The organism is uncultured Sphingomonas sp., assembly GCF_902806265.1.
In the GTDB taxonomy this organism is placed as follows: domain Bacteria; phylum Pseudomonadota; class Alphaproteobacteria; order Sphingomonadales; family Sphingomonadaceae; genus Sphingomicrobium.
In genome coordinates, this window is the sequence record NZ_CADCVZ010000030.1 from 1 (window position 1) to 101,281 (window position 101,281).

The 101,281-nt window shown below is 67.1% G+C and carries 112 protein-coding genes, 1 tRNA gene, 1 other RNA gene and 1 pseudogene; 54 read left to right on the forward strand and 61 right to left on the reverse strand.

Features of this window, described 5'->3' with window-relative positions:
* Positions 1-79: 79 nt before the first annotated feature.
* Positions 80-559, forward strand: coding sequence for a response regulator (locus tag QZX62_RS06765; protein WP_294173154.1), 480 nt, complete (start codon positions 80-82; stop codon positions 557-559).
* A gap of 72 nt (positions 560-631) precedes the next feature.
* Complete coding sequence (locus QZX62_RS06770; RefSeq protein ID WP_294173155.1) at positions 632-2,014, forward strand: MFS transporter; 1,383 nt, start codon at positions 632-634, stop codon at positions 2,012-2,014.
* On the opposite strand, the gene QZX62_RS06775 is transcribed toward QZX62_RS06770, so the two are convergent.
* The 4 genes from QZX62_RS06775 to QZX62_RS06790 are packed head-to-tail and all read right to left on the reverse strand — an operon-like array spanning position 1,992 to position 5,164.
* Positions 1,992-3,278: a folylpolyglutamate synthase/dihydrofolate synthase family protein gene (locus QZX62_RS06775; protein WP_294173293.1), complete on the reverse strand. Its 1,287-nt coding sequence runs from the start codon at positions 3,276-3,278 to the stop codon at positions 1,992-1,994. The two genes, QZX62_RS06770 and QZX62_RS06775, sit on opposite strands and share 23 nt — an antisense overlap.
* A 16-nt stretch (positions 3,279-3,294) precedes the next feature.
* Positions 3,295-4,149, reverse strand: a complete 855-nt coding sequence (accD, locus tag QZX62_RS06780; RefSeq protein ID WP_294173156.1) for an acetyl-CoA carboxylase, carboxyltransferase subunit beta — start codon at positions 4,147-4,149, stop codon at positions 3,295-3,297.
* Between the two features lie 47 nt (positions 4,150-4,196).
* On the reverse strand, positions 4,197-4,871 hold the full coding sequence (gene pyrF / locus QZX62_RS06785; protein WP_294173157.1) for an orotidine-5'-phosphate decarboxylase: 675 nt from the start codon (positions 4,869-4,871) through the stop codon (positions 4,197-4,199).
* The gene (locus QZX62_RS06790; RefSeq protein WP_294173158.1) at positions 4,868-5,164 is read right to left on the reverse strand and encodes a lipopolysaccharide assembly protein LapA domain-containing protein; all 297 of its coding nucleotides are present in this window, start codon (positions 5,162-5,164) and stop codon (positions 4,868-4,870) included. Before QZX62_RS06790 ends, pyrF begins: the two co-directional genes overlap by 4 nt.
* A gap of 207 nt (positions 5,165-5,371) precedes the next feature.
* Between QZX62_RS06790 and QZX62_RS06795 the strand changes: the two genes are divergently transcribed.
* Complete coding sequence (locus QZX62_RS06795) at positions 5,372-6,643, forward strand: serine hydrolase (protein WP_294173159.1); 1,272 nt, start codon at positions 5,372-5,374, stop codon at positions 6,641-6,643.
* Here the strand turns inward: QZX62_RS06795 and QZX62_RS06800 are convergent.
* Positions 6,562-6,849, reverse strand: coding sequence for a hypothetical protein (locus QZX62_RS06800; RefSeq protein ID WP_294173160.1), 288 nt, complete (start codon positions 6,847-6,849; stop codon positions 6,562-6,564). The genes QZX62_RS06795 and QZX62_RS06800 overlap by 82 nt on opposite strands.
* 93 nt (positions 6,850-6,942) lie before the next feature.
* On the opposite strand from QZX62_RS06800, the gene QZX62_RS06805 reads away from it, so the two are divergent.
* Entirely contained in the window at positions 6,943-7,440 is a 498-nt protein-coding gene (locus QZX62_RS06805; RefSeq protein WP_294173161.1) for a hemerythrin domain-containing protein, read from the forward strand.
* 9 nt (positions 7,441-7,449) lie between these two features.
* On the opposite strand, the gene QZX62_RS06810 is transcribed toward QZX62_RS06805, so the two are convergent.
* The 4 genes from QZX62_RS06810 to QZX62_RS06825 all read right to left on the reverse strand — a co-directional run bounded on the left by QZX62_RS06810 (position 7,450) and on the right by QZX62_RS06825 (position 9,446).
* The gene (locus tag QZX62_RS06810; RefSeq protein WP_294173162.1) at positions 7,450-7,839 is read right to left on the reverse strand and encodes a DUF6356 family protein; all 390 of its coding nucleotides are present in this window, start codon (positions 7,837-7,839) and stop codon (positions 7,450-7,452) included.
* Positions 7,840-7,945: 106 nt separating this feature from the next.
* Positions 7,946-8,494, reverse strand: coding sequence for an inorganic diphosphatase (locus QZX62_RS06815; protein ID WP_294173164.1), 549 nt, complete (start codon positions 8,492-8,494; stop codon positions 7,946-7,948).
* 62 nt (positions 8,495-8,556) lie between these two features.
* On the reverse strand, positions 8,557-9,102 hold the full coding sequence (locus QZX62_RS06820) for a L,D-transpeptidase family protein (RefSeq protein WP_294173166.1): 546 nt from the start codon (positions 9,100-9,102) through the stop codon (positions 8,557-8,559).
* Positions 9,103-9,203: 101 nt separating this feature from the next.
* Positions 9,204-9,446 carry a glutaredoxin domain-containing protein gene (locus QZX62_RS06825; protein ID WP_294173167.1) on the reverse strand — a complete coding sequence of 81 codons (243 nt, stop codon included), beginning with the start codon at positions 9,444-9,446 and terminating at the stop codon, positions 9,204-9,206.
* Positions 9,447-9,548: 102 nt separating this feature from the next.
* Between QZX62_RS06825 and QZX62_RS06830 the strand changes: the two genes are divergently transcribed.
* On the forward strand, positions 9,549-10,568 hold the full coding sequence (locus QZX62_RS06830) for a sulfotransferase (protein WP_294173169.1): 1,020 nt from the start codon (positions 9,549-9,551) through the stop codon (positions 10,566-10,568).
* Here the strand turns inward: QZX62_RS06830 and QZX62_RS06835 are convergent.
* From QZX62_RS06835 to QZX62_RS06865, 7 genes are all read right to left on the reverse strand, one after another.
* The gene (locus tag QZX62_RS06835) at positions 10,565-11,065 is read right to left on the reverse strand and encodes a DUF1697 domain-containing protein (RefSeq protein WP_294173171.1); all 501 of its coding nucleotides are present in this window, start codon (positions 11,063-11,065) and stop codon (positions 10,565-10,567) included. The two genes, QZX62_RS06830 and QZX62_RS06835, sit on opposite strands and share 4 nt — an antisense overlap.
* 19 nt (positions 11,066-11,084) lie before the next feature.
* A complete protein-coding gene (locus tag QZX62_RS06840) occupies positions 11,085-11,576 on the reverse strand; it encodes a hypothetical protein (RefSeq protein ID WP_294173173.1) in 492 nt (163 codons plus the stop codon).
* A 166-nt stretch (positions 11,577-11,742) separates the two neighbouring features.
* A complete protein-coding gene (locus tag QZX62_RS06845) occupies positions 11,743-14,166 on the reverse strand; it encodes an ATP-dependent helicase (protein WP_294173174.1) in 2,424 nt (807 codons plus the stop codon).
* Between the two features lie 787 nt (positions 14,167-14,953).
* Positions 14,954-15,829 carry a hypothetical protein gene (locus QZX62_RS06850; RefSeq protein ID WP_294173176.1) on the reverse strand — a complete coding sequence of 292 codons (876 nt, stop codon included), beginning with the start codon at positions 15,827-15,829 and terminating at the stop codon, positions 14,954-14,956.
* Positions 15,830-15,876: 47 nt separating this feature from the next.
* Positions 15,877-16,278: a TorF family putative porin gene (locus tag QZX62_RS06855; protein ID WP_294173178.1), complete on the reverse strand. Its 402-nt coding sequence runs from the start codon at positions 16,276-16,278 to the stop codon at positions 15,877-15,879.
* Positions 16,244-16,696, reverse strand: coding sequence for a DUF3597 domain-containing protein (locus QZX62_RS06860; protein ID WP_294173179.1), 453 nt, complete (start codon positions 16,694-16,696; stop codon positions 16,244-16,246). The genes QZX62_RS06855 and QZX62_RS06860 overlap by 35 nt, the downstream gene beginning before the upstream one ends.
* Before the next feature lie 3 nt (positions 16,697-16,699).
* Complete coding sequence (locus QZX62_RS06865) at positions 16,700-17,149, reverse strand: PA2169 family four-helix-bundle protein (protein WP_294173181.1); 450 nt, start codon at positions 17,147-17,149, stop codon at positions 16,700-16,702.
* A 175-nt stretch (positions 17,150-17,324) separates the two neighbouring features.
* On the opposite strand from QZX62_RS06865, the gene QZX62_RS06870 reads away from it, so the two are divergent.
* Entirely contained in the window at positions 17,325-18,110 is a 786-nt protein-coding gene (locus QZX62_RS06870; RefSeq protein ID WP_294173182.1) for an energy transducer TonB, read from the forward strand.
* Positions 18,111-18,174: 64 nt separating this feature from the next.
* On the forward strand, positions 18,175-19,485 hold the full coding sequence (locus tag QZX62_RS06875) for a cation:dicarboxylase symporter family transporter (protein WP_294173183.1): 1,311 nt from the start codon (positions 18,175-18,177) through the stop codon (positions 19,483-19,485).
* Positions 19,486-19,661: 176 nt separating this feature from the next.
* Here QZX62_RS06875 and QZX62_RS06880 read toward each other — a convergent pair whose 3' ends face one another.
* Both QZX62_RS06880 and QZX62_RS06885 read right to left on the reverse strand, forming a co-directional pair.
* Positions 19,662-20,414, reverse strand: a complete 753-nt coding sequence (locus QZX62_RS06880) for a LytTR family DNA-binding domain-containing protein (RefSeq protein WP_294173185.1) — start codon at positions 20,412-20,414, stop codon at positions 19,662-19,664.
* Complete coding sequence (locus QZX62_RS06885; RefSeq protein ID WP_294173186.1) at positions 20,407-21,651, reverse strand: histidine kinase; 1,245 nt, start codon at positions 21,649-21,651, stop codon at positions 20,407-20,409. Before QZX62_RS06885 ends, QZX62_RS06880 begins: the two co-directional genes overlap by 8 nt.
* Positions 21,652-21,795: 144 nt before the next feature.
* On the opposite strand from QZX62_RS06885, the gene QZX62_RS06890 reads away from it, so the two are divergent.
* Positions 21,796-22,035 (forward strand): hypothetical protein, encoded by a 240-nt coding sequence (locus QZX62_RS06890; protein WP_294173188.1) that lies wholly within the window; start codon positions 21,796-21,798, stop codon positions 22,033-22,035.
* Between the two features lie 178 nt (positions 22,036-22,213).
* Positions 22,214-22,765, forward strand: coding sequence for a hypothetical protein (locus tag QZX62_RS06895; RefSeq protein ID WP_294173190.1), 552 nt, complete (start codon positions 22,214-22,216; stop codon positions 22,763-22,765).
* A gap of 3 nt (positions 22,766-22,768) precedes the next feature.
* On the opposite strand, the gene QZX62_RS06900 is transcribed toward QZX62_RS06895, so the two are convergent.
* The 3 genes from QZX62_RS06900 to QZX62_RS06910 are packed head-to-tail and all read right to left on the reverse strand — an operon-like array spanning position 22,769 to position 25,031.
* Positions 22,769-23,251 carry a hypothetical protein gene (locus QZX62_RS06900; RefSeq protein ID WP_294173191.1) on the reverse strand — a complete coding sequence of 161 codons (483 nt, stop codon included), beginning with the start codon at positions 23,249-23,251 and terminating at the stop codon, positions 22,769-22,771.
* Complete coding sequence (locus QZX62_RS06905; protein ID WP_294173192.1) at positions 23,252-23,626, reverse strand: hypothetical protein; 375 nt, start codon at positions 23,624-23,626, stop codon at positions 23,252-23,254.
* 4 nt (positions 23,627-23,630) lie between these two features.
* A complete protein-coding gene (locus tag QZX62_RS06910; RefSeq protein WP_294173193.1) occupies positions 23,631-25,031 on the reverse strand; it encodes a Mur ligase family protein in 1,401 nt (466 codons plus the stop codon).
* A 47-nt stretch (positions 25,032-25,078) separates the two neighbouring features.
* On the opposite strand from QZX62_RS06910, the gene QZX62_RS06915 reads away from it, so the two are divergent.
* Entirely contained in the window at positions 25,079-25,873 is a 795-nt protein-coding gene (locus tag QZX62_RS06915) for an LD-carboxypeptidase (RefSeq protein ID WP_294173194.1), read from the forward strand.
* Between the two features lie 87 nt (positions 25,874-25,960).
* Entirely contained in the window at positions 25,961-26,236 is a 276-nt protein-coding gene (locus QZX62_RS06920) for an SWIB/MDM2 domain-containing protein (protein WP_294173196.1), read from the forward strand.
* A gap of 89 nt (positions 26,237-26,325) precedes the next feature.
* On the opposite strand, the gene QZX62_RS06925 is transcribed toward QZX62_RS06920, so the two are convergent.
* The 3 genes from QZX62_RS06925 to QZX62_RS06935 form a co-directional block, all read right to left on the reverse strand.
* Entirely contained in the window at positions 26,326-27,048 is a 723-nt protein-coding gene (locus tag QZX62_RS06925) for an extensin family protein (protein ID WP_294173198.1), read from the reverse strand.
* Between the two features lie 26 nt (positions 27,049-27,074).
* Positions 27,075-27,806 carry an NUDIX domain-containing protein gene (locus QZX62_RS06930; RefSeq protein ID WP_294173199.1) on the reverse strand — a complete coding sequence of 244 codons (732 nt, stop codon included), beginning with the start codon at positions 27,804-27,806 and terminating at the stop codon, positions 27,075-27,077.
* 95 nt (positions 27,807-27,901) lie between these two features.
* Positions 27,902-28,189, reverse strand: coding sequence for a hypothetical protein (locus QZX62_RS06935; protein WP_294173200.1), 288 nt, complete (start codon positions 28,187-28,189; stop codon positions 27,902-27,904).
* A gap of 105 nt (positions 28,190-28,294) precedes the next feature.
* On the opposite strand from QZX62_RS06935, the gene ssrA reads away from it, so the two are divergent.
* The 6 genes from ssrA (at position 28,295) to QZX62_RS06965 (ending at position 33,839) form a co-directional block, all read left to right on the forward strand.
* Positions 28,295-28,665: a transfer-messenger RNA gene (gene ssrA / locus QZX62_RS06940) on the forward strand.
* A gap of 129 nt (positions 28,666-28,794) precedes the next feature.
* Complete coding sequence (locus QZX62_RS06945) at positions 28,795-29,391, forward strand: LemA family protein (protein WP_294173202.1); 597 nt, start codon at positions 28,795-28,797, stop codon at positions 29,389-29,391.
* 97 nt (positions 29,392-29,488) lie between these two features.
* Entirely contained in the window at positions 29,489-30,328 is an 840-nt protein-coding gene (locus QZX62_RS06950) for a TPM domain-containing protein (protein WP_294173203.1), read from the forward strand.
* Positions 30,325-31,002 carry a hypothetical protein gene (locus tag QZX62_RS06955; RefSeq protein ID WP_294173302.1) on the forward strand — a complete coding sequence of 226 codons (678 nt, stop codon included), beginning with the start codon at positions 30,325-30,327 and terminating at the stop codon, positions 31,000-31,002. The genes QZX62_RS06950 and QZX62_RS06955 overlap by 4 nt, the downstream gene beginning before the upstream one ends.
* Positions 30,999-31,544, forward strand: coding sequence for an NUDIX hydrolase (locus QZX62_RS06960; protein WP_294173204.1), 546 nt, complete (start codon positions 30,999-31,001; stop codon positions 31,542-31,544). The genes QZX62_RS06955 and QZX62_RS06960 overlap by 4 nt, the downstream gene beginning before the upstream one ends.
* Positions 31,545-31,751: 207 nt before the next feature.
* Positions 31,752-33,839, forward strand: a complete 2,088-nt coding sequence (locus tag QZX62_RS06965; RefSeq protein ID WP_294173205.1) for a M3 family metallopeptidase — start codon at positions 31,752-31,754, stop codon at positions 33,837-33,839.
* 80 nt (positions 33,840-33,919) lie between these two features.
* On the opposite strand, the gene QZX62_RS06970 is transcribed toward QZX62_RS06965, so the two are convergent.
* On the reverse strand, positions 33,920-34,987 hold the full coding sequence (locus tag QZX62_RS06970; protein ID WP_294173206.1) for a phosphotransferase family protein: 1,068 nt from the start codon (positions 34,985-34,987) through the stop codon (positions 33,920-33,922).
* A gap of 62 nt (positions 34,988-35,049) precedes the next feature.
* Here QZX62_RS06970 and QZX62_RS06975 point away from each other — a divergent pair, with 62 nt between their 5' ends.
* The 6 genes from QZX62_RS06975 (at position 35,050) to QZX62_RS07000 (ending at position 39,979) form a co-directional block, all read left to right on the forward strand.
* Positions 35,050-35,901: a metallophosphoesterase gene (locus QZX62_RS06975; RefSeq protein WP_294173207.1), complete on the forward strand. Its 852-nt coding sequence runs from the start codon at positions 35,050-35,052 to the stop codon at positions 35,899-35,901.
* Between the two features lie 39 nt (positions 35,902-35,940).
* Positions 35,941-36,789, forward strand: coding sequence for a carboxylating nicotinate-nucleotide diphosphorylase (nadC, locus tag QZX62_RS06980; RefSeq protein WP_294173208.1), 849 nt, complete (start codon positions 35,941-35,943; stop codon positions 36,787-36,789).
* A gap of 71 nt (positions 36,790-36,860) precedes the next feature.
* Positions 36,861-37,298, forward strand: a complete 438-nt coding sequence (locus QZX62_RS06985) for a glycine zipper 2TM domain-containing protein (RefSeq protein WP_294173209.1) — start codon at positions 36,861-36,863, stop codon at positions 37,296-37,298.
* Between the two features lie 114 nt (positions 37,299-37,412).
* The gene (locus QZX62_RS06990; protein ID WP_294173210.1) at positions 37,413-38,819 is read left to right on the forward strand and encodes a nitronate monooxygenase; all 1,407 of its coding nucleotides are present in this window, start codon (positions 37,413-37,415) and stop codon (positions 38,817-38,819) included.
* A gap of 16 nt (positions 38,820-38,835) precedes the next feature.
* Positions 38,836-39,294 (forward strand): SH3 domain-containing protein, encoded by a 459-nt coding sequence (locus QZX62_RS06995; RefSeq protein WP_294173211.1) that lies wholly within the window; start codon positions 38,836-38,838, stop codon positions 39,292-39,294.
* 73 nt (positions 39,295-39,367) lie between these two features.
* A complete protein-coding gene (locus QZX62_RS07000; protein ID WP_294173212.1) occupies positions 39,368-39,979 on the forward strand; it encodes a glutathione S-transferase C-terminal domain-containing protein in 612 nt (203 codons plus the stop codon).
* A 19-nt stretch (positions 39,980-39,998) separates the two neighbouring features.
* Here QZX62_RS07000 and QZX62_RS07005 read toward each other — a convergent pair whose 3' ends face one another.
* Positions 39,999-40,373 (reverse strand): hypothetical protein, encoded by a 375-nt coding sequence (locus QZX62_RS07005; RefSeq protein WP_294173213.1) that lies wholly within the window; start codon positions 40,371-40,373, stop codon positions 39,999-40,001.
* A gap of 9 nt (positions 40,374-40,382) precedes the next feature.
* Positions 40,383-41,576 (reverse strand): acetyl-CoA C-acyltransferase, encoded by a 1,194-nt coding sequence (locus tag QZX62_RS07010; RefSeq protein ID WP_294173215.1) that lies wholly within the window; start codon positions 41,574-41,576, stop codon positions 40,383-40,385.
* A gap of 111 nt (positions 41,577-41,687) precedes the next feature.
* Between QZX62_RS07010 and QZX62_RS07015 the strand changes: the two genes are divergently transcribed.
* The 8 genes from QZX62_RS07015 to QZX62_RS07050 all read left to right on the forward strand — a co-directional run bounded on the left by QZX62_RS07015 (position 41,688) and on the right by QZX62_RS07050 (position 50,040).
* Positions 41,688-42,857 carry an acyl-CoA dehydrogenase family protein gene (locus QZX62_RS07015; protein WP_294173216.1) on the forward strand — a complete coding sequence of 390 codons (1,170 nt, stop codon included), beginning with the start codon at positions 41,688-41,690 and terminating at the stop codon, positions 42,855-42,857.
* Entirely contained in the window at positions 42,854-44,455 is a 1,602-nt protein-coding gene (locus QZX62_RS07020) for a carboxyl transferase domain-containing protein (protein ID WP_294173218.1), read from the forward strand. The genes QZX62_RS07015 and QZX62_RS07020 overlap by 4 nt, the downstream gene beginning before the upstream one ends.
* Before the next feature lie 74 nt (positions 44,456-44,529).
* The gene (locus QZX62_RS07025) at positions 44,530-45,183 is read left to right on the forward strand and encodes a hypothetical protein (RefSeq protein WP_294173219.1); all 654 of its coding nucleotides are present in this window, start codon (positions 44,530-44,532) and stop codon (positions 45,181-45,183) included.
* Positions 45,180-47,153 carry an acetyl/propionyl/methylcrotonyl-CoA carboxylase subunit alpha gene (locus QZX62_RS07030; RefSeq protein WP_294173220.1) on the forward strand — a complete coding sequence of 658 codons (1,974 nt, stop codon included), beginning with the start codon at positions 45,180-45,182 and terminating at the stop codon, positions 47,151-47,153. Before QZX62_RS07025 ends, QZX62_RS07030 begins: the two co-directional genes overlap by 4 nt.
* Before the next feature lie 101 nt (positions 47,154-47,254).
* Entirely contained in the window at positions 47,255-48,034 is a 780-nt protein-coding gene (locus QZX62_RS07035) for an SDR family oxidoreductase (protein ID WP_294173221.1), read from the forward strand.
* Between the two features lies 1 nt (position 48,035).
* Positions 48,036-48,860: a 3'(2'),5'-bisphosphate nucleotidase CysQ gene (cysQ, locus tag QZX62_RS07040; protein ID WP_294173222.1), complete on the forward strand. Its 825-nt coding sequence runs from the start codon at positions 48,036-48,038 to the stop codon at positions 48,858-48,860.
* 136 nt (positions 48,861-48,996) lie between these two features.
* Positions 48,997-49,911, forward strand: coding sequence for a winged helix DNA-binding protein (locus tag QZX62_RS07045; protein WP_294173224.1), 915 nt, complete (start codon positions 48,997-48,999; stop codon positions 49,909-49,911).
* A gap of 53 nt (positions 49,912-49,964) precedes the next feature.
* Positions 49,965-50,040: transfer RNA gene (locus tag QZX62_RS07050), tRNA-Val, on the forward strand.
* A 33-nt stretch (positions 50,041-50,073) separates the two neighbouring features.
* Here QZX62_RS07050 and QZX62_RS07055 read toward each other — a convergent pair.
* Both QZX62_RS07055 and QZX62_RS07060 read right to left on the reverse strand, forming a co-directional pair.
* On the reverse strand, positions 50,074-50,223 hold the full coding sequence (locus tag QZX62_RS07055; protein WP_294173225.1) for a hypothetical protein: 150 nt from the start codon (positions 50,221-50,223) through the stop codon (positions 50,074-50,076).
* Between the two features lie 233 nt (positions 50,224-50,456).
* A complete protein-coding gene (locus QZX62_RS07060) occupies positions 50,457-51,020 on the reverse strand; it encodes a helix-turn-helix transcriptional regulator (RefSeq protein ID WP_294173227.1) in 564 nt (187 codons plus the stop codon).
* Between the two features lie 184 nt (positions 51,021-51,204).
* Here QZX62_RS07060 and QZX62_RS07065 point away from each other — a divergent pair, with 184 nt between their 5' ends.
* Positions 51,205-51,600: a DUF6456 domain-containing protein gene (locus QZX62_RS07065; protein ID WP_294173228.1), complete on the forward strand. Its 396-nt coding sequence runs from the start codon at positions 51,205-51,207 to the stop codon at positions 51,598-51,600.
* 35 nt (positions 51,601-51,635) lie between these two features.
* On the forward strand, positions 51,636-52,283 hold the full coding sequence (locus tag QZX62_RS07070) for a glutathione S-transferase family protein (protein WP_294173229.1): 648 nt from the start codon (positions 51,636-51,638) through the stop codon (positions 52,281-52,283).
* A 59-nt stretch (positions 52,284-52,342) separates the two neighbouring features.
* Here the strand turns inward: QZX62_RS07070 and QZX62_RS07075 are convergent, their stop codons facing one another.
* The 4 genes from QZX62_RS07075 to rpsF form a co-directional block, all read right to left on the reverse strand.
* Positions 52,343-52,942, reverse strand: coding sequence for a hypothetical protein (locus QZX62_RS07075; RefSeq protein WP_294173230.1), 600 nt, complete (start codon positions 52,940-52,942; stop codon positions 52,343-52,345).
* A gap of 189 nt (positions 52,943-53,131) precedes the next feature.
* A complete protein-coding gene (gene rplI / locus QZX62_RS07080) occupies positions 53,132-53,734 on the reverse strand; it encodes a 50S ribosomal protein L9 (protein WP_294173231.1) in 603 nt (200 codons plus the stop codon).
* A gap of 11 nt (positions 53,735-53,745) precedes the next feature.
* Complete coding sequence (rpsR, locus tag QZX62_RS07085; protein WP_168070454.1) at positions 53,746-53,970, reverse strand: 30S ribosomal protein S18; 225 nt, start codon at positions 53,968-53,970, stop codon at positions 53,746-53,748.
* 3 nt (positions 53,971-53,973) lie between these two features.
* On the reverse strand, positions 53,974-54,402 hold the full coding sequence (gene rpsF, locus QZX62_RS07090) for a 30S ribosomal protein S6 (protein WP_294173233.1): 429 nt from the start codon (positions 54,400-54,402) through the stop codon (positions 53,974-53,976).
* A 491-nt stretch (positions 54,403-54,893) separates the two neighbouring features.
* Between rpsF and QZX62_RS11860 the strand changes: the two are divergent.
* Positions 54,894-55,505, forward strand: a pseudogene (locus tag QZX62_RS11860) (outer membrane beta-barrel protein); the annotation flags it as partial.
* Positions 55,506-55,512: 7 nt separating this feature from the next.
* On the opposite strand, the gene QZX62_RS07100 reads toward QZX62_RS11860, so the two are convergent.
* Positions 55,513-55,839 carry a hypothetical protein gene (locus QZX62_RS07100; protein WP_294173236.1) on the reverse strand — a complete coding sequence of 109 codons (327 nt, stop codon included), beginning with the start codon at positions 55,837-55,839 and terminating at the stop codon, positions 55,513-55,515.
* On the opposite strand from QZX62_RS07100, the gene alr reads away from it, so the two are divergent.
* Positions 55,834-56,865: an alanine racemase gene (gene alr, locus QZX62_RS07105; RefSeq protein ID WP_294173237.1), complete on the forward strand. Its 1,032-nt coding sequence runs from the start codon at positions 55,834-55,836 to the stop codon at positions 56,863-56,865. The genes QZX62_RS07100 and alr overlap by 6 nt on opposite strands.
* Here alr and nth read toward each other — a convergent pair.
* From nth to QZX62_RS07125, 4 genes are all read right to left on the reverse strand, one after another.
* On the reverse strand, positions 56,833-57,507 hold the full coding sequence (gene nth, locus QZX62_RS07110; protein WP_294173238.1) for an endonuclease III: 675 nt from the start codon (positions 57,505-57,507) through the stop codon (positions 56,833-56,835). The genes alr and nth overlap by 33 nt on opposite strands.
* Positions 57,504-58,214, reverse strand: coding sequence for a 4-hydroxy-tetrahydrodipicolinate reductase (gene dapB / locus QZX62_RS07115; RefSeq protein ID WP_294173240.1), 711 nt, complete (start codon positions 58,212-58,214; stop codon positions 57,504-57,506). Before dapB ends, nth begins: the two co-directional genes overlap by 4 nt.
* 21 nt (positions 58,215-58,235) lie before the next feature.
* Positions 58,236-59,000: a DUF72 domain-containing protein gene (locus QZX62_RS07120; RefSeq protein ID WP_366926189.1), complete on the reverse strand. Its 765-nt coding sequence runs from the start codon at positions 58,998-59,000 to the stop codon at positions 58,236-58,238.
* Positions 59,001-59,065: 65 nt separating this feature from the next.
* Positions 59,066-59,464, reverse strand: a complete 399-nt coding sequence (locus QZX62_RS07125; RefSeq protein ID WP_294173243.1) for a thioesterase family protein — start codon at positions 59,462-59,464, stop codon at positions 59,066-59,068.
* Positions 59,465-59,515: 51 nt separating this feature from the next.
* On the opposite strand from QZX62_RS07125, the gene QZX62_RS07130 reads away from it, so the two are divergent.
* Positions 59,516-60,232 carry an NAD-dependent deacylase gene (locus tag QZX62_RS07130; protein WP_294173244.1) on the forward strand — a complete coding sequence of 239 codons (717 nt, stop codon included), beginning with the start codon at positions 59,516-59,518 and terminating at the stop codon, positions 60,230-60,232.
* Here the strand turns inward: QZX62_RS07130 and era are convergent.
* From era to lepB, 3 genes are read right to left on the reverse strand one after another with little or no spacing between them, the layout of a single operon-like run.
* The gene (gene era / locus QZX62_RS07135; RefSeq protein ID WP_294173245.1) at positions 60,229-61,122 is read right to left on the reverse strand and encodes a GTPase Era; all 894 of its coding nucleotides are present in this window, start codon (positions 61,120-61,122) and stop codon (positions 60,229-60,231) included. The two genes, QZX62_RS07130 and era, sit on opposite strands and share 4 nt — an antisense overlap.
* The gene (gene rnc, locus QZX62_RS07140) at positions 61,115-61,792 is read right to left on the reverse strand and encodes a ribonuclease III (protein ID WP_294173247.1); all 678 of its coding nucleotides are present in this window, start codon (positions 61,790-61,792) and stop codon (positions 61,115-61,117) included. Before rnc ends, era begins: the two co-directional genes overlap by 8 nt.
* Positions 61,789-62,583 (reverse strand): signal peptidase I, encoded by a 795-nt coding sequence (lepB, locus tag QZX62_RS07145; protein WP_294173248.1) that lies wholly within the window; start codon positions 62,581-62,583, stop codon positions 61,789-61,791. The genes rnc and lepB overlap by 4 nt, the downstream gene beginning before the upstream one ends.
* 129 nt (positions 62,584-62,712) lie before the next feature.
* Here lepB and pgi point away from each other — a divergent pair, with 129 nt between their 5' ends.
* The 6 genes from pgi to QZX62_RS07175 all read left to right on the forward strand — a co-directional run bounded on the left by pgi (position 62,713) and on the right by QZX62_RS07175 (position 70,684).
* Positions 62,713-64,215: a glucose-6-phosphate isomerase gene (gene pgi / locus QZX62_RS07150; protein ID WP_294173249.1), complete on the forward strand. Its 1,503-nt coding sequence runs from the start codon at positions 62,713-62,715 to the stop codon at positions 64,213-64,215.
* Positions 64,212-65,564, forward strand: coding sequence for a glutathione-disulfide reductase (gene gorA / locus QZX62_RS07155; RefSeq protein ID WP_294173250.1), 1,353 nt, complete (start codon positions 64,212-64,214; stop codon positions 65,562-65,564). The genes pgi and gorA overlap by 4 nt, the downstream gene beginning before the upstream one ends.
* Positions 65,561-67,147, forward strand: a complete 1,587-nt coding sequence (locus QZX62_RS07160) for an NAD(P)/FAD-dependent oxidoreductase (protein ID WP_294173251.1) — start codon at positions 65,561-65,563, stop codon at positions 67,145-67,147. Before gorA ends, QZX62_RS07160 begins: the two co-directional genes overlap by 4 nt.
* Positions 67,144-68,346: a CoA transferase gene (locus QZX62_RS07165; RefSeq protein WP_294173252.1), complete on the forward strand. Its 1,203-nt coding sequence runs from the start codon at positions 67,144-67,146 to the stop codon at positions 68,344-68,346. The genes QZX62_RS07160 and QZX62_RS07165 overlap by 4 nt, the downstream gene beginning before the upstream one ends.
* Entirely contained in the window at positions 68,343-69,254 is a 912-nt protein-coding gene (locus tag QZX62_RS07170; RefSeq protein WP_294173253.1) for a hypothetical protein, read from the forward strand. Before QZX62_RS07165 ends, QZX62_RS07170 begins: the two co-directional genes overlap by 4 nt.
* Positions 69,255-69,370: 116 nt before the next feature.
* Positions 69,371-70,684 (forward strand): cation:proton antiporter, encoded by a 1,314-nt coding sequence (locus tag QZX62_RS07175; RefSeq protein ID WP_294173256.1) that lies wholly within the window; start codon positions 69,371-69,373, stop codon positions 70,682-70,684.
* 15 nt (positions 70,685-70,699) lie between these two features.
* Here QZX62_RS07175 and QZX62_RS07180 read toward each other — a convergent pair whose 3' ends face one another.
* Positions 70,700-71,431, reverse strand: coding sequence for a hypothetical protein (locus tag QZX62_RS07180; RefSeq protein WP_294173260.1), 732 nt, complete (start codon positions 71,429-71,431; stop codon positions 70,700-70,702).
* On the reverse strand, positions 71,428-72,627 hold the full coding sequence (locus QZX62_RS07185; protein ID WP_294173261.1) for a toxic anion resistance protein: 1,200 nt from the start codon (positions 72,625-72,627) through the stop codon (positions 71,428-71,430). Before QZX62_RS07185 ends, QZX62_RS07180 begins: the two co-directional genes overlap by 4 nt.
* Before the next feature lie 231 nt (positions 72,628-72,858).
* On the opposite strand from QZX62_RS07185, the gene QZX62_RS07190 reads away from it, so the two are divergent.
* Genes QZX62_RS07190 through QZX62_RS07200 form a run of 3 tightly spaced genes read left to right on the forward strand, consistent with a single transcriptional unit; the run spans position 72,859 to position 75,439 of the window.
* Positions 72,859-74,265, forward strand: a complete 1,407-nt coding sequence (locus tag QZX62_RS07190; protein ID WP_294173262.1) for a pilus assembly protein TadG-related protein — start codon at positions 72,859-72,861, stop codon at positions 74,263-74,265.
* The gene (locus QZX62_RS07195; RefSeq protein WP_294173263.1) at positions 74,262-74,753 is read left to right on the forward strand and encodes a TadE/TadG family type IV pilus assembly protein; all 492 of its coding nucleotides are present in this window, start codon (positions 74,262-74,264) and stop codon (positions 74,751-74,753) included. The genes QZX62_RS07190 and QZX62_RS07195 overlap by 4 nt, the downstream gene beginning before the upstream one ends.
* Positions 74,750-75,439: a TadE family protein gene (locus tag QZX62_RS07200; RefSeq protein WP_294173264.1), complete on the forward strand. Its 690-nt coding sequence runs from the start codon at positions 74,750-74,752 to the stop codon at positions 75,437-75,439. Before QZX62_RS07195 ends, QZX62_RS07200 begins: the two co-directional genes overlap by 4 nt.
* Here the strand turns inward: QZX62_RS07200 and QZX62_RS07205 are convergent.
* Positions 75,436-76,194, reverse strand: coding sequence for an enoyl-CoA hydratase-related protein (locus tag QZX62_RS07205; protein ID WP_294173265.1), 759 nt, complete (start codon positions 76,192-76,194; stop codon positions 75,436-75,438). The two genes, QZX62_RS07200 and QZX62_RS07205, sit on opposite strands and share 4 nt — an antisense overlap.
* 64 nt (positions 76,195-76,258) lie before the next feature.
* Here QZX62_RS07205 and fsa point away from each other — a divergent pair, with 64 nt between their 5' ends.
* From fsa to QZX62_RS07220, 3 genes are read left to right on the forward strand one after another with little or no spacing between them, the layout of a single operon-like run.
* Complete coding sequence (gene fsa, locus QZX62_RS07210; protein WP_294173267.1) at positions 76,259-76,912, forward strand: fructose-6-phosphate aldolase; 654 nt, start codon at positions 76,259-76,261, stop codon at positions 76,910-76,912.
* Between the two features lie 42 nt (positions 76,913-76,954).
* Positions 76,955-77,512 carry a DUF484 family protein gene (locus tag QZX62_RS07215; RefSeq protein ID WP_294173268.1) on the forward strand — a complete coding sequence of 186 codons (558 nt, stop codon included), beginning with the start codon at positions 76,955-76,957 and terminating at the stop codon, positions 77,510-77,512.
* Positions 77,494-78,420: a tyrosine recombinase XerC gene (locus tag QZX62_RS07220; protein ID WP_294173269.1), complete on the forward strand. Its 927-nt coding sequence runs from the start codon at positions 77,494-77,496 to the stop codon at positions 78,418-78,420. Before QZX62_RS07215 ends, QZX62_RS07220 begins: the two co-directional genes overlap by 19 nt.
* Positions 78,421-78,423: 3 nt before the next feature.
* On the opposite strand, the gene QZX62_RS07225 is transcribed toward QZX62_RS07220, so the two are convergent.
* Genes QZX62_RS07225 through rsmI form a run of 4 tightly spaced genes read right to left on the reverse strand, consistent with a single transcriptional unit; the run spans position 78,424 to position 81,190 of the window.
* Positions 78,424-79,029, reverse strand: a complete 606-nt coding sequence (locus QZX62_RS07225) for a DedA family protein (protein WP_294173270.1) — start codon at positions 79,027-79,029, stop codon at positions 78,424-78,426.
* On the reverse strand, positions 79,026-79,976 hold the full coding sequence (gshB, locus tag QZX62_RS07230) for a glutathione synthase (protein WP_294173271.1): 951 nt from the start codon (positions 79,974-79,976) through the stop codon (positions 79,026-79,028). The genes QZX62_RS07225 and gshB overlap by 4 nt, the downstream gene beginning before the upstream one ends.
* Positions 79,977-79,985: 9 nt before the next feature.
* Complete coding sequence (locus QZX62_RS07235; RefSeq protein WP_294173272.1) at positions 79,986-80,357, reverse strand: YraN family protein; 372 nt, start codon at positions 80,355-80,357, stop codon at positions 79,986-79,988.
* Positions 80,354-81,190, reverse strand: a complete 837-nt coding sequence (gene rsmI / locus QZX62_RS07240) for a 16S rRNA (cytidine(1402)-2'-O)-methyltransferase (RefSeq protein ID WP_294173273.1) — start codon at positions 81,188-81,190, stop codon at positions 80,354-80,356. Before rsmI ends, QZX62_RS07235 begins: the two co-directional genes overlap by 4 nt.
* 15 nt (positions 81,191-81,205) lie before the next feature.
* Here rsmI and QZX62_RS07245 point away from each other — a divergent pair, with 15 nt between their 5' ends.
* Complete coding sequence (locus QZX62_RS07245; RefSeq protein ID WP_294173274.1) at positions 81,206-82,324, forward strand: penicillin-binding protein activator; 1,119 nt, start codon at positions 81,206-81,208, stop codon at positions 82,322-82,324.
* Here QZX62_RS07245 and hemW read toward each other — a convergent pair.
* From hemW to rph, 3 genes are all read right to left on the reverse strand, one after another.
* Positions 82,321-83,442, reverse strand: coding sequence for a radical SAM family heme chaperone HemW (gene hemW / locus QZX62_RS07250; protein WP_294173303.1), 1,122 nt, complete (start codon positions 83,440-83,442; stop codon positions 82,321-82,323). The two genes, QZX62_RS07245 and hemW, sit on opposite strands and share 4 nt — an antisense overlap.
* Before the next feature lie 83 nt (positions 83,443-83,525).
* Positions 83,526-84,137 (reverse strand): RdgB/HAM1 family non-canonical purine NTP pyrophosphatase, encoded by a 612-nt coding sequence (rdgB, locus tag QZX62_RS07255; protein ID WP_294173275.1) that lies wholly within the window; start codon positions 84,135-84,137, stop codon positions 83,526-83,528.
* On the reverse strand, positions 84,134-84,838 hold the full coding sequence (gene rph / locus QZX62_RS07260) for a ribonuclease PH (protein ID WP_294173276.1): 705 nt from the start codon (positions 84,836-84,838) through the stop codon (positions 84,134-84,136). Before rph ends, rdgB begins: the two co-directional genes overlap by 4 nt.
* A 199-nt stretch (positions 84,839-85,037) precedes the next feature.
* Here rph and hrcA point away from each other — a divergent pair, with 199 nt between their 5' ends.
* The gene (hrcA, locus tag QZX62_RS07265; RefSeq protein ID WP_294173277.1) at positions 85,038-86,069 is read left to right on the forward strand and encodes a heat-inducible transcriptional repressor HrcA; all 1,032 of its coding nucleotides are present in this window, start codon (positions 85,038-85,040) and stop codon (positions 86,067-86,069) included.
* Positions 86,070-86,612, forward strand: a complete 543-nt coding sequence (grpE, locus tag QZX62_RS07270) for a nucleotide exchange factor GrpE (RefSeq protein WP_294173278.1) — start codon at positions 86,070-86,072, stop codon at positions 86,610-86,612.
* Here the strand turns inward: grpE and QZX62_RS07275 are convergent.
* The 3 genes from QZX62_RS07275 to QZX62_RS07285 form a co-directional block, all read right to left on the reverse strand.
* The gene (locus tag QZX62_RS07275) at positions 86,609-87,883 is read right to left on the reverse strand and encodes an FAD-dependent oxidoreductase (RefSeq protein WP_294173279.1); all 1,275 of its coding nucleotides are present in this window, start codon (positions 87,881-87,883) and stop codon (positions 86,609-86,611) included. The two genes, grpE and QZX62_RS07275, sit on opposite strands and share 4 nt — an antisense overlap.
* 11 nt (positions 87,884-87,894) lie before the next feature.
* Positions 87,895-90,513: a TonB-dependent receptor gene (locus QZX62_RS07280; protein WP_294173280.1), complete on the reverse strand. Its 2,619-nt coding sequence runs from the start codon at positions 90,511-90,513 to the stop codon at positions 87,895-87,897.
* Positions 90,514-90,637: 124 nt separating this feature from the next.
* Complete coding sequence (locus QZX62_RS07285) at positions 90,638-91,093, reverse strand: vgr related protein (RefSeq protein ID WP_294173281.1); 456 nt, start codon at positions 91,091-91,093, stop codon at positions 90,638-90,640.
* A gap of 106 nt (positions 91,094-91,199) precedes the next feature.
* On the opposite strand from QZX62_RS07285, the gene QZX62_RS07290 reads away from it, so the two are divergent.
* The 3 genes from QZX62_RS07290 (at position 91,200) to mltG (ending at position 93,807) form a co-directional block, all read left to right on the forward strand.
* The gene (locus QZX62_RS07290; RefSeq protein WP_294169070.1) at positions 91,200-91,436 is read left to right on the forward strand and encodes an acyl carrier protein; all 237 of its coding nucleotides are present in this window, start codon (positions 91,200-91,202) and stop codon (positions 91,434-91,436) included.
* A 100-nt stretch (positions 91,437-91,536) separates the two neighbouring features.
* Positions 91,537-92,799 carry a beta-ketoacyl-ACP synthase II gene (fabF, locus tag QZX62_RS07295; protein ID WP_294173282.1) on the forward strand — a complete coding sequence of 421 codons (1,263 nt, stop codon included), beginning with the start codon at positions 91,537-91,539 and terminating at the stop codon, positions 92,797-92,799.
* Between the two features lie 42 nt (positions 92,800-92,841).
* Entirely contained in the window at positions 92,842-93,807 is a 966-nt protein-coding gene (mltG, locus tag QZX62_RS07300) for an endolytic transglycosylase MltG (protein WP_294173283.1), read from the forward strand.
* Positions 93,808-94,301: 494 nt separating this feature from the next.
* Here mltG and QZX62_RS07305 read toward each other — a convergent pair whose 3' ends face one another.
* The 7 genes from QZX62_RS07305 to QZX62_RS07335 form a co-directional block, all read right to left on the reverse strand.
* Positions 94,302-94,592, reverse strand: coding sequence for an SH3 domain-containing protein (locus QZX62_RS07305; protein WP_294173284.1), 291 nt, complete (start codon positions 94,590-94,592; stop codon positions 94,302-94,304).
* A gap of 22 nt (positions 94,593-94,614) precedes the next feature.
* Positions 94,615-94,971, reverse strand: a complete 357-nt coding sequence (locus tag QZX62_RS07310) for a MarR family winged helix-turn-helix transcriptional regulator (RefSeq protein ID WP_294173304.1) — start codon at positions 94,969-94,971, stop codon at positions 94,615-94,617.
* A gap of 141 nt (positions 94,972-95,112) precedes the next feature.
* Positions 95,113-96,507, reverse strand: coding sequence for a M17 family metallopeptidase (locus QZX62_RS07315; RefSeq protein WP_294173285.1), 1,395 nt, complete (start codon positions 96,505-96,507; stop codon positions 95,113-95,115).
* A 13-nt stretch (positions 96,508-96,520) separates the two neighbouring features.
* The gene (locus tag QZX62_RS07320) at positions 96,521-97,669 is read right to left on the reverse strand and encodes an ionic transporter y4hA (RefSeq protein ID WP_294173286.1); all 1,149 of its coding nucleotides are present in this window, start codon (positions 97,667-97,669) and stop codon (positions 96,521-96,523) included.
* A 67-nt stretch (positions 97,670-97,736) separates the two neighbouring features.
* Positions 97,737-99,098: a 30S ribosomal protein S12 methylthiotransferase RimO gene (gene rimO / locus QZX62_RS07325; protein ID WP_294173288.1), complete on the reverse strand. Its 1,362-nt coding sequence runs from the start codon at positions 99,096-99,098 to the stop codon at positions 97,737-97,739.
* 45 nt (positions 99,099-99,143) lie between these two features.
* Positions 99,144-99,950, reverse strand: coding sequence for an energy transducer TonB (locus QZX62_RS07330; RefSeq protein WP_294173291.1), 807 nt, complete (start codon positions 99,948-99,950; stop codon positions 99,144-99,146).
* 33 nt (positions 99,951-99,983) lie between these two features.
* Positions 99,984-101,072: a potassium channel family protein gene (locus QZX62_RS07335; protein WP_366926190.1), complete on the reverse strand. Its 1,089-nt coding sequence runs from the start codon at positions 101,070-101,072 to the stop codon at positions 99,984-99,986.
* Between the last annotated feature and the right edge of the window lie 209 nt (positions 101,073-101,281).

Sequence of the window (101,281 nt, forward strand, 5' to 3'; positions counted from 1 at the left end):
TCCGCGCCGGTCTTTGCGGCACCGCCAAGCCGTTCGTTCGTTCCGGGGGCAAAACTCTGTTCCTTCGTGGGGGTGCCTGGTGCTGTTCGGCAAGCGCAAGCGGATCGTCAAGCGCATCCTCATCGTGGAGGACGAGCCGCTGGTCGCGTTCGACAACGAGACCATGGTGGCCGACGCCGGCTACACGGTCGTCGCGACGGTGGACACCTTCGCCGATGCCGTGGAAGTTTTCGATAGCGAGCTCCAGGAACTCCCCCCGGGTCGCGACGAGGACGAGGATCCGCGCGGCATCGACCTCATCCTGACCGACATCACGCTGGCTGGCGAGCGGACCGGCTACGACCTTGCGCGGGAAGCCAAGCGGCGCGGCATCCCCGTTCTGTTCATCACCGGCACCCCTCCGCAAGGCGCGGAGGAACTGGCGCTGGGATATCTGCTGAAGCCCTATCAGGAGCGGACGCTACGCGCTGCGCTCAAGGCCGTCGACCGGACGTTGTCGGGGGAGCAGGCGAAAGTGCCCGACGGCCTGGTGCTGTTCGCGCCGCGACCCACTGGATAAGCTACTCACCCCCTGTTCATGCGCGGTGCGGCTGCTAAGCATCGCGAGGGCGGTGCGGACGGGGAGGCAAGCTTGGCAACGCAGGCGGAAGGAAGCGTCGATCTCGGCTGGCGGCGGAGCCTGCCGGAAGCCGTCCGGCCCTACACGGAAGCGGCACCGATCGCGGCCTTCTTCCTCGGCATTTCGTCCGGCTTCCCCTACGCGATGATCGGCGCGACGCTGACCACGCGGCTGGCACAGGACGGCATCGACAAGAAGACGGTAACGGCGTTCACGCTGGTCTTCCTCGCCTACAACCTCAAGTTCTTGTGGGCCTGGATCGTCGACGGCGTGCGGCTGCCGGTGATCGGCCGGCTCGGGCAGCGCGTATCGTGGATGCTGGTGATGGGCGCGCTGGTGATCGCGGCGGTGATCAACCTGGCATTCCAGGACCCGGCCGCCAGCATCGGCAGCGTGGCCACCGCAGCCATCCTGGTCGGCATTGCGGGCGCGAGCTTCGACATCGTCATCGATGCGTTCCGGATCGAGATACTGGAGCCGCGCCAGCTCGGCGTGGGCTCGGGCATGAACCAATACGGCTGGCGCATCGGCTCGGCCGGAGCGGGCGCGCTGGCACTGGTGGTCGCCGCGCGCGTGGGCTGGGAGGCCGCCTATCTCGCCTGCGCCGCCCTGGCGCTGCCAGCCATGCTGGTAGCGCTCTTCTGGGGCGAGCCGCAGCGGCACCGCGACCCGGTCGAGCGGCGCGGGATGGGCGAAGCGGTTCGCGCTGTTTACGTCCCGTTCGTTGAGTTCTTCCAACGGCACGGCGCATTGCTGGTGCTGCTGTTCATCCTGCTGCACAAGATCGGCGACACGCTGGGGCAGCTGACGCTGCGGCTGTTGCTGGACGACCTCGGCTTCACCAACGACGAGATCGCGATCTACGACGTGGGCGTCGGCTTCTGGGCGTACCTGATCGGCATCTTCGTCGGCGGGGTGCTGTATTCCAAGCTGGGCATGAAGCGCTCGGTGCTGGTCAGCCTGATCCTAATGGGCGTTTCGAACTTCACCTTTGCGCTGCTCGCCCAGGCGGGGCACAGCAACCTTGGGTTGGCAGGCGCGATCGGGTTCGAGAACTTCGCCAGCGGCATCGGCGGCGTGGTGGTGGTCGCCTACTTCTCCGCGCTGTGCGACTTGCGCTTCACCGCGTCGCAGTACGCGCTGATCTCGGCGGCTGCGAGCATCGTCGGACGGTTCCTCACCGGGACCAGCGCCGGCGCCCTCGTGGAAGGCATGGGCTACGTGAATTTCTACCTGCTGACGACGGTGCTGGCGCTGCCGGGCATCCTGCTGTTCTGGTGGATGATCCGGGCGGGTCTGGTGGACAGCTCCATGGGGACGGCAGGCATCGTCGGCGAGGGCGATGCCCGGACCGGCGATCCTGAGGCGGAGGTCAGGCCGGCGCCTCGCCGTTGAGCGCCAGCACCTCGCCGGCGAGGTAGAGCGAGCCGGCAATCAGGACCGGCCGGCCGGCCGGGGCGGCGGCTAGCGCGTCTTCGATGCCACCGAACGGGTTGGCCGGCATGCCCAACTCCGTCGCGATGTCCGCGAGTTCGGCGGGCATGAAGCTGTCATGCTCGGCGATGGGCACGGCGTGCACCTGGCTAGCAAGGCCGCGGAAGGGGGCCAGCAGACCACGTGGGTCCTTGATGCGCAGGCTGCTTGCAATCAGGGTGAACGGCGCCATGCCGCGGACGGCTTCGGCGAGCGCCTGGGCGGCGTCGGCGTTGTGACCGCCGTCCAGCCAGACCTCCCGGCTGCCGATGAGCGGCCCCGGCCCGAGCTTCTGCAGGCGGGCCGGCCATTCGACTGCGCCCATGGCGACGACCAGCGCGCTTTCGGGAACGAGAAGCCGGTCCTGGTGGCGGAGCATGGCGACCGCAAGGGCGGCGTTCTGATGTTGGTGGAGGCCAGGCAGGCGCGGTCTGGGCAGAAGCAGCTCGCCCCGGCAATCGCGGTAATGGATGCCAGACCCGTTGGCCGCGGAATTCCAGGCCGATCCGCATGGCAGCCAGTTCGCTCCACGCTCGGCCGCGACCGCCCGGACGCGCGCAGCGGCCGTGGGCTCGTATTTGAGGGTGACCAGGGGAACGCCCGGCTTGGCGATGCCCGCCTTCTCCCCCGCGATCTCGGCCAGCGACGAGCCAAGCCAATGCTGATGATCGATGCCGAGTGCCGCGATGCCGCAGACCAGCGGGCGCTCGATGACGTTGGTGGCATCGAGCCGTCCGCCCATGCCGACTTCCAGGATCACTGCGTCGGCGGGCTCGCGGGAAAAGGCGAGAAAGGCGGCGGCGGTCGCGACTTCGAAGAAGCTCGGTTCGATACCGGTGCTGGCGTCCAGTACCTCGGCCAGCAGCTGCGCGAGCGCCCCGTCCTCGATCAGCTTGCCGGCGAGCCGGAAGCGCTCGTTGAAGCGAACGAGATGCGGCGAGGTGAACAGGTGGACGCGGTGCCCGGCGGCTTCCAGCGCAGCGCGGAGAAAGGCGCAGGTCGAGCCCTTGCCGTTGGTGCCGGCGACGTGGAACACCGGCGGCAAGGCCGCGTGCGGCCGCCCGAGCCGGTCGAGCAGCCGGGTGATCCGGTCGAGACCGAGACGGTCGCCGCCCGGACTGAGCTGCGCCAGCCGGTGGAGCTGCGCCTGGACGCCCGGATGGTCCGAGCGCGCTCGGTCTACCACCGCCATTTGCCAGCCATCAGGCGGCTGCCTTCTCCGGTGCCAGGTAGCCGATCACCTTGCCCAGGATGCTGCGCAGCTCGGACCGGTGCGCCACCATGTCGATCATGCCGTGCTCCAGCAGATATTCGGCGCGCTGGAAGCCTTCGGGCAGCTTCTCGCGGATGGTCTGCTCGATGACGCGCTGGCCGGCGAAACCGATCAGCGCGCCTGGCTCGGCCAGTTGCACGTCGCCGAGCATGGCGTAGGAGGCGGTAACGCCGCCTGTCGTGGGGTCAGTGAGCACGACGATGTAGGGTAGGCCCGCCTCGCGCAGCTGGGCGAGGGCAACGGTGGAACGCGGCATCTGCATCAGGCTGAGGATGCCTTCCTGCATGCGCGCGCCGCCCGCTGCGGTGACGATGACGTAGGGGGTGCGGGCGTCGATCGCTGCCTTCACACCGGCGACAAAGGCCGCACCCACGGCGATGCCCATCGACCCGCCCATGAAGGCGAAATCCTGGACACCGACCGTCGCCGTGTGGCCGTGGATTTCGCCTCGCGCGTTCAGCAATGCGTCGCGCTCGTCGGTGTTGGCACGGGCGGCGCGGAGGCGGTCGACATACTTCTTGGTGTCGCGGAACCTCAGCGGGTCCTCGCGTACCTCGGGCGTGGGCAGAACACCGTAATCGCTATCGTCGAACAGGGTGGCGAAGCGCTGGTGCGGGCGGATGCGGTCATGATGGTCGCAGCGCGGGCAGACCCAGAGGTTCTCTTCCCATTCCTTGGTGAAGATCATCGACTGGCACTTGCCGCACTTGTGCCAGAGATTGTCCGATACCTGCCGCTTAGGCAGGAAGGGGATGCCGTTGCGGACGCGGCCGAGCCAGCTCATGGGTTCGCCTCGGTTGGTGGAGATCGGGCGCCTAGCGCGGCCGGGCACTAGAGGGAAGCCGCGATGTCGCGAGCGGCCCGGGCGGGGTCCGGAGCGGCGGTGATGGGACGGCCGACAACCAGCATGGAGGCACCCGCGGCAAGCGCATCGTGCGGGGTGATCGTGCGCTTTTGATCTCCGACCTCGCTACCGGCGGGGCGGATGCCGGGAACGACGAAATAGCCGTCCGGCCAGCCGGCTCGCGCCGCGGCGACTTCCGCACCCGAGCAGACGATCCCGTCGCAGCCGGACTCCCGAGCCAGCGTCGCCAGGCGGCGGACCTGCTCGCCGGCGGGATCGGCGACGCCGATGTTGCGAAGATCGTCCTCGTCGAGGCTGGTGAGCACCGTCACGGCGACAATCTTGGTGCCCTCGGGCGCAGCGGCCTTGGCGGCGGCGAGCATGGCCGCGCCGCCCGCGGCGTGCACCGTCAACACCGCGGGCCGGAGCGGAGCCAGCGCGGCGATGGCCTTGGCCACGGTGTTCGGGATGTCATGCAGCTTGAGATCGAGGAAGATCGGCAGGCCGCATTGGCCGACCGCCGCCACGCCGCCCGGCCCGTTGGCGGCGAAGAACTCCCACCCGAGCTTCAGTCCGCCCGTATGAGGTGCGACGGTGCGCGCGAGTTCGGCGGCGCGGGCGGGATCGGGTACGTCGAGCGCGACGAACAGCGGATTGCTCATGCCGCGTCCAGCTGACCGTCGACGGGCCGCTCAACCGCAGGAGGGTTGGCAGTGAGCGCCGGCGGCCGGCCCTGCACGGCCAGGCGCCGCTTCAACTGCCATATGCGGCTGCGCAGCGTCAGCCAGGTGGGCAGGAAGCCGAGCAGGAACGCCAGGAGGATGAGCAGCGGGATCTTGATGTCGGCCTGTAGTGTCCCCCACAGGTTGAGCGTGACATCCGACCAGTTGTTGCGGGCCATGATGACCAGGAACACGGCTACGACGATCCAGAAGAGCGTTCGCAGGAATTGCATGCAGCGAGCACTAGGCCAGGCCGCGTCGTATTTCCACCCGCCTGCGTTCGTCGCTACGGTAAGTCGCTTGGCCGCAGTGCGGCATGCTGCTCCGTTGAGCGGCGCACATTCCGGGACCAGACGGGCGATGGGGAGGACGGAACACTGAACAAGCTTACGCTGCTGGGCGCAGGCGCCTGCCTGCTGGTCGCCGGTGCGTTGGCCAGCGTGCGGGTGATTGGCGAGCCGGCGGCCCAGGCCCGGCCGACCAGCCCGGCCGCCGCCAACCTGCATCTCGCTAAGGTCACCCCGGCGGCTAGGCGTGACATTGATTATGCCGCGCTCGACGCGCGCCTGCAGCGAATGGCCGCCAAGCCGAACATGGTCGGCCTGGCCGTAGGCATCGTGGAGAACGGCCGGATCACCTTCCTCTCCGGCTATGGCGAGACGGTCGCCGGGTCGGGCGAGAAGGTCACCCCGGAGACGGTGTTCCGTTGGGCCTCCGTCAGCAAGGGCGTTGCGTCGACCATGGTCGCCAAGCTTGCCGAGCAGGGGCGGGTCAAGCTCGACGCACCGGTGGTGAACTACGCCCCGGGGCTGAAGCTGCCGGGCGGGGCTGAGTATCAAGCCACCGTGCGTGACCTATTGAGCCACCGGCTGGGGCTGTATCGCAACGCGCTCGACAACAAGTTGGAGGAAGGGCAGCAGCCCGCGTTGCTGCGCCTGCAGCTGGCGAGCCTCAACGCGATCTGCCAGCCGGGCACCTGCTGGAGCTACCAGAACATCGCGTATGACGCGTCCAGCGACATCGTCGCGCGGGCGGCCAACATGCCGTTCTCGGACGCGGTCAAGCAGCAGCTGTTCGATCCCATCGGCATGACCAGCGCCAGCATGAGCCGCGAGGGGTTGATTACGGCGCGCAGCTGGGCGCGCCCGCACAGCGCGGGGCGTCGGCCGCTGGAAGTGCTGGAGCCCTACTACCGCGTGCCCGCGGCAGGCGGGGTCAACAGCAACATCAAGGATATGGCGCTGTGGATGATCGCGCAGGCCGGCGGGATGCCTCGGGTGCTATCGCCCAGCCTGCTGCAGACCATCCATGCGCCCGTGGTGAAGACGCCCGGCGAGCGCGGGCGGCTGCGCAAGTTCCTGGAACGGGTGGGTGACGCTTACTATGGTCTCGGCTGGCGCCAGTATGACTATGCCGGACACCCGATCATCGGTCATCGCGGCGGAGTCAGCGGCTACCGCTCGCTGATGCTGTTCGATCCCCAGCGCAAGAGCGGGGTGGTCGCCTTGTGGAACAGCAGCACCAGCCAGCCCGGCGGGCTGGAGTTCGAGGTCATGGACATGCTCTACCACCTGCCGTTCCGCGACTGGATGGAGCTGGACAAGGTGCCCGGCCAGCCGGCAGTGACGCCTCAAGCGCCCGAGGAACCCGAAGCGACAGAGGCGATCGCCGCTGAGGGCTCGGCTGGAGGCGGGGTGCGCGCGGGCCGCTGACCGGCCTGTACCTGCTGTTCCACCCCGCGCAGTTCGCCAAGCTGCTTGCGGCTGGCGATCCACCGAAACGCCATGCCGATGATCGACGCAGCCATGCCGGCCAAGAGAGCCACCGCCTTCCAGCTCGGTTCGTCCGGGCGCGGCCAGGCCACGGCACCGATTAGGAACACGCTGATGATGGAGATGAGGTAACCGACCCCGCGCATGAACCGCCCTCTTAACTGTTACATTTCGATGACAGTATAGGCGCGGAACATTCGCGAGTGCACGCCTGTTTGTCGGCAAAGGAGTGCCCTTCCATGCCCAAGGCCATCACCCTGCTGAAGGACGACCACCGCAAGGTCGAAGAGCTGTTCTCCGAGTTCCAGAAAGCCGAAGGAGATGGGCGGAAGAAGAAGTTGGCCGAACAGATATGCGCGGAGCTGATCGTCCACACCGCGATCGAAGAGGAGATTTTCTATCCGGCCTGCGAGGGCGCAGTGAAGGAGGACGACCTCAAGGAGGCCTATGTCGAGCATGACGGCGCCAAGGTGCTGATCGCGCAGATCGCTGGCGGCGGACCCGACGACGAGTTCTATGAGGCCAAGGTCAAGGTGCTGCAGGAAGAAATCGAGCACCACGTCAAGGAAGAGGAAGGCAGGCTGAACGGCATCTTCGCTCAGGCGCGGCGGCATGGCATCGACATGGACGCGCTGGGCGACGAGTTGGCAGAGCGCAAGGCGGAGCTCATGGCCGGGATCGAGAAGAACGGCCTGCCCAAGCCGAAGCTCGCCACCATGGAAGGCGTAAAGCTTTAAGCCCGCTTTCTACCCGACCGGGTTGAGGTCGGGGTTCGACCAAAGGAAGGCGCCCGGGACCGCGAGCAGCATCAGCGCCAGCGGAAGAGCAACCGACGCTTGGGCCAGCAGGATCACGGCGACTGCCAAAGGCAGCACCAGCGCGAGCAGCCCGACCAGCACCAGCGAACCCGATGCTCCCGACGCCACGGCACCAAGCCGTGAACGGTCACGGAACAGTTCGGTGAGGGCCTGCACCGTCTGGCTGGCGGTGCGCTGGCAGATCGCCGGCATGAGCGCGTGGAGGACGCAGGCAAGCCCCGCGCCGACCAGCATGGTTCCAACCACGGAAGCGAAAACCAGGTGCTCCGTATAGCTTTCCCCAGCCTCCGCCAGGTGCCGATGTGCCGATCCCAACATTCTCATTATCCTTATGCGTTGAGGCAGGGGATGAAACATGATGGTCGCCCCCTTGGTCAAGCGGGGGAGCGTCGGATCGCTGCTGCTGAACGCCGGGGCGAGGGCTTCACCCTTGGTCCGTCCAACGGGTGCTCCCGTGTGCGACCAGCTCCGCCGCGCGCTCCGGTCCGGCAGTCGCCAGGACTCGGAAGCGGTTGCCCTTGAGCTCGTTCAATGCCTCGAAGAAGCCGGCTAGCTCCGTCACGAAGTCGTTGCCGAGCTGCTGGAGGCTGGCGACCTCGCGGTAGCTGCGGCTCTCCGCCAGGCGAGCGACGATCCGGTCGTTGCGCAACGTGCTGGACCGGCCATCGACTTCCTCCGTCTGCTCCGCCTCGATTACCCCGAGCAATCGAGCGATCAGCAGGCAGCCGACCGGAACCGCAGCTTCGGTCAGCACGAGTATGTCGAGCGGGTCGCCGTCTCCGCCCAGCGTCGACGGCACAAAGCCGAAATCCAGCGGGAACACCAAGCCTGCGGGCAGCATGCGGTGGAGCTCGAACGCGCCGGCATCGGCGTTGAAGTCGAACTTGGCCTGGCTACCCGCGGGCGATTCGATAACGGCGCGGCACGTTAGCCGCTCGCGATCGAGCTGATTTGGCAGGCTGTGCGGGGACATGCCGCTTCAACCCTCGCCGCAGCTCCCCGGTTGCCGGGGCCGGCAGCCTCCGCGAACTCAAGTCAGGCCGCGATCAGGACGGGGGTGCCGACCTGCGTCATGGCGTATAGCTTGGCGGCGAAGGCCTTGGGCAAGCGGACGCAACCATGGCTGGCGGGCTCGCCCGGGTTGAAGCCGGCGTGCAGCGCGATGCCATAGTCGTCCAGCCGTTGCATGTGCGGCATGGGTGCGTTGTCGTACTTGCGGCTGAAATGGATCGGCTTCTTCTCCTTGACGGGGAAGATGCCGGTGGGGGTGTCCTTGCCTGGCTTGCCGCTGGAGATGGTGGAGATGCCGACCAATCGGTCACCGCGGTAGATGTAGGCCATCTGGTCGGCGAGACTGATCACCACGCGCGGGGGTCCCTCGCCCAGGTCCTTCGCCCAGAGATACTGGTTAGGCGCCAGCGCCTTGGGCCCGAACACGTCCAGCATGTCCCAGCGGGCGGTATCCGCCGCGCCCGCGGCTTCGAACTTGGCTTCCTCGGTCTCGATCGCGGCCGTGGCGGCGGTCGGAACCGACAGGGCGAACAGGCCCGACGCCGCCAGCGCAAGTGCTAGCTTCCTCATAACGCAACTCGTTTTCCTGTTGACTTTTCTTCATGGCTCTAAACGAGCCGTAGAAAGAGCGGTTCCCAGGTGAGTCGAAGCTGCAACAGTTCGCTTGCCGCCTAGGCGTGGGCGACGAGGAACTTGCCAAGGTCGTCCGAGCCACCGATCCGCTTGCCGTCGACCCAGACGAGCGGGGTGGTGCTGACGCCATGCTCTTCCTTGAAGGCCTCGACCTCCTCGCGGCTGCCGAGGATGTGCTCCTCGACCTCGAAGCCGGCGTCGTCGAGCATGTCCTTGGCGCGGCGGCCAAACGGGCATTCGTGGTCGGGCAGGACCATGCGGTAGAGGGTGGCTTGGGGCATCGGTCAGTCTCCTTGCGCTTCACTGAGTCAGCGCACCGGAAAGGGGCCGGTTCCGCAGCTGCCAAGTGACAGGGCGGCGGCCAAGGATTAACGGCCGAGCGCATGAGCTACATCGAGCCGCAGCCCAGCCCGTTCGCCGACCCACGCTTCGGCTTCATCGTCGGGGCGCCGCGCAGCGGGACCACCTCGCTCGCGCGCTGGCTGCGGACCCACCCGGACGTCTGCTTCTCCTCTACCAAGGAGCCGCACTGGTTCGCGCAACACGACCTCCGCGAATTGGAAGAAGCGGCGCTCAAGCAGCGGGTGGAGCATGAGTACATCGGCCGCTTCTTCGCCGAATGCCGGCCGGGCGATTTCCGGGCGGAAGGCTCGGTCACCTATCTTTATGCCGCCGAGCAGGTGGCGGTGACGCTGAAGCTCTGGCCGCAAGCGCGTTTCGTCATCTGCGTCCGCGATCCGCTCCAGATGATCCCGTCCCTGCACCAGCGGCTGCTCTACCTTGGCGACGAGACGGTGGCGGACTTCGCCGAGGCTTGGGCGTTGCGGCACCGGCGGGCCCGGGGCGAGGCGATCCCGCGCAGCTGCATCGAGCCCAGGTGGCTGCGCTACGACGAGGGCGGACGGCTTGGCACTCACCTCGAGCAGCTTCTCTCCGCGGTCGGGCGGGAGCGGTGCCATGTGGTGGTATTCGACGACCTGGTGAGCGACCCGGCGGGCGAGTACGCCAAGGTGCTGCGTTTCCTCGGGCTTCCGCATGACGGCCGCACCGACTTCTCCGCTGCGCGCTCGGGCCAGGCGTTTCGGATCGGCTGGCTGCAACGGCTGCTCAAGCGCCCGCCCGTGCTCACCCGCCGGATGCTGGCGGGAAGCGCGATGCGCGAGCATTTGAAGGCTCCCGACGAGGGTGCAGGTGCGGCGAAGGCGAAGGGCGAGAAGCGGCCGGGCCTGGTCATGCGCGCCCGCAAGCGCCTCCTCCGCTGGAACCGCATGCCCGCGCGCAAAACGAGCGTGCCGCCGGAGATCGTCGCGGAGTTCCAGCAGCTCTATGCGGGCGAGGTCGAGAAGCTGGAGCGGCTCACCGGGCGCGACCTGAGCCACTGGCTTGGGCGGAGGCAGCGCTAGGAGGAGGCAAGTTCCGCGAGCTTCGCCACCGTGTTCATGTTGCGCGCCGTGCCCGCGCTCGCCGCGGGGATGACCAGGCGGCTTCGGCCCATGCCCTCGGGATAGTGGACGTAGATCTCGCGGGGGCCCAGCGCGATTTCTTCGACAGTGCGGTGCTTGGGGTTGGTGAGGGTGTCGCGCGGCGGGGCGTTGTCGAGGAAGGTGGCGTAGACGCGGTTGCCGGGGGCCTCTGCGAAGGGGTTGGCGGCGGCGACGGCGGCCAGCTCTTCGGGGGTGCGGAGGGTGAGGGTTACGGGCTTGCCCGTGTGCTCGGTCAGGCGGGTTTCGAGTAGGCGCTTGACCTCGGCGTCGGGATGGTCGCCGTCGAACAGGAGGTTGCCGCTGGCGATGTAGGTGCGTGGGTTGGCGAGGCCGAGCTCGGCGGCGATGCGGCGCAGCTCGCTCATCTGGAGGGTAATGCCGGCGTTGATCGCGCGGAGGAGGGCGACGCGGGTCATGGGCGGCGGCGGTCGGCGATCAGCGCAGCGCCGCTTCCAGTTGCGCCTTGGTCATCGTCGAGCGGCCCTTGATGCCTTGCTTGCGCGCCTGTTCCATGAGGTCGGCCTTGGTGCCGCCGCCGCGGGCGCGCGCGACCTTCGTCGCGACGTCGGCGGGCTGGGCGGAGAACTGCTTGCCCTTACGCGTATCCGCACGCTTCTTGGCGGTGGTGCGCTTGTATTCCTCGTCGCTGAGCGCCTCGCGGGCGGCCTTGGGGAGGTAGCGCTCGCCGGTCTCGCCGCTTTCCTTGCCCGACTTGGTGCCCCACTCCTCCTTGGTCCACTCGATAAGGTGGTTGTGAGGATCCTTCGCGCCGCGGTAGCCCCCGCCGGCCTTTTTGTACTCGGCCACGGCGAGCTGCGCCTTGCGCGCGGACCACTCCCCGGAATCGCCGCCCTTGTCGCCGGCGGTCACCCGCTGCTTGATCTCTTCCCAAAGCTTAGGGTCGGTCTTTTCGGCCGTCTCGGACATGGGAGCGTAACCGGCTCGACCTCATGCTGTTCCCCGGAACCGTCATGGGAGTGAATCCCATGACGTCGGACCTGTCGAGCTAGGCTCGCAGGCCGGCCGGCTTTTCGCCCTCTCTTCGACATAAGCTCACGTTTGCTTTCGCAAACGCTCCCTTATGCTCGCGGGGTCAGCCGGGGCTTACAAAGGAATCGAGGACGCGCTTTCGTCCAGCATGCTCGAAATCGATCTCGAGCTTGTTGCCTTCCATCTGCGCGATGGTGCCGTAGCCGAACTTGCCGTGGAACACGCGCTGGCCTAGCGCCAGGTCGGTGCGGCCGCGATTGCCGAGGGAGACGGCGGGAGCCCGGGCCTCGGCAGGTGGGGTGCGGTAGAGGTCCATACCGCCTCTCACCCTGCCCTCTCCCTCGCGCGGAGAGGGGCTGCTCGAGGCGGCCGCGCGCTGGTAGCCGGGGCCGCGGGTGGTGGCGCGGTGGGTGGCGCCGTAGGCGAGGTGGGCGAAGGGGTCCTCGCGCTCGCTCCACTGGGCGCGCCACAGGGACTCGCCGCCGGTCATGGTGGTCTCGCTCTCGATATGCTCGTCCGGCAGCTCGGCCACGAAGCGGCTGGGAATGGAACTGGTCCACTGGCCATAGATGCGGCGGTTGGCGGCATGAAGGATCGTGGCGCGCTTCCGGGCGCGGGTGATGGCGACGTAGGCGAGGCGGCGTTCCTCCTCCAGGCTGGCGAGGCCGCCTTCGTCGAGCGCGCGCTGCGAGGGGAACACGCCTTCCTCCCAGCCGGCCAGGTAGACGATCGGGAACTCCAGGCCTTTGGCGGCGTGGATCGTCATGACCGTGACCTTCTCGCCCGAGCGGTTGGCGTCGTTGTCCATAACCAGGCTGACGTGCTCGAGAAAGGCGGAGAGGTTCTCATATTCTTCCATCGCGCGGGCGAGTTCGGCGAGGTTCTCGAGGCGGCCGGCGGACTCGGCGCTGCGCTCGGCCTGGAGGGCGGCGGTGTAGCCAGATTCTTCAAGGATTAAGCGGGCGAGCTCGGCGTGGGGGGCGGTGCGCTGGCCCTTCGTGAACTCCTCCGCGGCGGCGAAGACCCCTCCGTTACCGCTCCGCGGCGCCACCTCGCTCGGGGGGGAGGCGCTGGTCTGGTGCATCTCGCGCCAGCGGGCGAAGTCGCCGACGAAGCGGCCGAGGCTTCGGCGCGCCTGCGGGGTGAGCTCGTCGCTGCCGAGCATCTCCGCGGCGGACAACAGCAGGGGGAGGCGGGCGGCGCGGGCATGGCGGTGGATGGCGGCGACGGCCTTGTCGCCGAGGCCGCGCTTGGGCGTGTTGACGATGCGCTCGAAGGCGAGGTCGTCGGCGGGTGACTGGACCAGGCGGAGGTAGGCGAGGGCGTCGCGAATCTCGGCCCGCTCGTAGAAGCGAAAGCCGCCGACGATCTGGTAGGGGAGGCCGACGGCGATGAACCGCTCTTCGAATTCGCGGGTCTGGAACTGAGCGCGGACCAGGATGGCGACGTCGTTGAGGGAGCCGCCGCTGCGTTGATGGGCTTCGGCCTCATCGCCGACGCGGCGGGCTTCCTCCGGGCCGTCCCACACGCCGACCACCTGGACCTTGTCGCCGGCGTCGACCTCGGTCCACAGCGTCTTGCCGAGGCGGCCCGAGTTGTTGGCGATGAGGCCGGAAGCCGCGCCGAGGATGTGCGGGGTGGAGCGGTAGTTCTGCTCGAGGCGGATAACGGCGGCGCCGGGGAAGTCGCGCTCGAAGCGGAGGATGTTGCCAACCTCCGCGCCGCGCCAAGAGTAGATCGACTGGTCGTCGTCGCCGACGCAGCATAGGTTCCGACGCGGCTCGGCGAGCAGCTTCAGCCACTCATACTGGACCGCGTTGGTGTCCTGATATTCGTCGACCAGCAGGTAGCGGAAGCGCTCGCGATACTGGCCGAGCACCTCGGGCTGCGTGCGAAGAATCGTCAGCATGTGCAGCAGCAGGTCGCCGAAATCGCAGGCGTTGAGCGTGCGGAGGCGATCTTGATACTGGGCGTAGAGCTCGCCGCCGCGGCCGTTGGCGAAGGCCTCGCTCTCGCCGGCGTCCACGTCCTGCGGGTTCCAGCCCTTGTTCTTCCAACGGTCGATGCAGCCGGCGAGCTGGCGCGCGGGCCAGCGCTTCTCATCGAGGTCGGCGGCGGCGATCAGCTGCTTGAGTACGCGCAGCTGGTCGTCGGTGTCGAGGATCGTGAAGTTGCTCTGCAGGCCCGCGAGCTCGGCATGGATGCGGAGCATTTTGGCGGCGACCGAGTGAAAGGTGCCGAGCCAAGGCATGCCTTCGACCGCGCCGCCGGTGATGTCGGCGATCCGCTCCTTCATCTCGCGCGCGGCTCGGTTGGTGAAGGTGACCGCGAGTATCTGCGACGGCCAGGCGCGGCGGGTGGCGAGCAGGTGGGCGAGGCGGGCGGTCAGCGCGGCGGTCTTGCCTGTGCCCGCGCCGGCCAGCATCAGCACCGGGCCTTCGGTGGTGAGCACCGCTGCGCGCTGGGGGCCGTTCAGGCCCTGGAGGTACGCGGGCTCAGGCTGGGGGAGGACGGCGGCGTCGGACACCGGGGTGAGTTAGGCTGGGTGGAACGGAACGGCAACAGCGATGCTGTGCGCTATAAGCGAACGGTTGCACCCGAAATCCCCGCTTTCCACAGGCATGGCGCAGCCGAATCCGCTTTGTGCGACTCGATGATCGCGGCATTCTCGTCAGGTGATCGGGGGCCAGCGGCCCGGTTCGGATAGCGCCGAAAGGCGAGTTCCGCCACGGGCCAGACCTTCGATCATCGCCGGCCAGCGACCGGATCCGATCGGTTCAAGCACGCGTTCCCAGGACGCGACTTGGCCGCCAGGTGAAGGACGGGAAGCCGGCAAGAGGCGCCGGAAGAGATGATCTTCTCTCGCGAAGGCAGCGCAGGACGGCCTCCGGGCAAGTCGGCGGGCTGAGGCGAGCGATCATCCCAAGAAGGGCCGCGCGACGAGAAGCGGTGGTTCGGAACGCAAGAACCGAACCCGGTCCGACGGTCGGCGAAGCGGAAGGTGCCGAAAGGCGCATGTCTGCAGCCGGTAGCAGGACAGCCCGAATGACGGAGCCCTCGCGAGAGAGCACCGGAGCTAAGGCAGAGCCGGATGAGCCCTTGCTTCCCTTACGGGGAGCGACGGGCGAGATGCCGGGGAAGGCTCCCGACGAGGGAGCGCGGCTTGGATGAAGCGCGACGCCTGAGCTGGTGCGCCAGGATCCTGGATGGCTCCTTCGCGAGTTGTCCAGGGACCACCGGCAGATCCAACGCTCGGCGCAGTGGGGGCTGGTAGCGATGCCGGCCCCCATTTCGCGCGACGCGCAGAGGGACGGCTACTCGCCCCGGCCAAGGCGGCGCAGCGCTACCTTCTTGCCGACGATCTCGACTGCCAGCATCAGCGACCGATGCATCTCGGCACCTTCGCGGAAGTCGGGCGGGGCGAGGTTCTCGACCCGGGCGGCGTCGAACATGTGCGCGCCGGCCTGCCACGGCTCGCCATGCTGCGAGGCATTCACCGCGATCGCGATTCCGCCATTGTCGTGAAGCAGGTTGAAGGCATCGAGGTCGCTTGCGCCGTCGCCGACGTAAATCATCTGGTCGAGCGGTACGTGCCATTCGGCGGCGGGCTTGTCGCGATGGACGTCCTGCGGCTCGTTGGCGCCGGCGATGTCGAGGCCCTTGGCGAGCGCGAGGAGATAGCGCGCCTTTTCCGAATGGATGAGGGTGCGCTTAACGGCCAGGAAGCGGTCGCTTTCGCCGAAGTGCATGGACGAACCCCAGACCCCGTCCAGATGGTCGGCCACCGAAGTGGCGCAGATGATGTCCACGAAACCGGAGGACACGACGTGGAGTTCGACCTCCGCGCCGCCGCTGGCTTCAGCGGCCTGCTCCCGAAGCTGCGGCAAGGCTTCGAGCACGCCAGGGTAGGGATCGAGCGAACGGCCGACCTCCTGTAGCAAGGGCTTGGTGACGGCGATGCCCTGATCGTCGGCCATGCGGGCCACCAGCCAGCCCTTGGCCAGGATCTCGTCCCAGCCGTCCTCGACCAGCGGCATCAGCTGGTCCTTGCGCCAGCGCTGATTGTCCTCGACGCCCAGCCGCTTCAGCAGCGCTTCGAACGTGCCTTCGGACAGGGTCCGGTCGAAGTCGAAGCATAGCGCGATCCGGTCGATCGACCCGCGCGTCGCGCCGCCGCTGCTCTGTTCCATGCCGTACCTCCAGGGAGCGAAGCGCAGCGGAGGGTGGCGAGTTCCCCTTAGAAGCTTCGGCCGGCGAACAGGGCCAGGCCCGCTCGTCCGAGCCTGCCCGCATCGGCGCGGGCCGTATCGACGTAGCTCGCGCCAAGCGCGAAGCCGGCGATCTCGCCCGACAGGCCCAGCGACCAGTCGCGCTTGCGATCGCCGAACGCGCCGTCCTCAATCCCCAAGGCGCCAGACAGTGTCAGTGGCGTGCAAGGCAGCGGCAGGCTGACGTCGAGCGCGGCGTAGCGATTGCTGCGGCCGTCGAGATTGCCTTGCGCGGGGAACCGGCCGTCGGACGGGCCAATGCCGGGCGGATCTGCGACAAGGAAAGGGCGGCAGGATCGCTCCCGCCGCCCTTTCTCGACCGGCTTGCCGACAAGCTTAGTCGAGCATGCTGGCCGGCACCTTGCCGCCATGCTGCGCGAGCTGCTTCATCGTGGCCTTGTGCAGCCAGATGTTCATCTCGGCCGAGCCGTTGCGCTCGCCGGTGTAGCCGAGCTCCTGCGCGAGTTCCTTGCGGTTCTCGAGGCTGGAGTCGATGCCGAGCAGCTTCATCAGGTCGACGATCGACGTCTTGTAGTTGAGGTCCGGATTGCCCTTCGCTTGCGCGATCTGGCTCAGCACCTGCTCGACGTCGACCTGCTGCTGCTGCCCCTGCGGCTGGGCGGTTGCCGTACCGCCCTGCTGAAATTGCGGCTGGGCCTGTTGCTGCTGCTGCTGTCCCTGCTGCAGCGGCGGGCCGCCCGCCATCCCTGCCGGGATGGTCGGGCGGTTGCCGGGACCCGGGTCCTTGTGCCCGAAGATGGCGCCCTTGATCTTGTCGAAGATGCCCATGGGTTAGGCCTCCAGCCCGTGCTTGAGATCGCGCACGCGGTCGTGGCCCTGGCGGACCGACTGGTAGGCGCGCTCGATCACCGAACGGCTTTCCGTCGGCAGGTCCGAGCCGCTCAGTGCGGTTTCGAACTTCTCCTTGAGATAGTCCTCGCCGCGCTCGACCTCGTTGATGATCGACTTGTCGTCGCGGCCGGTGATCGCGGATTTGAGATCCAGGAAGCGCTGGTGGGTGGCGCCCAGGAAGCTGCCGTCGTCTGGCGGGTTGCCGCCCAGCCGGCGAACCTCGGCGCGGAGGTCCTCGGCGACCTTGCTGCGCTCGTCGGCCATCTGGCGGAACAGCTGCTGGAACTGACTGCCTTCCGCGTTCTGCGCGGCGTCGCGATAGCCGTTGATGCTGTCGATCAGGGTGGTGGTGAGGGTTTCCAGTGTACCTACGCCCGCAGTGTCTGCCATGGCTGTTCTCCTTGAATGTAATGGGAACGATGCCGCAACAACGCGGGCGAGCCCGGCAGGTTCGCGAGTCGCGGGATTTTTTCGTCGGGGCGAACGATCGCAGTGCCGGGCTGACGAGGCAGCGCCGGCGTGATAACGTTATACCATGATCCGGACTGGGAGATGGGCCGCGCTTGTGGCGATCGCTGCAACTGTTCCGCAGCCAGCCGCAGCCGCGCCGCGCGAACCCACCGGCAAATGGATGGTGGATTTCGGCGAAACGCAATGCATCGCCCAGCGCAGCTACGGCACGCCGGACAAGCCGTTGACGCTGATGCCCAAGGCGCCCGAAACCGGCGGAGTTCTCCAGCTGTTCGTGATACGCAAAGGCGCGGTCCGGTCATTCGCTGAGCAGCTGGATGGCAGGCTTCGGGCCGGGAACGCGCCGGCGAAACAGCTTACCGCCCTGGCTTATACGCCGCCCAAGCAGCGATTTCGCGTGTTCCTCTACAACCTGCCTCGAGCGGACGTGGCCGCGTGGCCGACCAGCACCAGTCTCGATGTGAGAGCCGAGGCTAGCCTTAGGGAAGAGCTGGCGCTGACCGGTCTGCACCCCTTGTTGAAGATCATGGACGAGTGCGTGGCGGACCTTCGCAGCCACTGGAACTATACGAGGGAGGGCGTTCCGTCCAACCATCGCCAGTCGGCCATGGGCGATCTGACGGGGTTGATCAGGTCGGAGGATTACCCGGCGATCAACATCCGGAACAATCAAACAGGACGGGTCAAGGTGGTCCTGCTCGTCGGGGCGGACGGCAAGGTTGCCGATTGCTCCCTTACCGAGACCAGCGGCGTGGCCGCACTGGACGCCCAGACCTGCGTCCTCATTAAGGACCGGGCCAAGCTCAGGCCGGCGATCGGAGCCGACGGCCGGCCGGCACGGGACGTCGTGGTGCAGGCGGTGCACTGGCTGATACGCTAAGCGCGTGCAGGCAGTAATCGGTCGGCCTTGCGGCTGACCGGGCAGCGTGCAAATTGCGACTTCGATGACAAACGAGAATGAAGCCGCGCCGACATCGCGCAGAAGCGGCGGGGCGCTGCTGATTCTCGGCGCGCTGCTGGCAGGCCTGCTGCTCGGCATTGCGGCGGGAAACGCCGGCGACGGCTGGCGCGAGCCGCTGGTGCAGGCGGCGTCACTGGTCGGCGGATTGTGGCTGGACGCGCTCAGGATGACGGTCATCCCGTTGATCGTGGCGCTGCTGGTGACCGGGATCGTCGGCGGCGCGGATGCAGCCAAGGCCGGCGGTCTGGCCGCCAGGGCGGTGCTCTGGTTCTTGGCATTTTACTTGTTCTCGGCGGCGTTCGGGGGGCTTGGCATGCAGGCGCTGACTGCGCTGTTCCCGCTTCCGGCTGAAGGGGCCGAGGCGCTGCGGGCGGGCCTCGCCAATGTCGAGCAGCCGGTCAGCGCAGCGGCGGTCCCGAGCGTGGCGGACTTCTTCAAGGCGATCATCCCGGCCAATCCGGTCGGCGCGGCGGCCAACGACCAGATCTTGCCGTTGGTGGTGTTCACCGTGATCTTCGCCTTTGCCCTCAGCCGGGTGGCGGCGGAGCGGCGGGGTACGGCGCTGGCCTTCTTCGAGGCGGTCGGCGACGCGATGCTGGTCGTCATCGGCTGGGTGCTGTGGCTGGCCCCGATCGGCGTCTTCGCGCTTGCCTTTGCGGTGGGCGCGGGGGCGGGCGGCTCGGCGCTTGGCGCGGTGGCGCATTATGTGGTGCTGATCTCGCTCTTGGGAGTCGGGATCACGATCGTCGGCTTCCTGATCGCCCTGCTGGTCGCGCGGTTCCGGCCCGCCGCCTTCGCCCGCGCCATGGCGGGGCCGTCCGCGGTTGCAATCTCCACCCGCTCGTCGCTCGCTTCGTTGCCGGCGATGCTGACCTCGGCGATCCGGCTTGGCGTGGACGAGCGCAAGGCGGACGTGCTGCTGCCGCTGGCGGTGGCGCTGTTCCGGGCGACCGGGCCGGCGATGAACGTCGGGGTCGCGGTCTACGTCGCCCATTGGCTGGGGTACGAGATCAGCCCGATCGCCTTCGCAGCGGGCATCGCCGTGGCCACCATGGCCTCGGTCGGAGCGGTCAGCCTGCCGGGACAGGTGAGCTTCGTCACCTCCATCGCGCCGATCAGCCTGGCGATGGGGGTGCCGATCGAGCCCCTGGCGCTGCTGATCGCGGTGGAGACCATTCCCGACATCTTCCGCACATGGGGCAATGTCGTGCTGGACGTGGCGGTGACCGGAGCGGTGGCGCGGCAGGAAGGCGACGCGCTGATGGACGACCTGCCGGCCGAAGCCCGGACCTGACCGCCCGCCGTTCGTCGATTGGGCGTCCCACGAAGAGCATCGGTCGGAGCTGCCGAACCTCCGAGGTCACTTGTCGACGGCGGCGCGACGCAAGGAGGCTGCTGCCCTAGCTGGAAGAGGCGGCGCGAGGGCAGGACCTTCGGCCCCCCGAAGGGCTCGCGCCGCAACCCTCTCTCTCAGCGCCCGGCGATGGCGCGGACGTTATCGGAATAAAGGCGGCCGACCGGCTGCTCGCTCCCGTCGGCAAGCCGGGCGATCCAGCGGCCGGACGGGTTCCGCCCGAAGCCGCCGATGAAATCGCGCCGGACGATGGCCGAGCGATGCAGGCGGACGAAGTCGGCGGGGTTCAAGCCTTCTTCCAGCGCACCCATGCTATGGTGGATCAGCCAGCTGCGCTGCCCGACGTGGAGCCGCATGTAATCGCGCTCCGCCGAGATCCGGTCGATGTCGCGGGTGGCGATCCGCACCAGGCCGGTCAGATCGGACGCCCAGAACTCCTCGAGGTAGGGTGACGAGGACGCGGGCGGAATTCCACTCGCTCCCTCTTCGCGGCCATGCAGATGGTTGCGGGCACGGGTGAGCGCGCGTTCGAGCCGGACCGGATCGACCGGCTTCATTAGATAATCGACAGCCTCCACCTCGAAGGCGGCCACCGCGAACTGGTCGAAGGCGGTCACGAACACCACTGCAGGTGCGGCGTTGGCGGCTGCCAGCGCCCGGGCGACGTCGATCCCGTCCATCCCGGGCATCGCGACGTCGAGCAGAAGCAGATCGGGCGACAGGGCTTCGGCCATCCGCACCGCGCCCTCGCCGTCCGAAGCGGTGCCGACCAAGTCCACCCCCTGCGCGCGGGCAAGCAGCAGCTGCAGACGCTCGGTTGCGAGCGGCTCGTCGTCGACGACGAGCACCTTCAGCGCCTTGTCACCCATCCTTGTCGGTCAGCGGCAGGGTCATGACGACTTGGTAACCTCCATCGGGGAGCGCGCCGAAGCTGCAGCTGGCGTCGCGGCCGAAGCGGGCGTCGAGCCGCTGGCAGACGTTGGCGAGGCCGACCCCCGTGCTAGCCGGCTGATGGCGCTGCCGGGGAGACTTAAGCGCGGTGCCGCCGAAGTTGGTCACCTCGAGCTGCAGCCGGCCGGGCTGCGGCGAGCGCGCGGCGATCCGCAGGGTTACTTTGTCCTTGGTCGCGGACACGCCGTATTTGATCGCGTTCTCCACGACCGGCTGCAGGATCAGTGCGGGCAGGCGGGCGCCGCGCAGCTCGGCGGGAACGTCGAACTCGGGCTTGAGGCGGCGCGGGAACCGGACCTTCTCGATGTCGAGGTAAAGCCGCTGGAGTTCGATCTCCTCCTCCAGCGTGACGTCGGCATTGGGGTCGAGCGACAGGCTGGTGCGGAAAAAGGTCGACAGCTTAAGGATCATCGATTCCGCTTCCTGGCCGCGCCCGGTCATGACCAGGGAGGACAGGCTGTTCAGCGTGTTGAACAGGAAGTGCGGATTGACCTGGTAACGGAGCGCCCGGACCTGTGCGGCCTGTGCCGCGGTCTCCGCCTGGGCGGCGCGGCGCTGCAGGACGAGCGCCTGGCGCTGGCTCACCGCGGCCAGGTAGACGGCGCTCCAGGCGGCAAAGAAGAATAGCCACACGACGGCGGTATCGGCGGCGATCCGGAACTGGTCCCACTGCTTGAGGTCGGCGACCTTGGGCATGGTCAGGACCAGGGGGTCGCCACGGCTCCGTTCGATCCGGACCTGCTGCCCCTTGGTAACCACCACGAAGCCTTCCTGCACCTCATAGCGGAACTCCTCTTCGCTGTCGCGCATGTGGCCTTCGGCACTGACGAGGATGCCTGCCATGGCGGCGGACGCCAAGAGCGAACCGATGGCCGCCACGACGGCTTTGCGGCGCAGGTTGGCTCCCGGCGCAAGGGCGCTGATCGCCAGGTAGATGGCGCCGGTCAGCAGCATGCCGGCAAGAAAGATCCAGATCTTGTTCTGGAGGAACGTCAGCGGGTCGGGTCCGAGAAAGGCCCGGGCGACAACGGTGAACAGGTAAAGGCCCCAGAGCAGCGCCACCGTTCGGGCGGCGAGCGCCCAATCGTCGAAGCGGCGCGGCTGCCATTCGCTGGAAGAATCCAGCATCGCCTCGGCGCTGGGGTGCATGTTCATCGGCCTTACCTTTGCGCATCGGCGGCGCGCAGCGCAATCCGGCACTGGGCGGTCGGCAGATGCTCGGGGACCGCCTGTCGAAAAACGCAGGCACCGGAACGTGGCCGGGCGGCCATTCGTTTCCTGCAAAAGGAGCAAGGCTCGATGTCCGACCAGAACATGACCGATCAACAAAATTGTCCGCCGCCGGTGCTGTCGGGCGACCCCGAGCGCGAACTGGAGCGCAGACTCAAGAAGAACCCGGGCGACCAGGACGCCAAGGTCGACGTCGGCAGTGACGAGTCCATGGACGCCTCCGACCCGCCGGCTGCGGCGCAGCCGGGCCAGTCGGACGAAGCAGTGCCCTCCTCCGGGTTTCCTGAAGGTGCCGGCTCGTCAAGGTGAGAAGCTGACGCGTTGCAAATTGGTGACATACACATCGCTTTGCGACGAAGCGCGGGCGATTAGTGTTGCTGCGGACTCCTCCCTCTGATTCAATCTGAACGGGGGGCGGGACCGTGGTTAAGCCATTCGCAACCAAATCACCGTCATGGTCCTGCCGACGGGTAAAGGAGTCGGGGTCATGAGCACGCGGACCAGCCAGCCTGCCGGAGGGGCGCTGCTGCTGAGCGAGATCAAGGAGTTTGCCGCTTTTCCGAAGGCGACGCAGCGGTACATCCGCCGCTCGCTCGATGTCGCCTACGGACGCCGGGACGCGCTCGACTGCTGGGCGCGCGACGAAGGCGAAGCGGCTTCGATCCGGGCGCAGGCCCGGCTCTACAAGCAGCTCGAAGCTCTTCGTCTCCAGGTGCCGGACGACAGCGGTCTCGACAGCATCGATCCCTTCATGGGCCTGTTGATCAGCGTCACCGGCTTTGACCTCGGGCAGGATCGGCTGCCGAACTTCGCGGCCTATCGCTTTCTCTACGAGCGGTTGCTGGGCGCGGCGGTACGGCCGTGGCTGCCGGGCGCGTTCTGCGCGGCGGCGGCGCTGCCCCACCTTCACCCGGACCGGCGGCGGAGCCTGCTGCAATCGATCAGCGAAAGCGCGGCAACCGCGCCCGGCTGGTCGAACCGCGAGCCGGTGTTCTGGCCGGAGTGGGTCGAAAAGGTCGACATGGCGGCAGCGGCCTGACGATCACGCCGATAATTGAATCGACGGAAAGATACGGGCGAGCTCTTCGAGGCTCGCCCGTGCTGTTTTATGATGCACGAAGATGCCGCCGGCATCTTCCCACCTGGCGCGGTGCGTCAGGCTGTCATCGACCAGCACATCGGCGCCGCTCATGTGCCGGGCCTTGTCGCGGGCCATGCAGGTAATGATCGGAACGCCCGGGAAGTGCTCGGCGGCCCAGCGAACCTTCTGCGGCGCGGCCCAGTTGCCGATCGGCAGGCCGGTCAGGATGGTGGGGGTGAGGTGCTTCACCGCTTCGAACAGCTCGCGGGCGTCGGGCATCATGGGCAGCGTCGCGTAGAAGTCCTGGGCGCGGGCGAGCCGCCGCCAGAACTCGCGCTTGCCATGGCGCGCCTCGAAGGATCGGACGTCGTCGTTTAGGATTCTACGGGCGCCTGCGTCGAAGTCGGCGAGGACCCCGTCGCAATCGAGGAATAGGTGGGGCACCTAGAACCGCGCCGGCGTGAGCTTCACCGGCACCGGGTGGTCCAGCTCCTTCCAGCCGCGCTCTTTTAATACGTCGTTGCTCTCGCGGGCGCGGCGGCCTTCACCCAGCGACCAGGTGATGTGGTAGGTGGAGCCGTCGGGCCGGTCGACGGTGCCGTCGATGGTGACGACCATTGTCTCGACGCCGCGCTCGTCGTCGGTGCGGCCGACGATGTAAGCGGTGACCTCGCGTGGCAGCGGCTTGGCGGCCGCGTCCGTCTCCAGCGTGACGTGATCTGCTACAGCGTTATCGTAGCGCGGCGAATGTTGCTGAAGAAGCTCGTCGCGCTGGGCGCGGTCGAGTTTCCAGCCGATCACGGTTCCGGGTTTAGCCATTCCCTCACAATGAGGGCCGCTCGGCGAGGTTCCGCACCAACTCGGCCGCGAACTCGCTCAGCGTGTCGTCGCGCGCGCCCAAGATGGCGATCGTGTCGCCGGGCCGCGCTTCGGCGAGGAGGCGTTCGCCGATGTCCGGCCGGGCAGGGATGTGCTCGGCCCCGCCGCCTGCCGACCGGACCGCGTCCGCCAGCCAGTCGGAGCCGCGGGAGCGGTCCACCGTGCCGCCCTGGTAGACGGGATCGCTGAGGTAGAGCCTGTCGTCAGGCCGCAGGCCGTCGGCGAAGGTCTGCGCCAACTGCTCGCCCATCTTGGCGAGCGGGCCGTAGCCGTGCGGTTGGAACATCAGCAGCAGGCGGCCGGGCCGGGCGGTCAGGGTGTGCAGCGTGGCGGCGATCTTGTCGGGGTTGTGGGCGAAGTCGTCGATTACCGTTACGCCCGCGGCGGCACCGACCGTTTCCAGCCGTCGTTTCAAACCGGCGAAGCGGCCGAGCGCGGCGGCGGCCTCGGCCAGCGGCACGCCGAGCGCGCGCACCGCGGCAAGGGCGGCGAGCGCGTTCGAAGCATTGTGGCGGCCGGGGATCTGCAGCTGCACGTCGTGGCGTTCGTCGCCCGCGTGCACGGTGAAGCGCGCTCCGCCGGGCTCCAGCTGGAGGTTGCGACCGGAAACCGCCGCACCCGGGCTGTCGAACCCGTAGCCGACCAGCTTGGCGGCTGGCACCTGCTCCGAGATCAAGCGGGTCTCGGGATCGTCGAGATTGAGTACCGCCTTGCGGCTCGCGCGGAGGAAGTCGCCGAACAGGGCGCGCAGCTCGTCCATCTCCTTGTGGTCGAGGCTGACGTTGGTGAGCACCGCGATTTCCGGCCGGTATAGCGCGATGGAGCCGTCGCTCTCGTCGACCTCGCTGACGAACAGCTCGGGATCGCCGACCAGCGCGCTGGCGAATGGCGCTTCGGGCGCGACGAAGTTCTTCATCACCGCGCCGTTCATCACGGTCGGCTGACGGTGGCAGGCATGGAGGATCCAGCCGACCATGCCGGTTACGGTGGACTTGCCCGAGGTGCCGCCGACCGCGACGCTGCGACTGGCGGCGTTGAGCAGCTCGGCCAACAGCTGGGGACGGGTGAGGTGGGGCAGGCCGAGCTGGCGAGCCCGGATCACGTCGGGGATGGTCTCCTCGACCGCTGCGGAGGTCACCAGTGTCATGGCCTCGGCGAGGCCGCTGCCGTCCTGGGGGAACAGCTGGATGCCTAGCGATCGCAGGAAGTCGAACTTGGGCGCGAGGCGGCCGGCGTCGAGCGCCCGGTCGGACCCGGCGACCCGCTGACCGCGAGCGCGGACGATGCAGGCGAGGGGCAACATGCCGCTGCCGCCAATGCCGCAGAAGAAACTGGATTGAGTCATCGCCGCCGCCCTATTGGGTTCGGAAGCGGTCGGCAAATGGGGGAAGCATGCGAATAGCGGTGGTGGCGCCGAGTTGCCCATTGAAGCGCGAGGCGGCGGAGGCGGTGCTGGCGCTCGCCGGTGCGCGGGGCGACTGCGAGTTGTTGATCCACCCGCAATGCTTCTCCAGCGATGGCCACTTCGCGGGGCCGGATGCCGAGCGGCTGGCGGCGCTGCGGGAGGTGATGGCCGACCCGGCGGTGGACGCGGTGTGGTTCGCGCGGGGCGGCTATGGGTCGAACCGGATCGCGGAGGCGGCTGCGGCGGAGCTGCCGATGGGGACGCGGGACAAGCTCTACCTCGGGTACAGCGACGGCGGCTTCCTGCTGGCGGCCTTGCACAAGGCTGGGTGCCGGGTGGCGCATGGGCCGATGCCGCAGGACATCGCGCGCGAGGGCGGGGGAGCGGCCGTCGGACGGGCGCTCGACTGGCTGGTGCGCGGCGACCCGGCGGCGATCGAGGGTGGGCTGGGCGGCCCGGCGTTCGCCTTCAACCTGACGGTGCTGTCGTGCTTGCTCGGCACTGCGCTCAAGCCGGATTTCTCGGGCCGGGAGCTGCTGGTGGAGGAGCTGGACGAGCAGCATTACCGAATCGATCGGCTGATGTTCCATGTGACGGGCTCGGCGGCAGCGCGGCGGTGCCGCGGCATCCGGCTTGGCCGCTGCCAGGTGCCGGAGAACGACCGGCCGTTCGGGAGCGACGAGGAGGGAATAGTCCGGGACTGGTGCGCGCGGTCCGGCATCCCTTACCTGGGCCGCGCCGACATTGGCCACGACGCGGGCAACAAGGTCGTTCCCTTCTGATCCGTTAAGGATGTTCCTGCCGAGGGTGGCCATTGCAAAGGCCGCTGAGTTGCGCTCTACCAAGCGCCGGAACAACAGGAGGGCCGAATGGCAAAAGCATCTAGCGGGACGGCGCGTAAAGCAGGCGGCGGTCTCGCGCGTCCAGTAACCCCATCTCCGGACCTGGCCGCGATCGTCGGCAAGGAGCCGCTGCCGCGCAGCGAGGTCGTGTCGAAGGTGTGGGATCACATCCGCAAGAACAACCTGCAAAACCCGCAGAACAAGCGGGAAATCGTCGCCGACGACAAGCTGAAGAAGGTCTTCGGCCAGGATCGCTGCACCATGTTCGAGATGAACAAGCACTTATCCAAGCACCTGTCGTAGAGCGCCGCCGGCAACGGCCGAAGCACATCAGAAGGGACTCGCCGGGGCCGGCGGGTCCCTTCTTCGCATGAAGGCCAAGGCGACTCGCCTTAGCGGCAGGCGCGCCACCCCGCTGGCCCGCGGTTCGCGGTGTCGAGGTGCAGGTGATCGCGGTGGGCGGCGTTGTAGTCGGGCGACAGCACGGTGGTGAACAGCCGGCAGGCGCCACCGCGGACACGACGCAGGAAGGCCTGCTCCTCCGCGCTGCCGCGCCAGTCGCGCAGCACGGAAACGGTGCGGCCGTCAGCCAGGCGGAAGCCGAGAATGTCGACCGCGTCGGCAGTCGCATGCTCGCTCCAAGGACCCGCATTGCGGCCGTAGAGCCGGCGGCAACTGAAGCTGCCGGCGTGCTGGATCGCGATCACGGCGACGCCGAAGTGATGGAGGGCGGCCGGCTGGATCACCCGCTCGTCCCACAGCAGGAGCGCGCTTGCCACCGGGCAACTGGTGACGAGGCCGGCTGGAGAAAAGCCGGCTTCGCGGGCGCGGCCTAGTCCCAGGCGTATGCCGTCCTCGTAACCGCATTCCGTCCCGGCGGTGCGCGACGGCGCAGGCCGATCGGGGCTGCCTGCCGCGCTGAGCAGCGAACGGCATTGCGCCGGGGAGGAGCCGAGCGCAGCGAGTTTGGCGGCAGTGAAACGGCCGACGGGATCGTGAAGGTCGAGCCGGGTCCAGGGCAGGTCCTGCGGGTGGCGGTCGAACCAGGCGCGAAGCTCGATCACAGCCACCACCAGCAGGCTGAGCAGGACGAACCAGATGGCCCCCCGCCGCATCGCCGCCCAAGGCCGAGCGCTGCGGATCAGGCGCGCACCGCGTCCGTCAGGCGTTCGCGGGTGACCGGGTAGCCGAGATGGTCGGGGATGCGCAGCCACTTTTCCCCGCGCACCTCCTCGACCCAAGGGCTGATGGTCTCGATCGGATGGGCAAGGGCGTCCTCGCGCGCTTCCGCGAAGGAGCCGAAGCGGGCGAGCCGTTCGAGGTTGCGGACGGTGGGGAAGATGGCGCTGGCCTGTCCTGCCGCGATGCGTTCGAGCACGGCGGCAGCCCCGAGCCATTCGGCGGCGTCGCACTCGCCTTGCTGCGGGTGGAGCGGCCAATCGCCAGCCGGCGCTTGCGCGATGAAAAATAGGGTGTCGAACCGGCGCGGCTGGTTGAAAGTCGGCCGCCAGCGGGCGAACGGCGTTAGCGAAGGCAAGTCGAGCTGCATGCCGTGACGCTCCAACAGCTCTGCAAAACTCGCTCCGGTATGAAGCGCCTGCTGGATCTCACCCGGATCGGTCGGAAGCGGCGCGAGGCCTACAGGGCAACCCGTCTCTTCAAGCGTTTCGCGGATGGCGGCGACCTTTCCGGCTTCCACCGCATCGGCAGCCAGCGCCCGGTCGCCCTCGTCGATCCGGCCGCCGGGGAAGACCATCGCCCCGCCCGCAAAAGCCATGCCGCGGGATCGAGTGACCATCAGCAACTCGGGCGGTCCGGCCGGAAGGTCGCGCATGACGACCAGGGTCGCGGCGGGGATGGCGTCGTCGCTCATTGGCGCTGACCTAGGCACGGCCGAGGCAAAGAAAAAGGCCGGCCTCCGCTGGGGAGACCGGCCCTTGGCACTGCCGCAAAGGGCAGTGCGCCATCTTACATGGCGTTGACGGCGGCGTTGGCTTCGACCGGGTTGGTCGCGTTCACGTCGGCCTCGTCGATCGCTTCTTCCTTGCGCTCGCCTTCGGCTTCCAGCGCGTCGGCCTGGTTCTCCAGGGTCGCGGCGGTCGCGCCCGAGGTGTTCTCGGCCATGCCCTCGAGGTTCTCGGACGCCGCCTCATAGTTCTCCTGGACGTTCTCGCCCAGCGAATCGTCGCCCGAGCCGCCGCAGGCCGCAAGCGCCAGCGAAGCCGCGCCAACCAGCGCGAAACTGATCTTCTTCATGAGTGCTTTCCCCTTATGGTTCTTCATTAGCGGTACGGTTTATATCCGCTTGGCGGAGCAGAACGCCAGCCCTTTCGGTTCGGTTCCGTCACGGCCGCGGCTCCAAACCTTGAGAGTTACCGCAAAAAGGACTATCTGGATGGGGCCGGGCAACCGGCTATGCTGGTAGAGTGTAGGTTGGAATAGGCACTTCGGACCCGGGGGGCAGTACCCCGGCGCCTCCACCAGCAGCGGCGTGTGGGGAATATGAGCGGGGGCTCTTCCACGCGCCGTTGCTGATGGGGGCGAAACAGGATCGACGGGTGCAATAAAGGACTTGCTGCCAGCCGGTATGAGCACACCGTTGAAGGCTCATTCACACAAGTGCCAACGATAACGAGGCTCTTGCGATTGCTGCGTAACTGACGGCCTAACGGTCAGAGGTTACAAAGACAAAAGCGCGGTCGGACCCCACCGGGCAACAGAAGGGGAATCCAGCGGCACGGGAGGCGCCGGGCAACAGAAGCCTCCCACCTTCCCTTGTTCCCGTCGCGTTGCTGATTGAAAGCGGGCGGTGTGCCATCTACGTAAGGCACCGCAGGTTCGTTCTACAGGGGAAACGACGCATGACCGCTTTTCGCCGCCTCGGCCTTCTCGCGCCGCTTGCCGCCGTCAGCCTCGCGGGGTGCGGCTTGAACTCCGTCCCGACCGCGGAGGAGAACGTCAACGCGAAATGGGCCAACGTTCAAAACCAGTATCAGCGCCGCTCGGACCTGTACGGCAACCTGGTGGAAACGGTGCGCGCCGCCGCCAACCAGGAACGCACGGTGCTGCGCGAGGTGACCGAGGCCCGGTCCCGCGCCAACTCGGTCCAGCTGACGCCCGACCAGCTGTCCGACCCGCAGGCAATCCAGCGCTATGCCGACGCCCAGGCGCGGCTGTCGGCGCCCCTGGTGTTCCGCCAGTTGCAGGAGGCCTACCCGCAGCTCCAGGCCAACGCCAACTTCCGCGACCTCCAGTCGCAGATCGAGGGTACGGAGAACCGCATCGCCATCTCGCGCCAGGATTATAACGAGGCGGTGCAGGGGTATAACACCACCATCCGCACCTTCCCCGACGCGATCGGCGCCAGGATCATCCACGGCGCCAAGCCCAAGGTGCCGTTCCAAGCGATTACGCCTGGCGCGGAAACGGCGCCGCGGATCGACTTCAACGCGAGCTAGAGCGCGTCCGGTGGCCCACCTTCGTCATCCCGGCGGAGGCCGGGATCCCGTGCGGCAACCGTATCTCGGCCTTGGCCCCCATCGAAGTGGTACGTTGATGGGGACCCTGCGCCGGGGTAACGGCTGGTGGCTGCTGTTGCTCCTAAGCGTTGTCGTTCTGTTGGCCGCACCCGCCGCCGCACAGGAGTTCCCCAAGCTGACCGGCCGCGTCGTCGACGGCGCGAACCTGCTCTCGCCGGCGGACGAGGCGGAGCTGACGGGGGAGCTGCAGAACCTAGAGCAGCGGTCGAGCCGGCAGCTGGTGGTGGCGACGGTGCCATCGCTCGGCGGGTTCGAGATCGAAGATTATGGCTACCGGCTCGGCCGAGCGTGGGGGATCGGGCAGAAGGAGGCCGACAATGGGGCCATCCTGCTGGTTGCGCCCAATGAGCGTAAGGTGCGGGTCGAGGTCGGCTTGGGGCTGGAGCCGATCCTGACCGATGCCTTCTCCAACCGGGTGATCGATGAAGCGATCATCCCGCGGTTCAAGGCCAATGATTACCCGGGCGGCATCAAGGCCGGGGTGGATGCGCTGATCGCCCAGCTGCAAGCGCCGCCGGAGGTCGCGGAACGGCAGGCGCTGGAAGCAGCGCAGGCGAGGGCGCAGCGGGGATCGCAGCGGGGCAGCGGCGGTCCCGGCCTGGGTGCGATCCTGTTCTGGGGGCTCATCATCCTGTTCGTGATCCTGCCGCTGATCCGCGGGCTGGGCGGCGGGCGCAAGTATCGCGGGCGGCGGCGGCGGCGCGGCTGGGGCGGGCCGGTGATCATCTGGGGTCCGGGCTTCGGCGGCGGCGGCGGCTTCGGTGGAGGAGGCTTCGGCGGCGGTGGAGGCGGGTTCGGCGGCTTCTCTGGGGGCGGCGGTGGCTTCGGCGGCGGGGGCGCGTCCGGGTCGTGGTGAAGCTCACAATCAGCGACGAGGATCACGCGCGGGTCAGCCGGGCGATCGCCGCGGCCGAGGCCAAGAGCGACGGCGAGATCGTCACCATGGTCAGCGAGTTGTCGGACGCCTACCACGACGTCGGGCTGCACTGGGCGGTGGCGGCGCTGATCGGCGTGCTGGCCTGGGCGGCCGCCTTCCCGCGGGCCCTTGAGAATATTTGGCGTGGGCTGTTCGGCGGCTGGGGCAGCACGCCGGGTCTGGGGTCGCTGCTGTTTTTCCTGATGTTCGTAGCGGTGCTGGTCTTTACCGTGGTGCTGCTGGCGCTCCGCTATATGCCGCTGCGGCTCCTGCTGACTCCCGGCGCAACCAAAACCCGGCGGGTGCGGCGGCGGGCGGTGGCGCTGTTCAAGGCGGCCGCCGAGCGGCGCACCGTAGGGCGGACCGGCATCCTCATCTATCTCTCGACCGGCGAGCACCGGGCGGAGATCGTCGCGGACGAGGCCATCGTGCAGGTGACCACCCCGGACACCTGGGGCGAAGCGATGGCGGCGCTGATCGCCGAGGTGCATGAAGGGCGAACAGCCGCAGGCATGGTGGCGGCGATCGGCATCGTCGGCGAGGTGCTCGGCCAGCACTTCCCACGCTCGGCGACCGACACCAACGAGATCCCCGACAAGCTGATCGAGCTGTGACCCTCGACCCCGACTTCGACGCGCCGGAGGAGGTGCGCTGGCAGGGGCGTTTCGTCCGCGCGGTGACCCGCGGCAAGTGGGAGTATGCGGGCCGGGTGGGCGGGGTGCGCGCGGTGGTGATCCTGGCCGAGCATGAGAGCCGCTACATTCTGGTCGAGCAGCACCGGGCGCCGCTCGGTGGGCGGTGCCTGGAGCTCCCGGCGGGGCTGGTCGGCGACCATGATCCGAGCGCTACGATCGAGGACACCGCGGTACGCGAGCTTGAGGAAGAGGCCGGCTTCACCGCGGCAAGGATTGAGCGGCTCGGCGACTTTCATGCCTCGCCCGGGATGCTGTCCGAAAGCTTCACCCTGGTACGCGCGCATGACGTGCGGAAGGTTGGAGCGGGCGGCGGGGTCCAGGGCGAGGAGGAGATCGAGGTCCACCTAGTGCCGAGGGCCGAGATCGCCGGGTTCGTTGCTGCCAAGCGGGCCGAGGGCGTGGCCATGGACGTCAAGTTGCTGCTCTTGCTGGCGCCCGGATGGCTTGATAAATCATCTTGAGTTCAGGCACTTAGGCTATCGCAATCTGCGCAAACCACCGCTCGTCGGTTTGTCGAAGCTGCGCTTGCGGGTTCGTTCCGCGGGCGGCCAGCATAAGTCACACGAGGGGCTCAAGAAGGCGAGATGATGATCAGGCACATGCTTATGGCGGGCACCGCGCTCGCGGCGCTATCGGGATGCGCGACCACCACTGCAGGAACGGATACGATGGCGACCACAGCAGAGGCCGCTGCGGAGGCCGCACCCGCGGCGATGGTGGCGGTTCCCAACAACATCCTCCTGGCCGAGTGGACGGGACCCTACGACGGCGTTCCGCCGTGGGATCAGGTCAAGCCCGAGCTGTTCGCCGAGGCCTTCCAGTTCTCCATCGACGAGCAGCGCCGCGAGTATCAGGCGATCGCCAACAACGCCGAGGCGCCGACCTTCGCCAACACGATGGAGGCGATGGAACGCGCCGGGCAGCGGCTCGGCCGGGTGCAGGCGGTGTTTGGCGTGATGACCGACAACTTGTCCACGCCGGCCTACCAGGCGCTGGACAAGGAATGGTCGCCCAAGCTGTCGGCCGCCAGCGACGAGATCACGCTGGACCCGAAGCTGTTCGCCCGGGTGGAGACGCTCTACAACAATCGGGCGAGCCTCGGCCTGGATGCCAAGCAGACCCGGTTGCTGGAGCGGAGCTACAATTATTTCGTGCGCAACGGCGCCAAGCTCTCGCCGGAGCAGAAGCAGCAGCTGAGCGGCTACAATCAGCAGCTCGCTTCGCTGTTCTCGGACTTCAATTCGCGGCTGCTGGCCGACGAGGGGACTTTCCTTCAGGCGAGCGCGGCTGAGATGGCCGGGGTGCCGCAGGACGTGCGCGACGCGGCGGCGGCGACCGCCAAGGACAAGGGACTGCCCGCAGGCAGCTTTGCCATCCGCAACACGCGCTCGGCGGTGGAGCCGGTGCTGACTTTCGGCAGCAACCGCGCGCTGCGGCAGAAAGTGTGGCAGGCGTTCGCCGGCCGCGGCGACAATGGCGGGGCCAACGACACCAACCAGCTCATTTCCCAGATCGTCAAGTTGCGGGCTGATCGCGCGAAGCTGCTCGGCTTCGGCAGCCATGCCGAATGGCGGATGCAGGATACGATGGCCAAGTCGCCCGACAAGGCGATGGAGCTGATGATGCGGGTGTGGCCCGCCGCGGTCGCGCGGGTGAAGGAAGAGGTGGCCGACCAGCAGCCGTTCGCCCGCCGCGACAGCGTGCGCACGATCGAGCCATGGGACTTCCGCTATTATCAGGAGAAGGTCCGCAAGGCGAAGTACGACCTCTCGGAAGACGAGATCAAGCCGTACATGCAGCTGTCGAACCTGGTCGACGGCATGTTCTGGTCGGCCGGCCAGCTGTACGGGCTCCAGTTCAAGGAGAACACGGGCGCGGTGCCGGTCTTCCACCCGGACGTGCGCACCTACGAGGTGACCCGCGCCGGCCAGCCGGTCGGGTTGTTCTACCTCGACACCTATGCCCGTGAAGGCAAACGGTCTGGCGCGTGGATGACGACCTATCGCAGCCGCGCGCGGCTGCTGGGCGACGACCTGGTGCTGGCGTCCAACAACAACAACTTCACCAAGCCGGAAGCGGGCAGGCCCGTGTTGATCAGCCTGGACGATGCGTCCACGCTGTTTCACGAGTTCGGACACGCCATCCACTTCCTGCTGGTGGACGTGAACTACCCTAGCCTGGGCGGGGCGCAGCGCGACTTCGTCGAGTTCCCCAGCCAGGTGAACGAGAATTGGTTGCTGACCCGACCGGTGCTGGACCGCTTCGCCAAGCATTATCGGACCGGGCAGCCGATGCCCAAGGCGCTGGTCGACAAGATCGAGAAGTCGGAAACCTTCAACCAGGGCTTCGCGACAGTGGAATATCTGTCGTCCGCACTGGTCGACATGAAGCTGCACACCGATCCGAACGGGGTGGTCGATCCGGACGCGTTCGAGAAGAAGACGCTGGCGGACCTCGGCATGCCGCGCGAGATCGTCATGCGGCACCGGCTGCCGCAGTTCGGGCACCTGTTCTCGAGCGACGCCTACTCGGCCGGTTACTACTCTTACCTATGGTCGGAGACGATGGACGCGGACGCTTGGGCGGCGTTTGAGGAGACTGGCGATCCGTTCGACAAGAAGACCGCGGATGCGTTCCGGACGTTCCTGTTGTCGACCGGGAACGAGACGGACCGGGCGGAAGCCTATCGCCAGTTCCGCGGGCGCGACCCGGACGTGACCGCGCTGCTGAAGCGGCGTGGATTTCCGGTCAACTAAGCGTCACCCGGCGAAGGCCGAGGTCCCAGCCGGTTAGGACTGAGCGCCGTCTGGGATCCCGGCCTTCGCCGGGATGACGGCTACAACCGCGCTTGCTCTGCCTCTTGCCATGCAAGCGCCGCAAGCGGCTCAAGCGCCTTCACCGTTTCGAGCGCGTGGGCGCTGGTGGCACTGCCGCGGGCGAAGCGGCCTTTAATGCCGTGGATGATCGCGGACAGGCGGAAGAGGTTGAAGACGACCAGATAGTCGAACGCCGGAATGCCCGCGCGCCGGGTGCGGAGGCAGTAGGCGGCGACATAGTCTTCTTCGCTGGGGATGCCGAGGTCGGCTAGGTCCAGGCCGGCGAGCCCGGTGAACAGGCCCGCGGGCATCCTGTACATCATGCAATGATAAGTGAAGTCGCTCGCCGGATCGCCAAGCGTCGACAGTTCCCAGTCGAGCACCGCGCGGACCTGCGGCTGTTCCGCATCGAAGATCATGTTGTCGCAGCGGAAATCGCCATGGGCGATCCGGGACTCGCCGCTGTCGGGCGGGAGGTGCTTCGCCAGCCAATCGACCAGCCGGTCCATCTCGGCTACTCTGCCACCGTCGGTGTCGGCGAGGTATTGCTTGGACCAGCGCGCGACCTGGCGTTCGACGAAACCGGTGGCCTTGCCATAATCGGCCAGCCCGATCTCCGCTGGATCGTAGCCGTGCAGCTGCGCGATCGTCGCGTTCATCGCGTCGAAGTGGCCGGTGCGTGCTTCCGGAGTCAGTCCAGGGAAGTCGGCTTCCCAGATAATCCGGCCGGGCACCAAGCCCATGACGTAGAAGGCGGTGCCGATCACCCCATCGTCCTCGCACAAGGCATGGACGCGCGGGACCGGAAAGCCCCGTGCGCCGAGGGCCGCGAGCACGCGGTACTCGCGGTCGACCGCGTGGGCGCCGGGCAGGGTCTTGCCGGGTGGCTTGCGTCGAAGAACGTAGGCGCCACGAGGTGTGTCGAGCTTGTAGGTCGGATTGGACTGACCGCCCTTGAACTGGCTGACGGTGAGCGGGCCGCCGAAGCCGGGCACATGCTCTTCCATCCAGCCGGCGAGCGCGGCCTTGTCGAAGCGGAGACGCTCGGCAACTTCGCTGGTGCCGGTGTTGGCGGTAGTGCGGTCCATCGGGTCACCCTTTCTCAAGATGGATATGGAAACAAGTTCAGCATGACGCTGGTTAAGTCGGCATGCCGCGTATCGTTCATCTGTCCGACCTGCACTTCGGTGCCCATGACCCTCGTCTAGTCCAAGCCGTCGAACAGGAGGTGGATCAAGCCGAAGCCGATCTCGTCGTGATCAGCGGCGACTTCACCCAGCGCGCACGCACCGAGCAGTTCCAGGAGGCGTGTCAGTTCTTGGAGCGGCTTCGCGATGCCGGGCATGAGGTGCTGGCGGTACCAGGCAACCACGACGTGCCCCTCTACGACGTGCTGCGCCGCTTCCTGTCGCCGTTGACCCGCTACAAGCGCTTCGTCGACGATATGCTCTGCCCGTTCCACCAGCTGCCCGGCGCGGCGGTGCTGGGAATCAACACGGCTCGGTCGCTCACCATCAAGGACGGGCGGATCAACCGCGAGCAGATTGAATTCATCCAAGAAAGCTTCAGCAAGGTGCCGGCGGGCACGGCCAAGGTGCTGGTCACCCACCATCCGCTGTTCGCCCTGCCGGTCGATGACAGCGGCGTCCTGGGCGAGGCGATCGGGCGGCAGGAGCTGGCGCTGGACGCGATCAATCGGATCGGCGTGGATCTGCTGCTCGCCGGACACAATCACCGCGCCTCGACGCACCGGGCAAGCGATCTGGTTACCCGCGCGGGCGGAGCCCTGGTCATTCAGGCCGGCACCGCTACATCCGTCCGGCTGCGGGAAGAGGAGCAGAGCTTCAACATCCTGGACGTGGATGCCGAAACCGTCAGCGCGAGCCTGAAACGTTGGACCGGCGAGCGATTCGAAGCCGGCGAACCTACGCAATTCCATAAGGCAGGGGACGGCTGGCGCAAGTCGAGCCAGGCGGAGGCGGACGCGGCGGCCCCGGCCTGAGGACTTGTGAAGGACGTCCGCCCGAGCGTAACGGCGGTCATGCTTCCTGCCGATTGTGACCTGGACGACTTCATCCGCCATACGCTCGCCGAGGACATGGGGAGCGCCGGCGACGTCACGTCGGCGGCGACCATCGGTGCGGGCGCGCGCTTCCGGGCCGAGATGAACTGCCGCGAGCCGATCGTGGTTGCGGGGCTGGAGATTGCCGCGGCGTTCTTCCAGGCCCTCGACCCGGAGGTGCAGGTCGAGCCAGCCGCTACCGACGGTGAGCGCGTCGATGCTGGCGCGGTGCTGATGCGGCTGGAGGGCACCGCGCGGGCGATGCTGACGGCCGAGCGATCGGCGCTGAACACGGTGCAGCATCTGTCGGGCATCGCCACGCTGACGCGGCGTTACGTCGACGCGATCGCGGGAACCGGCGCAACCTTGCTCGATACCCGCAAGACGCTCCCTGGGCTGCGGGTGCTGAACAAATATGCCGCGCTGATGGGCGGAGCGCAGAACCACCGGATGCGACTGGATGACGGCGTGCTGATCAAGGACAACCACCTGGCGGTGACCGGCGGCGTCGAAGCCGCGGTGCGCCGGGCGCGTGAAGCAAACACGGGCTTGCAGATCCAGGTGGAGGTGGACCGGCTCAAGCAGATCGGGCCGGCGCTGACCGCGGGGGCCGAACGGCTGCTGCTCGACAATATGACCAACGAACAGCTGCGCGAAGCCGTGCGGATCGTTGCCGGGCGCGTGCCGCTAGAGGCATCCGGCGGCGTCAACCTCGAGACCATCCGCGGCATCGCCGAGACGGGCGTGGACTTCATCTCCGTCGGACGGATCACCCAGTCGGCGCCGGCGGTGGACATCGGCCTGGATTTCGAGGCTCAACCTTTCTGAAGCGAGAACGGCGCGTTCAGGACGGTGACAAGGCGACGGGAGCATGTTCGACCTCACAAAGGAGATCTGCCATGTTCAATAAGGCTCTAATCGTCCTCTCCGCCGCAGCGGCCGCCGTCGCGGTTCCGAGTGCAGCCAGCGCTCAATACTATCCGGGGCCCGCGCCCTATCATGGCGGCGGGTACAACAATGGCTATCATGGCGGCGGGTACAATAACGGCTACTATCCGCAGGGCAGCTACTACCCGCAGGGCAGCTACTATCCGCGCGGGGGCTATCGCGGAAACACCTACTACGGGCGCGACTATGGTCGCCGCTGCAGCGGCACGACGGGCGCGATCGTCGGCGGCGTGGCCGGTGCGGTAATCGGCAGCAAGGTCGCGAACAGCCGCGGCGGCTACGACCGGTACGGCTACCGGCGCGGCGGCAACGGCACCACGGGCGCCCTGATCGGCGGTGCGCTGGGCGCCCTGGTCGGCAACCAGGTCGGCAAGAGCAGCTGCCGCTGATCAGCAGGTGAGCCAACCGAGGGGCCGCGGGAGCGATTCCGCGGCCCTTTCGTTTTTATGACGCAAGTGCCGACAGCGTCTGTATAGCGCCGGAAAACCGAGCAGGAGAGAGGCGTGTTCAAGGGGCTTCAGCCCGTTCTTTATGGCGGCCGCGAGGTGTATCCGCTGGTCGAGGGCGGCAAGGGCGTTTCCGCGACCAACCATGCAAGCTCGGGCGCATGGGCCGCGGCCGGGGGGATCGGCACGGTGAGTGCGGTCAACGCCGACAGCTATGACCCCGAAGGCCGGATCATCCCGCAGGTCTATAGCGGCATGACCCGGCGGCAACGGCACGACGAGCTGATCCACTACGGCATCGAAGGGGCCGTGGCGCAGGTCGAGCGCGCCTACGAGCTGGCGGGCGGCAAGGGCGCCATCAACATCAATGTGCTATGGGAGATGGGCGGCGCGCAGCCGATCCTCCACGGCGTTCTGGAGCGCACCCGCGGTAAGGTCGCGGGCGTGACCTGCGGCGCGGGGATGCCGTACAAGCTGTCGGAGATCGCTGCGCAATATGGCGTGCAGTACCTGCCGATCGTGTCCTCCGGACGCGCGTTCCGCGCGCTGTGGAAGCGGGCCTACTCCAAGGTTCCGGAGCTGCTTGGCGCGGTCGTCTACGAAGACCCGTGGCTCGCGGGCGGGCACAACGGCCTGTCGAATGCGGAGGACCCGCGCAAGCCGCAGGACCCGTATCCGCGCGTGGCGGAGCTGCGTGTGGTGATGCGCGAGGGCGGCGTGCCCGACACGGTGCCGATCGTCATGGCCGGCGGCGTCTGGCGCCTCGACGAATGGGAGGACTGGATCGACAATCCCGAGCTTGGGAGCATCATGTTCCAGTTCGGCACCCGGCCACTCTTGACCCAGGAGAGCCCGATCCCGCCCGAGTGGAAAGCGCGGCTGATGACCTTGGAGGAAGGCGACGTCCTGCTGCACAAGTTCTCGCCCACCGGCTTTTACTCCTCGGCAGTGCGCAACCCATTCCTCCGCTGGTTGGAAGCGCGCAGCGAACGGCAGATCGCCTTCACCAAGGAGAGCATCGGCGACCATGCGTTCGAGCTGGACGTCGGAATCGGCACCAAGAAGAATTACTGGGTGACCAAGGGCGACCTGCAGCACGCCCGCGAGTGGTTCGCGCAAGGCTACATCAACGCGATGAAGACCCCGGACGACACACTCGTCTTCGTGACGCCGGAGGACGAGAAGATCATCCGCAAGGATCAGGCCGACTGCATGGGGTGCCTCAGCCAGTGCGCTTTTTCGTCATGGGCGGACAATGAAAAGAACTCGACTGGCCGCCTGGCCGACCCGCGCAGCTTCTGCATCCAGAAGGCATTGCAGAACATCGCGCACGGCGAGCCGGTAGACGAGAACCTGATGTTTGCCGGCCATGCGGCGTTCCGGTTCAAGCAGGACCCCTTCTACTCGAATGGATTCGTGCCGACCGTGAAGCAGCTGGTCGACCGGATCCTGACGGGGGCTTAACGTGCGATTGGGGGTGATGGCGGCCGTCGTGCTGGCGCTTGCCGCCTCGGCATCGGCCCAGGACAAGGCGCCGCCCTACTGGGCATCGATCGCGTCCGGCGAGGCGATGATGCGGACGGGGCCGGGCAAGAACTATCCCGGGGTGTGGCTGTACAAGCGCCGCGACCTGCCGATCCGGGTGCTGCGGGTCTATCCCAACTGGCGGCTGATCGAAGACCCGGACGGCGTCCGCGGGTGGATGCTGGTGACGCTACTCAGCGACCGACGCACCGCGGTGGTGCGCGGGGACGAGCCGCGCCCGATCCATGAGCAGGCGGACAGCGGCAGCCGCGTGGCCTACACCGCGGAACCGGGCGTGGTCGGCCGGATCAGCGACTGCGAGGGCGGCTGGTGCCGCATCCAGGTGGGTGCGCGCGAAGGCCACATCCGGACCACGGACATCTGGGGAATCAGCGACGGCGAGACGGTCGACTGAGGCACATGCCTGTGCCTTGAAGCGGCGCAGCTTCGGCCCATCTGCCAGTTCACGCAGCAGAGGAGGGCCACCCATGAAGCTTTATTATTCACCCGGCGCATGCTCGATGGCATCGCGCATCTCGCTATACGAGATCGGTCAGCCGGCGGAGTTCGTCCGCACCGACATTCGGGCCAAGCGGACAGAGGACGGGCGCGACTTCCGCGAGGTCAATCCGCTCGGCTACGTGCCCGCGCTGGAGCTGGACGGCGGCGAGGTGCTGACGGAGAATGGCGCGATCCTGCCATACATCGCGGGGCTGAAGCCTGGTTCATTAGCACCGCGGGGCGACGCGCTGACCGAGGCGCAGCTGCATCAGGCGCTGGGCTTCCTCGGCAGCGAGCTGCACAAGGCGTTCGGGCCTTTCTTCGCCAACCCGCAGGGCGAGGCGCGGGAGGCGGCGATGACGAAGCTGCAGTCACGGCTGGACTTTGTCGAGCAGCACCTTGGCGACGGGCGTGAGTATTGGCTGGGCGGCAAGTTCAGCGTGGCGGATGCCTATGCCTTTGTGGTGCTGAGCTGGGCCGACCATTTCGGCATCAGCTACGACGACCGGCCGAATATTGCCCGGTACCTGGAGCGGATCAGGCAGCGCGAGACGGTCCAGCGGGCGTTGCAGGACGAGGGTCTGCTGCAGGCGGCCTGAGCTGAGCTGATTGCTCGGCTCAGCGGGCAAGCAGCGCTACGAGCGCCAGAACCCCGATCGCGGTCAGGAAAGGCCAGCCGATATGCTCCCGGCGGCTCCCGATCGCATCCACGATGCCGGCCACGGTGAAGACCAGTCCGGTAGCCGCGATCGTAACCGTGCCCACATGAGCGGGCGTCCATGCCAGGGCAAGCAGCGTGGCGGCAACAATCAGGCCGATTGTGCTCGTCAGATGCCACGCGAACGGCACGATGAAGCGGGCAAGCGGCCGCTGCATCACGCCGGTTCGCTCGCGGAGGAGCGGGCGGATCAGCCGTCGCTCGCCAAGCAGCGAATGAACCAGCATGGTTGCGATCAGCAGCGCCGCGGCTGACGTGAGGAGAACCGCTTCCACGTGGGCCGGCTAGACCAGCTCCACCGCCACGGCGGTCGCCTCGCCGCCGCCGATGCAAAGGCTGGCGATGCCGCGCTTGCCGCCCGTCTGCCTGAGGGCGTTGAGCAGGGTCACGATGATCCGGGTGCCGCTGGCGCCGATCGGGTGGCCAAGGGCGGTCGCGCCGCCGTGGATGTTGATCTTGTCGTGACCGATGCCGAGGTCCTTCATGGCAAACATGGCAACGCAGGCGAAGGCTTCGTTAACCTCGAACAGGTCGACCTCGCCGATCTTCCAGCCGGCCTTTTCCAGCACCTTGTGGATGGCGCCGATGGGGGCGACGGTGAACTCGGCCGGAGCCTGGGCGTGGGCGGCGGTGGCGACGATGCGGGCGAGCGGCTCGGCGCCCTTCTCGCGGGCGACGGATTCGCGGGTGAGGACCACAGCGGCGGCGCCGTCCGAGATGGACGAACTGGTGGCGGCGGTGATGGTACCTTCCTTGTGGAAGGCGGGCTTCAGCTGCGGGATCTTGTCCGGACGGCCGCGGCCGGGCGCTTCGTCGGTGTCGACAACGGTCTCGCCGGCGCGGCTCTTAACCGTGACGGGCACGATCTCGTCGCCGAAGCCGCCATTGTCGATGGCGTCCTTGGCCCGGCGCAGGCTTTCGATCGCGTAGCTGTCCATCGACTCGCGGGTCAGCTGATACTCGTTGGCGGTGTGCTGGGCGAAGCTGCCCATCGCCCTGCCTTCCTCATAGGCGTCCTCCAGCCCGTCGAGGAACATGTGGTCGTAGGCGGTGTCGTGGCCGACCCGCGCGCCGGAACGGTGCTTCTTGAGCAGGTAGGGCGCGTTGGTCATCGACTCCATGCCACCCGCAACGATCAGGTCGGCGTTGCCGGTGGCGAGCGCTTCGGAGCCCATAATCACCGTCTGCATGCCCGATCCGCAAACCTTGTTGACGGTGGTCGCCTGGACGGAAGTGGGGAGCCCGGCCTTGATCGCGGCTTGACGCGCGGGCGCCTGGCCGAGGCCAGCGGGAAGCACGCAGCCCATGTAGATGCGGTCGATGTCGTCGCCCGAGATGCCGGCGCGCTCGACGGCCGCCTTGACCGCGGTGGCGCCGAGGTCGGTTGCGGAAACGTCGGAGAGCGCGCCCTGCATCGCGCCCATCGGGGTGCGAGCGTAGGAGAGGATGACGACGGGATCGGTGGCGGCGGTGGCCATGGGGCGGACTCCAACTTCCGGATTGTTGCTGCACTGCAATAAGCATTCCGCGCGCCTTGTTCAAACGCTTACCGCTCTGCTAGCGCCTGCCTCCAAGAGGAGACCCCAGGCATGTCCGCACTCGGACTGGAATTCGACCTTGGCGAGATGGCCGAGACCATCCGCGACACGACCCAGCGCTTCGCCGCCGACAAGATCGCCCCGGTTGCTGCCGAGATCGACGGTGCGGACCGCTTCCCGATTGAGCTGTGGCCGCAGATGGGCGAGCTCGGGCTGCACGGGATCACTGTCGAGGAGGAATGGGGCGGGCTGGGCCTTGGCTACCTTGAGCATGTGGTCGCGCAGGAGGAGGTGGCGCGGGCGTCGGCTTCGGTCGGCCTCAGCTACGGTGCGCACTCCAATCTGTGCGTGAACCAGGTACGCCGCTGGGCCAACGACGAACAGAAGCGCAAGTACCTGCCTGGGCTGATCGACGGGAGCAAGGTCGGCGCGCTGGCGATGAGCGAGGTCGCGGCCGGCTCGGACGTGGTCTCGATGAAGCTCAAGGCCGAAAAGTCCGGCAACGGCTACCGCCTCAATGGGCACAAGTTTTGGATCACCAATGGCCATTATGCCGACGTGCTGGTGGTCTACGCCAAGACCGGCGAGGGCTCGCGCGGGATCACCACCTTCCTGATCGAAAAGGGCATGGAGGGCTTCTCGGTCGGGCAGAAGATCGACAAGCTCGGGATGCGCGGCTCGCCCACCAGCGAGCTGGTGTTCGACGATTGCTTCGTCCCGGCCGAGAACATCATGGGCCCGGAGAATGGCGGGGTCGGGGTGCTGATGAGCGGGCTCGACTATGAGCGTACGGTGCTTGCGGGCATCCAGCTCGGCATCATGCAGGCCTGTCTCGACGTAGTCCTGCCCTATGTCCGCGAGCGGCAGCAGTTCGGCAAGGCGATCGGATCGCAGCAGCTGATGCAGGCCAAGGTCGCCGACATGTATGTCGCGCTGAATTCCGCGCGGGCCTACGTCTACCAGGTCGCCAAGGCCTGCGACGCGGGCAAGACTACGCGCTTCGACGCGGCGGGCGCGATCCTGCTGGCGAGCGAGAGTGCGGTTAAGGTCGCGAACGAGGCGGTGCAGGCGCTAGGCGGCGCGGGCTACACCAAGGACTGGCCGGTCGAGCGCTATTACCGAGACGCCAAGCTGCTCGATATCGGCGCGGGCACCAACGAGATCCGGCGGATGCTGATCGGGCGGGAGCTGGTCGGGGCGGGCGACAAGGCCGCGCAATGAGCGCACCGCGGATCGACAGCAAGGTTCAGCCCGATAGCCCGGATTACCGAGCCCGCGTCGCGCACAACCGGGCGCTGGCGGGGAAGCTGCGGGCGGACGTGGCTGAGGCGGCGCTCGGCGGGAACGAGAAGTCGCGCGAGCGGCATGTCGGCCGCGGCAAGCTGCTGCCGCGCGAGCGGGTGGAGCGGCTGCTCGACCCGGGCTCGCCCTTCCTGGAGATTGGCCAGCTGGCGGCGTGCGACCTGTACGACGGCGAGGTGCCGGGCGCAGGGATGATCGCGGGCATCGGGCGGGTGTCCGGACGGCAGGTGATGGTCGCCGCCAACGACGCCACGGTGAAGGGCGGCACCTATTACCCGATGACGGTGAAGAAGCACCTCCGCGCGCAGGAGATTGCCGAGCAGAACCGGCTGCCGTGCGTGTATCTGGTGGACTCGGGCGGCGCCAACCTGCCGCACCAGGCGGAGGTGTTCCCGGATCGCGATCACTTCGGCCGCATCTTCTTCAACCAGGCGCAGATGTCGTCCAAGGGCATCGCGCAGATCGCCTGCGTGATGGGGTCGTGCACGGCAGGCGGCGCCTATGTGCCCGCGATGAGCGACGAGAGCGTGATCGTCCGCAACCAGGGGACGATCTTCCTGGCCGGACCGCCGCTGGTGAAGGCCGCGACCGGCGAGGAGATTTCAGCGGAGGACTTGGGCGGCGGCGATCTCCATGCGCGGAAGTCGGGCGTGGTTGATCACTTGGCCGAGAACGACGAGCATGCGCTAACGATCGTGCGGGACATCGTTTCGCACCTTGGAAGCGAGGCGGGCGCGGGGATCGGTACGCGCGAGCCGCGGCCGCCGCTGTTCGATGCCGAGGAGCTCTATGGCATCATCCCGGAGGACGTGCGCGCGCCGTACGACGTCCGCGAGGTGATCGCGCGCGTCGTCGACGGCTCGGAGCTGCACGAGTTCAAACCGCTGTACGGCACCACTTTGGTGTGCGGCTTTGCGCACATCTGGGGCATGCCGGTGGCGATTCTGGCCAACAACGGCGTGCTGTTCAGCGAGTCCGCGGTCAAAGGCGCGCACTTCATTGAGCTCGCCTGTCAGCGGCGCGTGCCGCTCCTGTTCCTGCAGAACATCTCCGGCTTCATGGTCGGCGGCAAATATGAGGCGGAGGGCATTGCCAAGCACGGCGCCAAGCTGGTGACCGCGGTAGCGACGGCGCAGGTGCCCAAGATCACCGTGCTGATCGGCGGCAGCTTCGGCGCTGGGAACTACGGCATGGCCGGCCGCGCCTACTCGCCGCGATTTCTGTTCACCTGGCCGAACAGTCGCATCAGCGTCATGGGCGGTGAGCAGGCCGCGTCGGTGCTGGCGACGGTCCACCGCGATGCCGACAAATGGTCGCCCGAGGAGGCGGAGACGTTCAAGGCGCCGGTGCGACAGCGCTACGAGGACGAGGGCAATCCCTGGCACGCGACCGCGCGGCTGTGGGACGATGGGATCATCGACCCGGTGCAGACCCGGGACGTGTTGGGGTTGGCCTTTGCGGCGTGCCTGAATGCGCCAATCCCGGAGCGGCCGCAATTCGGCGTGTTCAGGATGTAATCATGGGTCGTCGGAACAATAGTGCATCACGAAAGCTAAGCACGGACGAGCTCCTCGCTCATTTCGAGCAGAGCTTGAACACCATCGCTAAGTCGAACGCCGTGTATGATCAGGGCTACTCTCCAATAGGGTCCTCGATCGCAACTGAGGTTTATAAGGTTCTTACGGAGAACGGGGAGGCGACACGGCCACGAGGGAAATTGAACTTCTCCGGACCACTAGACTACGACAATCCGTCCGTGCTCTCGGAAGTCGAGAAACTTACCTTTATGGAGCTTGGAGGCGATCCCCCCAAATTAGGCTACCTTCCAATTTACCGTTCTGGCGATGTGCAGAAGTTCACTATGTCTTTCCGTGATTGGTGGAACAAGGATGTCATCTACCGGGCAAGTGCGGCTATGCCGGGATCATCTCCCGGCATGATACCAGTGAATGAATCTCCAAGCGTGCCGTACGACAAGCGTGAGAAACTTACTCGCCTTCGATTGGTGCAGCTTCTGAGGAACAAGGTTGGTTCGCATCTGGAGGCAGACTGGCCGCTTCTGCTCGATCAAATAGATGACGAGCGCGCGTGGGGCATAGCTACGATTCAAACGCCTGACCGGGTGCTGAGCACGCAAGACGGCACTCTGAAGGTCGAAGTGAGGCGCTTGCCTGCCATGATGAGACAAATCTCGCACGAGCTTGTGGAAGCCTACGGTCGTGGCGATGGAGTCTCAGCAACGTGATCGCCTCCCTCCTCATCGCCAACCGGGGCGAGATCGCCTGCCGAATCATCCGGAGCGCGCGAAAGCTCGGGGTGCGGACGGTAGCAGTCTATTCCGATGCGGATGCCAAGGCGCTGCATGTGCGGATGGCCGATGAGGCGGTGCATATCGGACCTTCGCCCGCGCGGGAGAGCTATCTCGTCGGCGAGCGGATCATTGCCGCTGCGAAGCAGACCGGGGCGGAGGCGATCCACCCTGGGTACGGCTTCCTGTCGGAGAACGCCGACTTCGCGCAAGTGGTGCTCGATGCCGGGCTGGTGTGGGTTGGGCCAAAGCCGGACTCGATCCGGGCGATGGGTCTGAAGGACGCGGCCAAGACGCTGATGGCGGAGGCGGGGGTGCCGGTGACTCCGGGGTACCTCGGCGAGGACCAGTCGCCCGAGCGACTCAAGGCCGAAGCGGACGCGATCGGCTATCCGGTGCTGATCAAGGCCGTCGCAGGCGGCGGCGGCAAGGGGATGCGGCGGGTCGATGAGGCGGCCGCGTTCCTGGACGCGCTCGACAGCTGCAAACGCGAGGCTTCGTCTTCGTTCGGCAACGATATCGTGTTGTTGGAGAAGTACATACTCTCGCCGCGGCACATCGAGGTGCAGGTGTTCGGCGACAGCCACGGCAACGTCGTCCACCTGTTCGAGCGCGACTGCTCGCTGCAGCGGCGGCACCAGAAGGTGATCGAGGAAGCGCCCGCGCCCGGCATGGACCAGGCGACGCGAGACGCGGTCTGCGCGGCAGCGGTGCGGGCGGCTGAGGCCGTGAACTACGAAGGCGCGGGCACGATCGAGTTCATCGCCGACGCCAGCGAAGGCCTGCGCGCCGACCGCATCTGGTTCATGGAGATGAACACCCGCCTGCAGGTCGAGCATCCGGTGACGGAGGAGATCACCGGGCAGGACCTGGTCGAGTGGCAGCTGTGGGTGGCGAGCGGGGAGCCGCTGCCGAAGCGGCAGGACGAGCTGTCGATTACGGGCCACGCGATCGAAGCGCGGCTGTATGCGGAAGACCCGGCGAAGGGGTTCCTGCCGAGTGTGGGGCGGTTGGAGCACTTCAACCTCGGCGATGACGGCCGGATTGAGACGGGAGTGGAGGAGGGCGATGCCATCTCGCCCTTTTATGATCCGATGATCGCGAAATTGGTCGCCAGGGCGGAGGACCGCCAGTCAGCAATCGGCGGCCTCGAAGAGATGCTTGCGCAGGTTGAGGTCTGGCCCGTTCGAACAAACGCAGGCTTTTTAAGCAAAGTCGTGATCCACGAGAATTTCAAGCAAGCCCGGTTGGACACGGGCTTGATTGCTCGCAGTGCCGAAGAGCTCACCGACTATTCGATTCCGGACGCCGTGTTGTTGTCGGCCATCAGTTGGAGACTGGAAGAGTTTATGGCGGCAGAGGCTAAGCGCGACGCTGCCGTGTCGCCTTCCGGCCTATTCGGCTTTCGTTTGAACGGCACCCGTGCTCCGGCCCGTCTTGGCTTCACCTTGAATGGTGAGCAGCACTTCGCGCTCGTCCAAGCGGACCAGGTCGCAGAGGGTTGGCAATGGGATGTAGCCATCGATGGACGAACCGAATTTCTGAATATCGAAGCACTCCCGACGACCTATGGTCCCGAAGCTGAAACGCAGCCGCAGGGCCCTATCCTCATGTTCTCCGGTGGGCACGCGTACCAAGTTAGCTTCGAAGCTAACCGTGGCAACGTGGGCCACGGAATTGCCGACGGCGCCCTCATCGCACCCATGCCCGGCAAGGTTACCAGCGTGGACGTGTCCGGCGGCGAGCAGGTGACCAAGGGTCAGCGCCTCCTTACGCTCGAGGCGATGAAGATGGAGCATGCGATGGTGGCTCCGTTTGATGGGGTGGTAGCGGAGTTGAACGTGGAGGCTGGCGCTCAGGTGCAGGTGGAGGCGGTGTTGGCCCGGGTGGAGGCGAGCGGCGAGTAGCCGTCACCCGGACTTGATCCGGGGTCCGCCTTCCTCCTAGCGGCAGATGAAGAACAAGGCGGATCCCGGCTTCTCAAGGCCGGGATGACGAAAGGAAAGCCATGAACATCAACGGCATTGCGGCAGTGGTCACCGGGGCGGCTTCGGGCCTCGGCGAAGCGACCGCTCGAGCGCTGGCGGCCAAGGGCGCGAAGGTGGCAGTGTTCGACCGCGATCAGGAACGCGGCGAGAAGGTCGCGGACGAGATCGGCGGCATCTTCTGCGAGTGCGACGTGACCAGCGAGGAGAAGGTTGCGGCCGCCTTTGCCAAAGCGCGGGAGGCGCATGGGCAGGAGCGGGTACTGGTTAACTGCGCGGGCGTCGCGAACGCGGTAAAGACCGTCGGCCGCGATAAGGAGACCAAGGCAGTCAAGCAGTATCCGATGCACCAGTTCGAGCTGGTGATCGGCATCAACCTGATCGGCACCTTTCGCTGCATCTCGCACTCCGCGGCCGGGATGGTCGATGCTGAGCCGCTGGAGGATGGCGAGAAGGGCGTGATCATCAACACCGCCTCGGTCGCGGCCGAGGACGGGCAGATCGGGCAGGCGGCTTACTCGGCGTCCAAGGGCGGTGTGCTGGCGATGACCCTGCCGATCGCGCGCGACCTGATGAACGAGGGGGTGCGGGTCAACACCATCCTGCCGGGCGTGTTCAAGACGCCGATGGTCGCGATGATGCCGAGCCAAGTCCAGGACGCGCTTGCGGCGCAGGTCCCGTTCCCGAAGCGGCTCGGGCGGCCGGAGGAATATGCCGAGCTTGCGGTGTTTATGATCGAGAGCGGCTACCTCAACGCCGAGCATGTGCGGCTGGACGGCGGTATCCGCATGGCGCCGCGCTGAGGTGGACGAGCGCGGGCTGATCGAGGCGCTCGCCGAAGCCGCGCGCGAGGCTGGCGAGGCGATCCTGGCCGTGCGACGCCGCGGGTTCGAAATTGAGACCAAGGGCGATACTTCGCCCGTCACAGAAGCGGATCGCGCCGCGGAGGCGATCATCTTGGACGCGCTGGCCCGGGCTACGCCCGGAGTGCCGGTGATCGCGGAGGAGGAGGTCGCGGCTGGGCGCATCCCGGCGCATGGCGACCTCTACTTCCTGGTCGACCCGCTGGACGGCACCAAGGAGTTCGTCCGAGGCGGGGACGATTATACCGTCAACATCGGCCTGATCGCGGGCGGGCAGCCCAAGCTGGGGGTGGTGCTGGCGCCCGAGCGGGGGCGGATGCACGGTGGGATCTTTGGCCAGGGGGCGTGGCTGGAGGAAGGCGGCATTCGCCAGCCGATCCGAACTCGAGCGCTCGGCGAGAAGATGGTGGCGGTCGCGTCCAAGTCGCACTTCACGCAAAACACCGCCGATTACCTCGACAGCATTTGCCAAGGGGGCGGCCATGTGGGGATCGGGTCGAGCCTTAAGTTCTGCATCCTCGCAGAGGGTCGCGCGGATATCTACCCGCGGCTCGGACCGACCAGCGAGTGGGATACGGCGGCGGGTCATGCGGTGCTGCTGGCGGCGGGCGGGCGATGCGACGGACCGGACGGGCAGGCACTCCGCTACGGCAAGCGGGCGTTCCTCAATCGGGCATTCGTCGGTACGGGCGGGTGGGCGGCGCCCCCGCTGCAGCCCTTCCTCCGCGAGTTCGCGGGCGGGGGCGACTTGGCGCAGGGTGTGTAGCTGACAGGACCTGCCCTTGCGCCTCTGCAGCAACAATTCAGCAACTTGCGCCGAAATGAATGATTTAAGTGCTTAACTGCCAAGTCTCACCCCGCTAAAGCCGAAGTGCTCGGTTCAGTTGACAGTGGATTGCGTCATGGCCGCAGCAAGTTCCTCGTTCCCGCAGCAATCCGGGTGGGAGCACCCCAGCGCACTGGCGGTAGGCGACAGCCCGACCGCCTTGTGGCGCTCGCAACGGACGTTCCAGGCCGCTGAGCGTGCGCAAGCAGGCGCCATGATCGACGTCGCGCTGGATCGGCTGACGCGCGGACGGTGGGACGCGGTATGGATCGAGATCGATGGCGATTTCGACGGCCGGGTCGAACGGCTGCTGCAGCAGGTCAACGGAGACGTGGGTGCTGGCCGGTACCGCGCCGTGGTGTCCGCAGTGCCCGAACTGATCGATCCGCTGAGCGCAATTCTGGCCTGCCCGGACATCGAGTTGATCATCAATGCCGCAGAGGCGGAGCGGGCCGCCGCCCTGGCGATGCTCGCCCGTCCGGCCGCCGTAGGCGTGCGGGACTCGGCCTCGGACCTGAGCGGACCGCGGCTACGCCAGCTCAGCGACGAGGTCACGCGATTCGCCGCTACCCTGGCCAAACTATCGACCGGAACAGCTCCGCCTGCGATCGCTGAGGCGGCGATCCACGCTTCCCCAGCCAATGCGCCGGCGGTGTCGGCGGAGGCGGTGCACGGGGTGATCCGGGCGCGTCGGTTACGGGCGGACCACCTTCCGGCCGACCTGTTCGCCGATCCTGCGTGGGATATGCTGCTAGACCTGTTGCAGGCGGAGATCGTGCAGCACCGGGTGCCGGTGTCGAGCTTGTGCAATGCGGCGGCGGTTCCGGCCACCACCGCCCTGCGCTGGCTCAAGACCATGACGGAACGAGGCGTGGTGCAGCGTCGCAACGACCCCCATGACGGGCGGCGGGTGTTCATCGAACTGGCGAAGAACACCAGCACCGCGCTGCGCACCTATTTCGCTGAAGCCGGCAGGCTGGGCGTGATCTAGCGCGGCTTGCGCAGCGGAGGCGGGCATGGCAGTGGCGCCGCTTCCGCACCTGCGGGCGCTTAGCTCAGTTGGTAGAGCATCTCGTTTACACCGAGAGGGTCGGCGGTTCGAGCCCGTCAGCGCCCACCAGCCTGCGCTGGAGCTTCGGCTGCGAGCGGCCGATTAGTTGAACCAGCCGCTCTGTTCGAAGTCGAAGATGCCCAGCGCGAGCAGGATGATCGACAGCACAAGCGCCGCGAGTACGAGAGTACCGATGATCTTGACGGCGCCGTTAGTCCCGGCGCGCGGGGTTGGGTCGTTGATGGGGGGCATGATGATCCTCGAGTATTCCGTTGCTTCAGACAACGGAGGACCCGGCGCTTGGGTCCTTGCCTGAAGTCAGAAGCTAATCCAGCCGAGCAGAACCAGTAGCAGCAAGGTTCCAAGCGCCGTGATCAGAAGCGAACCCAGGCAGCCGGTGCGGTTCGAAAAGAAGAAGAACATGGGCGTCCTTGAGGTTGGATGTGCTTGTAACTGCTCGCGGCATCAGAGGCTCCCGGGAGCGATCATAGAGTGCGGACGAGCTTAACGGCGACCGCGGCCCAAGGGGGATCGGCGACCACGCTCTGCCGGCCGCCTGCGCTGGGCGGGAGCAGGTGGAGCTTGCCGCCATCGCGGCCGATCAGGCGGCCGAAGAGGAAGCGGCCGGCAGGTCGCGGGACCAGCACGTCACGGTTGAGCGCGCGGCCGAACTCTTCGGGCGAAAGGCGGTCGCACCAGACTTCATCGCCGCTGCGATAATCGCCGACGCTCGCCGAGACAGTCAAGGCGACTTGGCCGGGCTGAGTTCTGGGCGGAAGGACCTTGGCCGATTTCTTGAGCGGAGCCGCGCCGGTGGCGGTAAGCACGGCGACAACGTCCAAGTCCTCGCGCTCCGGATGCTCGACGAGGTCGGCGGCTTCGACCCCAAGTGCGGCGGAGATGCGGTTCAGCCAGCTGACCGATACCGTCCGCATGCCCGTTTCAAGACGGCCGATGGTTTGTGCGGTGGTCGCCGGCATGCACGCCCTCGCAACGTCGTCCAAAGTCATGCGCTTGGCCTTGCGAACGTCCCGTATCCGCGTGATCATCTATCGCTTCCTTAACCTATCCGGTTTTCTTCTGTCCTACAGACCAGCCGCTATGGCAAGCCTCCATTCGACTCGATGATGGAAGAGCGGAGTGCGGTACGAAGCTGGGCGACTACTTGAAGAGCGTGCGGTTGGAGCAGACAGCGGAGGTGATGCCGGCAAGCGGCCGGCGCGCTCGGTCACAGTGAACGCGGCGGAATTGCCGCTTGGGTGGCTCCGGGCAAGGGGGCACATCAGCGAGCGTCAGTTCAGCGCGGGCGAGCAGTTGCGGCTTGATTGGGAACGGGCGCAGCTCTCGCCCAGCGTGACGATGCGCTGGGATGCGGCGCCGCTCTCGCGAGGACGTGGCGGGTCCAGGCCTGGCGCGCACCCGGCGGAAACGCAGATCAAGGCGCGCGAACGGTTCGAGGCGCCGGTGGCGGCCGCCGGGCCTGGGTTATCGGACATCCTGTGGCGGGTCGTGTGCGCCGGCGAGGGAATGCGCGACGCCGAAAGCACGCTGGGCTGGCCGGCGCGAGCTGGGAAGTTGGTGCTGACCCTCGCGCTCGACCGAGTGGCGGACCACTACCGGCTGCGCTGAGCCGCTGTTATTGGGGCAGGGCAGGAGGCCGCCTCATGATACTCTATGGCTCGTCGATGTCGCCGTACGTGCGTAAGGTGCTAGCCTGCGCAGCGGAGAAGGGCATCACGCTGGAGTCCCGGCCGACCGGCTTCCGCGACGAGAACCCGGAGTTCCGTGCGGCAAGCCCCTTTGGTAAGATGCCGGCCTTAGTCGATGGGGATTACAATTTGGCGGACTCGAGTGCCATCATCCACTATCTGGAGGCGAAGCACCCCGAGCCAGCGTTGATACCGGCCGAGCCGCGGGCACGCGGGCGCACCATCTGGTGGGACGAGTTCGGCGACACGCTGCTGATGGGCTGCCTCCAGAAGCTGTTCTTCAATCGGGTCGTAGCGCCGATCCTCCTCAAGCGGGAGGGGGATCCGGAAGTGGCGGACGCAGCCGAAAAGCGCGAGCTGCCGCCGTTGCTGAGCTACCTCGAAGGGCAGGTGCCGGAGGGAGGCTTTCTAGTCGGAGACAGGTTGACCCTGGCTGATGTGGCCGTGGCCAGCCCGCTGGCAAACCTGGAGCATATGGGGATGACGGTCGACGGCGGCAGGTACCCGCGCCTTGCCGCCTATGTAGAGCGCATCCTGGCGCGCCCGAGCTTTGTCGAGCGCCTGACCAAGGAGCGGGCCTTCATGCAGAAGGTCGCCGCTTAAGGGCGAAAGAGGCCGCGCCCCCAGCGGAAGCGCGGCCTGCATCATCGGATCGCGGTCGCTTAGAGGGCGCTTCCTTCGATGTCGGACTCGCGCCCTTGGCTGCGCTCGATCTCGATGTCCGTGGTGCCCGGGTCCTCGCCCTGGCCCATTGTGTCGTCCTGCAGCGCGCCCTGGCCTTGATCAGCAAAGTCCTGATCATCGTCATCCTGCGTCTGCAGATAGTCGCTGCTGGTGTCGGAGGAGGAGCCGACAAAGCCGCTGCCGCTCTGACCGCCCGACCGGGTTTCGGCCGAGCCGCCGTAGCCGCCACCGGCCGTGCCGAGGGGCATGCCGTCTCCCGTGTCGTTGCCGTTGCCAGCTTGACCCATGTCGGCCTCCTGGCCGAGGTCGGTGCTGTTCTGGCTCTGGCTCATGGCCTCGGCCTGGCCGCTGTTGCCGTAGCTCGCCTGGCCCGTCGAGAAGTCGGCGGGGCTGCTGCCGGAGGACTGCGCCGTGCCGGAGCCGGTACTGCTGTCGTTGCCGCCGCTCGGCTGCGCGTTCTGCTGCTGCGCTTGCGGTTGCTGGCCCTGCTGCTGCCCTTGCGGCTGCTGGTTCTGCTGATCAGTTTCTTGATCGCGACCATAGCCCTGCTGGCCGGTTAGGTTGTTGTCCTGGTTCACTTCGATCTCCTCGCATTGCCCATGCTCTCAGCGGAACAACGGAAGGGAGGAAGGTCGCGTTCCGCAACTTACGGAGCGGAAACGACCAAGGCGGGCAGTTGCGACGAACGGAGACGCAGAAGGCCGCCGGATCGCTCCGGCGGCCCCTTGCAAGTACAACTGAATTCCAGCGCGCGCCGGGGTATGTCGTCAGGCTTCGGTTGTCTCACCCTCGGCCGGAGCGGCGGGCGCGTCCGCGGTCGCACCGGGCTCGGCATTGGGATCATAGGCCTCGGTGAAGCCGGCGTTGTCGCGCTCGAACATCTGCGCCATGACGTCGACGCCCTGCGCCTGCAGCTCGGCTTCTTCCGGCGAACGGGCGACGTTGACCTTGACGGTCACCGCCACCTCGGGGTGCAACGCGATGCGGATCTCGTGCATGCCGATCGCCTTGATCGGACGGTCAAGCACGATCTGGCTCTTGCTCACCTTGGCGCCGTCCGCCTCCAGTGCGTCACCGATGTCGCGGGCGCTGACCGAGCCGTAGAGCTGGCCGGTGTTGGACGCCTGGCGGATGAGCTGCACGGTCTTGCCGTCCACGCCCTTGGACGAGGCTTCGGCCGCCGAGCGGCGCTCGGCGTTGTCCGACTCGATCCGCGCGCGGTTGGCTTCGAAGACCTTGCGGTTGGCTTCATTGGCGCGGAGCGCCTTCTTGCGCGGGAGCAGGTAGTTGCGGGCGAAGCCGTTCTTGACGGTCACGACGTCGCCGATGCCGCCCAGCTTTTCGACGCGCTCTAGCAGGATAACTTCCATGGGAGCGCTCCTTACTTCACGACATAGGGAAGCAGGCCGATGTGGCGGGCGCGCTTAATCGCCTTGGCCAGCTCACGCTGCTTCTTGGTGGATACCGCAGTGATGCGGCTGGGAACGATCTTGCCGCGCTCGGACACGAAGCCCTGGAGCAGGCGCACGTCCTTGTAGTCGATCTGCGGGGCGTCCTTGCCCGAGAAGGGGCAGGACTTGCGGCGGCGGAAGAATGCACGGGCCATCAATCAAGCCTCCACGTCTTCGCGGGGTGCGCGCTCGGCGCGGTCAGGACGGTCGCCGCGATCCGGGCGGTCGCCACGGTCTCCGCGGGGTCCCCGCTCGCGGTCGCGCTCCGAACGGCGCATCATCGCCGACGGGCCGGTCTCATGCTCGTCGACCCGGATGGTCATAAAGCGGATAACGTCTTCGTTGATGCCGGTCTGGCGCTCCAGCTCGGCCACCGCCGCGGCCGGCGCGTCGATGTCGAGCATGACGTAGTGCGCCTTACGGTTCTTGGCGATGCGGTAGGCGAGGCTGCGCAGGCCCCAGGTCTCGGTCTTGGCGACCTTGCCGCCGTTGTCGGTGATGATGGTAGTGGCGTTTTCCGCGAGCGCATCGACCTGGGCTTGAGCCAGATCCTGACGCGCAAGGAAAACATGCTCGTAGAGCGGCATGCTTGTCTCACATGTTGGCCGATCGCTGGCGCCGCACCATGCGGTCGCCCCTCCGGCTGTCGTCGCTATGCTGAGCCAGGGTAAGGCAGCGTGCCTGACCCGAGCTGCGAGCGCCTATGCCGCAGGAGCCGGCTTTTTGCAAGAACGGCCATGGAGGCACCGGGTTGAAGGCTTGCTTCGATGGCCGCGAATGGCAGTTCGGGATCGTAGCCGCAGGTGAGTTGCGGATCGGCGGGGAACGGGTGGTGTCTGCGAGGCGACCTGCGATTGCACGCCCGGTCGGAGGGAATCTGGTCGACGCGGAAGCACGGACGGCGCTTCTCGGCATCTTGGCGGCGCTCGAAAGCCATGGCTGATCGCTAGGAGCTAGCCGTCATGATCCGAGTGTATCGTTCTCCGCGGCGGTTGGGTCGGTTTACGATTTCCCCTTCCTGAGCGCCTGCCGGCCGACTATGACGCGGAGGCTTTCTGGCTCGAAGGAAGGGGCACCCATGCGGAAGCTACTAGTAGTGGCAATTGCTGCGTCGACAGCGACAACACCTGCTCTGGCGCGCGATGGCGTGGGTTATGTCGGGATCGAGGGCGGCCTCATGAAAGTCGAGGACATCGAGTTCGATTTCGAGGACGATGCCGACTCCATTGACAACCTTTTCGGCGTCGATGTGAAGACTGGTTTTGACGTCGCCTTCGTCGGCGGTCATGATTTCGGGACGATCCGGGTCGAAGGCGAAGTTGGTTACAAGCGCGCTTCGCTGGACGAAGTGCGAGTTGACCAGAGCGTCATCCCGGCAAGCAATCTCGAAGCCGATGGCCGTGCCAGAGTCCTCTCGGGGATGGTCAACCTCCTGCTGGACTTCGGCGCCGACAACGGTCTGAGCGGCTTTGTCGGAGGTGGTGCAGGCATCGCTAGAGTTAAGATGCGGGGAGACCTTAGCGGCACCGGCACCGGCGGGATCGGAGTTTCGGACCTTGGTTTCTCGGGCAGCGATCGGGGCTTCGCTTGGCAGGGCGTGGCCGGCGTCCGCACGGCCGTCACCGGCAACATCGACCTTGGCCTCAAGTACCGCTTCTTCAATACCAAGTTCGAGCTTGAAGGCGGAGGTGAGCAACTTAGCGACCGGTTTCGCTCGCATGCGTTGCTGGCCAGCCTGACCTACAACTTTGCGGCTCCACCAGCGCCGCCACCGGCACCCGCACCGCCGCCTCCCCCACCTCCACCTCCCGCAACCCAGACATGTCCGGATGGGTCAGTGATCTTGGCGACCGACTCTTGCCCCGTGCCGCCTTCGCCACCGCCGCCGCCGCCACCCGCTCCCGAGCGAGGTTGAGTTTCCGAACGGCGCCGGGCTGCGAGTCACTGACCGCCCTGAACAGGGCTCGGTAGGCTCGCACCTGCTCGACGTTGAACACCTCCAACGCTAGGCGGGTATGATGCACCGCCCACTTCGCCTGACCTGCAGCACGGACGCACTGATTGCGAATTGGCGGGCGCTTGCCGGGCGGGCTGGTGTCGCCTGTGGCGCAGCAATCAAGGCTGATGGCTACGGATTGGGAGCTCGGCCGGTTTTCGACGCGCTCTACGCCGCGGGTTGCCGTGATTTCTTCTTGTCCACGTGGTGGGAAGTTGGCGAGCTCGGGACGGTGCCGCCCGACGCGTTCGTTTCGGTCCTCCACGGCCTTGGTCCCGACGACGTTGCGGCAGCGCTGCTGTGGACGAACGTCCGACCAGTCTTAAATAGTGCCAGGCAAGCGCAGCGCTGGAAGCAGATCGCTCCTGAGCGCGAATGCGATGTGATGATCGATACCGGGATGAACCGGCTCGGCCTTCGGCAGGAGGAAGCGTCCGCTCTGACCGGCTTAAACATCCATACCTTGCATAGCCATCTCGCGTGCGCGGATGAAGATCATGATCTCAATCAGCTTCAGCTGGAGCGCTTCCGATCCGCAGCAAGCGGCGTCGCAGCCAAGCGCTACAGCCTCGCCAATAGCGCAGGCATTTTCCTGGGTGGTGACTACAGCTTTGATTTGGTGAGACCCGGGCTGGCGCTATACGGGGGTTCGCCGCGGCCCGAAGCGCGCGAGTTGGTCCGACCCGTGGCTCGCCTCGAAGCGCAGGTCGTCCAGCGACGTGTGATCCGTGAAGGAGAGAGCTGCGGCTACGGCGGGCGGTTCGTCGCGCAAGCCGATACGGAGGTGGCCATTGTCAACCTCGGCTATGCCGATGGCTATTGGCGCGGGTTCTCGGAGTGCGGCAAGGCGGACATGGGGGGCATCGACCTGCCGGTACTTGGGCGCGTTTCGATGGACCTAGTGGCGCTTGGCTGTGACGACGCGCCCGAGCTGGCGGAGGGCGACTGGGCTTCGCTGCACTTCGGGCTGGAAGAAGCCGCTGCAGCGTCGGGCATGTCGCAATACGAGCTGCTGACGGGACTAGGCCGGAGGTTCGAGCGGCTCTGGCACTAGCCCCTTCGGCGGGGTTGTCTTGGGTTGGTACCGGCATAGATCAACGACCGGGCAGCGCCAACACTCCGGCTTTCTTGCTTTGCAGATGTATCGGCCGTGCAGGATCAGCCAATGGTGAGCATGTTGGCGGAACGGCTGGGGTGTGGCCTTCAACAGCTTCAGTTCTACCTCCAGCGGCGTCTTTCCAGGTGCCAGTCCCGTGCGATTGCCGACCCTGAACACATGAGTGTCGACGGCGATCGCCGGTTCGTCAAAAGCGATGTTCAGGACGACGTTGGCAGTTTTCCGCCCGACACCGGGCAAGCGCTCCAGCGCATCGCGATCCGGCGGCACCTGCCCGCCATGTTCTTCAACGAGCTGCCTGGCCATGGCGATGACGTTCTTGGCCTTAGTGTTGAACAAGCCGATCGTCTTGATGAGCTCGCGGACCCGGTCCTCGCCGAGCGCCAGCATCTTCTCGGGCGTGTCGGCAAGATCGAACAGCGGGGGTGTCGCCTGGTTCACGCTGGCATCGGTCGCTTGGGCAGACAAGGCAACCGCAACCAGCAGCGTATAAGGATTGACCCAGTCGAGTTCACCTTGCGGCGCCGGATCGAGTTCAGCCAGCCGCCGGAAGAACTCGGAAACCTCGGCTCGTTTCACGGACCAGCGATCACGTCGTGCATGCCGTAGAGACCCGGTGACCGGCGGTGCAGGAAGCGGGCGGCAGCGAGCGCGCCCCGGGCGAAAATCATCCGGCTCTCGGCGCGGTGCGAGAGGACCAGACGCTCTTGCGGCCCGGCGAAGACCACGTCGTGATCGCCCACGACGGTTCCTCCGCGTAGTGCGGCAAAGCCGATCGCACCCTCCTGCCGCTTCAGCCCGGTTCCTTGTCGGCCGGCTTCCATCTGAAGCGGGCGCTGCCGGCCCCTAGCCGCGGCCTCACCGAGCGCGAAGGCCGTTCCCGACGGCGCATCCGCCTTCATACGGTGGTGCATTTCCACCACCTCGATGTCCCACTCGACCTCCAGCGCAGCCGCGGCGCGCTCCACCAGGTCCTGCAGCACGGCCACGCCGAGCGAAGTATTCGCCGCGCGCAGTACCGCGACTTCGCGAGCTGCCTCTGCAATCCTTCGCTCCGCGAGATCGTCGAGTCCGGTCGTCCCGACCAGGATCGGAACGGCTGCGGTGGCAGCCCGCTGAAGGCTCGCACTCAGTGCCTGGGGCGCGGAGAAGTCGACGATAACGTCGCCGCTGTCCTGGTCCAAAGCGAAGCGCCTGTCCTCCTCTACTGCGGCAGCGATCGCCCGTCCCATCCGGCCTTCCGGCGCGATCAATGTAAGCCGGATTGGCTGGTCTTCGGTGCGCATGACTGGCTGATGGCGCAGCGTTCAAGCCCGCGCAATGCCGAGCCGCTGCTGTAGTGCGATGGCGGCTGCGGGAGCCCGCACCTTGGCCCCATTTATCATGAAGATGTACGCTTCGCGGCCGTCGACCTGCCACCGCCGTGCCCGCTCAGCGAAGCCATCAAGGTCGTGCGCTTCATACCCGGTCCCCACCTCTTCCCGCATCCGCTGCAGTCGCGCATATGCGAAGTCCGCAGTCTCCACATCGATGCAAGGGAACTCGTCAGCGTCATCGAACACAACGGCGATATTGCGATCTCGGCAGAGGGCGAAAAAGGCTTCGTCACGGAAGCTCTCATGGCGCGGTTCGATAACGTGGCGCAGCGGAAGGCCGTCGAGTTGCTCCGGCAGAAGCTCGATAAACCGGGCGATATCCTCCCGATCGAAGGTCCGCCTCGCCGCAAACATCCAGAGGATCGGACCGAGCTTCGGGCCAAGCGCCACCAAACCTTGATCCATGAAACTTGCGATGCCTTCGCCTGCTTCAGCCAACCTGGTCCTCGTTACGCAAATCCGGCTAGCCTTAACGGCGAACTGAAATCCTTCCGGCGCCATAGCCGCCCAGCTTTGCCAAGTCTTGAGGCTCTGCCGGCCATAGAAGGTTCCATTGATCTCAATCGCTCCTAAGCTGTGCGAAGCGAACTCGAGTTCGCGCGATTGCGGCAGCTTGGGCGGAAAGAAGGTGCCGCGCCACGGGGCGTAGCTCCACCCACCTATGCCGACGCGGATCCTGCCCTCGCTCATCAACATGGTCCCTGTTGCCGAATCCGCGAATGCGTCGCCTACCTCAACGGTTCCGGAAGTCGCTTCAGCGCTCAGGCCTGCGGGAGGAAGCGCCCGACGATGTCCTTGGCCAGCCGAGCGGGCCTTCGCGATACGGCGTCAAGGCAGCACCAGGTGCTGTTGATCTCCGCAACCACTTCTTCGCCCCGCTTGATCACCGTCGTGAACAGCGCGCGCGCACCCTGCACTTGCTCGGCAATCACATCGGCAACAACAATATCGTCAAGGAACGCCGGCCGGCGATAGCTAATCTCGTGCTTAAGCGCGACCCACAGGTGGCGAGCCACCGCGTCGGCCGGGGCAATCTTCTCCCAATATTGCACCACCGCTTCCTGGACCCACTTCAGGTAGACGCTGTTGTTGACGTGACCCATATGGTCGATGTCGGCAGGTTCGATTCCGATTGCGTGGCGATACATTGCGAGTCCCATGCGGGCAGCGTGCTTGCTGCTGACAATGGTGTCAACTGAATAGGTTAGCGAATGGTTGCCGGTACGGAGCGTTCCCATGCGATCCTTGTACTCACGGGAGCGGGCGTATCGGCCGACAGCGGGGTCGCAACCTTCCGCGGCCCGGATGGCCTGTGGGAAGGGCACCGGGTGCAGGACGTGGCAACGCCTGAGGCCTTTCAACGCGATCCGGACCTCGTTCATGCCTTCTACGACGCGCGGCGCGCCAAGCTTGAAACCGTGCAGCCGAACGCCGCGCACGAGGCGCTGGCCCGGCTCGATGCCGAGTGGCCGGGCGAGCTGCTGATCGTCACTCAGAACGTAGACGATCTCCACGAGCGCGCCGGCGCCAGGCGCCTCCTCCACATGCACGGCGAGCTCAAGCTCGGCTGGTGCCTGGCGTGTGGCGAGCGGTTCGCCTGGGTACGGGAGATGGGCACCGCCGCGACTTGCCCGTCGTGCGGCGGGGTCGGGCAAGTCCGTCCTGACATCGTCTGGTTTGGCGAGATGCCCTACGAGATGGAGCCCATCGAAGAGGCCCTGCAGCGCTGCCACCTGTTTGTCTCCATCGGCACGTCCGGAGCCGTCTACCCGGCTGCCGGCTTCGTCCAGACCGCCCGTTATTACGGCGCCCGCTGTCTCGAAATGAACCTCGAGCCGAGCCAAGGAAGCATGTTCTTTCATGAGACCCGGCTCGGCCGCGCCGCCGAGCTGGTGCCCAGGTGGGTCGAGGAGTTACTCGGCGGCTAGTCCGACCACTCCAGCCCGATCTCCCGGTACAGGCCGCGGTCCTCCTCCCAGCGCGGGTTGACCTTGACGTGCAGGAACAGGTGCACTTTGCGCCCGAGATGCTCGCCAATAGCCTGGCGCGCCGCGGCGCCGATGGCCTTGAGCTTGGCGCCGCCTTTGCCGAGCACGATCGCCTTCTGGCTGTCCCGCTCGATCAGGATCTGCTGGTGGATGAGGGTCGAGCCGTCCTTGCGGTCCTCCCACTTCTCCGTTTCGACCGCCGATGCGTAGGGCAGCTCGGCATGGAGCTGTAGGTAGAGCTGCTCGCGGGTTAGCTCCGCCGCCACCATCCGGTCGGTCGCGTCGCTGAGCTGGTCCTCGGGGTAGTGCCATGGGCTCTCCGGCACCGCCCCGCCGAGGTGACGCTTGAGGTCGGGCACGCCATCGCCAGCGCTTGCCGACACCATGAATACCGCTTCGGGCTGCAACCGCTCCGCCAGGCGAGCCGCGAGCACCAGCAGCTCCTCCTTGCGCGCGATATCGACCTTGTTGAGCACCAGGATCCTGGGCTCGGGCCGCCCTTCGACTCCCTGCAGCACGGCTTCCACCCGCTCGCCCACCTTGGCCGCCGCATCCACCACCAGCAGCACCCGGTCGGCGGCTTCCGCGCCTTCCCACGCCGCCTTGACCATCGCCCGGTCGAGCCGCCGCCGCGGGTCGAAGATGCCGGGCGTGTCGACCAGCAGGATTTGGCTCTTGCCCTCGATCGCAATGCCCATCAGCCGCGCGCGGGTGGTCTGCGCCTTGGGGCTGACGATCGCCACCTTCTGGCCGATGAGTGCGTTCACCAGCGTCGACTTGCCGGCGTTGGGGGCGCCGAGCACCGCTACCAAGCCGCAGCGTTCAGTCATTCCGCAATGCTCCCAACTGTCGCAGCAACGTCAGCGCCGCGTCGCTCTCGGCCTCGCGCTTGGTGCTGCCGGTGCCGGTGGCTTCGCCCGCCGAGCCGACGGAAGCAGTGACCGTGAAGCGTGGCGCGTGCTCGGGTCCGGAACGGTCGATCACCGTATAAACCGGGGCCTTGCGGCGCTGCCCTTCAGCCCACTCGTGCAGCAGCGATTTAGGGTGACGCGGGGCTTGGCCTTGCGCCTCTACCCGCGACTGCCAGCAGCGGCGGATGAACTGCCGGGCCTGCCCGAGCCCCGCGTCCAAGTATAGGGCCGCGATCAGCGATTCCACCACATCGCCCAGCACGTTCTCGCTGTGGGCTGCCCGATCCTCGCGGGCCTGCTTGCCCAGCTTGATGACTTCGGCCAGCCCGAGCTCCGCACCCACTGCTCCGCAATATTCGCGTGAGACCAGCTGGGTGAAGCGGTGGGACAGCTTGCCCTCCTGCTCGCGCGGGAACAGCTCGCTCAGCCACTCCGCCATGACCAGCCCCAACACCCGGTCTCCCAGGAACTCGAGCCGCTGGTAGTTCATGACCCCGGCGCTTGGGTGGGTGACGGCTTGTTCGAACAAATCCGTGTCGCAGGGCCTGTGCTGCAAGCGTTGCTCGACCCAGCGGCGAAGGTCGTTCACGGGAAAGTCTTCCCGATCCGCTCGGGCCGTAGCGCCGTAAACCAGGTCCATGGCTTCAGCCATTCCGCGCTACCGTCGGTCGACCAGAAGATCACCGCAGCGCGCCCGACCAACGCCTCCTGCGGTACGAAGCCCATGCCCCCGAGCGCCGGTGCGTAACGGCTGTCCGCGCTGTCGTCGCGATTGTCGCCCATGGTGAATACGGCTCCGGCCGGAACCGTGACCGGCCCGAAGTCGTCCGCGATCGGATTGTCGACCTGGTCGAGCACCAGGTAGCTCGGTCCGCCGGGCAGCTGCTCGCGAAAGACCGGGTAAGCGCACCGCCCGTCTCGAACCCTGGGCTGGGCGGGCGGCACCACGCGGCAAGGACTGTTGGGCGTGATCGGCATCGCGAAGTCGCCGACCGGCTGCTTCGACACGGACTTGCCGTTCAGAAACAGCTGCCCATCGCGCGTCGCCACCGTGTCACCCGGCAGGCCGATCACGCGCTTGATGACGTCCGCGCCCTCCGGTCCCTGGAATACCGCTACGTCGCCGCGCTCGGGCAGGCGGGAGAAGATGCGTCCCTCCATCGGCGGGAAGCCGAACAGGAAACTCGCCTGACTGTACCCGTAAGGCCACTTGGCCACGATCAGATAATCGCCGATGTGCAAGCCCGGCAGCATCGACCCCGATGGGATGCTGAACGGCGCGATGATCAGGCTCCGCAGGACCCAGGCGAACAGTGCCAGGCCGAGCAGGGTCTTCCAAAAGCTGCCGCGCTGTTCGGGCTTGGGTTGGGTTTTCGCCATTGCGCGCTTCTTTGGGGCCGGGCGGGGCAAGGTCAAGCCTGACCGCAGGAAAGCCGGTCTCGCGCCCGCGCCCGCCGACGCCCGCGGCTTCAGGGTGGTTTTTGACCCGGCCGTCGCTATGTAGCCGCCATGCCCCTGACCGATGCCGATTGGGCTGCGCTGGCCGAGGCCGAAGTGCAGCCGCTTGCCCAGCTGTTTGCTGATCCCGGACGCGCGCCGCAGCTGAGCATGGACGTTGCCGGGATCCGCTTCGATTTCGCCAAGACGCATCTGTCGTCTGCTCACCTCTCGATCTTTTCAAGGCTCGCCGAACAGGCAGCGCTCCATGACGCGCAGGAGCGGCTGTTCACGGGCCAGATCGTCAATCCGACCGAAGGCCGTGCCGCCGAGCACTTGGCGGAGCGCGGCTCCGGCTCGCCGGAGTCTGTGGAGCTTGCCGTTACCCGCCACCGCCGGATGCGCGGGTTGGTCGACGCGGTCGAGGCGGGGGCGTTCGGCGACGTGACCGGAGTCCTGCATATCGGCATCGGCGGCTCAGCACTGGGGCCCGCGCTGCTAGTGGACGCGCTCGGCCGGCATGAGCGGCGCTACAAGGTCGCCGTGCTATCGAACATCGATGGCCAGGCCTTCGACGATGCGGTCGCCGACCTTGATCCGGCCACCACCCTGGTTGCCGTCGCCTCCAAGACCTTCACCACCGCCGAGACGCTGCGCAACGCCCGCGCGGCGCTGGCCTGGCTGGAGGAGGCTGGAGTCGACGACCCGTATGGCAGACTGATCGCGATCACTGCGGCCCCGGACAAGGCCGTCGAGTTCGGGATCGACGATACCCGCATCCTCCCATTCGCCGAGGCGGTCGGCGGCCGTTACTCGTTGTGGTCGGCGATCGGCTTCCCCGCCGCGTTGGCGCTCGGCTTCGGCGCGTTCGAGGAGCTGCTCGAAGGCGCGGCGGAGATGGACCGCCACTTTCGCCTAGCCCCGGCCGAGCGCAATGCCCCGCTGCTCGCGGCTTTCGCCGACCTGTTCTACACGCAGCGGCTCGGCGCGGAGACCCGCGGTGTTTTCGCTTACGACGAGCGCCTGCGGCTGCTGCCCTCCTACCTCCAGCAGCTCGTGATGGAGTCCAACGGCAAGTCTGTCACCGCCGATAACCGGCCGCTCGGTCGCCCGAGTTCCGCCATCCTGTGGGGCGGCACCGGTACCGACGCTCAGCACGCGGTTTTCCAGCTGCTCCATCAGGGCACGCACCTCGTGCCTGTCGAGTTCGTGGCCGTGGCCGAAGGCGACGACGATCAGGATTTCGCACACCACCGCGAGCTGCTGCTCAACGCGTTTGCTCAGGGCGCGGCGCTGATGGCGGGGCGGCACAGCGATGATCCCGCGCGCAGCTACCCCGGGGACCGACCCTCAACCACCATCCTAATCGAACGACTCGACCCAAGCAGCCTCGGCGCGCTGATCGCGTTTTACGAGCACCGCACCTTTGCCGAGGCCGCCCTGCTCGGCATCAACCCATTCGACCAGTTCGGCGTCGAGCTCGGCAAGGACATGGCCCGGCAGCTCGGCGATCCGGAGGCGGCCGAGCGCTTCGACCCGTCGACTCGCGCCCTGATCGAGAAGGCCGGGCTATGAGCGAGTTCGACTTCGACTTCGACCTGTTCGTGGTTGGCGCTGGCTCCGGCGGAGTCCGCGCCGCCCGCATCGCCGCCGCGCATGGTGCCCGCGTCGCCGTGGCCGAGGAGCACAAGGTTGGCGGCACCTGCGTCATCCGTGGCTGCGTGCCCAAGAAGCTGCTCGTTTACGGCTCGCACTTCGCCGAGGACCTGGATGACGCGGCCATGTTCGGCTGGGACGTGCCGCAAAAGCGCTTCGACTGGGCCGTGCTGCGCGACAATGTGCTGGCAGAGGTCGAACGGCTCGAGGGGCTCTATGGCGAGACCCTGACGAACCATAAGGTGACCGTGTTCAAGGAGCGCGTCATCCTGACCGGGCCGAACCAGCTTAGCCTGGCGAGCGGCCGGAGCGTCACCGCTGGCAAGATCCTAATCGCCGTCGGCGCCCGCGCCGCCCTGCCTGAGATTGAGGGGCAGGAACATGTCATCACCTCCAACGAGGTGTTCCATCTCGACCAGCTACCCAAGCGGGTGGTCATTGCCGGGGGCGGCTACATCGCCAACGAGTTTGCCGGTATCTTTCATCAGTTCGGCAGCCATGTGACCATCGTCAACCGCTCCGACACCATTCTGCGCGGCTACGACGAGCAGATCGTCGACCGGCTGGTGAAGATCAGCGTCGCCAAGGGCATCGACTTCCGCTTCAATGCCGGCTTCGCCGCCATCGAGAAGCGCGAGGACGGCAGTCTCCTGTGCCGCATGAAGGGCACGCAGGACATCGAAGCGGATCAGGTGCTGTTCGCCATCGGCCGCCTGCCGAATACCGAGGAGATGGGCCTGCGCGAGCTCGGCGTCGAGCTCACCGAGCGCGGCGCGATCAAGATCGACGCCGACTTCCGCTCCTCCATTCCATCGATCTTCGCGGTCGGCGACGTCACCGACCGCATCCAGCTCACCCCTGTCGCGATCCGCGAAGGCCAGGCCTTTGCCGACACGCAGTTCGGTGGTAAGCCAACCCACGTCGATTACGGCTGCGTTCCCTCCAGCTGCTTCAGCCACCCGCCGATCGGGCTGGTTGGGCTCACAGAAAGCCAGGCCAAGAACAAGCTTGGCGTGGTTCGCACCTACACCTCCGACTTCCGCCCCATGAAGAATGTGCTAGCCGGCCGCAACGAACGCTCGCTCTACAAGCTGGTCGTGGACGATGGCTCGGACGAAGTGGTCGGCATCCACATGATCGGCCCCGACGCGCCCGAGATCCTCCAAGGCGCCGCGGTGGCGGTGAAGGCCAAGCTCAAGAAAGCCGATTTCGACGCCACGATCGCGCTGCACCCGACCATGGCCGAAGAGCTGGTGTTGATGCGGTGACTTACGACGCGATCGTGATCGGCGCCGGCCACAACGGCCTTACCTGCGCCTATTACCTCGCCCGCAAAGGGCTGCGGGTCGCACTGCTCGAAGCCCAGAACACCGTCGGCGGCGCCGCGGTCACCGACGAGTTCCTCCCCGGCTACCGCAACTCGGCTGCTGCCTACACCGTCAGCCTGCTGCAGCCCAAGGTCATCCGCGACATGGCACTGGAGCGGCACGGGTTGAAGGTCGTCCTGCGCAAGGTCGACAACTTCCTACCCGGCGATGGCGCTTACCTGCTTGCCGGCCGCGATGGCCTCACGCGCCGCGAGATCGCCCGCCAGGCGCCGGAGGATGCCGAGGCCTACGACCGCTACCTCGCGGAACTCGACACGGTCGTCCCGCTGATCCGGAAATGGCTGCTGAAAGCGCCGCCCCAGGCGGGCGGAGGGGTCCGCGGACTTCCCTCGCTGCTAACCCTCGCCAAAGACATGCGCAGCCTCTCGACCGACGGGGTCCGCATCGTTCACGAGTATGCCACCAAGAGCGCCGGAGAAATTCTCGACCGCCACCTTAAGGGCGACCTCGTCAAGGCGCTATTTGGCTTCGACGGCGTGGTCGGAAACTTCGCCTCGCCCTATACCCCGGGTACCGCCTACGTCCTGCTGCACCATCTGTTCGGCGAGGCGGCGGGCGTCCCCGGCGCTTGGGGCCACGCGATCGGCGGCATGGGCGCGATCACCCAGGCCATGGCCAAGGCGGCGCGTGAAGCCGGGGCCGATATCGTCCTAGGCACCCCAGCCGAGGAGATCATCATCGAGCGGGGCCGAGCGGCGGGCGTGGTCGCAGGCGGCAAGGCCTGGCGGGCCGAACGGGTAATCGCCGGCGTAAATCCCAAGCTGCTGTTCGACCAGCTCGTGCCGCGCGGCGCCGTGGCTGAAACGATCGAGCGGCACATGACCAACTGGTCGTGCGAGAGCGCCAGCTTTCGCATGAACGTGGCCTTGTCCGAACTGCCCAAGTTCACCGTCCTGCCCGAGCCCGGCGATCACCTGACCGGCGGCATCATCATAGCGCCCAGCCTCGACTATATGGACCGTGCATTCATCGACGCGAAGCGTGACGGTTGGTCCAAGCAGCCGATCATCGAGTTGGTGATCGCCTCGACGCTCGACCCAAGCCTGGCGCCTGAGGGCAAGCACGTCGCCAGCCTGTTCTGCCAGCATTTTCGTTACCAGCTGCCCGCGGGCAAAAGCTGGGACAAGGTCCGCGACAAGGTCGCCGACCAGATCGTCGCGGCCGTGGACAGCCACGCGCCCGGCTTTGCCGGCTCCGTCGTCGGCCGTCAGATCCACTCGCCACTCGATCTGGAGCGCCGGTTCGGCCTGATCGGCGGCGATATCTTCCACGGCAAGATGGGCCTGGACCAGTTGTTCAGCGCCCGCCCGATGATCGGCGCGGCCGACTATCGCATGCCACTTCCCGGTCTTTACCTGTGCGGCTCGGGCGCGCACCCCGGCGGCGGCGTCACCGGAGCCCCCGGCCACAATGCCGCACAAGCGGTGCTCGCCGACTGCAAGCCCTGGCGGAGGCGAGCGTGAAGCCACTCGGAGGCATCCGCGTCCTCGACCTTAGCCGGGTCCTCGCCGGACCCTGGTGTACCCAGCTCCTCGCCGACCTCGGCGCGCACGTGATCAAAATTGAGCGGCCGGGGCACGGCGACGACACCCGCCACTGGGGCCCACCCTGGCACGGCGAGGGCAAGGAACGGGTCGCCGCCTACTTTCTTGCTGCCAACCGCGGCAAGCGTTCCGCCGCCATCGACTTCTCGCAGCCGGAAGGCGCCGACCTCGTCCGCCGCCTCGCCGAGAAGAGCGACGTGGTGGTCGAGAACTTCAAGGTCGGCGCGCTGGCCAAGTTCGGCCTTGACGCCGCAACCCTCCGCGCCGCCGACCCCAAGCTGATCTACGCCTCCATCACCGGCTTCGGCCAGGAAGGCCCCTACAAGGACCGCGCCGGTTACGACTACATAATCCAGGGCATGAGCGGGCTGATGAGCATCACCGGTCAGCCCGACAGTGCACCCGGGGGCGAGCCGATGCGGGTGGGCGTCGCAGTCGTCGACCTGTTCACCGGCATGTACACGGCCAGCGCGATCCTCGCCGCCCTGGTCCGCCGCGGCATGACGGAGGAGGGCGCGCACATCGACAGCGCCCTGTTCGACGTCAGCCTCGCGATCCTTGCGAATCAGGCTTCAAACGCGTTGGTTTCAGGCCAGGATCCGCCGCGCCAGGGCAACACCCACCCCAACATCGTCCCTTATCAGCCGTTCGCCTGCGGCGATCAGCCCCTGATCATCGCCGTCGGCAACGACGGCCAGTTCGCCAAGCTCGCCGCCATCCTTGGCGCTCCCGAGTGGGCCGAGGACGAACGCTTCTGCACCAACGCTGCCCGCGTCGCGCACCGGGCCGACCTCATACCCCTGATCGAAGCACGGCTGAAGGAGCGGGCGGCGGCCGACTGGTTCGCCGAGTTCGACGCTGCGGGCATCCCCGCTGGCCCGATTAACTCCATCGGCCAGGCCCTTGCCGACCCGCAGGTCGCGTACCGCCAGATGGTGCAGGAGATGGATCGCTTCCGCTTGGTGGGGTCCCCGTTGCGACTGGACGCGGCTAGCACGGACTCGCCTTTGCCGCCGCCGTCACTCGGCGAGCACACCGCGCGAGTTCTCGGGGAGATCGGTATCGAGGAAAGCAGCATTCGACGTCTGCAGGCCGCTCAAGTTATCGGTCCTTCGTGAACCGGTTCACCGCTCGGATGAAGACGATCCTAAGGGCCATCACCCTGAAGCGCTACCGCAAGCGCGCCCGCTTTAAGCGAATGAAGCACTGCGCACTTGATCGTGCGCTGAAGCAAGTCGCAAACCTGCCCATCCGGTCGGAGGCCGCGCACCATCGGCTGCCAGGGACGCTAATCGTCTCCATGACATCCTATCCGGCTCGATTTGAAGCTCTACAACTCACGCTGAAGTGCCTGATGAACCAGACGGTCAGGCCGGATCTGATCATCCTGTGGGTCGCCGGGGAGGAGATGTCGCTCATCCCCGAGAGTCTCAAGCGCTTGCAGGGAGCTGAGTTCATAATCCGAGGGTGCGACGATTTCCGGTCCTACAACAAGCTTGTCCATGCCTTGAGGGAGTACCCCCACGCGTTCGTGATCACGGTGGACGACGATGTGATGTACGAACTGGACTGCATCGAACGGCTCGTCCGTGCATATGACACCGTTGAGCCAACTGTGGTCTGCCACCGAGCGCATCGGCCAACTTATTCCAAAGACGGCAAGCTGAATCCCTACCGCGACTGGCAGAGGCGGGTCGATGACGCGCCGAGCGAGCTACCGTCGGAAGACCTCTTCCCGACCGGCGTTGGAGGTGTGCTGTACCCGCCGGGTTCCCTTTCGCCCGCAGTCCTGAACACAAGTCTGATGATGGAACTCTGTCCCACGTGCGACGACTCCTGGTTCTTCTTCCAAGGGCGGCAAGCGGGATCCAAGGTCAGGCGTGCGCCGGGCGCGAGCAGCCAGCCTATCGAATGGCCGAGCACGCAGGCCGGTGCCTTGCGAACACAGCATGAAGGCGGGCGGAAGGACGAACAATTGCAGGCGCTGTGTCGGCACCTCGGCCTTCCTCGCGAGCTGCCTGCCTGAAGACTGCGAGGGATTCGCGCTCAACACGCCGTGGCCTCGCTCGACTTCCGCCTTGCAAGCCGCTCCCTAGCCGGTAGCTTCGGGCACGTCCCGGCCGTGCGCCGGAGGGGGTCCGCATGTCGCCAGCCGAACTCAGCATCGTCTTCTTCGCGCAGCTGTTCGTGATCGTCGCCGCGGCGCGCGTGGTCGGCTGGCTAGGCAAGCGCTTCCTCGGCCAGCCACAGGTCGTGGGCGAGATGATCGCCGGGGTGGTGCTCGGACCCTCGCTGTTCGGGCTGCTCGCGCCCGAGTTGCAGGCCGCCATCTTTCCGCCTGAGACCAAGGGCGTGCTCTACGTCGGCGCCCAGCTCGGCGTGGGGCTGTACATGTTCCTGGTCGGCCTGGGCTTCGACCGCGACCATTTCCGCAGCAACGTCCGCAGCGCGGGCGCAGTGTCCCTGTCCGGCATGGCCGCGCCCTTCCTGCTCGCCGTCCTGCTGACGCCGTGGCTGATGCGGGTGCCCGGCCTGTTCTCGCCGAGGCTGACGCAGGTCGAAGCGACGCTGTTCATGGGCGCGTGCATCTCCATCACCGCCTTTCCAATGCTGGCGCGCATTATTCACGAGCGGGGCCTGTCGCGTTCGCCGCTAGGATCGCTTTCCCTGTCAGCGGGCGCGATTGATGACGCCGGAGCATGGATGGTGCTCGCGATGGTGCTGGCGACTTTCGGCGACGGCAGCGGCGTTGCGATCAGGGCGGTCGGTGGTGCAGCCGCCTTTGCCGTGCTCGTGCTCGGCCTTGGCCCGCGCCTGCTCCGCCCGCTCGGCGCTCAGGCCGAGCGGGAAGGCGGCGTCAGCCAGGGCCTGCTCGGGCTGGTTCTGATGCTGTTCCTGCTGGCGGCGTTCGTCATGGACTGGGCCGGCATGCACGCGGTGTTCGGCGGCTTTCTCCTCGGAGTCGCCATGCCCCGCGGCCTGCTCACGCGCGAGCTGCGGGCGAAGCTAGAGCCGTTCACCGTCGTGCTGCTGCTGCCGATGTTCTTCACCTACTCCGGCCTTAACACCCAGCTCAGCATCATGGCGAACCCAGCGCTGCTGCTCGTCACCCTGGCCATTCTCGCCGCGTCGATCTTGGCCAAGTTCGGCGCTTGCTGGGCCGCAGCGCGCCTGACCGGTCAGGACAATCCCACAGCGCTCGGCATCGGTGCGCTGATGAACGCCCGGGGGCTGATGGAGCTGATTATCATCAACATCGGGCTATCGCGCGGGATCATCGGGGTGGAGCTCTTCTCCATGCTGGTGCTGATGGCGGTGGTGACCACCCTGATGGCTTCGCCGCTGTTCGAGTTGGTCTATGGCCGCAAGGCCCGGGAGCGTGGCGAGTTGGGCGCGCTCAGGGACGTGCCGGAGGACGGCGCCCGTCTGCCGAAGGCGCCGCGACCGACCGGGTGAGGGTCGGCGGTGACGTCATGCCGGCGCTCCCGGCTCCCCGTAACGCGATTGGATGAAGCGACCCTGCGTCTGGAACGCGTCCATATCGTGCTTGGCCAACCGTTCGCTCACCTCGCCAAGCGCCGACTTCGCCGCGCCCAAGCCCTCGACAAGCCGCTGGTCCACCGTCAGCCCCTCCGCATCAGGCTGGCTGCGATAAGCCGGAGGCACGTGCACGTAGCGCTCGACCAGGCCGGGCAGGTGGACGCTCATCAGCCGCCGCGCATCCTGTGCGTCAGGATCGAGCGGATCGACCCGCTCCAGCGTCGCTTTGAGCGTGCTAAGCTCGGCGCTGATCCCGTCCACCACCGTCTGCGCAGGGGCGGGCAGGGCACGCCGCGTCTTGTAAAGGAAGCTGTCGAAGCGCTGCACCATCTCGCCGTTGCCGACGTGGGTGGGCACCGTCGGCGTTCGGTCCTCGCCCGGCCAGAAGAACAGCAGCGCGGCGATCCCGATCGCCACGCCGACCGCCGCCAGGAAGCCGAGAATGCCGATCGGCTTCAGCAGGCCGACGATGATGGTCAGCACGGACACGACCCCCACCGCGACGCCAACTGCCGCCAGCCGTCGACCGATCGCGCGATTCACCCGCCCGCGCTCGCGCCGCCGCTGCGCCCGCACCTCGCCGCCGCGTTCGTCCAGCGAGCGGTTGACCCGCTCGACCATCTCGAGCGTGCGCTCGACCTTGCGGGTGAGTTCAGTGCTCACTTCACCTCAAGCGGATTGAGCGGCGAGGGGCCTTCCAGCCGCCCCTGCTGCGCACCTTCCGCCCGCGCGATGTAGCCGCGCGACTTCTCGACCTCGTTGCCAAGCGTGTTCACCGTCTGCTTCATGTTGGCGAGCGCCTGGACCTTGAACGCGTCGATCTGGTCCATGGTGTCGTAAATATTCTGGAACGCCCGCTGCAGCGTTTCCAGCGGAATGGTCGAGCTCGCCGCCTGCTCGTGGATCGCGGCCGACTGGCTCCGAAGCATCGTGCCGGTCGAGTCGATCATCCCCGCGGTGGTGGTGTTCAGCGCGCCGATCTGCTCCAGCACCAGCCGCTGGTTGGTCAGCGCCTGCGCTACCGTTACGGCCGTCCTGAGCGCCGCTACCGTCGTCGTCGATGCCCGGTCCACGCCCTTCACCAGCTCGACGTTATTCTTCTTGACGAGGTCCAGCGCGAGATAGCCCTGCACCGTCACCGCCATCTGCGTCAGCAGGTCGGTCGTCCGCTGCCGCGTGTAGAACAGCGCCGTTTCGCGGATCGCCTTGGCCTTGGCGGGCTCGGTCGCGTCCAGCTCGTTGGCCTTCTCCTCCAGCTTGCCGTCGAGCGCCTTGGAAATGTGGATCATCTGCTCCAGCCGGTGCATCGTCTTCCACAGGTTGGCGCGCTCGGTATCGATGGCGGCATTGTCCATCAGCAGCTCGTCCTTCCCGGACTGAAGCCGCGCCAAGATCTGCGAAATGTGGGTCTGCGAGCTCTGGTACTGCTGGAAATAGTTCTTGAGCTTGTTACCGAACGGGATCAGCCCGAACAGCTTGCGGCCGGGCGACAGCTTGCCGTTGCGCGCCGGATCGAGCGCTTCCACCGTGCGCCGCAATTCGGTCAAGTCGGCGCCGATGCCCGTGTCGCTGTCGATCGCCTTGACCGGCCGGTCGAGGAAGCGATTGGACGCGCCCGCGGCCTCGGCGATCTCCTTGCGCCCCATGGAGGTCAGTTGGTCGACCTTCTTGCCGAAGTCGGGGCTGTTCGCGTCCAGCGCCACCAGTTCGCCGACGAACTGGTCCACCCGTTCCTCCAATTGGTCGCGCTCGCCCTCCTTGAGCGGCACCAGCCCCGCGGCCTGCGCCGGCGCCACCGGCTGCAGCACCTCGGGCGGGTCGAGCTTCAGCTTGGTCTCCGTCTGCACCTGCGTCGCCATTGCATTCCCCTGACCTGACCTTGCTTGACGCCGAACATGACCCACGCAGCCCGCGCAGCGCAAGCATCTCCACTGTATTATAGATGTGGCACACTAGCGGTTCAAGAACGCACGGAGGCGCCGTCAGTGTTCCGTTAACCCTGTTCGGCAGCACTTCGCTCACCCTGTCGGGACTAGTGGTAGGCCCAAAGGTGCCGGGACGTCTGGCGATGTAAGGGGAGCAAACGAGGCATGTTGAGCTTCTTGAGGGCGCTTTGGCGCGACAAGCGGGGCAACGTCCTGATCCTCATGGCGGCGGGCATGCCGATGTTGATCGGCATGGCGGGGCTTGCCACCGACACCATCCAATGGGCATTGTGGAAGCGCCAACTGCAACGCGCCGCGGACTCGGCGGCGATCGCCGGCGTGTACCAGCGGAACGTGACCCCGCTCGGGGCTACCACCGGGGTGAGTGACGCTATTCTGCGCGATCTCGCGCTCAATCAGCATGCTGGAACGCTCCTCGAGGCGATTCCCGCGACCTGCCCGGTAACCGGCAACCCGATACTGACATGCCCTGCGGATGTTGGCACAGGTGCCGACAGGCGGATGAACCAGGTCAGCGTTACCCTGAAGCTGAAGAAGGAATTGGCATTCAGTTCATTCTTCATCTCCGCGCCGCCGACCATCACGGTAAGCTCCACCGCAGCCAGCGTCCCCGGGGCCGGCGAATATTGCGTGATCGCGCTTGATCCCCGGGACGTTGTCGGCTCCGACATCGGCGGCAGCACGGATGTGAACCTTGGCGACTGTTGCTTAATCTCGAATTCCAAGCACCCGAACCAAGCCTTCAAGAATACGGGCTCCGGTTCGACGGTCCGGGCAGGCTGCATCGCCGCCGCAGGTGGGGTGGAATATTCAGAGTCGGAAAACTGGGACGTCGACAATTACTACCCGTACAGTGAGCCGGCAGCCGATCCTTACGCGGACTTGCCGACGCCCACCGAAGCCGACTGCGATCCTGATCCTGCCCTCCGGCTCGACTTCGGTTCTCAGCTTACCGTGGACACGGATTTCAGGGACACACCGACGACCACTCCTGCGGCGAGCCACACAGGCAAGACGATCTGCATCGATGGCGGCTTCGACATCAAGGCGGAACTGACCCTGGCTCCTGCAACCTATGTGATCAACACCAGCGGAAGCAGCGATGACCTGAAAATGACGGAAAGCGGTGCCAAGCTAAATTGCAGCGGCTGTACGATCATCATGACGAACTTCGACGATCGGGCAGAGACCGGCAACATTCGCCTGAACGGCGGAACCGTGAACATCTCCGCTCCTGGCGCCACCGCGGTCGGCAACCCCTACATGGGCGTGGTCCTTTATCAGGACCGCATGGCGGAGGACGACAACAAGCGCGGGACCAACCACGTCAACGGCAACAACACCTCCGGCATACAGGGAGTGGTCTACATGCCCAGCCGATCGCTGATGTACAACGGCGGCGGCGGCGTCGCGCAAGACAAGTGCATGCAGATGATTGCGGCCCGGGTGGACTTCAGCGGTAACAGCTCCTTCAGAATGGGCAGCACTTGCGGACATGCCGGGATGCGGGGGCATACCGGCGGCGGCTGGCTGGTGAGGCTGGTGGCATGATGCGCCCCCTTCGCCAACTGCACCGCGACGAGCGGGGAGTCGCAATCGTCGAGCTGGCCATCGCAGCACCAATCCTTGCCTGCCTGCTGATGGGCGCAGCCGACATCGGCAATGCCTTCAGTCGCAAGCTGGCACTGGAGCAAGGCGCACAGCGCGCGGTCGAGAAGGTCATGCAGACCACCGAGCTTGCCAACGTGCAGGATACAATCGCCGGCGAGGTGGCCATCCAGGCCGATGTCGACGAAAGCCAGGTCACCGTGACCTTCCCTCGCTATTGCGACAGGCGACTGATGCCGGACGTGACCCGTGATGATGAAACCGGGCTCGCCGAGGGAGAGCCATGCGCCGCCACTGAGACCGAAGGGCATTACATCCTAGTCGTCGTGACTGATCAATATACGCCGTTCTTCCCTGCGCTGAGCATGGGAACGAAGCTCGCGAACGGCAACTACATGGTACAAGCCAAGGCAGGGATGCGCACGAAATGAAGAACCGACATCTTCTGCGCAACGCGAGTGGCGCGACTATCGTCGAACTAGCGTTCGCTCTGCCGACCTTTGTCGTGCTGATCTACATGATGGTTCAACTTGGACTGCTATACCGGGCCAACTCGGGCATTCAACATTCTCTTGGGCAGGGTGCGCGACTTGCAACCCTATTCCCGACGCCTACCGATGCCCAGATCCAAACTAAGATGAACGAGGCGGTCTACGGCATCGGGCCGGGCGAGTTCGACACCAGCGTTACCGATCCGGTGGACGACCCGGCCACACCACTCAACGAGAGCCTTGCAGGCTACAAGGATCTTGAGGTGACCTATCGTCAGAATACCGACTTGTTGTTCTTCAGGGGGCCGGTTGTCAGCTTGGTGAAGGCCAAGCGAGTATGGGTGGCAAGCACCGCTACAGGCAGCGGTTCAGGATCGGGTAGCGGTTCAGGCTCGGGCTCCGGCTCCGGCGGTGGCACGGGTGGCGGAACGGGTCCCACCGACCCGCCGCCGACTGACCCGCCGCCGACCGATCCGCCACCGACCGACCCGCCGCCCACCGACCCGCCGGCGACCGATCCGCCGCCGACGACGACGCCGCCACCGACGACGACGCCGCCACCGACGACGACGCCGCCGACGACGACGCCGCCAGTATGCTTAAAAAAGAACGGTAAACCCTGCTAAGCTTTCGCCCGCGCGGAGAAGAAGGCGGCGATCGCCGCCTTCACCTCGGCCGACTGCAGCCGCTCGGCGAAATGGCCGTTCTCTAGGTCCATCCGCTCCAGAGCGTCCTCTTGGCTTGGACCGCGCAGCAATCTCTGCGTCAGGCGTAGCGCTTCGGGTGGCTTGGCCAGCAGCGCCGTTACTACCGCGTCCAGTCGCTCCGTTAGCCTCCCGGCAGCGGCGCGGTGGCTGACGAGGCCGTAACGCTCCGCTTCTTCCACCCCGAACGGCTCGCCCAGCAGCAGGTGCCGCGCGGCAACCCGCCGTCCGGCCAGCCGCGGTAGGATCAGCGAGCTGGCTGCTTCCGGCACCAGCCCAAGGTCGGTGAAGGGCATGTGGAAGCGGCTGCCTTCCTCCGCCACCACCAAGTCGCAGTGGAACAGCATGGTGGTGCCAATGCCCACCGCATTGCCGTGCACCGCGGCGACCAGCGGCACCATGTTCCGCGCCAGCGCGCGCAGTAGCCGCCAGACCGGGATGTCGCTTCCGTCCTGAGGGAGCGCGTTCAGGAAGTCGCCGAGGTCGTTGCCCGCGGTGAAGTCCTCGCCGGCGCCTTCCAGGGTGATGACCCGAACATCGTCGTCCCCGGCCGCTCCTTCGATGGCGTCCGCCAGCGCTGCATACATCGCGACGGTTATAGCGTTGCGCCGCTCGGGCCGGTTCATGGTGAGCTTAAGGCGTGGCCCGCTGCGCTCGACTAGGAGGTGCTCGATCATGGACGCCCTTGTGACGACCCGCTAAGCGCCGCGCAATCGCCGAACCCAGTCGAGGACCGGATCCATGAAGTTCTTCGCCGACACCGCTGACGTTGCCGAGATCCGCGAGCTTGCTGAGACCGGGCTGCTGGACGGGGTCACCACCAACCCGACCCTAGTCGCCAAGGCCGGGCGCAACTTTCTCGAGTCGGTACGGGAGATCGCCCGCGTCGTTTCAGGCCCGGTCAGCGCGGAGGTAGTCGCAGCCGACTACGACGAAATGATGCGCGAGGCGGAGGTGCTTCGGCGCATCGCCGACAACATCGCGATCAAGGTACCGCTCACCACGGCGGGCTTGAAGGCGTGCAAGGCGCTGACCTCGGACGGGACAATGGTCAACGTCACCTTGTGCTTCTCCGCGGCGCAAGCGCTGCTCGCCGCCAAGGCAGGGGCGACCTTCATCTCACCGTTCGTCGGGCGGCACGACGATGTCGGCTTCGACGGCATGGCGCTGATCGCGGACATCCGCCTCATTTACGACAATTACGACTTCGCCACGCAGATCCTAGTCGCCTCCGTGCGCCACCCGATGCATGTGGTGGAAGCCGCCAGGATCGGCGCCGACGTCATGACGGCACCGCCCAAGATCATCCACCAGCTGATCAAGCATCCGCTGACAGACAATGGCGTGGCGGCGTTCCTTAAGGACTGGGAAGGTACGGGTCAGACCATCGTCTGATCCGCACTGGAAATTAACCTCGACCTGCGACATCCTGCTGCCATGGCAAGGGTGATCCAGTTCGAGGACCATGCGCTGGCCCGGCTGCGTGCACGCTGCGCCGCGGCGGAGGAAGCCAACCAGGACCTGCTCGCATTCGCCCGCGGCCACTCGGGGGCGGTGCAATCAATTCACGGCGCGGTGCTGGCCGCAATGGAAGCGCCGAGCTTCGATGCGCTGCTGCACGTGGTGACCCAGGAATGGCCGCTCATTCTGCGGATCGACGCAGTGGCCCTGGCGCTGGTGGTCGGCGGACGCGGCTTCAGGGTCGACGCGGGCGGCGCTCAGCTGGTCGATGCGGCGATGCTCGGGCGATCCTTGACGCAGGTCGACGGCGTGATCCTTCGCGGCGTCGAGCGTGGCCACCCCCTGTTCGGCCCCGCGTGCGACCTCATCCGGGCCGAAGCACTGATCCGCTTGCCGGGCGACGTGCCGGCGGGACTGTTGGCGCTGGGACAGCGGACCCAACCCAGCCTCGACGGCCGCCATGGCTCGGAGCTTCTGATGTTCCTTGGCCGCAGCTTGTCGGCTATGATTGCGCGGTGGGCGGGCGAGATCTGACGGGGGACACGGCGGAGGCGCTTGCCGTCCGCTTCGGCGACCATCTGGCGCACGACCGCCGTCGCAGCCCCCATACCGTCCGCGCTTACCAGGCGACGGCGCATCGTTTTATCGGCTTCATGGCCCGGCACCGCGGCGAGGCGATCGGCCGCTACGCGCTGCTGACAATCGCGCCGGCCGATCTTCGCGGCTTTCTCGCCGCGCGGCGCAGCGAAGGGCTTGGTCCTTCCTCCGCCGCGCGCGAGCTGTCGGCCGTGCGAGCTTTTCTGAAGTTCGCTGCGGACGACCTTGGCGAGCAGCCGCAATTGCCGCGAACCCGCGCGCCCAAGCGGCCGCGCACCCTGCCGCGGCCCGCGTCGCCCGCCGATGCCATGGCGCTGGCCGAAGATGCCGGCGAGGCAGCGACGGAGCCGTGGATCGGGGCCCGTGATCTGGCAGTGCTGCTGCTGCTCTACGGCTCTGGCCTGCGGGTCGCTGAAGCCATGTCGCTGACCGCCCGGGTGCTGCCCTTGGGTTCGACGCTCCGAGTCGTCGGCAAGCGCAGCAAGCCGCGGGTGGTGCCGTTGATCCCGGCAGTGCGTGAGGCGATCGACGCCTATGTGAAGCAATGCCCGTGGCCGGTCCGCGGCAGCTCGCCGCTGTTCCTCGGCGCGCGGGGCGGACCGCTCAATCCGGACCTGGTGCGCCGTGCCGCGCAGGCTGCACGCCGCCGCCTCGGCCTGCCCGACACGCTGACGCCCCACGCGCTACGGCATAGCTTCGCCACCCACCTCCTCGCCCGCGGGGCCGACCTCCGCTCGCTGCAGGAGCTGCTGGGCCACGCCAGCCTCTCGTCCACGCAGATCTACACGGGCGTGGACGCAGCGCGGCTGCTCGACGTCTATCGCCATGCCCACCCGCGGGCCTGACTTTCAGCTTGGGTGGCGCCGCCGCCAGGTGAGTTGCCGCCACAGGTAGAGCAAGACGATCGCACCGATCACCACGGTCGAGAGCGGCCCGACCACCTCTTCGATTCGATCGAAGCGGCGGCCGAGCAGATAGCCAGCGACCGCCAGCCCGCTGCTCCAGACTACGGTGCCCACGGTGGACCAGATGAGGAAGGTCCTCAGCCGCATGTGCAGCAGCCCCGCAGGGATGGAGACCACCGAGCGGACCGTGGGCAGCACCCGGCCGATGCCGACCACCACGCCGCCGAAGCGGCCGAACAGCCGCTCGGCTTTCTGCACGTCGCCCCAGTCCATGGTGAGCCAGCGGCCGTGGCGGTCGATGAACGGGTGGAAGCGCTTCATCCCAATCACCCGCGCGAGCAGGTACCAGAAGAAGTTGCCGACCATCGCGCCGGCCGAGCCTGCGCCGATCACGCCTGCGAGGTGAAGCGGGCCTTGAGCGGCGCGGAGCCCTGCCACCGGCATGATCACTTCGGAAGGGATCGGCGGGAACACCGTTTCCAGGAACATCAGTAGGAACACGCCGACATAGCCGGTCGTGTCGATGAGCCGGAACACCCAGTCGGTCATGATGCGTGCAGCTTCCGTTGGATGGCGTCCCAGATGATGCCGGGCGTGTTCGTGCCATTAAATCGGTCCAGTGCAACTAGGCCCGTCGGCGAGGTCACGTTGATCTCCGTCAGCCGCCCGCCGATCACGTCGATACCTACGAACAGCAGCCCGCGCGCCTTGAGCTCGGGACCGAGCGCGGCGCAGATCTCCCGTTCGCGCTCGGTCAGCTCGGTCTTGGCGGCGGTCCCTCCCGCGGCCAGGTTGGAGCGGATCTCGCCCTCGCCCGGAATGCGATTGATCGCGCCGACGGGTTCTCCGTCCACCAGGATGATGCGCTTGTCGCCCTCGCTGACCGCGGGCAGGAAGGCTTGGGCGATGAACGGCTCTCGCCAGACTTCGCTGAACAGCTCGGCCAACGCCCGCAGGTTGGTACCGTCGGCGCCGATGCGGAACACGGCGGCGCCCGCGTTGCCGTGCAGCGGCTTGACCACGATCTCGCCGTGACGCTTGTGAAAGGCGGTCAGCTCCTGGAACGAACGGGTGATCAGCGTCGCTGGCATGAAGCGGGCAAAGTCGAGCACCCACAGCTTCTCCGGCGCGTCGCGGACGCTGCGCGGATCGTTCACCACCAGCGTGCGGCCGGCGAGCCGCTCAAGCAGGTGCGCGGCGGTGATGTAGGCGATGTCGAACGGGGGGTCCTGGCGCATCAGCACCACATCGCTGTCGTCGGCGAGGTCGAGCGATCGCGGCTCTCCCGCAGTGAAATGATCGCCCTCAACCCGGCGCACTTCGACCGGTCGGGCGAGCGCGCGCAGCCGTCCGTCCTCGTAAGTCAGCTGGTCGGCCCGATAATGGAACAGCCGGTGACCGCGCGCCTGGGCTTCGAGCATCAGGGCAAAGGTGGAATCGCCGGCGATGTTGATTCCCTCGAGCGGGTCCATCTGCACGGCGATTGTCAGCGGCATGAGCGCCGCCTAGGCGAGGGAACGGCCATTGTCACCCGGCCCAGACGTCGGGCACGTGCGCGGCAAGCGGCCGGGCAGGACGTAGAGCGCGTCCACTCGCACCGTGTCGCAACCGCGGCCATAGCGCGGGGTGAGCCGCTCGGCCGCCACCGCCACCCGCTTCAGCCGTGAGCGGTCGAGCGCCATGGCGGCCGCACGCTCGTCCCGGCGCGCCTTGACCTCGACAACGGCCAGCGTGCGTCCGCGCCGGACCACCAGGTCGACTTCGCCGCCGGGCACTCGGGCACGCCGTGCCAGAATACGCCAGCCGTGCAGCTGCAGCCACCATCCCGCGAGCCGCTCGGCCCAGCGCCCGCGTCGCTCCGCTTCCCGGCGCCTCACCGGCCGCGTTCCAGCGCACGGGCATAGACCCGCTTGCGCGGCAGGCCGAGCTGCTCGGCTACGGCGGCAGCGGCGCGCGACGGTGTCATGATGGCAAGCGCCTCATCCAGCGCCTGGTCGAGTTGCTCATTGGTGGCTTCGGCGGCGGCGGGTGGCGGACCCACCACGATTACGATCTCGCCTTTGGGCGGAGTATCGGCGTAGCGCTCCGCAAGCTCCGCCAAGTTGCCGGTCACGCATTCTTCGTAGAGTTTGCTGATCTCCCGCGCGACCGCGGCTTCGCGGGAGCCGAGCCCGTCGCCCAGCGCCTGCAGCGACTCCGCCAGCCGTGGCCCGCTCTCGTACAGCACCAGGCTGGCACGCACGGTCGCGACCTCCGCGATCGTTTCCGCCCGCGCCTTGGCCTTGGTCGGCAGGAACCCCAGGAACAGGAAGCGGTCGGTCGGCAGTCCGGCTAGCGTCAAGGCGGCGACCGCTGCGCAGGGACCCGGCAGCGTGTGCACCGCATGTCCCGCCTCGCGCGCCGCCCGCACCAGCTTGTACCCGGGATCGGAGATCAGCGGCGTGCCGGCGTCGCTGACCAGCGCCACTGCCTTGTCGGCGAGCTCCGCCACGATCCGCTCGCGTTCCGTCTCGCCTGAATGGTCGTGGTAGGTCCGCATCCGGGTGCGCACTTCGGCGTGGGCAAGCAGCTTGGCGGTGACCCGCTTGTCCTCCGCCAGTATGAGGTCGGCCCGGCGCAACGTATCGGCCGCCCGCTGCGACAGGTCGCCGAGATTGCCGATCGGCGTCGCCACGATATACAGTCCGGCGGGGAGGGGCTCGTTGTTCATGAGGTGGGCCACGCAATGGCATTCTCCCGACCGTTCCCGCAAGCGCGCCGCACCTTCGTTTTCGCCGGCCTGTCGGCTCTGCTGCTCACCGGCTGCATCGGTCGGCCTGGCCGGGCGCCGGTGGAACGGGGCATCCCGGCCCGGCACCAGGTCGCCCTGCTGGTGCCGCTGACGGGAGAGGACGCTCCGGTTGGCCAGGCGCTCGCCAACGCCGCCCGCCTGGCGCTGGCGGACACGGGCAATCAGTCGGTTGCGCTGACCATCTTTAACACGGCTGAGGGTGGAGCGGCGGCGGCGGCCGGGCGCGCGCTCGCCGGAGGTAACCGCTTGATCCTCGGCCCCCTGCTCAGCGACCAGGTGCGCGCGATTGCCCCGCTGGCAGAACGGGCGCGGGTTCCGGTGATCGCCTATTCGAACGACCAGAGCGCGACCGGCCCTGGCGTGTTCATCCTGGGCGTGGTGCCCGGCCAGTCAATCGACCGGGTGGTCGGCTATGCCCGGCAGCGAGGTGCCAGCCGCTTCGCCGCACTCACTCCCGCCAACGTCTATGGCCAGCGCTCCGCCCAAGCCTATCTGGCTTCGGTGGGGCGCAACGGCGGGCAGGTCGTCGCGGCGGAAAGCTACGCGGCACCGGGCGAGGCGCGCGCGGGGGCTCGCCGGCTGGGACGTCGCGGCGACTTCGACGCAGTGCTCCTCGCCGACACGGGCCGGGTTGCAGCGCCGACCGCTCCGCAGCTCCGCGGCGGCGTGCGGCTGCTAGGCACCGACCTATGGGCGGGCGAGCGGAACTTGGGCGCAACAGCTCGCCTGCGCGGCGCCTGGTATGCGGCGCCTTCCGACGAGCGCTTCGGCCAGCTCGTTAGCCGCTACCGCACCAGCTACGGCAGCGTGCCACCGCGGATTGCGAGCCTCGGCTACGACTCGATGCTGCTGACAGTCAGCGCCACTCGGCAGTGGGATCCTCGCCGTACCTTTCCGGTCGACCTGCTCACCAGCCCTGAGGGCTTCGTCGGGGTTGACGGGGTGTTCCGCTTCGGTCCGGACCGGGTCGCACAGCGCGGGCTCGAGGTGCGCCAGGTGACCGCCGCAGGGTACAGCGTCGTCTCGCCGGCGCCCGCCAGCTTCACCCGCTAAACGGCGATCTCGGCAAGGATGCGGTCGAGGAGCAGCCGCCCGGCGGGCGTGGCCTTCAGCCGCCGGGGGGTGTGTTCGACCAGCCCTAGCTTCTGCAGCCGCGCAGCGGCAGCCGGGTCGATCAAGCTCCCGACCCCAAGCCGCTCCGTCAGGGCGGCGGGATCGATGCCTTCGGCCAGCCGAAGGCCCATGACCAGCGCCTCAGCGGCCTTCTCCTCGACGCTGAGCAGTGCTTCCTCGACCAGCCCGTGTCCGTTCCGCGCAACCGCCGCCAGGAAGTTCTCGGGCTTGCGATGCCGCACTGTTCGCGCGCCCAGCCGGCGGCCGTGCGCGCCGGGGCCGACGCCGGCGTAGTCGCCGTAGCGCCAGTAGGTCAGATTGTGCCGGCTCTCCGCGCCCGGCCGCGCGTGGTTGCTGATTTCATAGGCGGGGATGCCGGCTGCGTCCGTCATCGCGGCGGTGAGCTCGAACAGGTCGGCCGAACGGTCGGCGTCCAGCGGCTCGAACTTGCCCGCCGCATGCAGCGCGGCGAAGCGCGTACCCGGCTCGATCGTCAGCTGGTAGAGCGACAGATGGTCGGTCCCGAACGACAGCGCCTGGGTCAGCATCGCCGACCATTGCTCCGCGGTCTGTTCCGGCAGCGCGTAGATAAGGTCGAAGCTGACCCGCCCGAAGTGGCGCTGCGCGGTGGCCAATGCGGCGAGGCCTTCGCCTACCGAATGCGCTCGCCCGAGGAAACGCAACGCATCCTCGTCGAGCGACTGCAGCCCCAGGCTGACCCGGTTCACTCCCGAGGCCGCCAAGTCGGCGAAGCGCTCCGCCTCAACGGACGAGGGGTTGGCTTCCAGCGTGATCTCCAGCTCGTCAGCCGGCGTCCAGTGCGCTGTCGCCGCCTCGACCAAGGCCGCAACTGTCACCGGCGTCATCAGCGAGGGCGTCCCCCCGCCGAAGAAGATGCTCGTCAGCCGCCGCCCGGGCAGCAACGCCGCCTCGTGCGCCAGGTCGCGCAGCAGCGAGTCACGCCATGCGTCCTGGTCGATGCCAGCGCGCACGTGGCTATTGAAGTCGCAGTATGGGCATTTGCTGACGCAGAACGGCCAGTGAATGTACAGGGCCAGGTCGGAGGAACTCCGCTGTTCCCGAGCGAAGTCGAGGGACGCACGTGAAGCAACTGCACCTTCGCCCAACACAGTTGGCGAGGTTACGCCTTCAACCACCCAACCAGCTTTCTAAACGCATCCGCGCGGTGGCTGATCGCGTGCTTCTGCTCCGGGTCCATCTCGCCGAAGGTCTGCTGTCCACCCGCCGGCACGAACATCGGGTCGTAGCCGAAGCCGCGCTCGCCCCGCGGCGGCCACACCAGCGTGCCGTGCACCCTCCCTTCGAAGCTCTCCGCCTGCCCGTCTTCCGGCCAGGCCAACGCCAGCGCGCAGACGAAGTGGGCATCGTGCCCGGCGTCAGGCCCTTGCGCCTCCGTTTCGCGCCAGACCCGCTCCATGGCCCGCAGCCAGTCGCGCTTGCCCGTCTCGTCCTCGGCCCAGCGCGCGGAGAAGATGCCGGGCCGTCCGCCGAGCGCATCCACGGCCAAACCGCTGTCGTCGGCCAGCGTCGGCAGACCGCTGAGGTCCGCCGCCTGCCTGGCCTTGAGGTCGGCATTGTCGACGAAGGTGGTGCCCGTCTCCTCGGGCTCGGGCAAGTCCAGCTCGGCGGCCCCGACGCACTCGATCCCGAACGGCTCCATCAATGCTCTGATCTCGCGCAGCTTGCCGGAATTGTGCGTGGCAATGACCAGCCTGGACCCGATCTCCCTCACTGGCCGACCGCCCGGCGCTGCGCTTCGAAGATTTCGCCGCAGCCGATCCTCGCCAGACGGAGCAGCCGCAGCAGCCCTTCCTCGTCGAACGTCTCGCCTTCGGCGGTCAGCTGCGCTTCCACGATTGCCCCGTCCGCGGTCAGCACGAAATTGCCATCGCTGCCGGCGGTCGAGTCCTCGGCATAGTCGAGGTCCAGCACCGCCGCGCGCCCATGCATTCCGCACGACACCGCCGCTACCTGCGTGCGGATCGGATCGGCCGGCAGCTTCAGCCCATCCACCGCCAGCCGCAGCGCGACCCAGGCGCCGGAGATCGCGGCGGTGCGCGTGCCCCCGTCGGCCTGGATCACGTCGCAGTCGAGCACGATCTGCCGCTCACCCAGCTTTGTCAGTTCGGTGACCGCCCGCAGCGAGCGCCCGATCAGCCGCTGGATCTCCTGCGTCCGCCCCGACTGCTTGCCCTTGGCCGCCTCGCGCGCCCCGCGGGTGTGGGTGGCGCGGGGCAGCATGCCGTACTCGGCGGTGACCCAGCCCTGACCCTTGCCGCGCAGGAACGGCGGGACCTTCTCCTCGACCGACGCGGTGACCAGCACGCGGGTCTCGCCGAAGCTCACCAGGCAGCTGCCCTCCGCATGGTGGGTGAAGCCGGGCTCGAAACTGAGGGCACGCATCTGGTCGGGGGCGCGGCCGCTGGGGCGCATGGAGGTCTCCTGGTACTGGTTCGCGGCTGCCCATACCCGTTCGTCCCGAGCGAAGTCGAGGGACCCTGCTGAGCGTAGTCGAGGCATAGTTTTTCGGCTGCTCTCGAAGTAGGTCCTCGACGGAGTTTATCCTGAGCTTGTCGAAGGGCTCGGACAGAACGGATTGAGGGAGCCGGTCCTCTCCCTTAAGTCTGGCGCCATGTCCCCGCCGATCATCGAACTGACCGACCGCATGCGCTCGATCTTCGGGCTGGTGGTCGAGGCTTACCTGGAGCGCGGGCAGCCGGTCGGGTCCAAGATGCTGGCCGGAAGCGTCAACCTGTCGCCTGCTTCCATCCGCTCGGTCATGCAGGAGCTGGAGGAGCGCGGGCTGCTCACTCACCCGCATACCTCCGCCGGCCGCATTCCGACCGAGACCGGCCTCAGGCTGTTCGTCGACGGCATCATGCAGGCGAGCATGCCCGGGACCCGGGAGCGGGCGGCGATCGAGGCGCAGCTGCGCGACCGGCCGCTGGAGGAAGCGCTGGCCAACGCCACCGCGGCCCTGTCCGGCCTGTCCGCCTGCGCCGGGGTGGTGGTCGCTCCCAAGTTCGAGCCGCGCTTGAAGCAGCTGTCCTTCGTGCCGCTCAGCCCAGGCGATGCGCTGGCGGTGCTGGTCGGGACGGACGGTAGCGTCGAGAACCGGGTAATCGGTTTGCCCCCGGGCACCACGGCGGCGGCACTGGCCGAAGTCGCCAACTACGTCACCGCGCGGCTGTCCGGGCTGACCCTGGCCGAGGCCGAGGCCCGGCTTCGAACCGAGATCCGCGAGCGTCGCGAAGCGATCGACTCCGCCGCCGCCGAGCTGGTCGCTTCCGGCCTGGCCGAGTGGCGCGAGGACGCGCGCAGCCGCCCGGTGCTGATCGTCCGCGGCCAGGCTAATCTGCTCGACGAGACCGCGGCTGCCGACCTCGACCGCGTCCGCCGGCTGCTGGACGAGCTGGAGGACCGGCAGGAGATCGTCCGGTTGCTCGAGGGCGCGCGCGAGGGGCAGGGCTGCCGCATCTTCATCGGTTCCGAGAACCGCATGTTCGCTCTGTCCGGCTCCAGCGTGATCGCCGCGCCCTACCGTGGGAGCCAGGGGGAGGTGGTCGGCGTTGTGGGGGTGATCGGGCCGACGCGGTTGAACTATGCGCGGGTGGTGCCCATGGTGGATTTCACAGCGCAAGCACTCACAAGATTGATAGGATAGATGCAGGACAAGCTTCACGACGAGGCGGACGAGATCCGTGACGAAACCGCCGCCGGGGCTCCCGAACTGCAGGAGCACGACCGGGTGGCCGAGCTCGAACGGCAGCTGGAGGAGGCCAACAGCAAGGCGCTCTACGCCGCGGCCGAGGCGCAGAACGTGCGCCGCCGGCTGGAAGGCGAAAAGGTGCAGGCCGCGGCCTATGCCAGCACCGGCTTCGCCCGCGACATGCTGGCGGTGAAGGACAATCTGGAGCGCGCGTTGTCGCATGTGCCGGACAATGCGGCGGGGGACGAGAAGCTGAAGAATTTCGTCGACGGCATCGCCGCCACGCTGCGCGAGCTGGACGCGGTGTTCGCCCGCAACGGGGTCACCCGGGTGGAGGCCAAGGGCCAGCCGCTCGACCCCAACAAGCACCAGGCGATGATCGAGATTCCGTCGGCCGGTGCCGAGCCGGGGACGATCGTCGAGGAGATGCAGGCGGGCTACATGCTCAAGGACCGGCTGCTGCGGCCGGCGCTGGTGGGGGTGGCGAGGGGCGCCTAGACCACCTCGCGCTGCTGGGACTCGCCCTTGGTCGCCAGGCTGAAGCGCGGTTCCGGCGGCACGGTGCCGAGCAGCCGCGCGGCGGCCATCCGGCCGACCTCCGGCCCATGCTTGAAGCCGTGGCCGGAGCCACCGCCGACTAGCAACACGTTGCGCCAGCGTGGGTGGTGGTCGATCAGGAAGTCGCCGTTCGAGCTGTTCTCATATTGGCAGACCTCCGCGCTGACGAGGCGCGCGCCGCGCAGCCCAGGAAAGCGGCGGTCGCGGAAGGCCACAACCGCAGCAAGCGCAGCATCGGTCGGGCGCCGCGATTGCGTGTCGGGGTCCACCACAGCCCCATGCGTGTCGCGCGCGAACTTGACGCCGCGCGCCTCCAGGTCGGGGAAGCCGTAGAACAGGTCGCCGCCGTTGAAGTCGGCCCAGCCCGGCATCCGGGCCGGCTGGAACAGGGAATCGCCGGCGGGCGGCGCGAAGTAGAAGACCTCCTGCCGGGTCGGCACTATCCGCCGTCCGAGCACGTCGGGGAAGAGCTTGGGCAGCCAGGGTCCTGCGGCGAAGACGAAGCGGTCGGCCGCGACCTGCTCCCCTCTGGACAGGGTCACCGTCCGGAGTTCCGCCTGCTCGTTCGCCGGCGGCTGCACCCGCTCAGCGAGATACCGCCCGCCGCCCTGCACGAAGCCGGCGACCAGCGTCTGCACCGCGCGCCGCGCCATCAGGGCGCCGAACTGCGGCTCGAACAAGCCGGCGCGGACGCCCTCGAAGTCGATCATCGGGAAGCGCCGACCCATCTTCGCTCCGGTCAGCGCCTCGGTCGGAAGACCCAGTCGGCGGTGCACGGCCAGGCTGTCGCGCAGGTATGGCGCCTCGTCCGGGAAGAAGAACAGCACGCCGTGAGCGGTGAAGATCGGCAGCCCGGCGCGGGCGCTCAGTGTCTTCCATTCGGCCAGGCTCGCCAGCGCCATTCGGGCGTAGATCTCATCCTTGCCATAGGCCGCGCGGGTCATCCGGCTTTCGCCGCCCGACGAGGCACGGCTGTGCGCCGGCCCCCATGCGTCGATCAGCGTGACCCGGTGCCCGGCGCGCCGCAGTTGCTCGGCCGTCCACGCGCCGAACACCCCCGCGCCGATCACCGCGATCTGCAGGCCGGAGCCGGCCGGCGCCGCACGCAGAACAGCCGGAGCGGCGAGCGCCCCGGCCGTCATGCCCAGCAGCTGCCGGCGGGTTGTTGCCAGCTGCGGCCGTCCCGGAAGCATGCTCTCGTCCCGGGTCACGGCGCTTGCCGTCAGCCCCGCTCGGGCGCCGCTGGCGGCGGCGGCGGTGGAGGCGGCGGAACCGGGCAGCTGTCGGTCGCCAGGATCACCGACCCGTCCGCGCAGGTCTGCGTGGCCGGAGCGGGCGCGGGCGGCGGTGGCGGCGGTGCCGCGACCGGGGCAGGCTCCGAGCGGAAGCGATAACGCGCGGTCAGGCCGATGGTCCGCGGCTGGCCGACATTGTAGCCGATGCGCGCCCGGGCGCCGCGCTCGCGATCGAGCGACAGCTTGGGGTTCTTGTCGAACAGGTTGTTCGCGTAGAGCTGCAGCTCCAGCCCGTTGTCGAACTCGACTCCGGTCGACAGGTTGACGAGCGTGTAGGCCGGCAGGCGGAAGCTGCCGAAGTCGTTCACGCCCGAGCCGAAGGCTCCGGTAACTGGGTCGAAGAACAGCGCGTTGCCGATCAGCGCGGCGCCGGGCTCCTGGTCGCTCGGCTGGGTGAACCGGTTGCCGACCCGCTGGACGCTCGCTGTGATGAAGCCTTCCATCGCACTGGTCAGCCGCTGCGTGTAGCTTGCCGTAACCGCGAACTGGTATTTGGGTACGGTCGGCAGCCGGTTGCCCTCGCGGATGCCGGCGATAACAACACTTTCATTGGCCGGCGTGGCGGGGTCATCGGCAGTGGTGACGCTGCTGTCGAACTCGGCATCGGTGATGCTGCCGGCGAACGAGAGGTCGAGGCCGGCGAGCGGACGCACGCTGAGTTCTGCCTCCACGCCCTTGGCATGTGCCTCGGGCACGTTGAAAACCACCCGCGATGAGCAGCTGCCGGCGTCGGCGGTGACCTGCAGGTCCTTGATGTCGTTGTAGAAGGCCGCCGCGTTGAAGGTGATTGGCCCGCGACCGTACTTGAAGCCGGCCTCGTAGTTCCACAGCGTTTCGTCGTCGTAGGTCGGCCGCCCGCCAAAGGTCGCCGCGTCATTGCCCGAGCAGAGCGGGATGTTGAGCGGGTCGTTTACGCCGCCCAGCCGGAAGCCCTTGGCGGCCTGGACGTTGACGCTGAAGTCGCCGGTCGGCTCCCAGGTGACGATGCCACGCGGCGAGAAGCCGTTCGACTTGGTCCGGTCGTCGATGAAGGTGTCGCCGTTGGCGAAGATGCCGCCCGAGATGAAGTCGCGGGTCTCCTTGAAGCTGTAGTAGCGCCCGCCGGCGGTCAGCTTGATCTGGCCGAAGTCGTAGGTCGCTTCGCCGAAGACCGCCCGCTGCTTGATGTCGTACGGGATGTTTGCGTTGTACGGGCTGTCCGCATCAAACCCGTTGCGGGTGGCCGACACCGGCGTGCCCGGCGCGATCACGTCCAGGAACGCCTGGCTGAATACGTCGGAGCCGGGAGTTGGCAAGCGCTGAGTATATTGCCGGTCGACCGTGGAGTAGAAGCCTCCAAGCACCCACTGGAACGGGCCGTCGCCGGTCGAGGACAGGCGAAGCTCCTGCGCCCACTGCTTGAGATCGGTCGTGTCGCGCAGGTTGGAAGGGAGGGCCGCACCCCCGGCGGCGGCCGGCGCGGCGCCCGCAAAGGAGATAAATACCGAGCCCGTCAGCGCCGACGCATCGCGGCTGACCAGGATGTCGCGGTTGATGTAGCTGGTGACGGAGGTCAGCTCGACTCCGCCGAAGTCGATGCTGCCGGTCAGGTCCGCGAGCAGCGTGTCGTCCTTGAACTCCTCTCGCAGTTGCAAATACTGCTGCCGCTCTTCCAGGCGCGGCTGCGAGGTGGTGAACTGGTTGGTGTAGAAGTTGTACACATCCTCGCGGTTGAAGCCGTCGGCGCGGATTTTCTGATAGACCACCCGCGGAGTGATTCGGATGTTGGCGGTCGGCTCCCACAGCAGCGACACCCGAGTGCCGACACGGGTACCATCGTTCACATTGCGGCCGCGTGCCGGGCCGATCGCATCGATGAAGCCGGGGAAGTGCGTGCCGTAACCGACCACCCGTAGCGCGGCGGTATCGCCCAGCGGCAGGTTGATCGCGCCTTTCAGGTGGTAGCCGGTGTCATCCTCGTCCGCGACGTTGACGTTGGCCTCGACCACCCCCTCGGTCACGCCGAGCCGCGGCTGGTTGGTGATGTAGCGGATGGTGCCGCCGACGCTGCCCGATCCGAACAGTGTGCCCTGCGGACCGCGCAGCGTTTCCACGCGGTTGAGGTCGAACAGGTCGAAGTCGGGCGTGAACAGGGACAAGGAGATGACGCTCTCGTCGAGGTAGACGCCGACCTGCTCCTTCACGCCCGGCTGGTCGCGGACGATCTGCCCGGCTGACACGCCGCGCACGGACACTTGGCTTTGCCCCGGCCCGAGGTTCTGGACCGTCAGGCCCGCGATGTTGCGGCTGAGGTCCTCGATCGTCTGCGCGTTGGCGCGCTCGATGTCTTCCTGGGTCTGCGCGTTGATCGAGAAGGGGACGTCCTGCACGGTCGACGCGCGCTTGGTCGCGGTGACGATGATATCCGCCTGCTGCGTTTCCTCCGGCTGATTGACCGTCTGCGCGACTTCTTCCTGCGTGGTCTGGGCGCTCGCCGGAACAGCCAGAGCGATCGCCGCGGTTCCGGCGAGCAGGCTCCCTGTCAAAGTCGTCGTGGACAGACGCATCTCGTTCCCCCTGATTTCGGTTGCGAAAGGAGGATTAATCCTTTCCCAGTGCGAAGGGGAGGGAGAGTGGCTGATAACCGGCGTTTCCCTCGCATCCTGTGACAACATAGTTACAGGCAGAGTTTCAAACGCTAGCGAACGGCAGGATCATGGGATTAGCCCAGCTTGCCAGCCGCTGCCCCTGCTTCTGCAGAAAGGCATGGCGCACGATCTCCGCCTGCTGCTCCAGCCCGTAAGCGTCGAACGGCTTGTCGGGCACGAAGCGATACGCGTAGCGGCAGAACGGGTGCCGCATCAGCGGCAGGTAGAAGCGGCCGCGGGTCTGGGCCTGCCAGACATGGGTTAGCTCATGGACGAACAGACCTTGGAGGTTGAGCGAGGCCTTCGCGAAGTCCTCTCGCCAGTTCGGATCGGCCGGATGGAAGTGAATGTTGCCGGTGGGCGCCATGACGATACCCTTGGGCTGGAACGGCCACCACTTACGCCGCACCAGCCTGACGTCCGCGTAGTCGATGGCCTCGCCGAACACCGTACGGGCCAGGGCGATTTCGCCGGGGGTGAGTGGGCGGCCGTGCTTCATGGCTCCGCTCTAGAGCGGCTTCGGCCTCTCACCAAGGCGCCCCTTGCCGCCGCTTTTCCGCCCCGCTAGGGCAACCGGCAAAGCTTAACGGGAAGGAAAGACGGACATGAGCGAGACTGCCGAGCGGGTGAAGAAGATCGTCGTCGAGCACCTGGGCGTCGAAGGCGAGAAGGTGACGGAGGAGGCCAGCTTCATCGACGATCTGGGCGCCGACAGCCTCGACATCGTCGAATTGGTGATGGCCTTCGAGGAAGAGTTCGGGGTCGAGATCCCCGACGATGCCGCCGAGAAGATCACCACCGTCAAGGACGCGATCGACTATATTGACCAGAACCAGGGCTGAGCCGCGGCTGGTCCCTTCTTCCGTTTGCGCTTGGCTGACGGGGTTTCGACAGGCTCAGCCCACCCGGGCGTGAGCCTGTTGTGCTGTTGGAGAGGTTAAAATGCGCCGTGTCGTGGTCACCGGTCTGGGTCTCGTTACTCCGCTGGGCGCGGATGTTGAGACCACGTGGAAGAACATCCTGGCAGGCCGAAGCGGCGCCGGTCCAATCACGCGTTTCGATGCTTCCCCTTACAAGTGCCGCATCGCCTGCGAGGTAAAGCCGGCCGACCATGAATATGGCTTCGATGCGGGCAAGCGCGTCGACCACAAGGTGCAGCGCCAGGTCGACCCGTTCATCGTGTTCGGCATCGATGCGGCCGGACAGGCGATCGAGGACGCGGGCTTGACCGACATGCCCGAGGGGATGAAGTTCCGGGCCGGCTGCTCCATCGGTTCGGGCATCGGCGGGCTCCCCGGCATCGAGGCGGAAAGCCTGGTGCTGCACGAGAAAGGGCCGGGCCGCGTCAGCCCCCACTTCGTCCACGGCCGGCTGATCAACCTCATCTCGGGCCAGGTATCGATCAAGTACGGGCTGATGGGCCCGAACCATGCGGTGGTGACCGCCTGCTCGACCGGCGCGCACTCGATCGGTGACGCGGCGCGAATGATCCGCGACGATGATGCGGACATCATGGTTGCGGGCGGGGCGGAGGCGACTATCTGCCCGATCGGCATTGCCGGCTTCGCCCAAGCGCGTGCGCTGAGCACCTCCTTCAACGACGAGCCGGAGAAGGCCTCGCGGCCGTATGACAAGGACCGTGACGGCTTCGTGATGGGCGAGGGCGCGGGCGTTGTCGTCCTTGAGGAATATGAGCACGCCAAGGCGCGCGGCGCTAAAATCTACGCCGAGGTGGTGGGCTACGGTCTTTCGGGCGACGCCTATCACGTCACAGCGCCGCACCCGGAAGGCTCGGGCGCCTTCCGCTCCATGCAGATGGCGATGAAGAAGTCCGGGCTGGACCTCGGCGATATCGACTACGTCAACGCGCATGGCACCTCGACCCCGCTCGGCGATGAGCTGGAGCTCGGGGCGGTCCGCAAGCTGTTCGGCAACCATACCGCCACCATGTCGATGAGTTCGACCAAGTCCGCGATTGGTCACCTGCTCGGCGGTGCCGGCGCGGTGGAGAGCATCTTCTGCATCCTCGCCATGCGTGACCAGGTCGTCCCGCCGACGCTCAACCTCGACAACCCGTCCGAAGGCTGCGCGGGCGTCGACCTGGTCCCGCACACCGCCAAGGAGCGCTCGGTCAAGGCGGTGCTGAACAACAGCTTCGGCTTTGGCGGCACCAACGCGTCGTTGGTGATGAAGGCGGTCGACTGAGCAGGGCTGGACCCCGGCGTGCGGCGGGGTAGAAGCGCGGCGATGCTGAAGCGCCTCCTCATCGTCCTGCCAATTGCCGGTATCGTCGCCGTGCTGCTCGCCGTCTGGCTGCTATGGTGGGGCGGCGGCTCCGCCAAGGCGGAAACGATCGTCGTGGAGGAAGGCGCAACGCTGACCAGCCTCTGTCCGGGGCTGGAGCGCAAGGGGCTGATCCCCGGCACCTGCACCACCTACCGCGGCATGGCGCGGCTGTTCGGGTCCGGCGACGGGATCCAGGCGGGCGAGTTCGAGGTGCCTGTGGGCACCAACGGGGCGAAGCTGCTCGATTTGCTCCAGCATGGCCAGCCGGTGCAGCGGCTGGTGACGCTGGCCGAGGGCACACCCTCCGTCATCGTTCAGGAGAAGGTCGCGGCGGTACCATACCTGACCGGCGCGGCGCCGCTGCCGCCGGAGGGCTCGGTGCTCCCCGACAGCTACGGTTACAAGCGCGGCGAAGCGCGGGCGGCGGTAATAGGGCGCATGCAGGCCGCGATGACCCGTGAGCTCGACCGGCTTTGGAAGGCGCGCAAGGGAGGTTGCCCCGTGTCGAGCAAGGAAGAGACGGTGACCCTCGCCTCCATCGTCGAAAAGGAGACCGGCAAGCCGTCGGAGCGCCGCGCGGTCGCCGGGGTCTACTGCAACCGGCTGAAGATCGGGATGAAGCTGGATGCCGATCCCACGGTCATCTACCCGGTGACCAAGGGCAAGCCGCTCGGCCGTCGCATCCTGCGCTCGGAGTTGAACGCGGACACCGGCTACAATACCTATCGCCGCGCCGGCCTGCCGGTCGGGCCGATCGCCAACCCGGGACGCGAGAGCATCGCCGCGGTGCTCAACCCCGAGGGGCACCAGTTCATCTACTTCGTCGCTGACGGCACGGGCGGCCATGTGTTCGCCCGCACGCTGGCGGAGCACAACGCCAATGTCGCGAAATGGTACGCGCTGCGCCGCCAGCGCGGCGAGATGTGAGGGTCAGGCGCTGTGGAAAGGTGACGTTGGTTGCGCGCCGATGTGTAAGCTGCGCACCGGGAACGAAGGTAGCCGGTGGCCCTCTCGTCGCGGTCCATAGCAGCATCTAAGTCTTTCGCAGCCGCTTTGCCCCGTCCGCCGTAAGTGAAAAAGCCAACCCCGCGCAAAGGCGAGTGCGTCGATTACGGCGTTCTGCTCCTTGGTGACCACTTCAACTATAGCCTGCGTTTCACCTTCATCCCACAGCGACACCCAGTCCTGAGTGGAAGTCCATCGAGTGGGGGTAGCTGTCCGCAAGGATCACGATTGCCTCAGCGTTCGGGGGTATCTCGTGCTGATCACAATAGGGCTCGATAAACAGCGTTAGCGGCAAGGCGGTGCGGTTCCTGATCGGCAACTTCATCGGTTCCTCCGGCCTCTCACCGATGCTGCCGAAAAGCGCCAATCTCCGCAATGGGTCGAACTCAGACATTGAGACGCAGGACCAATGCCGCCTACCGAACAGCTTCGCTCCGCACATAGCCCACGCGCCGCTCCTCGCCGGCGTAGCCCCAAGCCCAGCCGCGGCTGTTGTCGAGCATTAGGAGCAGGTCCCCGGCCCGGAGCTGGGCCAGCTCCGCCGCACCGTCCTCAGGCGCAGCGAGCAGCGACGCGGAACGGGTCAGGCGCCGCTGCAGCGGCTCGGCATAGTGCGAGGCGATCACCCTTCCAGCCAGCGCGACGTCCGCCAGGTCGGGGCGGAAGGCGTGAGTCAGCGGGTCCAGCGGCTGCGTAGGTCCAGCCAACGGAAAGCCGCCCGAAGGCGTGTCAGCGCGCGTGGGCGAGCTGGCTGAGCGCTGGGCGGCGGCTCGGGTCCCCGTCGGCTCCGCGCTCGCCGGTGGTACGGATGTTGCGCTTGAAGCCTTCAAGAAAATCTGCCCCGGTGCTGGTGCGCACGACGAACACGTTGCGGCGGTCGTCCTGATCACGTTCGCGGCGCAGATAGCCGAGCGCACCCAGCGTGTTCAAGGCACGGGTCACCACCGGCTTGGACACGCCCAATACCCGCGCCAAGCCGCGCACGGTGTGTGGCCCAGGAGTCAGATATACGATCATTAATAACGCCATCTGGCGGTTGGTCAGATCTGGCTCGCCGGACCGGACATAGCCGACCAAGGCGCGCATCCAACCGCTCAGCGAAACCTCGCTCATTGGAGTGGAATCTCCCTGCTCGACACTTGCGAACTTCAACCGGCCAGTTACGAAAATGTTGCGTTGCCGACAGGGATTTCAAACGAATGGTCGAATAAACTGCTCGCTTCGCAGCTAGGCGTAACGAGCGGCCAGCGCCCCGAACACGGCCCGCACGCCCAGAGCCTCCCCGCCCTTGGGCCGTCCCGGCTTGGCCGAGGGATGCCAGGCGAAGGTGTCGAGGTGAGCCCAGGGCGTCGCATCGGGAACGAAGCGCTGCAGGAACAGCGCAGCGGTGACCGCGCCCGCCATTCCGCCCTCCGCGCTGTTGGCCAGGTCGGCCACGTCCGACTTCAGCATGTCGTCGTAGCCGCTCCACAAGGGCATCCGCCACAGGGGATCGACTACCTTGGTCCCCGCCGCGAGCAGTTGCCCGGCCAGCCCATCGTCGTTGACGAACAGGGCGGGCAGGTCGGGACCAAGCGCGACCCGCGCGGCCCCGGTCAGGGTAGCGAAATCGACGATCAGCTCGGGCTTGCCTTCGCCCGCGCGGGTCAGGGCGTCGGCCAGGATCAGCCGCCCTTCTGCGTCCGTGTTGTCGATCTCCACCGTGGTGCCCGCACGGCTGCGCAGCACGTCGCCCGGGCGGAAGGCGTTGCCGGCGACCGAATTCTCAACTGCCGGGATCAGCAGGTGCAATCTTACCGGCAGACGGGCGCCGACGATCAGCCCGGCCAGCGCTAGGGCATGGGCCGCGCCGCCCATGTCCTTTTTCATCAGCCGCATCCCGGACGCCGGCTTGAGGTCGAGCCCGCCACTGTCGAAGCATACGCCCTTGCCGACTATCGCCACGCGCGGGTGCTCCGGCCGGCCCCATTCGAGCTCGATCATGCGCGGCGCGCGCGCCGGCACCGCCGCCCGGCCGACCGCCGCCACCATCGGGAACTCGCGTTCGAGCTCCTCGCCCGAGATAACGGTAATCGCCGCGCTCCAGTCCTTGGCCGTCGAGCGTACCGCCGCCTCCAACTCGGCGGGGCCGAGGTCGCCCGCCGGCGTGTCCACCAAGTCGCGGACCAGCGCCGTGGCTTCGGCCTGCCGGACCAGCCCGCCAATCTGCGCCGCATCCTCCGTCAGCAGCATGCGCGGCTCCCGTCTCGGCTCCGGCTGGCTCTTGTAGCGCTCGAACCGGTGCTGGCCGAGCAGCCAGCCCAACGCGCCCTGGCCCGGAGCGGCGTCGGCCAGGCGGTAGGTGCCGCCGGGCAGCGCTTCCGCCAGCTTGGCCAGGCACCATGGCGACAGGGCTGCCGTGTCCGCCACCGCCGCGAGGACCTCGAACTGCGCGCCGCCGGGCTGCGGCAACAGCAGGTGCGCGCCGGCCGTCTTGCCGTTGAACCGCTGCGCTTCAAGCAGCACGCGGTCCGCCGGGGCCCTGCGCTTCACACATTCGGGGAAGCCGGCAGCGTCGACGAGGTGGATGGTGCGGGCTGGCTGGCCGCGGTCGGGCTGCAGCAGGGCGGAGAAATCGGTCATGCGGATCCTGTACTCAAGGGATGACGGTGGTCACCAGATAGGCAGCGAAGATCACCAGGTGCACCGCGCCGTGCAGCACCGTCACCCGCCCGCGCGCAAGCGACAGGGCGGCGACGAACAGGCTGAGGGCGAGCAGCAGCACCGACTTGGGATCGAGGCCGAGCACCAGCGGAAGCCCGAGGGTGAAGGACACCACCGCCACGACCGGGATGGTCAGGCCAATGGTGGCAAGCGCCGAGCCGAGAGCGAGGTTGAGGCTGGTCTGCAGCCGCCTCGCCCGGGCCGCACGCACTGCAGCTACGCTTTCCGGCAGCAGAACGATCGCGGCAATGACGATCCCCACCACCTCGCGGGGAGCGCCCGCGGCCGCGACCCCGGCTTCAAGCGCGGGCGACAGCGACTTGGCCATGAGCACCACGGCCACCAGCCCGACCAGCAGGAAGAGAAAGGAGAGGACCGCCTGTGACTGAGATGGCGGCGGCGCATGCACCTCCGGCACCTTTTGGAGGTCGCCGCGCGGCAGAAAATAATCGCGGTTGCGAACGGTCTGCACGAAGACAAAGGTCAGGTACAGGATCAGCAGGAAAACCGACACGAACGCCAGCTGCGTCCGGGTATAGATCGGTCCGGCGAGTGTGGTGGTGTAGTTGGGCAGGACCAGCGCCAGCACCATCAGGGTCGCCAAGGTGCCAAGCGCCGCGGTCGCTCCGGTGCGGGTGAAGCGGACCTCCTCCCGACGGGCCGCCGCGGCGACCAGGCACAGGCCAAGCAGCAGGTTGAGGATGATCATGCCGGTCGCGAACACCGTATCGCGGGCGAGCGTCACGGCCGCCTCACGGTTGGCGAGCATCAGCGAGACGATCAGCCCGGATTCGATCACGGTCACCGCGAGCGCGAGGATCAGGGTTCCGAACGGCTCGCCGACCCGGTGAGCGACAACCTCGGCATGATGAACCGCGGCAAGCACCACGCCGATCAGGACGATGGCGGACACCGCCGGCCAGAACAGGCCGAACTGCGCGGCCGCCAGCACCAGCCAGCCGAGCACGGGGAGCAGCCCGCTCCAGCTGGTCAGCTGCGCGCGGAGGAGCGGGGATTGCCGCACCTGCTTCGTCCGCGGTGCCTCCGGCGCCCCGGCCTCTAACGCGGATGCTTCGTTCATGAGGCGCCCATGCAAAACGGAATGCGTGGGAGGTGACCGGCGTTCCGCGCCCGGCTCGGGCAAGCGGCTAAGCGGCTGCGGCGACGCGCTCCGGAACGCCGAACAGATCGTGCTCGTCCGAGTCTTCTACCTGCACCCGGACGATGTCGCCCGGCGCGAGGTGGCCAGCGTCGCGGAGGTGGACCTCGCCGTCGATCTCCGGGGCGTCGGCCTTGCTGCGCCCGGTGGCGCCGCCGGTGTCGCCGTCGACCACGTCGATGATCACGTCCACGCTGCGGCCGACCTTAGCCGCGAGCTTCTCAGCGCTGATTCGAGCGGTCAGCTCCATCACCCTGGCGTAGCGCTCCTCCTTGAGCTCGGGCGGCACTGCGCCGGGCAGGTCGTTGGCCGCGGCGCCCTCCACCGGCTCGAAGCGGAACGCGCCGACCCGGTCGAGCCGCGCTTCGGCCAGCCAGTCGAGCAGGTAGCGGAAGTCTTCCTCCGTCTCGCCGGGGAAGCCGACCACGAAGCTGGAGCGGATGGCAATATCGGGTACCTGCGTGCGCCATTCGCGCAGGCGCTCGAGCACACGGGCCTCGTTCGCCGGGCGCTTCATCGCTTTCAGCACCTTGGGGCTGGCATGCTGGAACGGAATGTCGAGGTAGGGCAGCACCAGCCCCTCGGCCATCAGCGGGATGACCCGGTCCACGTGCGGGTACGGGTAGACATAGTGGAGCCGCACCCATGCGCCGAGCTGTCCCAGCGCGCGGGCGAGGTCGGTCATGTGCGCCCGGACCTCACCGCCCTTCCATGGGTAGGCGGCGTGCTTGAGGTCGAGCCCGTAGGCGCTGGTGTCCTGGCTGATCACCAGCAGTTCGCGGGTGCCGGCCGCGATCAGCTTCTCCGCCTCGCGCAGGATCGCGTCCGGACGGCGGCTGACGAGGTCGCCGCGGATCTGCGGGATGATGCAAAAGGCGCAGCGGTGATTGCAGCCTTCGGAGATCTTGAGATAGCTGTAGTGCCTGGGCGTGAGCTTCAGGCCCAGGTCCGCCCGGGCCTGCGGCACCAGGTCGAGATAAGGCGAAGGCGCTGGCGGAGCGGCCTCGTGCACCGCCTCGACCACCTGCTCATATTGGTGGGCGCCGGTCACCGCGAGCACCTGCGGGAAGCGGCCGCGGATGACCTCTGCCTCGCGGCCCATGCAGCCGGTGACGATCACCCGGCCGTTCTCCGCGATCGCCTCGCCGATCGCCTCCAGGCTCTCGGCCTTGGCGCTGTCTAGGAAGCCGCAGGTGTTGACCAGCACCACGTCGGCACCGGCATAGTCGGGCGACATGTCGTAACCGTCGGCGCGCAGCCTGGAGAGGATGCGCTCGCTGTCGACGAGGTTCTTGGGACAGCCGAGCGAAACCATGCCGACGCGGGGCGGGGAGGGAAGTCTGGTTGCCATGGGAGACGCCGCATATAGTGGAAAATGCGGGCGAAATCGAGACGCTTAGTCGCGAATTTCCTCGGCGTCGTACCATTGGTCGGGGCGGGGCGGGCCGAGTTGCCAGGCGTGGTCGCCGAGAATGACCTCCTCGGTTGGCCGCCCGGCGGCATCGCGGGCGGGGCGGTAGCGGAAGCGCTGCATGATCAGCCGGCAGGTGGTCGCGTCCAGCAATGGCGTGCCGCTCGAGCGGGTGACGCGGCAATCGCGAACCCGGCCGTTTCGCGCGACGACGAAGCGCAGGTGCACGGTGCCTTGTACCCGCCGTTCCACCAGGGCGGGCGGGTAGTCGCGCGGAGTGATGGCGCCGCGCAGCCACTCGGCCGGTATCCCGCGTCCGCCGCCGCCGCCGCCGCCGGTGCCGTCGCCGAAGCGGCCGGAGCCAAGGCCGGCGCCGACCCCTCCGCGGCCGGTGCCCGGACCGGGGAAGGGGGCCGCTCCCGCCGCGGGTGCGGTGCCCTGCCCGGCGACCGGAGCGGCGCGAATCGGCGGCGGCGGCGGCGGAAGCTTCACCTCCGGCTCGGGCGCGACAACCGGGGTGGGCGTGTTGCGAAGTGCCGGCGGAGCAGCCGCGCCTTCCGGGTCCTTGGGCCGCTCCGTCGGCTTGGCGGCTTGTTCCGGCATCATCGGCTCGGTGGGCGGCGGCGGCGGGTTGTCGGCCAGGCTGATGAGGGAGAGCGGGTCCTCGATCTTCGGCTCCACCGTTACGCCCAAGCCCGTCAGCAGGGCGTAGCCCAGGCCCAGATGGATGGCGCCGACGATCAGCGCGGAACGCCAGCGATCACGGCGGTCGGCAAGTGCTCGGCCCGACATGCCGGCGATCCTATAACGGCCGGTCCGGTCCGGCTAGGCCCTTGTTCCGGCTGACTTTAGCGCGCGATTAGGGACGATCTCGACCACCCGGTCTCCGACCTGAAGCGACTTGGCTCCGTCTTCCCAGAAGCTGATCGCCTGTCCGTCGCGCATCAATCTCACGCCCAAACCGGTCTTCAGCCCGGACAGGGGCAGGCCCGCTTCCTCCGCGCCGACTAGGCGCTCGCGCAATTGCACCTCGCCGGCATGCGAAGCTAGGTCGGCCATGTAGTCGGCGATCCCCGACCCTTGCGCCGAGCCGGCCATCAGCAGCCCGGCAAAGCTCACCGGATTGATCACGGTGGACGCGCCAGCCGCGCGCGCCGGCACCTCGTTGTCGCTGTTCTTGACGGACACGGTGATCGGCAGATCGGGGACGAGGTGCCGAGCGGTCAGGCAGACCAGGATGGAGGTATCGTCCCGCCCAGCAGCCACGATCAGGCAGCGGGCGGTTCTAGCCCTGACCGCCTCAAGCGTGGCATCGCGGGTCGCGTCGCCCTGCAGCACGGTGCAGCCGAGCGCTTCCGCCTGGGCGGCCGCCTCCGCCTCGCAATCGATCACCACGATCTCCTTGGCCGGCGTGCCGCGGGCGATCAGTTCGTTGACGGCTTCGGAACCGGCGGTGCCGCAACCGGCGACGATGATATGGTCGGTTAAGGTCTGCTGCAGGCGTTGCATGAGCCACTTGCTCCAAAGTCGCTTGATCACAAAGGTGTAGGCGGTTCCCGCCAGGATCAGCAGGAAGAAAATGCGGATGGGCGTCACGACCAGCGCGTCGAACAGCCGGGCCTGATCCGTCACCGGAACCACGTCGCCGTAGCCCGTCGTGGTCGCGCTGATCATGGTAAAGTAGATGATGTCGGCGAAGCTGATGTGCCCGTCGTGAGTGTCCTTCAGGCTTTCGCGCTCGATCCAGTGAAAGCCGACCACCAGCGCCAGCAGCGCGAACGCCACCGCTACCCGGATGAAGAACTGCGCCCAATTGCCTAGGGAGGGGCGGCGCCGGAGCAGCAGGTCGTTGCGATCCCGGGTCGGGCGCCACGGACCGGACGGTGGACGGGGCGTGAGATACCTGCTGGTCAACCCTGTCCCTTTCCGCACGAGTAACTGGACCGGCGATGCAACGACTGGTCAGCGCACAAGTTGCTGGTTAGAAGCCGCGCCTTTCACCGGCTATGGACCAGGCCGCCACTCGCTTCGGCACGGAGTTTCTGCATGCGTATCGCAATGATCGGCACTGGCTACGTCGGCCTGGTTTCGGGGGCCTGCTTCGCCGATTTCGGCCACCACGT

Bases quoted from the DNA above. Each gene is read 5' to 3' on its own strand.
- QZX62_RS06810 (WP_294173162.1), bottom strand. From the start codon at position 7,839: ATGTTGGGATCGGCACATCGGCACCTGGCGGAGGCTGGGGAAAGCTAT.
- QZX62_RS07290 (WP_294169070.1), top strand. From the start codon at position 91,200: ATGAGCGAGACTGCCGAGCGGGTGAAGAAGATCGTCGTCGAGCACCTG.
- fabF (WP_294173282.1), top strand. From the start codon at position 91,537: ATGCGCCGTGTCGTGGTCACCGGTCTGGGTCTCGTTACTCCGCTGGGC.
- QZX62_RS06840 (WP_294173173.1), bottom strand. From the start codon at position 11,576: ATGTCCGAGACGGCCGAAAAGACCGACCCTAAGCTTTGGGAAGAGATC.
- QZX62_RS07185 (WP_294173261.1), bottom strand. From the start codon at position 72,627: ATGGCGACGCAGGTGCAGACGGAGACCAAGCTGAAGCTCGACCCGCCC.
- QZX62_RS07020 (WP_294173218.1), top strand. From the start codon at position 42,854: ATGAGCGCACCGCGGATCGACAGCAAGGTTCAGCCCGATAGCCCGGAT.
- QZX62_RS06800 (WP_294173160.1), bottom strand. From the start codon at position 6,849: ATGCGCGGGGTCGGTTACCTCATCTCCATCATCAGCGTGTTCCTAATC.
- QZX62_RS06975 (WP_294173207.1), top strand. From the start codon at position 35,050: ATGCCGCGTATCGTTCATCTGTCCGACCTGCACTTCGGTGCCCATGAC.
- QZX62_RS06945 (WP_294173202.1), top strand. From the start codon at position 28,795: ATGACCGCTTTTCGCCGCCTCGGCCTTCTCGCGCCGCTTGCCGCCGTC.
- QZX62_RS07175 (WP_294173256.1), top strand. From the start codon at position 69,371: ATGTCGCCAGCCGAACTCAGCATCGTCTTCTTCGCGCAGCTGTTCGTG.
- fsa (WP_294173267.1), top strand. From the start codon at position 76,259: ATGAAGTTCTTCGCCGACACCGCTGACGTTGCCGAGATCCGCGAGCTT.
- QZX62_RS07200 (WP_294173264.1), top strand. From the start codon at position 74,750: ATGAAGAACCGACATCTTCTGCGCAACGCGAGTGGCGCGACTATCGTC.
- QZX62_RS06835 (WP_294173171.1), bottom strand. From the start codon at position 11,065: ATGACCCGCGTCGCCCTCCTCCGCGCGATCAACGCCGGCATTACCCTC.
- QZX62_RS06830 (WP_294173169.1), top strand. From the start codon at position 9,549: ATGAGCTACATCGAGCCGCAGCCCAGCCCGTTCGCCGACCCACGCTTC.
- grpE (WP_294173278.1), top strand. From the start codon at position 86,070: ATGCAGGACAAGCTTCACGACGAGGCGGACGAGATCCGTGACGAAACC.
- hrcA (WP_294173277.1), top strand. From the start codon at position 85,038: ATGTCCCCGCCGATCATCGAACTGACCGACCGCATGCGCTCGATCTTC.
- QZX62_RS07125 (WP_294173243.1), bottom strand. From the start codon at position 59,464: ATGGGACTCGCAATGTATCGCCACGCAATCGGAATCGAACCTGCCGAC.
- rsmI (WP_294173273.1), bottom strand. From the start codon at position 81,190: ATGAACAACGAGCCCCTCCCCGCCGGACTGTATATCGTGGCGACGCCG.
- rph (WP_294173276.1), bottom strand. From the start codon at position 84,838: ATGCGCCCCAGCGGCCGCGCCCCCGACCAGATGCGTGCCCTCAGTTTC.
- QZX62_RS06930 (WP_294173199.1), bottom strand. From the start codon at position 27,806: ATGAGCGACGACGCCATCCCCGCCGCGACCCTGGTCGTCATGCGCGAC.
- QZX62_RS06805 (WP_294173161.1), top strand. From the start codon at position 6,943: ATGCCCAAGGCCATCACCCTGCTGAAGGACGACCACCGCAAGGTCGAA.
- rplI (WP_294173231.1), bottom strand. From the start codon at position 53,734: ATGGAAGTTATCCTGCTAGAGCGCGTCGAAAAGCTGGGCGGCATCGGC.
- accD (WP_294173156.1), bottom strand. From the start codon at position 4,149: ATGAGCTGGCTCGGCCGCGTCCGCAACGGCATCCCCTTCCTGCCTAAG.
- QZX62_RS07000 (WP_294173212.1), top strand. From the start codon at position 39,368: ATGAAGCTTTATTATTCACCCGGCGCATGCTCGATGGCATCGCGCATC.
- lepB (WP_294173248.1), bottom strand. From the start codon at position 62,583: ATGGCGAAAACCCAACCCAAGCCCGAACAGCGCGGCAGCTTTTGGAAG.
- gorA (WP_294173250.1), top strand. From the start codon at position 64,212: ATGAGCGAGTTCGACTTCGACTTCGACCTGTTCGTGGTTGGCGCTGGC.
- QZX62_RS07060 (WP_294173227.1), bottom strand. From the start codon at position 51,020: ATGATCACGCGGATACGGGACGTTCGCAAGGCCAAGCGCATGACTTTG.
- dapB (WP_294173240.1), bottom strand. From the start codon at position 58,214: ATGCGCACCGAAGACCAGCCAATCCGGCTTACATTGATCGCGCCGGAA.
- QZX62_RS06890 (WP_294173188.1), top strand. From the start codon at position 21,796: ATGTCCGACCAGAACATGACCGATCAACAAAATTGTCCGCCGCCGGTG.
- QZX62_RS06865 (WP_294173181.1), bottom strand. From the start codon at position 17,149: ATGGCAGACACTGCGGGCGTAGGTACACTGGAAACCCTCACCACCACC.
- QZX62_RS06905 (WP_294173192.1), bottom strand. From the start codon at position 23,626: ATGGCTAAACCCGGAACCGTGATCGGCTGGAAACTCGACCGCGCCCAG.
- QZX62_RS07010 (WP_294173215.1), bottom strand. From the start codon at position 41,576: ATGGCCACCGCCGCCACCGATCCCGTCGTCATCCTCTCCTACGCTCGC.
- QZX62_RS06875 (WP_294173183.1), top strand. From the start codon at position 18,175: ATGACAAACGAGAATGAAGCCGCGCCGACATCGCGCAGAAGCGGCGGG.
- QZX62_RS06935 (WP_294173200.1), bottom strand. From the start codon at position 28,189: ATGAAGAAGATCAGTTTCGCGCTGGTTGGCGCGGCTTCGCTGGCGCTT.
- era (WP_294173245.1), bottom strand. From the start codon at position 61,122: ATGACTGAACGCTGCGGCTTGGTAGCGGTGCTCGGCGCCCCCAACGCC.
- QZX62_RS06985 (WP_294173209.1), top strand. From the start codon at position 36,861: ATGTTCAATAAGGCTCTAATCGTCCTCTCCGCCGCAGCGGCCGCCGTC.
- QZX62_RS07320 (WP_294173286.1), bottom strand. From the start codon at position 97,669: ATGAACGAAGCATCCGCGTTAGAGGCCGGGGCGCCGGAGGCACCGCGG.
- QZX62_RS06885 (WP_294173186.1), bottom strand. From the start codon at position 21,651: ATGAACATGCACCCCAGCGCCGAGGCGATGCTGGATTCTTCCAGCGAA.
- QZX62_RS06915 (WP_294173194.1), top strand. From the start codon at position 25,079: ATGCGAATAGCGGTGGTGGCGCCGAGTTGCCCATTGAAGCGCGAGGCG.
- QZX62_RS07285 (WP_294173281.1), bottom strand. From the start codon at position 91,093: ATGAAGCACGGCCGCCCACTCACCCCCGGCGAAATCGCCCTGGCCCGT.
- QZX62_RS06880 (WP_294173185.1), bottom strand. From the start codon at position 20,414: ATGGGTGACAAGGCGCTGAAGGTGCTCGTCGTCGACGACGAGCCGCTC.
- QZX62_RS06965 (WP_294173205.1), top strand. From the start codon at position 31,752: ATGGCGACCACAGCAGAGGCCGCTGCGGAGGCCGCACCCGCGGCGATG.
- alr (WP_294173237.1), top strand. From the start codon at position 55,834: ATGCACCGCCCACTTCGCCTGACCTGCAGCACGGACGCACTGATTGCG.
- QZX62_RS06820 (WP_294173166.1), bottom strand. From the start codon at position 9,102: ATGAGGAAGCTAGCACTTGCGCTGGCGGCGTCGGGCCTGTTCGCCCTG.
- QZX62_RS07190 (WP_294173262.1), top strand. From the start codon at position 72,859: ATGTTGAGCTTCTTGAGGGCGCTTTGGCGCGACAAGCGGGGCAACGTC.
- QZX62_RS06950 (WP_294173203.1), top strand. From the start codon at position 29,489: ATGGGGACCCTGCGCCGGGGTAACGGCTGGTGGCTGCTGTTGCTCCTA.
- QZX62_RS06850 (WP_294173176.1), bottom strand. From the start codon at position 15,829: ATGGAACAGAGCAGCGGCGGCGCGACGCGCGGGTCGATCGACCGGATC.
- nadC (WP_294173208.1), top strand. From the start codon at position 35,941: ATGCTTCCTGCCGATTGTGACCTGGACGACTTCATCCGCCATACGCTC.
- QZX62_RS06790 (WP_294173158.1), bottom strand. From the start codon at position 5,164: ATGCAATTCCTGCGAACGCTCTTCTGGATCGTCGTAGCCGTGTTCCTG.
- QZX62_RS07280 (WP_294173280.1), bottom strand. From the start codon at position 90,513: ATGCGTCTGTCCACGACGACTTTGACAGGGAGCCTGCTCGCCGGAACC.
- QZX62_RS07055 (WP_294173225.1), bottom strand. From the start codon at position 50,223: ATGCCCCCCATCAACGACCCAACCCCGCGCGCCGGGACTAACGGCGCC.
- pgi (WP_294173249.1), top strand. From the start codon at position 62,713: ATGCCCCTGACCGATGCCGATTGGGCTGCGCTGGCCGAGGCCGAAGTG.
- QZX62_RS07330 (WP_294173291.1), bottom strand. From the start codon at position 99,950: ATGTCGGGCCGAGCACTTGCCGACCGCCGTGATCGCTGGCGTTCCGCG.
- QZX62_RS07225 (WP_294173270.1), bottom strand. From the start codon at position 79,029: ATGACCGACTGGGTGTTCCGGCTCATCGACACGACCGGCTATGTCGGC.
- QZX62_RS06895 (WP_294173190.1), top strand. From the start codon at position 22,214: ATGAGCACGCGGACCAGCCAGCCTGCCGGAGGGGCGCTGCTGCTGAGC.
- QZX62_RS07195 (WP_294173263.1), top strand. From the start codon at position 74,262: ATGATGCGCCCCCTTCGCCAACTGCACCGCGACGAGCGGGGAGTCGCA.
- QZX62_RS06910 (WP_294173193.1), bottom strand. From the start codon at position 25,031: ATGACTCAATCCAGTTTCTTCTGCGGCATTGGCGGCAGCGGCATGTTG.
- pyrF (WP_294173157.1), bottom strand. From the start codon at position 4,871: ATGAGCAATCCGCTGTTCGTCGCGCTCGACGTACCCGATCCCGCCCGC.
- rpsR (WP_168070454.1), bottom strand. From the start codon at position 53,970: ATGGCCCGTGCATTCTTCCGCCGCCGCAAGTCCTGCCCCTTCTCGGGC.
- QZX62_RS06970 (WP_294173206.1), bottom strand. From the start codon at position 34,987: ATGGACCGCACTACCGCCAACACCGGCACCAGCGAAGTTGCCGAGCGT.
- QZX62_RS06825 (WP_294173167.1), bottom strand. From the start codon at position 9,446: ATGCCCCAAGCCACCCTCTACCGCATGGTCCTGCCCGACCACGAATGC.
- gshB (WP_294173271.1), bottom strand. From the start codon at position 79,976: ATGCCGCTGACAATCGCCGTGCAGATGGACCCGCTCGAGGGAATCAAC.
- QZX62_RS06860 (WP_294173179.1), bottom strand. From the start codon at position 16,696: ATGGGCATCTTCGACAAGATCAAGGGCGCCATCTTCGGGCACAAGGAC.
- QZX62_RS06855 (WP_294173178.1), bottom strand. From the start codon at position 16,278: ATGGCGGCAAGGTGCCGGCCAGCATGCTCGACTAAGCTTGTCGGCAAG.
- QZX62_RS07215 (WP_294173268.1), top strand. From the start codon at position 76,955: ATGGCAAGGGTGATCCAGTTCGAGGACCATGCGCTGGCCCGGCTGCGT.
- QZX62_RS07070 (WP_294173229.1), top strand. From the start codon at position 51,636: ATGATACTCTATGGCTCGTCGATGTCGCCGTACGTGCGTAAGGTGCTA.
- QZX62_RS07015 (WP_294173216.1), top strand. From the start codon at position 41,688: ATGTCCGCACTCGGACTGGAATTCGACCTTGGCGAGATGGCCGAGACC.
- QZX62_RS06925 (WP_294173198.1), bottom strand. From the start codon at position 27,048: ATGCGGCGGGGGGCCATCTGGTTCGTCCTGCTCAGCCTGCTGGTGGTG.
- QZX62_RS07045 (WP_294173224.1), top strand. From the start codon at position 48,997: ATGGCCGCAGCAAGTTCCTCGTTCCCGCAGCAATCCGGGTGGGAGCAC.
- QZX62_RS07130 (WP_294173244.1), top strand. From the start codon at position 59,516: ATGGTTGCCGGTACGGAGCGTTCCCATGCGATCCTTGTACTCACGGGA.
- QZX62_RS07245 (WP_294173274.1), top strand. From the start codon at position 81,206: ATGGCATTCTCCCGACCGTTCCCGCAAGCGCGCCGCACCTTCGTTTTC.
- QZX62_RS07035 (WP_294173221.1), top strand. From the start codon at position 47,255: ATGAACATCAACGGCATTGCGGCAGTGGTCACCGGGGCGGCTTCGGGC.
- QZX62_RS07315 (WP_294173285.1), bottom strand. From the start codon at position 96,507: ATGACCGATTTCTCCGCCCTGCTGCAGCCCGACCGCGGCCAGCCAGCC.
- QZX62_RS06995 (WP_294173211.1), top strand. From the start codon at position 38,836: ATGGCGGCCGTCGTGCTGGCGCTTGCCGCCTCGGCATCGGCCCAGGAC.
- QZX62_RS06920 (WP_294173196.1), top strand. From the start codon at position 25,961: ATGGCAAAAGCATCTAGCGGGACGGCGCGTAAAGCAGGCGGCGGTCTC.
- mltG (WP_294173283.1), top strand. From the start codon at position 92,842: ATGCTGAAGCGCCTCCTCATCGTCCTGCCAATTGCCGGTATCGTCGCC.
- QZX62_RS07120 (WP_366926189.1), bottom strand. From the start codon at position 59,000: ATGTTGATGAGCGAGGGCAGGATCCGCGTCGGCATAGGTGGGTGGAGC.
- QZX62_RS06815 (WP_294173164.1), bottom strand. From the start codon at position 8,494: ATGTCCCCGCACAGCCTGCCAAATCAGCTCGATCGCGAGCGGCTAACG.
- rpsF (WP_294173233.1), bottom strand. From the start codon at position 54,402: ATGCCGCTCTACGAGCATGTTTTCCTTGCGCGTCAGGATCTGGCTCAA.
- QZX62_RS07310 (WP_294173304.1), bottom strand. From the start codon at position 94,971: ATGCGCGCCTTGGTCGGCTATGTCCGGTCCGGCGAGCCAGATCTGACC.
- rimO (WP_294173288.1), bottom strand. From the start codon at position 99,098: ATGGCAACCAGACTTCCCTCCCCGCCCCGCGTCGGCATGGTTTCGCTC.
- QZX62_RS07205 (WP_294173265.1), bottom strand. From the start codon at position 76,194: ATGATCGAGCACCTCCTAGTCGAGCGCAGCGGGCCACGCCTTAAGCTC.